Consider the following 115,343-nt stretch of genomic DNA (forward strand, 5'->3'; position numbering starts at 1 on the left):
CAGTGGCTCCGGTAGAGCCGTCCGCTCCAGCAGGTCCGGTCGGCCCTTGAGGTCCGGTGGCTCCGACGGGTCCAGTAGCGCCATCGGCGCCGGTTGGCCCTTGAGGACCGTTATCACCAACCGGGCCAGTAGCCCCTACGGGTCCGGTAGCGCCGTCCGCTCCAGTAGATCCGGTCGCCCCTTGAGGTCCAGTGGGTCCAATATCACCAGTAGCCCCAGTGGGTCCGGTAGTGCCGTCCGCGCCGGACGGTCCCGTCGGCCCTTGAGGACCGGTCGGTCCAACATCGCCGGTGGGTCCAGAGGGTCCGGTAGCGCCCTCCGCTCCAGTAGGTCCCGTCGGTCCTTGAGGTCCAGTGGGTCCAATATCGCCAGTGGCTCCGGCGGGTCCGGTCACTCCTTGAGGACCGATTGGTCCAACTTCACCAGTAGCCCCAGTGGGTCCGGTAGAGCCGTCCACTCCAGTAGGTCCGGTCGGCCCTTGAGGTCCAGTGGCGCCAACATCTCCGGTGGCTCCGACGGGTCCAGTAACGCCGTCTGTACCAGTAGCTCCGGTGGATCCAGTAGCGCCTTCTGCACCGGTAGCGCCGTCCGCTCCAGTAGGTCCGGTCATTCCTTGAGGTCCAGTAGCGCCATCGGCGCCGGACGGTCCGGGCGGTCCGGTCGGCCCTTGAGGTCCAGTGGGTCCAATATCGCCTGTGGCCCCGATGGGTCCAGTAGCGCCATCGGTGCCGGTTGGCCCTTGAGGACCGGTATCACCAACCGGTCCAGTAGCCCCTACGAGTCCGGTAGCGCCGTCCGCGCCGGACGGTCCCGTCGGCCCTTGAAGGCCGGTGGGTCCAACATCGCCGGTGGCTCCGACGGGTCCAGTAGTGCCGTCTGCTCCAGTAGGTCCCATCGGCCCTTGAGGACCGGTAGGTCCAATATCGCCGGTGGCTCCGGTAGAGCCGTCCGCTCCAGTAGATCCGGTCACTCCTTGAGGTCCAGTGGGTCCAACATCGCCTGTGGCACCGATGGGTCCAGTATCGCCATCGGCGCCGGTTGGCCCTTGAGGACCGGTATTACCAACCGGGCCAGTAGCCCCAGTGGGTCCGGTAGCGCCATCCGCTCCAGTAGATCCGGTCGCCCCTTGAGGTCCAGTGGGTCCAATATCGCCAGTGGCCCCGATGGGTCCGGTAGAGCCGTCCGTCCCCGTAGGTCCGGACGGTCCCTGAGGACCGGTTGGTCCAACATTGCCGGTGGCTCCGGTAGAGCCGTCCGCTCCAGTAGGTCCGGTCATTCCTTGAGGTCCAGTAGCGCCATCGGCGCCGGACGGTCCCGTCGGCCCTTGAGGACCAGTAGGTCCAATATCGCCAGTAGCCCCGACGGGTCCGGTAGAGCCGTCCGCCCCAGTAGGTCCAACATCGCCAGTAGCTCCGGTCACTCCTTGAGGTCCAGTAGGTCCAACATCACCAGTGGCTCCGGCGGGGCCGATAGCGCCGTCTGCTCCAGTAGGTCCCGTCGATCCCTGAGGACCGGTGGGTCCAATATCGCCGGTGGCTCCGGCGGGTCCAGTAGAGCCATCGGCGCCGGACGGTCCCGTTGGCCCTTGGGGGCCGGTGGGTCCAACATCGCCAGTAGCCCCGGCAGGTCCAGCAGCGCCGTCCGCACCAGTAAGTCCGGTCGGCCCTGTCGGCCCTTGAAGGCCGGTGGGTCCAACATCGCCGGTGGCTCCGACGGGTCCAGTAGTGCCATCTGCTCCAGTAGGTCCGGTCGCCCCTTGAGGGCCGGTTGGTCCAATATCACCAGTAGCCCCAGTGGGTCCGGTAGAGCCGTCCGCACCAGTAAGTCCTGTCGGCCCTTGAGGACCAGTAGGTCCAATATCGCCGGTGGCTCCGGCGGGTCCGGTAGAGCCGTTCGCCCCGGACGGTCCGGTCGGCCCTTGAGGGCCGGTAGGTCCAACATCGCCGGTGGCTCCGACGGGTCCAGTAGCGCCGTCTGCTCCGGTGGGTCCGATATTGCCAGTAGTCCCGGTAGGTCCAGTAGTGCCATCTGCTCCAGTAGGTCCCGTCGACCCTTGAGGGCCGGTAGGTCCAACATCGCCGGTGGCTCCGGTAGAGCCGTCCGCTCCAGCAGGTCCGGTCGGCCCTTGAGGTCCGGTGGCTCCGACGGGTCCAGTAGCGCCATCGGCGCCGGTTGGCCCTTGAGGACCGTTATCACCAACCGGGCCAGTAGCCCCTACGGGTCCGGTAGCGCCGTCCGCTCCAGTAGATCCGGTCGCCCCTTGAGGTCCAGTGGGTCCAATATCACCAGTAGCCCCAGTGGGTCCGGTAGTGCCGTCCGCGCCGGACGGTCCCGTCGGCCCTTGAGGACCGGTCGGTCCAACATCGCCGGTGGCTCCGACGGGTCCAGTAGCGCCGTCTGCTCCGGTGGGTCCGGTCGATCCCTGAGGACCGGTAGGTCCAAGATCGCCAGTAGCCCCAGTGGGTCCGTTAGTGCCGTCCGCCCCGGACGGTCCGGTCGGCCCTTGAGGTCCAGTAGCGCCATCGGCGCCGGATGGTCCGGTTTCTCCTTGAGGTCCAGTGGATCCAACATCACCAGTAGCCCCAGAGGGTCCGGTAGCGCCGTCCACTCCAGTAGGTCCGGTCGGCCCTTGAGGTCCAGTAGATCCAACATCACCAGTAGCCCCAGTGGGTCCAATATCGCCAGTAGCTCCGGCAGGTCCGGTAGAGCCGTCCACTCCAGTAGGTCCGGTCGGCCCTTGGGGGCCAGTGGGTCCAACATCGCCTGTGGCACCGATGGGTCCAGTAGCGCCATCGGAGCCGGTTGGGCCTTGAGGACCGGTATCACCAACCGGTCCAGTAGCCCCAGTGGGTCCGGTAGTGCCGTCCGCCCCGGACGGTCCGGTCGGTCCTTGAGGTCCAGTTGCTCCAATATCGCCAGTGGCCCCGATGGGTCCGGTAGAGCCGTCCGTCCCCGTAGGTCCGGTCGGTCCCTGAGGACCGGTTGGGCCAACATTGCCGGTGGCTCCGGTAGCGCCGTCCGCTCCAGTAGGTCCGGTCATTCCTTGAGGTCCAGTAGCGCCTTCTGCTCCGGTAGCGCCCTCCGCTCCAGTAGGTCCCGTCGGTCCTTGGGGTCCAGTAGGTCCAATATCGCCAGTGGCTCCAGAGGGTCCGGTAGCGCCGTCCACCCCGGACGGTCCCGTCGGCCCTTGAGGACCGGTTGGTCCAACTTCACCAGTAGCCCCAGAGGGTCCAGTAGCGCCGTCCGCTCCAGTAAGTCCGGTCGGCCCCTGAGGTCCAGTTGCGCCATCGGCTCCGGATGGTCCGGTTTCTCCTTGAGGTCCAGTGGATCCAACATCACCAGTAGCCCCAGTGGGTCCGGTAGCGCCGTCTACTCCAGTAGGTCCGGTCGGCCCTTGAGGGCCAATTGGTCCAACATCGCCAGTAGCTCCGAGCGGTCCAGTAGCGCCGTCTGCTCCGGTGGGTCCAGTCGATCCTTGAGGGCCGGTAGGTCCAATATCGCCAGTAGCCCCGACGGGTCCGGTAACGCCGTCCGCTCCAGTGGGTCCGGTCGATCCCTGAGGACCGGTTGGTCCAACATTGCCGGTGGCTCCGACGGGTCCAGTAGCGCCTTCTGCTCCGGTGGGTCCGGTTTCTCCTTGAGGACCGGTGGGTCCAACATCGCCGGTGGCTCCGGTAGCGCCGTCCGCACCGGACGGTCCGGTCGACCCTTGAGGACCGGTAGGTCCAACATTGCCAGTAGCCCCGACGGGTCCGGTAGCGCCTTCTGCTCCGGTGGGTCCGGTCGATCCCTGAGGACCGGTAGGTCCAAGATCGCCAGTAGTCCCGGCAGGTCCAGTAACGCCGTCTGCTCCAGTAGATCCGGTCACTCCTTGAGGTCCGATTGGTCCAACATCACCATTAGCCCCAGTGGGCCCGGTGGCACCGTTCGCTCCGGTCGGTCCGGTCGGCCCTTGAGGACCGGTAGGTCCAACATCGCCAGTATCCCCGAGAGGTCCAGTAGCGCCATCGGCACCGGTTGGCCCTTGAGGGCCGGTGTCACCAACAGGTCCAGTAGCCCCGCCGGGTCCGGTAGCACCGTCCGCCCCGGTCGGTCCCGCCGGCCCTTGAGGACCGGTAGGTCCAATATCGCCAGTAGCCCCAGTGGGTCCAGTAGCGCCGTCTGCTCCGGTCGGTCCTTGTATAACATCTGAAATTTCAAGTCGAACAATTGCAGAGCCCTTTGTTACTTCAATATCTATGGTTTCAGATTCAAAAATTAATTGATCTCCAAGATCTATTGTAGCTGACCCAGTGGGGCCAATCACATTAAATAATGGATTAGTATCAATAGCTCCTGTTGGACCAATCGGCCCTGTTGCCCCCGTTGGACCGGTGTTTCCGTCATGTCCGGGCAGTCCACGTTTCCCTTGATCCCCCTTTGGACCAGTTGAACCTGTAGGGCCAGTGGGGCCTGTCGGACCAATTATTTTGTTGTGATGTTTTCTGCAAGACTTTACATGCTTTTTGCAAAGTTTTCGGCGTTTTGATTTTTGTATTGATTTTGATGTAAATAATAAATTTCTAAACCGGTTTGATTCGCTCATATAATATCGTACTCCTAAGCTGTGATGGTTCTAGTTAATTAATTGTATGTAGGCAACAGCGGATGGGTTATTGGGCCAAGTAAAGTAAATAATTCAAGAACGCACAAAACCTTCGGTTGCAGCCGCTTCGTGTTTAACTACTTTTTGGCGATCTGGAGAACGTCCTTTCAATCCTCAGGCAGGAGCCTCACTTACAACCTTCGCGCAATCCAGTTTTCCTGATTTGAAACGAGAATTCCCGAAGGAAGTAAACAGTATCGCATTACATAGGCGGTTCGGCATTAAGTTGACGCATAGTATCAATGCTTTAAAAAACAGAATCATTCACCGCGCTTCAAAAATACGTCAAGTCAAACCGAAATGCGCGGCAAAACATAAGTTCGATGACATTGTAATCAAGCAGTAGGAACTGTTGAAACCGCTGGAAGCGCTCGGAGTACAATTTTTTGAGGGGGAAATAATCATACGAATTTGCTCTTTGAGGAGCTGTAATCCAATAATCCCCACGTCTGAAAGGTTACTGGAGTGTTTATTTGCACAATAAAAAAACTCCCTTTGAGAGTTTTCTCAGAGGGAGTTTTATAAAGAAAGTTTACTCTGAAATTTGATGCATGGACCACGTAATTGGCGCATCTGGTCCGCCGAGGTCAAGAGAAATCGTTAAACCATCGGCTACATAGAAGAGGCCAACTGTTTCACCTGCTGTAAGTTCCACATCTCCTGAAAGAGTCACAGTACCATTACCAAGGACTGTTCTAAGTGTAAGAACTAGAGCAACGTTGACGTTCAATACTGGGAATAGTCCAGTTACAAGATCTGTCGAATCAGTAATTCTCGTTACAGTGAAAGCTGGATTTATTCCTGCTCCTAAACTGACGGTAATAGCTGCTGTTGTTGTGTAACTAACAGTTGCTTCAATAGCATATCTACCAGTTGCCGGCACAGTAAAGGTTCCGCTAGTTGTGTCAAATCCAGCATTTCCATAATAAGGGGAAGCGGTGCTCCACCCTCCAAGTTGAGTTGAAGCAGAGACACTCGAAGCGCCTCGACTAGCGGAAAATCCTTCTGCACCAACGACTGGCCCAGTCTCACCAGTCGGTCCGGTTGGACCAGTAGCGCCGTCCGCGCCAGTCGGCCCTTGAGGTCCGGTCGCGCCGTCTGCGCCAGTCGGCCCTTGAGGTCCGGTGGCGCCGTCTGCGCCAGTCGGCCCTTGAGGTCCGGTCGCGCCGTCTGCGCCAGTCGGCCCTTGAGGTCCGGTGGCGCCGTCTGCGCCAGTCGGCCCTTGAGATCCGGTCGCGCCGTCTGCACCAGTCGGCCCTTGAGGTCCGGTGGCGCCGTCCGCGCCAGTCGGCCCTTGAGGTCCGGTCGCGCCGTCTGCACCAGTCGGCCCTTGAGGTCCGGTGGCGCCGTCCGCGCCAGTCGGCCCTTGAGGTCCGGTCGCGCCGTCCGCGCCCGTCGGTCCTTGAGGTCCAGTCGCACCATCAGCACCCGTGGCGCCAGTCGCACCAGTCGCGCCAGTCACGCCGTCCGCGCCCGTCGGTCCTTGAGGTCCGGTCGCGCCATCAGCACCCGTGGCGCCAGTAGCACCAGTCGCGCCAGTCGCGCCGTCCGCGCCAGTCGGTCCTTGAGGTCCGGTCGCACCATCAGCACCCGTGGCGCCAGTAGCACCAGTCGCGCCAGTCGCGCCGTCCGCGCCTGTGGCGCCCGTGGCACCAGTCGGTCCAGTCACGCCGTCCGCGCCCGTCGGTCCTTGAGGTCCGGTCGCGCCATCAGCACCCGTGGCGCCCGTGGCGCCCGTGGCACCAGTCGCGCCAGTCACGCCGTCCGCGCCCGTCGGTCCTTGAGGTCCGGTCGCGCCATCAGCACCCGTGGCGCCCGTGGCACCAGTAGCGCCAGTTACGCCGTCCGTGCCCGTTGGCCCTTGAGGTCCGGTCGCACCATCAGCACCCGTGGAGCCAGTCGCACCAGTCGCACCAGTCGCGCCGTCCGCGCCTGTGGAGCCAGTAGCACCAGTCGCGCCAGTAGTGCCGTCCGCGCCCGTCGGCCCTTGAGGTCCGGTCGCACCATCAGCACCCGTGGAGCCAGTAGCACCAGTAGCGCCGTCCGCGCCTGTGGCACCCGTGGCACCAGTAGCGCCAGTTACGCCGTCCGTGCCCGTTGGCCCTTGAGGTCCGGTCGCACCATCAGCACCCGTGGAGCCAGTAGCACCAGTCGCACCAGTAGCGCCGTCCGCGCCTGTGGCACCCGTGGCACCAGTAGCGCCAGTCACGCCGTCCGTGCCCGTTGGCCCTTGAGGTCCGGTCGCACCATCAGCACCCGTGGAGCCAGTAGCACCAGTAGCGCCGTCCGCGCCTGTGGCGCCCGTGGCACCAGTAGCACCAGTTACGCCGTCCGTGCCCGTTGGCCCTTGAGGTCCGGTCGCACCATCAGCACCCGTGGAGCCAGTAGCACCAGTAGCACCAGTAGCGCCGTCCGCGCCTGTGGCGCCCGTGGCACCAGTAGCACCAGTTACGCCGTCCGCGCCCGTCGGTCCTTGAGGTCCGGTCGCACCAGTAGCGCCGTCCGCGCCTGTGGCACCCGTGGCACCAGTCGCGCCAGTCACGCCGTCCGTGCCCGTCGGTCCAGTAGGTCCGGTCGCGCCATCAGCACCCGTGACACCAGTCGCGCCGTCCGCGCCTGTGGCGCCCGTGGCACCAGTCGCGCCAGTTACGCCGTCCGTGCCCGTCGGCCCTTGAGGTCCGGTCGCACCATCAGCACCCGTGGCGCCAGTAGCACCCGTGGCACCAGTAGCGCCGTCCGCGCCTGTGGCACCCGTGGCACCAGTCACGCCGTCAGCGCCCGTCGGTCCTTGAGGTCCGGTCGCGCCATCAGTACCCGTGGCGCCCGTGGCACCAGTAGCGCCAGTCACGCCGTCCGTGCCCGTCGGTCCAGTAGGTCCGGTCGCACCATCAGCTCCCGTGGCACCAGTAGCGCCGTCCGCGCCTGTGGCGCCCGTGGCACCAGTCACGCCGTTCGCGCCAGTAGCGCCAGTAGCACCGGTCGGTCCAGCAGGCAAGTCTGTTACTTCCATACTTACAATGGCTGAGCCTTGAGTTACAACGATATCAATCGTGTCGGATTCGAAAATCAAATCTTCACCTAGTCCAACGGTTGCTGAACCTATAGGACCAATGACATTGAATAATGTTCCTGGTTCAATTGATCCAGTGGCGCCTGTAGCCCCCGTAGCGCCGGTCGCGCCTGTAGCCCCTGTAGCCCCTGTAGCGCCAGTTGCTCCAGTGGCGCCGGTAGCGCCATGACGTCCTCGATGGCCGTCGTCCCCTTTTTTTCCGTGTTTACCGCGTGGTCCAGTCGCCCCCGTAGCGCCAGTCGCTCCTGTCGCGCCGGTAGCGCCAGTTGCACCCGTAGGTCCGATTGGTCCTCTGCATCCGCGCGGTCCGCGAATGCAAGTGATTTTCTTGCAGTGTCTCTTTTTGATTGGCTTTTTCTTCTTATGATCGCTGCAACCTTTAGCGTGAGATATAGTAGTTTTTTTCTTTGATAGATTCTTTTTGACTACCCTGACGGGTATGGTCTTTTTGGATGGATTATCCAGTTTGAACACCTCCTTGTAAGCTTCTTTATAGTACGAATTCGTCACAGGATTCGTATGTGCGAATAGGAATAGGCTCTACTACTTTTTCATATTTATCTAAAAATTGTGCGAATGTTGGGGGCGGTCGTTGATAGAAAGGAGGAGAGAATTTAAAAGTTATGTTTTCAAATACAGAAAAAACCTGCATACTCGCTAGTCAAAGCAAGTTTGCAGGTTGACAGATCTTCAATATTTTTATGAGGCGTATCGATTAAATAATGGTAATGCCGGCACTGCCGTATCCAGCTACAGCATTAGCCAAGCTTATTCCGCTAGCGGCAGCAGAGAAAACCAGAAGCAATCTTGTTTCGGAAGCGACAGGTATAGATAATCCTGATAACGTTCCGTTGCTGATCGATCCAATGCTGAGTATTCCCGTTAGCGAAGGGGCGAGAGTTACTGAAGCTCCAGGTATTGGAGAGAAAATATTATCAGGCGTGCTTGAGCCATACAACTGAGCTGTAATTGTGACGGTGGTTCCTACAAGATTGAGAGCTGCCGTCGTGCTGAAATAAGCGGCTATAGATGAGATTATACCGTCACGCGGGACGCTGAAAGCGAAGTTCAGCAAAGTCCCCGCTGCGCCTGTTAAGTCGATGGGAGAGCCGAGAATGCTTGCAACGAGTCCGCTGTTGCCAAATCCAACTAAGCCAACCGTACTTGCTACACCGCTTGTTACAGTTGTTAAAGCGAGCGGGATTCCAGATGAGTAAGGGATAATCGCTCCATCGCTGCTGGCGCCAGTGGGTCCGATTGGGCCTGTTGCGCCATCAGCGCCCGTAGCTCCGGTCGCTCCAGTAGGCCCAGTAGCGCCGGCAACTCCAGTGGCGCCATCAGCGCCAGTAGGTCCAGTAGCGCCGGTAGCACCCGTAGCGCCGGTAGACCCGGAAGCGCCGGCAACTCCAGTAGCGCCATCAGCGCCAGTAGGTCCAGTAGCGCCGGCAACTCCAGTAGCGCCATCAGCGCCAGTAGGTCCAGTAGCGCCGGTAGCACCCGTAGTGCCAGTAGGTCCAGTAGCGCCGGCAACTCCAGTGGCGCCATCAGCGCCAGTAGGTCCAGTAGCGCCGGTAGCACCCGTAGCGCCTGCAGTCCCTGCGGCTCCAGTTGCGCCAGTCGTGCCAGCGCCTGTTGCCCCGGTAGCACCTGTTGGACCTGTCGCGCCTACAGGTCCTTGCGCCCCCATTGGTCCTGCTGGTCCTTCTGGTCCCTGCAAGCCGGCGGGTCCTTGTGACCCGACTTCACCTTGCGGCCCTTGGGCTCCAACAGGTCCTTGCGGTCCCGCCGCGCCTGTAGCGCCTGTGGGACCGATTAACCCTTGAGGTCCTTGCCCCCCTTGAGGTCCTTGCGGTCCGGCAACTCCTTGCGGCCCAACTGGCCCCTGCGGTCCAACGGCGCCTTGCGGTCCTTCGGGTCCGGCCGGTCCCGAAGGACCGACGTTGCCTTGAATGCCTTGAGGTCCTTGCGGTCCGACTGCGCCTTGAGCTCCCTGCGGCCCCTGCGGCCCGACTGGACCTTGGGCGCCAGTAGCGCCGGTAGCTCCTATCGGACCTGGCGGTCCGCCGGAAGGTCCTGTCGCGCCTGTCGCGCCGGTAGCACCCGCTGGTCCGGCAGCGCCTGCTGGTCCTGCTGGTCCTGCCGATCCTGTCGGTCCAGTAGCGCCGGTATGCCCGCGTTTTCCCCGGTCCCCGTCGTCTCCTTTCTTGCCGCGCGGTCCTGTTTCGCCTGTCGCGCCGGTAGCTCCAGTCGGTCCCGCCGGACCTTGTTCACCGGTAGCGCCTGTAGGTCCGGGCTCGCAGCAATGCCTTCTTCCGCCGCCGGCAACCTCGACGAAATCCGGATTTATTCGCTTGCCTCTCACAATAATTCTTTTTCTTCTAGTCTGCGGCGAGAGTTTACCTGATCGTTTGCGCTTTCCCAAAGTTTTGCGAGCGCTAATCAGAATCTTACCTTTTATCGCTTTGAGATGTTTCTTATTGGGATGATATGAGTAATTCAGCGTGAGCACCTCCTCTAATGTCACACTATTGTATGGGCGAATGCTTGAATGTGATTGGGTTCAAGGACAAATGCGGGTAGGCGAATGACTATTTTTTAGAAAATGTGCGTTTGCCTAATAATGTTTCGCGATACATATGGACAGAGGGGGGGGAATCAAGTAACATGTCTGTATTCGATAGCAAGCTATGTTTTCGCATGACTGAAATAGAAGAGATGAACCGCTTTTTAAGGAGAGATCAGCTTGTCAGACGATTTATTGCTCACCTTTCGATCGCCGCCGCTGCCTTTTTTCGTAGAATCGAATCGCCTGACTTATCAAGCCGGGGAGGAACATCCGAACCGCACGAATTTGGGCGTGTTCGATATGCTGTTCGTCAATGAGGGCACGCTGTTTGTTGCGGAGGAAGATTATAAATGGGAGCTGCGTCCCGGCGACGTGCTCATCCTGCGGCCGGACCGCTGGCATTATTCGTACCGTCCTTGTTCGGAGCGGACGGTTTTTGATTGGGTACATTTCCAGACGGTGGGGGCGTGGGAGGAGACGGAAGAGCATCAGCACAGCTCGATTCGAGGAGACTACTATACCTACGCGATTCGCGTGCCGAAGCGCATGAAGCTAAAATATCCGGACGAAGCCCGGCAGATTTTCTCACAGCTGCATGAAGCGGCCAAGAGCTCTTCGCATGGAGCATTCTGGGATCGGCAGCAGCGTTTTCTGCATCTGTTGCAAATGCTCGACGAGGGCTGGCGCTCCGATGCCGCCAAAGCTGCCGTCTCCGTGGCGGAACGAGCGGCGGCTTATTTGAAGCTGAATTATCGCGCGGCGGTCAGCAATTCGATGTTAAGCGAAGTATTGGAGCTTCATACCAATTATATTACCCGTTGCATGACCGAGGTGTTCGGCTGCACGCCTCAGCAGTATTTGCTCTATTATCGCCTCGATCAGGCGAAGCTGCTGCTCATCAAGACGGATTGGACGATCGCGAGAGTAGCCGAGGAGACCGGATTTCGTCAGACTCCGCATTTCTCGAGGCTGTTTGCGGCGCACACGGGAATGCCGCCTCTGAAATTCCGAAAGCGTTTTACGACTTGATGGAAATTTGATTTGAATCGGAAACGGAGGGAATAGATGCATAAAATTCCGCGGGTTAACAAAAACTGGATTCAATGACGCGTTTTTTTGCGCTTAAAGGAGCGATTGCGATGATTGAACGGTTTTCGTTGACGGCGGAAATTGGAGATTTGATGGAGAAATTCGATATTGATCGAATTGAAAGGGGCCATGAGAAAAGATTTAACATATCGCCGACCCAGAATGTGTCTATTGTGATGAACGACAGGCATAATGTCCGTGTACTGCAAGAATCGAGATGGGGTTTGTTCCCGTTCTGGGCGATGGACTCGGTGAACGTCGATCATGAAGCGTTGCCGAGCAAGCCTTTCCTGCAGCGAATGTTGCGAAGACAGAGATGCGTGCTTCCTTGCAGCGGCTTCTATGGTCAGAAGAGATTCGGCAATGAGCGCGATCCGAGAACGATGCATGTGATTGTGCCGAATCAGCCTTTGCTTGGCATTGCGGGCATCTACGATTGCTGGCGTCACGTCAACGGTCAGGAGGTACGCGCCTTTACGATGCTGACTGCCGCGGCTGCGGGCGCGATGTCCGGCTGGATGCCTCAGGTGCCGGTTATTTTGGACGAAGAGGGGGTCGAAGACTGGCTTGATCCGCGAATTACCGAGTTCAGCCGGCTTCGCAAGCATCTTGAAGCTCTGGAAGGTTACTTGATGAGGGCTTATCCGGTAACGAATGCCGTGCAAGACGAGTGCTATGAAGCGCCTGATTGCATCAATGAGATTCGACCGGATTTTGCTTAAGCCGCGTTGGCGGGACAGATCTTTCACTCAGAGCCGAGGGAGTCCGGGAGCCGATGCAGGATTTGCGGCGCTGGAATCTGACCGGCTGATGTCGGACCCGTAGTTTATTGATTATGAGTGTGGACCTTACACCTGCCTTGGGGCGGGTTGTAAGGTTTTTTCATAGATATAGCATTTATAAAATGCCAGTGTGGAGTTGTTTGCTTTCCTGGTCGACTCGACCAGGATCGGACGACGGAGATTCTCCACTCCGCGCACTTCAAGCGCTGCAAGTCGATTATATCGACTTGTAGCCCTGTTTCCGTGTACTTCAAGCGCTGCAAGTCGATTATATCGACTTGTAGCCCTGTTTCCGTGTACTTCAAGCGCTGCAAGTCGATTATATCGACTTGTAGCCCTGTTTCCGCGTACTTCAAGCGCTACAAGTCGATTATATCGACTTGTAGCCCTGTTTCCGTGTACTTAAAGGGCTGCAAGTTAATTTTATCGACTTGCGGCCCCGTTTCCGCGCACTTCATCATTGTGCATGCGCCCGATCTCTGCTGTAAGCAGAGGCACCACCTCGAACAAATCTCCTACGATGCTGTAATCCGCGACTCCAAAAATAGGCGCGTCGGGATCCTTGTTGATGGCAACGATCGTATGCGACTGGCTCATGCCGGCCAGGTGCTGAATGGCGCCGCTGATGCCGCAGGCAATATAAAGCTTGGGCGTGACCACTTTGCCTGTCTGCCCAATCTGCAGCGCATAGTCGCAATAGCCTGCGTCGCATGCGGCGCGGGAGGCGCCGACGGCTCCGCCAAGCGCGTCGGCAAGCGCTTGCAGCGGCGCGAATCCCTCCGCGCTGCGCACGCCCCTGCCGCCGGACACGACAATGTCGGCCTCGGCTAGGTCCAGACCGTGGGCGGTGCGCTTCACGACGCCGCGCACCAAGGTAAGCAGCGGCGGCGCCGAGAAGCGAAGCTCGACGACTGTGCCGCTGCGCCCGCCGGCGTCCATAGGCTCCGCCGGCGGCAAATTATTCGGGCGCACCGTGACGACCCACGGCCTGCCCGGCAAGAAGCTTCGCCGCTCGAACGCCTTGCCGGCGTAGAGCGGGCGGAGGAAGCGGACGTCGTGGCCATCAGCGCCTGGCTCGATGGCGATGACGTCCGCGATGTGGCCGGCGCCGATCGCTGCGGCCACGCGGGGCGCGAGCTCGCGCCCCGCCGGGGTATGGCCGAGCAGCACGGCGTCCGGCCGGGCCGCAGAGACGGCCGCGCCCAGGACGGCGAGGTATGCCTCGGGCGCGTAGCTGCTTAGGGCGGGATCGTCGGCGACATGCACGACATCCGCCCCTCGCGCGATCAGCGCGGCCGCTTCATCGGCCGCGCCGCCGGAGCAGGCGAGGACGGCATGGACCGCGCCGTCCTGGCCGGCGAGCCGCCGGGCGGCGCCAAGCGCCTCGAGCGCAACTCGGCGCAGCGCGCTTCCGCGGCATTCGGCGTACACAAGAATGGTTCTTGACATGGGCAATGCTCCTCTCCGCTGGTCTAGTTTTCGATAGGCTTGCTTGTTTCTTTCAAATCTGATTGCCTGCTTGATCTGGCGGGCCAATAGAGCTGGAAATCGGCTCTATTTCAAGAAACAGCCTCGGCGGTGAGCCAATAGAGCTGAAAATAAGCACTATTTCAATCGGCCCGCAAGGAATCGGCAGCCTCCGTCATTCGATAGACAAGAAGCTAACGAGACAGGTTAACTGCAGCATAGAGAACAAGCTTGCGTGATGATCGGATCGTGTGCCGTGTAAGCAAATTTGATGCATTAAGCTTTACAGCACTTTAGCCTCCGTCCGCAGCATCTCGATTAATGCGGCAGCCTGCTCCTCAGGAGTGCCGCCGATGCGTTTGCCTGCGGCGCGAGGGGGAGGGGGAAGGAGCTCCGAACGGACCGTTCGGGGAGCGGTAATGCCGCTCGACCTGCGAGAAAAGGCTGCTCCTCTGCCCGCCTGCTCGTCTACTTCTCCTTCCGCTCGCATCTGCGGATTCCCGTCTGCCACAGCATCGCCGCCCGGTGCCGTCCCGCTTGTACCGTGAATTTCATCCGAATCTGCGTCCTCGGCAATCCGTGGAAGCTCATCCGGCATGATGATCTTTTGCGGCTTGCGCTTCGCTTTCATGATGCCGGGAAGCGAGGGATAGCGCGGTTCGTTCAACCCTTGCTGAGCCGTGATGAGAGCGGGCAAGGGAATGACGACCGTCTCGGTGTCGCCTTCATTATCCCGTTCAACGAGCGCCAGCACCGCATCCTCGCTCAGACCTCCGGCGAATCGCCCCCAAGCCTCATTCGCGGCGTTCGCCGAACTTCCGTCTCGCCGGGAAGCTTGCCCGGATGCGTTCGTCGAACTTCCGTCTCGCTCGGAAGCTTGCCCGGATGCGTTCGCCGAACTTCCGTCTTGCCCGGAAGCTTGCCCGGATGCGTTCGCCGAACTTCCGTCTCGCCGGGAAGCTTGCCCGGATGCGTTCGTCGAACTTCCATCTCGCCGGGAAGCTTGCCCCGAAGCGTTCGCCGAACTTCCGTCTCGCTCGGAAGCTTGCCCCGAAGCGTTCGCCGGACCTCCGTCTCGCTCGGAAGCTTGCCCCGAAGCGTTCGCCGGACCTCCGTCGCCGGGCTGATCAAGTCCCAGCGCCGCCCTCGTGCCGAGCGTCACCTTGGTCGCCGCCGAGACATGGGGGAGGCCGAGCCGCTCGGCGATCTGAAGCGCAACGCTGCCCGAGCCGGTGTCCACGGCGAACAAGCCGGCCAGCAGAAGCTCCGGCTGAAGCGGCTCGACAACCGCGGTTAGCGCGGAGGCAACCGCGTAGCTGTCGTCGGGAAGCTCGTCGGCATGCAGGCGGATGGCTTCATCCGCCCCGATTGCCAGGGCGGTTCGCAAAGCCTCCTGCGACCGCTCTCCCCCGCAAGTGACGGCGATTACCCTCCCGCCATGCTTCTCCTTCAGCCGCAGCGCCTCCTCCAGGGCATATTCGTCATAGGGATTAATGACGAATTTCACCTCGCGCTCGTCGATACCCTGCGGCGTCACGAGTATTTTCTCCTCCGTATCGAAGGTTTGCTTGATAAGCACCACAATCGTTTCCATAATGAGCCTCCTGTCTGCTCCCTGCATTACTGTCCATCACTCCCACCATATGACGCGGCCGAGGGGATTAGACCGTCTGCGAATCAAGCCAAAACAAGTATGTTCATCCCATTCGAGTCATATATATGGATCACCGCGCTTATTTTTGAAAGCGCTTTAACGCTTGTCCAAATCTGTCGAATGGACGAAGGAGGACATCTGCGAATGCTGGACTTAAGAATGATGACGGAGAGCTTGGCGGCAGAGACGGTCCCAGGTTTGTATTCTTCAGTGAATGCCCGGCCGTTAGGGGATGCGCATGCAGGGCTGCACGCGGGGGCGGGAACGGATTTCATAGCTGTCCTGTGGCTGCGAGCGGGTGAAATACAGGCGGCGCCGATTTTACGCTGGATTTTGTTTGTAGTCGTCACGGCTTGCGCGGCAGGGATGACGATAGAAGTTGTGCGTAGAAGAATAGCCTATATAAGACTGGGCGCGCCTGCCATATTCGAGAGGCATCGCCCTTCCGGCAAGGAAAGAAGCTTCGGCCGCGAGGTGTTCGGACAGCGCAAGCTTCTGAAGGATATTCGCAGCGGCATCATGCATGTGATTTATTTCTACGGCTTTATGGTTCTGCAGTTTGGGGCGCTCGATCTCATCTGGAAAGGGCTTAGCGAAGGCGAGCCTTTGCCGCTTCCCTATTATGGCTATTTCGCCTGGTTCCAAGAAATAACGGCCTGTCTTGTTCTGTTGGCAGTGCTCTATGGCGCGTTCAGACGCTACGGGGAGAAGCTGCCGAGGCTGAAGAGAGGCTGGAAGGCCTCGCTCGTTCTGTGGTTCATCGGCGGGTTGATGCTTACCGTGCTGTTCTCCGGCGCTTTCGAGCGGGTGGCGAAGAGCGGAGGGGAAAGCGCATCGGCGAACGCACCGCCAGCGGAAGAACGTATGGCGCTTGTAAGCGCACCGCCAGCGGAAGAACGTATGGTGCTTGTGAACGCAACGCAATCGGACGCAGGAATGTCGCTTGTGAACGCAGTCCAATCGGACGCAGGAATGGCGCCTGTAGACGCAACGCAAGCGGCTCAAGATGCGGCATCTATGCAGGCGGCGCTCACCGGCGCTGGTCTTGCATCGGCGAACACTGCACATAGCCTGTCGGACGATGCGACGCATGCACAACAGATCAGCGGCGAACTCCTCTCCGCCAGGTATGCGCCGGTCAGCGCCGGCATAGCCCATCTTTTGCTGCGAGCTGGCGTGGAAGAGAACGGCAAGCTCGCAAGAGCGGGATTTGAGCTTTTTTGGTGGCTGCATCTGCTCATTCTGCTCTCGTTCATGCTTTATGTGCCGCAATCAAAGCATTTCCATCTGCTCGTTGCGCCGGTCAACCTGTGGTATCGAAGGAACGCGCCTCGGGGCAGGCTGAGTCCGCTGAATCTCGAGGACGAGGAAGCGGAGAGCTTCGGAGCGGGGAAGATCGAGCATTTTAGCCAAAAACAGCTTGTCGACCTGTACGCCTGCGTGGAATGCGGAAGATGCACGAATGTGTGTCCGGCGGCAAGCACGGGCAAGCTGCTGTCCCCGATGCATCTCATGATCAAGCTCCGGGATCATCTGACGGAGAAGGGAGCGGCGATTACTTCGAAATCGCCTTGGCTGCCGAGCGCATTTTGGCAAACGGGAGAGAGGGGGAACCACGCGCATGCGATGGGAGCGCTGCTTCCCGCGTGGAGCGGGAGCGGCGGCGAATTGACGGCAGGGGGCAAGGCGTTAAGGACGAATATCACGCCCACAATGGAGGCGCAAGGCTCGACTTGGATGAAGCGGGAAGAGGCAGATCCCCGGGAGCTGGAGCTGATCGGCGACGTGATGAGCGAGGAGGAGCTGTGGGCGTGCACCACCTGCCGCAATTGCGAGGAGCAGTGTCCCGTCGGCAACGAGCATGTGGACAAAATTATCGACATGCGCCGGCATCTCGTTCTAATGCAAGGGAAGCTCCCGACCGACGGCCAACGCGCCTTGCAAAATATTGAAAGACAAGGAAATCCATGGGGCTTGCCCCGAGCGGAGCGCGCAGCATGGATCGACGAATGCGAGCGCAGAACCGGCGTTCGCGTCGATACGATGCAGGAGCGAAGAAGAAGCGGCAAGCTGCCGGCAATCCTGCTCTGGGCGGGCTCGATGGGCGCCTACGATACGAGGAGCAGGCGCGTGCTGTTCGATCTCGTCAGGCTGATGCGGCATGCGGGACTGGACTTCGCCGCGCTTGGCCCGGAGGAGCGCAGCTCCGGCGACACCGCGCGCCGCATCGGCAACGAGCTGTTGTTCCAGGAGCTGTGCAAGGACAATATCGCCTTGCTGCAAAAGTACGAAGTCAGGCATATCGTCACGGCGTGCCCGCATACGTTTAATACGCTGAAGAATGAATATCCCGACTTCGGGCTCGACGCGGCTGTCCGGGTGGAGCATCATACGGAGCTGCTCGCCAGGCTTGTGCGGGATGGCCGGCTTCAGCCGCGCAATACGATCGACGAGAGGGTGACGATTCATGATTCCTGTTACCTCGGCCGCTATAACGATTCCTACGAAGCGCCGCGCGCCTTGCTGCGAAGCATTCCGGGCATCACGGTCCAGGAGATGGAGCGCAGCGGCTCGAACGGCATGTGCTGCGGAGCGGGCGGGGGTCTGATGTGGCTGGAGGAGCGTTCGGGCGCGCGCGTCAATTATGCCAGAACCGCTCAGGCGCTGGAGGTGAAGCCGTCAGTGATCTCCTCGGCGTGCCCGTATTGTTTGACCATGATGGAGGATGGACTGAAGGGCTTGGCGGCGGACGACAAGGTGATTGCGCGCGATGTGGCGGAGCTGCTCGCGGAGAGTGTGCTGGATGATTAAGTGAGGCTTCCTGAGCAGAAGGGAGAGTGTTCAATGTCGAATTCCGTCTTGCAAAATACCCCTCCAAAAGCCTTCCAAAACGCCGCCGTCATAGGCGCCGGCGTGATGGGAGCGGGCATCGCGGCGCATCTAGCGAACGCGGGCATGAAGGTGCTGCTGCTCGATATTGCGCCGTCAGCTCTGACGGACGCCGAGCAGCGGAAGGGGCTGACGCTTCAGGATCCCGAGGTGCGCAACCGGCTTGCGCTGTCGGCCATCGGCGCGATGGGCAAGTCGAAGCCGGCGCAGCTCTATGACGCGGCCTATGCGAAGCGGATTCAAGCAGGCAATCTGAGCGATGATCTCGGACTCCTGCACGAGGCGGATTGGATTGTGGAGGCCGTGGTGGAGCGGCTGGATGCGAAGCGGGAGATACTGGCCGCTGTCGAGTCGCACCGCAAACCGGGCGCACTGGTCAGCACCAATACCTCCGGCTTGTCGGTGGAAGCGATGACGGAGGGGAGAAGCGAGGCGTTTCGCAGCTGCTTTGCCGCGACGCATTTCTTCAATCCGCCCCGGTATATGAAGCTGGTGGAGATTGTCCCGACGAAGGACACCTCCGCCGGGACCGTCGCGAAGCTGACGGAGCTGTGCGAGAGGCGGCTTGGCAAGGGCGTCGTGCTGGCGAGAGACACGCCGAACTTCATTGCGAATCGGATCGGCTCCTTCGGCATGCTGACCGCGCTTGAGGATACGCTGAAATTCGGTCTTACGATCGAAGAGGCGGACGCGCTGACGGGACCCGCACTCGGGCGGCCCAAGACCGCAACCTTCCGCATGCTGGATCTGATCGGGATCGATACGCTGCTGCATGTGGTGAACAATATGCGAAGCCGCCTTGAGAGCGGCGAGGAGAAGAGGCTCTACGGCAGGACGACAGTGCTGGAGCTTCTGGCGGAGCAGGGACGACTCGGCGAGAAGACGGGCGCGGGCTTCTACCGAAAGCTGCGAGGCGAGAACGGGCAAAGCCGCATTGAAGCGCTTCGATTGGACGAAATGGTCTACGAGGAGCAGCGGAAGCCGGTTTCGCCCGTCATCGAAGCGGCGAAGACCGCCAAGGGCGCCGGCGCGAAGGCTCGCGCGCTGCTCGCGGCTGAGCCCTCGCATAAGCATGCGCAGTTCGTATGGTCGACGCTTAAGCGCACGCTGCTCTTCGCGGCCTCGCAGGTCGGAGTTATCGCGGAATCGATATCGGACATCGACCGCGCGATGCGCTGGGGCTTCAGTTGGGAGCTGGGACCGTTCGAGCTGTGGGATGCGGTCGGTCTGCCTTCCACGGTGAAGCGCATGAGGCAGGAAGGCGAACTCATTCCGGAGTGGATCGAGAGCTGGCTTGCCGCCGGACATACGAGCTTCTACTCGACGGAGGGAGGAAAGCGGCTGTACGCCTCAATGGAGCGGCAATCTCAGGACGATGGCCCACCTTGGAAGCGATCGCCTGATGGTCGGGGGAGAGAAGGCCAGGGTGCGTTGGAGATTGCGCGGAAGGAAGCGAAAGTAATTAAGGGGGCTGCGTCGATTGTGCCGCGTCAGGAACCAGAGGCTGAGGCGGTTACTCCGTCGGTCGTGTCGCGCGAGGAGCGGCCCGAGCCGGATGTGATCTCTCTGTCCGCGCTTCGCGATGCGGGGAGGACGGTGCTGTCCACGCCTGGCGCGAGCTTAATCGACATCGGCGACGAGGTGGCTTGTCTCGCTTTCCACTCGCCGAATAACGCGATCGGCGGAGATATCCTGGCCGCGATTCATGGGGCCTCGGAGGAGGTGTCCCGCAATTGGCGGGGGCTGGTGCTCGCCAACGAAGGTCGTAACTTCTGCGTGGGAGCGAACCTCATGCTGCTTCTGATGGAAGCGCAGAGCGGCGATTGGGATGAAGTGGAGGCGATCATCCGCATGTTTCAGGGCAGCATGCTGCGCCTGAAGAGGCTGGATCGGCCGGTTGTCGCCGCTCCGCATCGCATGACGCTGGGCGGCGGCGTCGAGGCTTGCCTGCCGGCGGACGCAATCATCGTCTCCCCGGAGACGTATTTCGGTCTGGTGGAGACGGGAGTCGGACTTATTCCTGCTGGCGGAGGCTGCAAGGAAGCGGCGCTTATGGCGGCGGATCGAGCCCGGGCAGCCGCTGGCGGAGGGAGATTCACTTTGGCCGGGCTGCAGCCGCAGTTGAACGCTATGTTCGAGACGATCGCGATGGCAAAAACGTCGACCAGCGGGCGGGAAATCGAGGGGTTCGGCCTGCTCCGTCCGCAGGATCGGCATATTATGCGGCAGGATGCCCGCATCGCCGAAGCGAAGCGGGCCGTACTCGAGCTGGACCGCGAGGGCTATCGCCCGCAGGAGGAGAGGCGGATCGCGGTGGCGGGCCGCGAAGGGAGAGCCGTACTGCAGGTGGGTGTTCAGGCTATGACGCTGAGCAGGCAGATTAGCGAGCATGACGCGCTGATCGGGAGGAAGCTTGCGCATGTGCTTGCGGGCGGAGACGCGCGCGCGGGAGCCGAGGTCAGCGAGCAATATATGCTCGACCTCGAATGCGAGGCTTTCCTCAGCCTGTGCGGCGAGTCCAAGACGCAGGAGAGGATGCGCCATATGCTGACAACGGGGAAGCCGTTGCGAAATTAGGCTGAATGAGGCAAGGCTTCTTGTCTGTGATGGCTTGTCATTTGATTTTGGGAAAGGAGGAGACAGCATGCCGCTCAAATTCGGCGTGAATGATTCTGATGCCGTAATTGTATCCGCCGTGCGTACGGCGGTTGGCAAAGCGAACAAGGGCAGCTTCGCGGAGACGCGGGCAGAGGATCTTGGCCAAGCAGTCATTCATGGAGCTCTGGAGCGGGTTCACGGTCTCGCGCCTGCGGAGATCGAGGATGTCATTCTCGGCTGCGCGATGCCGGAGGGAGAGCAGGGGCTGAATATGGCGAGGATCATTTCGCTCTATGCGGGATTGCCGGTGTCCGTCCCCGCGGTGACGATCAATCGCTTCTGCGCCTCTGGCCTGCAGTCGCTTGCTTATGCGGCGGAGAGGATCAGGCTTGAAGAAGCCGAGGTGATCCTTGCCGGCGGCGTCGAGAGTATGAGCCATGTTCCGATGTCCGGCTTCCGCTTTGCGCCGCATCCCGGTATTGCCGAAGCCATGCCGGAGGTCTATATGGGCATGGGTCATACGGCGGAGGAGGTTGCGCGAAGATACGGGGTATCCCGGCAGGATCAGGATGCGTTCGCCGCTTGCAGTCATCAGAAGGCCGCCGCCGCGCTGGCAGCGGGCTTGTTCAGGGAAGAGATCGTTGGGGTCAGCGTGAAGCGCTCCGGAACCGACGATAGCGGCAGACCGTGGGAGAAGACGTTCACGTTCGCCAAGGACGAGGGAGTGAGGCCGGAGACGACGATGCAATCCCTGGCGCCGCTGAAGCCCTCCTTCGCCAGAGGCGGCACGGTTACCGCCGGCAACGCCTCGCAAATGAGCGATGGAGCCGCTGCGGTCGTAATGATGAGCCGCGCCAAAGCCGCCGCAATGGGGCTTCGTCCGCTCGCCGTATTCCGCGGCTTCAGTACGGCGGGCGTGTCGCCCGAGATTATGGGCATCGGCCCAATCGAGGCGGTTCCCAAGCTGCTCGCAAAGGCGGGCATTACGAAGGATGGGGTGGACCTGTTCGAGCTTAATGAGGCGTTCGCCGCACAATGCGTTCCGATTATCCGCAAGCTGGAGCTTAACCCCGAGCGCGTGAACGTGAACGGCGGCGCGATCGCGCTCGGGCATCCGCTGGGCTGCACCGGAACGAAGCTGTCGGTTACGCTTATTCACGAGCTCCGCCGCAGAGGCGGCGGCATTGGCGTTGTGACGATGTGCGTCGGCGGCGGCATGGGGGCAGCGGGCCTGCTGGAGGTATGTCCGCCTTGAACCTCACAGGGTAAGCGAAGTTTCGACCCCATGAAGGTCAGACTGGCAGACTACGATGAAAGGAGAGCTGCGGCATGACTACGGGTACCGTCCGTTTTGGCGGGAGATTTGTCATCGAGGAGAGCGAATTGCCATTGATTGCGACGCCGGAGGACTTCACGGAGGAGCAGCGGATGATGTCGCTTGCGGCGCGGCAATTCATCGAAGCGGAGGTAACGCCGCGCGATGCGGAGATCGAAGCTTTGAATTATGAGCTGACCCTCAACCTTATGCGCAAGGCTGGAGAGCTGGGACTGCTCGGAGCGGATATACCCGAAGCGTTCGGGGGAATGGGACTCGATAAGATTAGCACTACGTTGCTTGCGGAGACGCTTGCCAGAGCCTCCTCGTTCGCGCTTTCCTTGGGCGCGCATACCGGAATCGGCACCTTGCCGATCGTGTTCTTCGGCACGGCGGAGCAGAAGGAGGCTTATCTGCCCGATCTCGCAACAGGAGCTCGCATTGCCGCCTATTGCCTGACGGAGCCGGCGTCCGGGTCGGATGCGCTTGGCGCGCGGACAACGGCGAAGCTCAGCGAGGACGGTCGGCATTATATCCTGAACGGCTCCAAGCTGTATATTACGAACGCGGGCTTCGCCGATCTGTTCATCGTGTACGCGAAGGTGGACGGAGAGCGGTTCACCGCCTTCATCGTCGAGCGGGATATGCCCGGCTTCAGCGTTGGTCCCGAGGAGCATAAGATGGGCATCAAGGGCTCTTCGACCTGTCCGCTCTTCTTCGAGGATGTGAAGGTTCCGGCAAATCATGTGCTAGGTGAAATCGGCAAAGGACATCGCATTGCGTTCAATATTCTCAATATTGGGAGATTCAAGCTTGGCGCCGCCTGTCTCGGAGCTGCGAAAGAGACGATCGAGCTGGCATCGCGATACGCGAACTCGCGCAAGCAATTCGGGAAGACGATTTCCTCCTTCCCGCTAATCGGAGCGAAGCTTGCGGATATGAACATTCGCGCCTATGTCATGGAAAGCATGGTCTATCGAACTGCAGGCTATATCGACAGCATGCTTAAGACGGCGGATGGAACCTCCGCCGAGAATGGCGATGGGGAGAGCGCATCTGGGAATTCCGCAGCAGCCGGAGAAGCCGGTTCAGGCGAAAAGGCGGTTGCGGCCATTAGCGAATATGCGTTGGAATGCTCGATTGTGAAGGTATTTGCTTCGGAGGCGCTCCATTTCATCATCGATGAAGGGGTGCAGATTCACGGCGGCTACGGGTACATCAAGGAATACAAGGTGGAGAGAATGTATCGGGATTCGCGGATCAACCGGATTTTCGAAGGGACGAACGAGATCAATCGCATGCTCATTCCGGGCACGCTGCTCAAGAAAGCGCTGAAGGGCGAGCTTCCCTTGCTGGAGAAGGCGCAGGCGCTGCAAAGCGAGCTGATGCTGCCGGTATCGATGCCGGCATTCGACGAGCCGCTCGTCAAGGAAGAATACCGCATCGCTCAAGCGAAAAAAATATTCCTCGCCGTCGGCGGTCTGGCTGTGCAGAAGCTCGGCGTGCGCCTTGAGCAGGAGCAGGAGGTGTTATGCGTATTAGCCGACTTAATGATAGGCATCTACGCGATGGAGAGCGCGCAGCTGCGCGCGCGGAAGCTGCAGTCGAGAGGGAGCGGAGAAGCCGAGCTTGCGCAGATGATGACGGAGGTGTTCGTGCAGGAGACGATGGAGAGGACGGATTCCCTTGCCAAAACTGCGCTGGCTGCCCTGGCGCAAGGAGACGGCTTGCAGATGCAGCTGTCTGTGCTGAAGAAGCTGATGCGCGCGCCGCTTGCGGATACCATAGCCTTGAAACGCCAGATCGGGGCGCGCGTCGCGCATAGTGAGCATTATGTCGTGTAGAGGGGGAGCGCAGCTATGGAATCATTCGAAGGGAAAGACGGGAATGTACCCGATACACCGTCACTTGATGCTGCTGAGGAAGCATCGCAGACGGAGCAGGCTGAAATAGGAAGCTGCGCGGAGTCGTCCGAGACATTCGAGACGTCCGAGGCGTCCGAGCCGGCAGCGACGGAATCTAATGCGGCGGAAGCCGCAGACGCAACAACAGACGCAACAACAGACGCAACAACAGACGCAACAACAGACGCAACAACAGACGCAACAACAGACGCAACAACAGACGCAACAACAGACGCTTCAGAGGATGCTCCCGAGTCGTCGGTTGACGAAGCCGCATATCCAGTGCAAGGGAACTCGCAGGCAGAGGAGCTTCCCAGGCCATGGCTGCGCCATTACGAGCAAGAGGTTGCGCATTTGCTCGACTATCCCGATCAGAATATTACGCAGTTTCTGCTTAACGCCGTTAATCATTTCCCGAGAAATAACGCACTAACCTTCATGGGCAAGACAATGACCTATCGCGAGCTGCATACCGCGGCGGTACGGCTCGCATCCGAGTTGCTTGCTCTCGGAATCGTCAAGGGCGACAGAGTCGCGATTATGCTTCCAAACTGTCCTCAAGCGGTCGTATCCTATTACGGAGTGCTGCTGGCGGGCGCCGTTATCGTGCAGACTAATCCTCTCTATGTGGAGCGGGAGCTGGAGCATCAGCTCAGCGACAGCGGCGCAGCTGCGATTATAACACTGGATATGCTGTATACACGTCTTGCGCGGGTGCGGGGAGAAACGCCTTCCGAAGGGCCCCTGCCGGCTCTGAAGAATGTGATCATCACCTCGATCAAGGACGGTCTGCCTTTTCCGAAGAGCATGCTCTATCCGATCAAGCAACGCAAAGGCGGCCATCGCCCATCGGTTCCGTACGGCAAGCATGGCATTGTCGCTTATCGAAAGCTGTTCGTCGGCGGAGCGCCCGTTTTGCAGTTGCCGGAGCTTGCCGGCGGCGACGAGCTGGCGGCGTTGCAGTATACGGGCGGCACAACGGGCACGCCGAAGGGTGTCATGCTGACGCATCGCAATCTCGCGGCGAATACGCTGCAAATCTCGGCGTGGTTCCATCAGGCGGAGGCCGGCAAGGAGAGATATTTGGCAGCACTTCCCTTGTTTCATGTGTTTGGATTAACGGTATTAATGAATATGTCGGCCATGCAGGCAGGCGCCATGATTCTGCTTCCGAGATTCGAGACGGATACGGTGCTGAAGACGATCAGCGGCGGGCAGCCCACGATGTTTCCCGGCGCGCCTACGATGTATGTCGCTCTGATTAATCATGCGAACGCGGGCAAAGCGGATCTGTCTTCCATCAAGGTTTGCATCAGCGGCTCCTCGGCTCTGCCGCTCGAGGTGCAGGAGAAGTTCGAGCTTATGACGGGAGGCAGGCTGGTGGAAGGCTACGGCTTGACCGAAGCGGCTCCCGTCACCCATTGCAATCCGGTATGGGGCAAGCGCAAGAACGGAACGATTGGCATTCCGTTGCCCGATACGGATGCGGCGATCGTTGATCCGGCAACCGGCGAGCGGCAGCCGCCCGGCGAGCTTGGCGAGCTTATTGTCAGAGGTCCGCAGGTGATGAAGGGGTATTGGAATCGGCCGGAGGAAACCGCAAGGACGCTTAGGAACGGCTGGCTGCATACGGGCGATTTGGCGACTATGGACGGGGATGGCTATTTTACCATTATGGATCGCATGAAAGATGTCATTATCGCAGGCGGCTTCAACGTCTATCCGCGCGAGGTGGAAGAGGTTCTGTATGAGCATCCTGCCGTGAAAGAAGCATCGGTGCTCGGAATCAAGGATGATTACCGGGGGGAGACGGTGAAGGCCTTTATTGTGCTGAAGGACGGCTGGATCGTATCGCGAAGCCAGTTCGATCGATGGTGCAGGGACCGGCTTGCGGCGTATAAGGTACCCCATTACTATGAGTTTCGGGAAACGCTTCCAAAGTCGATGATTGGCAAGGTGCTGCGCCGCAAGCTGTTGGAGGAAGAGGGGAAAGAATGAAGGAAGGCGATTTGTCTCCATTGCAGAATGATATCGATTTTTAATGGGAATGTCACACTTTGTAATTTGATTGGAGTTGGAAGATTCGCTATAATTATAACTAATATTTGTAAATAAACTTGTGCAGTTTGCACATAATGGGATCTTCAATAATGGCCGATAATAATAAGAGTATGCGAGAAGGAGGCGGGGACATGGGAGAGGACTGGTTGAGGGTTGCTTTGCTGGCTTTCGGCATTGCCGTCGGCGTAATCGGCGTCATTGCTTATTTGCGTTTGTTTCGCAAACAAAAGCTGGAGGCGGCTTCCAGGTCTGATTTCGAGTCCCCGCTTTCTGACGAGTCAATGCATAAAAACGGCGATTCTGAGCTGGTAAATAAAGCTAATTCCGAACGATAAAGCCAGCATTAAACTTGAATGTTCATGAAATTTGAATGGTCTTTTCTCGCGAGTAAGGAAGTCATTTCTTCAATTGGCTTTCTTAATTGGCGGGTCAATGTTATAATAGTAAGAAAAATTGAAACATTGTGACTCATTGGGCCATGAAGCACATATGCCTGTACCGAAGGGGGTTCTTGCGGGGTAATATCCGCATCCGTTCTCGAATACTGCTGTTTAGGACGACCATCCATCGTAAAAGGGAGGAGATTTCATGGCGAAGCATAGCCAGAATGAAGTCAAGGAAAGCCTGAAGGAACTAACGAGAATTTTCCAGCCCAAGGACCCGCGCAAATTTGTGAAGGATTACATTCGCAAGTATCGCATTACTGGCGGATATGAGGATGAACTAACCTCTTTGGTTGTAGATGAAATGGGCAGAATCAACTCTTCAGTGGGATGAATCACGATGAACATAATGGCTTTGCAGGTTGCCGGGTTTTCGGCAGCAGGCAAGGCCTTTTTCTTTTTTGTGGAAAATATGGATTATTGGCATGGTTAAGGTCATGAAGCTTTCCGAACAGGAATAGGGTAATGAAGATGGATTTTTGAGGAGGTGCTGGAGGTGGCTGTGGAGTTGAAGTCGAGGGAGCATATCAGAGAGATTCGCAAGGCGGGCCGCATTGTTGCAGCTTGTCATCGCGCGATTTCGAAGAGCATTGCTCCAGGCGTGACAACGCTTGAAATTGATCGCTTCGTTGAGCGATTTATGCTGGAGAGGGGGGCCAAACCCGCGCAGAAAGGATATAAGGGTTATCCCTATGCGACTTGCGCTTCCCTCAACGATGTAGCTTGTCATGGATTTCCAGATGTCGCTCCGCTGGAGTCGGGCGATATTGTGACCATCGATATGGTGGCTGATCTTGACGGCTGGCTCGCCGATTCGGCGTGGACGTACAGTATCGGCAAGACAACTGCGGCGACGGAGAAGCTGCTTCGGGTGTCGAAGCAGGCGATGCTTGCCGGAGTGAAGATGGCGGTTCCCGGCAACTATATCGGTGATATCGGGTATGCTGTGCAGAGGAAGGCCGAGCGGGAAGGCTTTCAGGTGGTTTCGAAATTCGTCGGTCATGGCATAGGCAGAAGCATGCATGAGTTTCCGCAGGTGGATCATCATGGACCTGCCGGTCAGGGAGTGAAGCTGGAGGACGGCATGGTCATTACGATCGAACCGATCGTAACGACTGGGCGCGCCGATGTGTTCATCGCACAGGACGGCTGGACGGCCAAAACGGTCGATGGCGGCTGGTCCGCGCAATTCGAGCATACCATCGCGGTCACGAAGGACGGTCCGATCGTTCTGACCCGCTGGGACTAACTGTTGAAACGCTACGCGCGGGGCTGTCGTTCACGCATTCTCGTTTGATAGGGGTCCTTAACTTTGAAATGGGAAGAGTGGAAAGTTTAGGTCTTCCCAGATCTGAACCTGCCGTTGGCGCGCCGCCGATTGGCGGGTTTTTGCGTTGGCAGGTTTTTGGAGCGTGTGCAGATGTAAAAAGTAACACTGGAGAGCAGAAAAGCGAGGTAGGAGGGGCTGTAGGTGTAAAAAGTAACTCTGCAGAGTGGGAAAGCAGGCATGGAGCGTGTGCAGATGTAAAAAGTAACACTGGAGAGCAGAAAAGCGAGGTAGGAGGGGCTGCAGGTGTAAAAAGTAACTCTGCAGAGTGGGAAAGCAGGCGTGGAGCGTGTGCAGATGTAAAAAGTAACACTGGAGAGCAGAAAAGTGAAGTGGGAGGAGCTGTAGGTGTAAAAAGTAACTCTGAGAGTGGGAAAGCAGGCGTGGAGCGTGTGCAGATGTAAAAAGTAACACTGGAGAGCAGAAAAGCGAAGTGGGAGGAGCTGTAGGTGTGAAAAGTAACTCTGCAGTATTTTAGAGCAACTGGTTCGCAAGTCGAAGAAATCGACTAGCAAGGCCGAAACGTTGCTCGCCGAGGGCTGTAAGTCGAAAAAATCGACTAGCAAAGCCGAAACGTCGCTCACCGAGCGCTGTAAGTCGAAAAAATCGACTAGCAAAGCCGAAACGTCGCTCACCGAGCGCTGTAAGTCGAAAAAATCGGCTAGCAGAGCTGAAACGTCGCTCTCCGAGGGCTGCAAGTCGAAAAATTCGACTAGCAAAGCCGAACCGTCGCTCGCTGAGGGCTGCAAGTCGAAAAAATCGACTAACAAAGCCAAACCGTTGCTCGCCGAGGGCTGTAAGTCGAAAAAATCGACGTAGAGCGGACTTGTTAATGTTTCTGTAATGTTTTGCTAATATAATGGCAATGCAAACGTTCTTGGATAGTTAGATGTTTCCCTTAAGATGTGAGCTATGAGCCGGATAGGCCATAATCACGAAGGGGGAAATGAACGATGAAGAAGCAACTGTTAGGCGTGATGATTGTGGGAAGCATGCTGCTGCTTGGAGCGTGCAACAATTCGAACAACAATGAGATGATGAACAACAGTGGGAGCGGCAACGAGATGAAGTCGGACGACATGATGAAGGACGGCGACATGACGAAGTCGGACGACACGATGAAGGACGGCGACATGACGAAGTCCGATGACAGGATGAAGGACGGCGACATGACGAAGTCCGATGACAGGATGAAGGACGGAGACATGACGAAGTCCGATGACAGGATGAAGGACGGAGACATGACGAAGTCCGATGACATGATGAAGGACGGCGACATGACGAAGTCGGACGACACGATGAAGGACGGCGACATGACGAAGTCGGACGACACGATGAAGGACGGAGACATGACGAAGTCCGATGACATGATGAAGGACGGAGACATGACGAAGTCCGATGACATGATGAAGGACGGAGACATGACGAAGTCCGATGACACGATGAAGGACGGAGACATGGCGAAGTCGGATAAAATGTAGCGGAGCAAGGATTCAACTGATCAAACGCAATGTGTATCCGCCGCCTTTGAACGGTATAATGAAAGCAAAAGGAATGGCGAGGAGGAAAATCAATGACGGCTGCCCGAATTGTAATAGCGGATGACGAGACGAACATAACGGATGTGTGCAGGCGATATCTGGAGCGTGAAGGCTATTCGGTTTGGGTGGCCGCGAACGGTGAGGAAGCGCTTCGTTTATGGAGAGAGCATCAGCCGGATCTGCTGGTGCTCGATCTTATGATGCCGAAGATGGACGGCATTGAGGTATGCGATGCGATTCGCCAGGAAGCAGATACGCCCATCATTATGCTCACAGCAAGGGGCGAGGAGTCTGATCGACTGCTGGGCCTAACGATGGGCGCGGATGATTATATGACGAAGCCGTTCAGCCCGCGGGAGCTGGTGCTGCGGGTTCGAAATATTTTGCGGCGAATTGGCAGTCATGGGAGGTCTGGGCAAGGCGTTGCAGGCGGAATCAAACAAGGATACTCGGCGTTGCAATCTCCGAGCTTTCCTGCAGAACATGCGCCAGCGAGCGCAAAGAGCAACGCTTCAAGCAGTAACGGGACAGCGGGAGCGGAAGGTGCACAGGCGGGAGAGCGGCCCAACGCCGAATTGACGGGTGTCTTCGTTCCAAGTCTCTGCCTCAGCTTCGACGGCCTGACCATATACCCGGATGAACGCAGGGTCGTTGTGCGGGAACGGGAGGTGGAGCTGACAGCCAAGGAATTCGACATGCTGCAGCTTCTTGCGACTTATCCGGGCAAAGTATTCTCGCGCAACCAACTGCTGAATCAGGTGTGGGATATGGCTTATGAAGGCGATACCACTACCGTGACGGTTCATGTGCGAAGACTTCGCGAGAAGGTGGAGACGAATCCATCCGATCCAACCTGGATCAAGACCGTGTGGGGAATCGGCTACAAGCTCGATGGGAAAGGAACCTCAACATGAAACTTCGCACCTATCTGCTGCTGGCGAATTGTATCTCGATCGCATTTATTATTATTTTGTTATTCGTATTCTTTCAATATATGCTGGTGACGGAGAAGCAGTTTCTATGGCTCGGCTCTGCAGCGGTAGGAGCGGGGATTGTGTCGGCGTTATTGTTCTTCTTGCTCGTCAGGCCGCTGGAGGCATCGGTCAGTAGAGTGCGTGAAGGCGCTGCGCGTATTGCGGAGGGTGAGCTTACGGCTCGAGTTGCCGATTCCGGCTTGACGGAATACAAGGTGCTGGCGAATCAATTCAATCAGATGGGAGCCTCGCTTGAGAAGAGCTTCCGCCAGGTGAAGGCGGCCGAGCAAGCGCAGCGGGAGCTGGTTGCGAACATTGCTCATGATCTTCGGACGCCGCTGGCATCGATGCAGTCCTATGCGGAGGCGCTGGAGGATGGCGTGGTGCAGGACGATGAGACCTTTCGCCGTTATGTCGCAACGATCCGTTCGGAGACGATTCGGTTAGGCGAACTGATTCAAGACGTGTTCGAACTGTCCACGCTGGATTCGGGGGTGAAGGAGCACGGATTGGCAGGAGAGGGCACGGCGGCGAGCGGGAGCAGGGACGAGGATGAGAACGCTCGAACCGACATCGAGGATTTACTCGTGGAGCTGCTGCCGAGATTCACTCCGCAGCTCGGCGCCAAGTCGCTCCACTTGCGGGTGAAATCACCTGAACGCGCACCGGCAGTCAGAATGACCTCGAAGCATCTCATGCGCGTGCTGCAAAACTTGATTGAAAATGCCATTCGGTACTCTCCACAGGGAGGCATTATCATCGTGGAAGCGGCTGAGCCGAAAAATGGCTATGTGCAGATAGCCGTCCTGGATGAAGGAGCGGGCATCCCCGAGGAGGAGCGGGAGAAGATTTTCGAACGCTTCTATCGTATGGAGCGCTCAAGAAGCAGGGAAGCGGGAGGCTCCGGCCTTGGCCTATCCATCGCAAAGCTGCTGGTCGAGCAATATGGAGGCTCAATCGGCGTCGATCAGCCTTCGGGGCAAGGCAGCCGCTTCTGGCTGAGGCTTCAATCGGCGTGAGGCTCCGGAAGACCGACTGTTGCGTCTTGCATCAGGATCACTGAAAAGGGAGAGGGTTGGCGTCATGAACGAGTTGCTGAAGAAGCTGAGGAAGGGCTACGGGAAGAAGCTGGTGTCGATTCATGCCTGGAACGGCTGGATTGTCGTGTTTCTCGCGATTTCGGGTCTGATTCTGTTCAACGGATCCTGGCGCGGCATTCTCGGGCAAAGCAGAGTTTGGCTCAAGGATACGCATATTATTATCGGCATTGTGTCGCTGCTGCCCGTGCTGTATTATCTTGTGCTGGCGGGCAAGCACTGGAAGCAGATTCGCGAGAAGCCTTGGCAGAAATTCAATGTGCTGGTTGTGCTTGGCTTGCTCGTCGGCTGGCTGCTCTCCGGGGTCTTGCTCTGGCAATTCCGCGCGGTGGGGCCGCGGGCGGCGAACGCCGCTCTTGTCGTGCATGACGCGCTGACCTGGATCGGCTTGCCGTACATTATTTATCATTCCATCACGCGAGTGAAATGGCTGAAGGATCCGAACCGCCGCTCGGTACAGGGCAAGAAGAAGGAAGTGGCACAGTATGATCCTGCTTCACCCCAGCCTTTCTACACGAGAAGAAGCTTCATTCGCGGAGCGATCGGCGTCGGTCTTGCGGTGACGGTCGGCCCCTCCTTCATCAAGTGGCTGGGTTCATCGCTCAGCGTGGGAAGCGGAGGAAGCGGCTCTTATAATGCCGCAGTCGAAAATAACGCGAACGTATTGCTGCCCGAGCCGCAGCCTTTGCCGGCTTCGCTGCCTCCGATAGGAGGCGGGGCGAACGGGCGCTTCCGCGTCTATACGGTAACGGCAATCCCGAAGTTCAACAACAGCAATTGGTCGTTCAAGATCGACGGACTTGTCGACAAGCCGGTGGAATGGAATTGGGAGCAGTTCGTGAAGCTGAAGCGCTCGGTGCAGGTCAGCGACTTCCATTGCGTAACCGGCTGGTCGGTGTACGACAATACCTGGGAGGGCATCCCGTTGAAGGAGATGCTTGAGGGGGTCGGCGTGAAGGATGAAGCGTATTCGATTATTTTCCACTCGGGGGACGGGGTCTATACGAGCGGCATTACGCTGGATCAGTTGGCCAAGGATAAGCCCTTCATTGCAGTGATGCATGACGGCAAGCCGATTCCAAGCGATCTCGGCGGACCGGTTCGCTTGATCATGCCGAAGATGTACGCGTACAAGTCGGTGAAATGGCTGAATCGGATCGAGCTGATCAAGGGTGAGCATATCGGCTATTGGGAGAAGCGCGGTTATAAGAACGAGGCTTGGGTGTAGAGGATCTTCGCTTGTATGAATGGACTTGCGAATAAAAAAAAGTGGATAAACAGCCCTCAGCTTGCTTGCAAGCTGGGGGCTGTTTGATGCTGAGGAAATGGTCGTATCTCGCAGGAGACACGCTGTTATAAATGACTGTAGATGCTGCATCCGGGGCAAGATCCACGCCGCGTGGATAATCATTTGAAATGATTATTTAAGGACTCCATCCACCATGCTATTATGCTCCTAGGCAACTTAGCCCAAGTCGAATACAGCAATTATCGGGAGGTAGTAAAGGTGGTAATGAAGGTGAAAAACAAGCTTGCAGGCATGCTCGCATTCGTCCTGTTGCTATGCGCGGTTATTGTACCTATGTCCGTAATGGCGGCTAGCGATCCGGACAATGGAGATTGGGAGGCTGAGTCGGTGACGCTTCGCAATACAAGCGAAGCTGAGCTTATGGTTCGATCGGGTTCCATTAATAATGTCGGATTTGGCTTCTTTGAGGATGAAAATCCGTTTACGGCCGAGCAAACCTGGTCGCATGGCTATCCATGGGATCCGCGCGAGGGAGCGGCTAAGGGGACAGACAGAATTATGCTGGGCACTGGCTATACAGGCGAGAATTTGGATGGATATTCTATGCAATGGGAGCAGGATGCAGAGGGAGCCGCGACCAGAGCCATCGAATTGAAATACGATGCGAAGGGGATTGCTGTCGATAATGCGATGCTTCAGATTTGTGTAGATGATTTTCAGGCCATTAACTGGGGATCGCATTTTTCGGTTACCTTGAATGGCAAAGACGCGCCTTTTATTTCCGAGGTGTTAAATCATATTGATCAGACGGGTCCCGTTGTACAAATCATATCGATCGAAATTCCTCAGAGGTTCTATTCGGATATTGCATCCGGCTCTTTGTCGGTATATATCAATGAAACGACTGGACTGGGAGACGGCTTCGCCATCGATTTTGTGAAATTGCTTGTCAACTATAGTCGTTCAGCGTATATCAGCACAGTGGAGGGCGTAGTCAGAGATGAGTACGGCAATCCGATGGCCGGGGCGACAGTACGCGTGCTCGGTACGAAAAATGTGGTAAAGACGGGCCCGAACGGCCAGTTTACCGCTGAGGTTGTATCTGGCCTGAATGCATTCCGGGCATCGAAGGACGGTTATATCGAGGCGTATGATTTCACCATTGCGCCAGCGGGGAAAACTGTCTCCATCAACGATTTATGGATGATACCGGGGAAAGGTCAACCGGATACCAACTACAGCTATTTCGCGGATGGGGATGCCTGGTCCGATGCTTCTGTCTGGGCGACGGCCGAACTGGAGAAGGCTGAGAGTATGGGACTCATTCCCGACTCGCTCTATGGCGAGGATTTGACCAAGCCGGTGACAAGAGCTGAATTCGCAGCGGTGGCTGTCAAGGTGTATGAAAGCCTTACTGGAGCGAAGGCGTTGCCGGCTCTGAACAATCCTTTCCGTGATACGCAGGATGTTGAGGTTTTGAAGGCATATAACGCCAATCTGGTTGCGGGTCTGTCCGCAGATCGCTTCGCGCCGAATGTGCTGCTTAATCGCGAGCAGGCGGCCACCATGCTTACGCGTGCCTTCAAGAAGGCGACGATTGTCGGTTGGTCGCTGGCGAATGACGGCAGCTTCAAGCTGACATATACGAAGACGGGGACATTTGCCGACGATGCGAAGATTTCTTCATGGGCGAAGGAAAGTGTTTATTTCATGGCCGCAAACGGAATTATCGCGGGTACGGGCAACAACAATTTCAGTCCTCGCGCCATTACGCCTGCCGAAGAAGCGGCCAATTATGCCAGCGCAACGCGTGAACAGGCATTGGTTATAGCTGTAAGAATGGTAGAGAATCTGAAGTAATTTCAATAGGCACTAAAGCCAAGATACCGCCGGGTATTCGAGAACGCTTATTTAATTGCATTGAAGGATGAGCAGTAGCTTTGTTAGATAGGGTCAAGCAAAAACGAGGGGTGCCGAGAGGCACCTCTTGATTTGTTGCGGGGTTATTCCTATGGATATTATATATTTGTGGTACAATGATACGGGCAATTGGATTAAGGCGCATACAGGAATGGAGATAAAGAAAATGAGTTTGTTAACAGTAGAGCAATTATCGCATACGTTCGGTGATAGAGTGTTGTTTCGGGAGGTATCCTTCCGTTTGCTTGAAGGGGAGCATATCGGGCTCGTTGGCGCGAATGGCACGGGGAAATCGACGTTAATGAATATTTTGACGGGGAAGCTGCTGAAGGACGAAGGCAAGGTGGAATGGACGCCGCGCGTTCATTATGGTTATCTCGATCAGCATACGAAGCTGGAAGCTGGCAAAACAATACGTGACGTCCTGAAGGATGCGTTCGAGCCCTTGCTTGTGCTCGAGGAGGAGCTTAACGAGGTGACGGCGCGGATGGCCGAAGCCGATTCGGATACGCTGGAACAGCTGCTCGTTCGCATGGGCGAAATTCAGGAGGAGCTGGAGATCGGGGATTTCTACCTGATCGATGTGAAGGTCGACGAGATGGCGAATGGCCTCGGGCTGAATGCGATCGGTCTCGATCGCGATGTGACGGCGCTGAGCGGCGGGCAGCGGACGAAGGTGCTGCTGGCCAAGCTGCTGCTGGAGAAGCCGGGCGTGCTGTTGCTCGATGAACCGACGAACTATCTCGATGAAGAGCATATTAACTGGCTGACGACTTATCTTAAGAATTATCCGCATGCGTTCATTCTCATCTCCCATGAGACGGGCTTCATGAATGCGGTGGTCGATGTGATCTATCATCTGGAATTCGCGAAGCTGACGCGTTACCCGTACAATTACGAGAAGTTTCTGGAGATGGCCGAGCTGAACAAGGCACAGCATATCGACGCTTACGAGAAGCAGAAGGAATATATTAAGAAGCAAGAGGAGTTTATTCAGAAAAACAAGGCAAGAGCCTCGACCTCCGGCCGCGCGAAGAGCCGCGAAAAGCAGCTCGGCCGCATCGACCGCATCGATAAGCCGGAGGAAGCGGCGAAGCCGACGTTCAATTTCAAGGAGTCGAGAACGAGCGGCAAGCTGGTGTTCGAAGCGAAGGGAATGGTTATCGGCTACACGCGGCCGCTGCTCCCTGAGATGGATATGGTCATTGAGCGCGGCGATAAGATCGCCATTGTCGGCTGCAACGGTGTCGGGAAATCGACGCTGCTGAAGACGATTCTAGGCGTCATTCCGCCGCTGGACGGCAAGACTGAAGTAGGCGATTATTTGTCTCCCGCTTATTTCGAGCAGGAAGCGAAGGCTCCGACGATGACTCCGCTGGAGGATGTGTGGGACGAGTTCTCCTCTATGAGCCAGTCGGAGGTAAGAGGCGCGCTGGCCCGCTGCGGTCTGAAGAACGATCATATTACGCGCGCGCTCAATCAGCTCAGCGGTGGAGAACAGGCGAAGGTCCGCCTCTGCAAGCTGATGCTTCGGGAAAGCAACTGGATTCTGTTCGACGAGCCGACGAACCATCTGGACGTAGTCGCCAAGGCTGAATTGAAGCGCGCGCTGCAAGCCTACAAGGGTACCGTCGTTCTCGTCTCCCACGAGCCGGAATTCTATGAGGATTGGGTGACGAAGACCTGGGATGTGGAGGCTTGGGCGATGGAGAGCGCGAGAGTTTAGTTTGTAAAAGAGCGATTGCGGCTCTCAGCCCATATTCTCAAGATAGACGTGATAAGAAGCGCCGCGCTAACGAGCGTCATTGTCCACTTCGCAAGCGTGAAGAAGCCTGCTGTCTCCGCGAGCCAGCTCATATGCGCGGGATAGTGATGGAGAAGGAGCAAAATCAACAGGTTTTCAATATAATCGAACAATCCGGCGAATAGAGGAATCATTCCTAGCTTTGCTGCTTTGGATGAGTCAGGAAACGCTCTCCGAAGCAGCACGCGTGCGCAGAGAGCAAGCGCGATGGCGTATAGCAGAGGAAAGCCGGCATCATAGCTCAGCAAGAAGGAGCGATACGCCTCGCGTCCGGGTGCTCCTAACGAATCGAGGATGTCATAGCTTAATTCTCATAAGCAACTGTTCTCTCCTCTCTTAGTATCTTAGTGCGAGATGGTTTTGAAATAACGATAAATGAGATCGAGCTTTCGCTCCTGCTTGCCCTGAGGCTTCTCCATACCGCCGAATTCGAAGAACTTTACCTTCTTGATGCCGACATAGCTGAACAGCGCTTTGCGCATGAGCGCCTTGTGAGCATTGTTCAGTAATAGCAGCGGATAAAGAGGAGGCCCCTTCATGGTTGAGACGCAGACGACTGTTTTGCCCTTCAACAAGCCTCCGGGCAACAAGCCGCCCTTCTCGCGATAGGCGAAATTCGATGCGAACATGCGGTCAATGTAGCCTAGCAGCATGGCGGGAGGCCGTCCCCACCAGATGGGGTAGATCATCACGATCTTCTCGGCCCAAAGCAGCTGCTTGCGATGCTTCTCCAGCTCGGGATCAATATGCATGTCGCGCCGACGCTTCTGCTCATTGAAGACAAGAAGCGGATTGAACGCTTCCGCATACAGATCGAGCACCTGAACCTCCTCTACCTGCGAGTTCTCTTGAAGGCCTTGAAGCGTTTTTTGCAAGAATGAGTAGCTTAAGCTTTGATGATTCGGATGCGTGTAGATGACGAGGGTTTTCATGGGACACCTTCTTTGTTATCATTTGATAATAAGGTATCATGCTATGCATTTAGTTGTCAATTGATAATTATTATTTGATCATTAATTATTCGAAAAATGCGGGAGTTGAATCGATATGACGTCGAAGGATACAGTCTTTCAACAATTGGTTTCCCTGATTGCATCGACTCATGAAATGCATTTCGACTTGACCAGGAATATGCCAATGGATGGGCTGACGCCGCTGCAATATGAAATTCTGGAATATTTGTCCGTGCAGCAGCCGATAACGCTTAGCGAGTTAAGCGAATGCAAGGGCATCTCCATGCCGAACATGAGCAGAGAGATTCGGAAGTTGACGGAGAAGGGACTCTGCGAGAAAATAGACGATCCGGAGGACCGCAGAAAGCAGCATATACGGCTGTCGGAATCGGGGGAGAATAGAATTGCCCAGTCGTTCGCCTATATGAGGGAGCTCGTCATGCAGCGGTTCGAAGGGATGTCCGAAGACGAGCTGTCGAGTGTCTCCAAAGCGATGGAGATTTTGGGGACGACGATGTTTCGTCAGGGGCGATGAGGGGGAGGGCACTTAGAGAAGCGCCCTCTTGATAATTTTCCGTATGCGATTCAGAAACAGTTATGTAAGAAGTGTAGGGTTGCAGCCAAGCTCATTGCCCGTCGTGAACCCGGATTCAATCGCGCGCCTGCGAAGCTCGAGATATAGCTCGGCCTTGGTCACATTGATGTACGGCAAGACGAACAAGTCACCTACGAATAGTGCAAGCATGCCAAGCAATAGCCAGAGGATGAAGCTTAGATCACGCTTCCACATACAGATCCTTCCTTTCATCAAAGGCTTTTCCCATCATAACTGATACTATAGTATTAGAAAAAGGGGAAAAGAATGACGATTTGCCAGTAGAATCGAATCAGCCTCAGGGTCTTTCGGCAGGGGGTCTATGTGGATGGCGGCTTATCCTCCTCCGGCAGAACAGCTGTCCCGGCGCCAAGATGAGTAAGGAATTGCATAGCGCGCGGGGTCTTCGGTTGCTTGAGCACCCCTTGCGGAGGTCCTTGCTCGATAATGCGGCCATTGTCGATCAAAATGAGATGATCGGCGACGTCCGCCGCGAATTTCATCTCATGCGTGACGATAATCATCGTCATGCCTTCGGCTGCCAGCTGCTTCATGACTCCAAGCACGTCTCCAACCAATTCGGGGTCGAGCGCGGATGTCGGCTCATCGAACAGCAGCACCTCCGGATCCATCGCCATGGCGCGGGCAATGGCGACGCGCTGCTGCTGCCCGCCCGAAAGCTGATGCGGGTAGGCATTGGCTTTGTCCGTGAGACCGACCTTTCGTAGCTGCTCCTCCGCATACGCGCGCGCCTCTCTCTTTTTCTTTTTTCGCACCGTCATCTGAGCTTCCATCACATTCTCTATCGCGGTCATGTGAGGAAACAGATTGAAGGACTGGAACACCATCCCCGTCTGCCTGCGCAGCTTAAGGATATCTTGCGAGGGCGGTTTCTGGCCGCGCTGAAAATCAAAGGAGTTCGACATGAGCCTCATGCTGCCGTTGTCGGGTATTTCTAGCAGATTGAAGCAGCGAAGAAGCGTCGTCTTCCCGGAGCCGGAGGGGCCGATGATGACGAGCACCTTGCCCTTGTCGAGCGTAATATCAATGCCACTTAGCACCTCCGTCGTTCCATAGGATTTATGCAGGTCTCTCATTTCGATCATCATCCTACCTCCATCTTATTTGGCATAAAATCGCGCCAGCCGTCGTTCCGTCTTCGACTGCAGCAGCGTCAGCAACGTACTGAAGATTAAATAAACGACCGCAACCTCGCAGTACAGCAGCAGGGGCTCGTAATAAAAGGCGACATACTGCTGGGTCTTTCGGAACATCTCGACGAACGTAATGACCGATACGAGCGAGGTGTCCTTCACGAGCGAGATGAAGGAATTGCCCAGTGGAGGAATCGCGACGCGCGCGGCTTGCGGGAGAATGACTCGCCGCAGCGCCTGCGTCCGGGTCATACCGAGCGAATAGGCGGCCTCCCATTGTCCCTTCTGAATCGATTCGATCGCCGCTCTTACAATTTCGGAGCCGTACGCGCCCACGCTGAGCGATAGACCGATTACGGCGGCAACATAAGGGCTTAAGGTGATGCCCGCGCTCGGCAAGCCGTAGAAAATAATGAATAATTGAACGAGCAGAGGCGTTCCCCGAATCAGCCAGACATAGAACCAGGCGATCAGATTCGGCACGGTCCAGGAGGATAAGCGAATGAGAGCTGTGAGCACGGCTAACGCAAGGCCAAGCGCGAAGGTGAGGAGCGACAAGGGCAGCGTCAAGAGAACCCCCGCTTTCAGCAGGGGCCAGAACGTTGATTTAATAATCTCGAATTGATGCTCGCTCATTGCGATACATCCGTTCCGAAATATTTTTTCGAAATGGTCAAGTAAGTGCCGTCGCTCTTCATGGCGGCCAGCGCGTCGTTGACGGCTGCGGTCAGGTCGTCGCTTCCCTTGCGGAAGAGCGCGCCGCTGTAGGAGGCATCGGCCTCTTCGTCCACCTGCTTGATTTTCAAATCGGGGCGCTGCGTCAATGCATCGAGATAGGACAAGCTGTCGTTGATCGTGGCGTCGACGCGATTCGATAGGAGCAGGTCGATTGCCTGATTAAAGCCTTCGGCACCGACAATCTCGGCGCCGTTCGCCTTGGCGATATCGGCCAGATTGCTCGTCAGCGATTGAGCGGATTTCTTGCCTTTCAGATCGGCAAAGGATGTAATATCGTTGTTATCTTCTCTTACCAGCAGCACGGCTTTGGATACGATATACGGATCGGAGAAATCATATTTCTCTTTGCGGTCGTCGCGAATGGCCACCTCGTTGAAGATGGCGTCGAAGCGCTTGGCGTCGAGGCCCGCGAAGATGCCGTCCCACTGCGTCTCGATGAATTCGGACTCAACGCCGAGCCGCTTGCTTACTTCCTTCGCGATATCGACATCGAAGCCGGTCAGCTTGCCGTTCGCATCGTGGAAGGTGAAGGGAGCATAGGTGCCTTCTGTTCCGATAACCAGCTTGCCGCTTGCTTTAATGTCGGAGAGCAAGCCTTGGGGCTGGCTGGTCGCTGCTCCGGAATTATTGGTATTAGCGTTGCCGGTTTTATTGTTGTTGTTCTGCTCGTTGGCATTGTTCCCGCAGCCTGAAAGCAGGGCGAGTAGGATTAGAAGGATAGAAGGCAGCCGTTTTGCTGGCCGGATTTTTGTTGACAGCTTCTTTTTCAAAGTCAAATCGGTAGAAATGTGTTTGTTCAATTCTGATCGCTCCCATCGGCTTATGATGTACATCGTCAGTATGTACCAATGGAGGGAAAATCATGTCTGTTGTATAATAGGTTGCAGGACAAGAAGCGGAAGGCGGAATGAACGAATGAATAGTATCGTATCTTTGGAATGGTTGAAGGAGCATATGCACGAGCCGGATATTGTCATCGTGGATTGCCGATTTGTTATGGGCAAAGGGGAAGCGGGGCGCGAGCAATACGAGGCAGGCCATATTCCCGGAGCCGTATACCTGGATCTGGAGAAGGACCTGTCCGCGCCGGTTGAGGAGCATGGCGGGCGTCATCCGCTGCCGGATATCTTCGCTATGACCGTAACCCTGAGCCGGGCGGGCATCGGCAATGAATCGCGCGTTGTCGCATACGACGATCAAGGCGGAGCAATGGCTTCGCGGCTGTGGTGGCTGCTGAAGTATCTCGGACATGAGCAGGCATTCGTGCTGGATGAAGGTTATTCGGCGTGGACGAAAGCGGGATACACTGTATCCTCAGAGCAGGCGGCGAATACGCCGACGAAGTTCCTGGCGACCGTCCAGCATTCAATGCTGGTAGAGATGGATGAAGTGAAGGAGTTGCTCGGAGACGAACGCGTGACGCTGATCGATTCCCGTGAAGCGCCTCGCTATCGCGGCGAGGTCGAGCCGCTTGACAAGGTGGCGGGCCACATACCTGGCGCAATCAACCGTTTCTGGAAGGACGGACTTGCGGAGTCGGGGGCCTGGAAGGAAGCTTCCCAACAAGCGGAGCGCTTCGCCGATCTGGATCGCGACGGCGAGCTGATCGTCTACTGCGGCTCGGGCGTGACGGCGACGCCGAATGTGATCGCGCTGCAGGAGGCGGGATTTAGCAAGGTGAGGCTGTATGCGGGGAGTTGGAGCGATTGGATTTCATATGAAGGGAATCCGATCGCTGTCGGCGACGAAGAAGCACCCAAAGGCGAATAGCAGTATGTGGCTTGGAGTACATCGCCGGTTTGGCGGTGTACTCCTTTGCTATTGGTCGACGATCATGATATCTGTCGCGTACATCTGCTTTTCCTGCCACTACAGTTAAATCGGCGATAAGAAAATGTTCATGTGCCAAAGAGCTCCGTCCATAGATTCCCTGAGCCATTCGAGCTCAACTCTTGGAACGTTGGCGTTTGCGGAAGGCCGCTACGCTTTCACGATGCGCACAAGCCTCGGAACAGTAACGTTTGGATTTGTTCTTAGATGTATCGATAAAGGCTTTCTGACAGGAAGCAGAAGCACATATGCCGAATCGCTCCGTTCCAAACTCAATCAATACAAAAGCGAGCCCCATTGTAGTTGTCGTAGCCAACCAATGAGCGCAACCGTCTTCCCCCGATTCAAAATGCAGATGGTACGGGCCATGCAGCCAGCTTATTCTTGGCGTCGCACCGCTTATGCGCAGTTGCTCATTCAGAAGCGCTGCCGCTTCCTGAGCCTTCTGCTCTTTTGCCAATTCGAACACCGTACGCAAAGATTGTCTAAGCGATTCCACGATCTTGACATCCTCCGGACGAACAGGCTGTGATTGAATGGTTTTCCGATGAACAGCGATAATGTCCTCCCAATTAAAGTCTTTATTCTTCCCTGATTTCAAATCCAAGATATGCTTCTCGCTCTCGACGAGAAAATGCTTTAATTGTTCGGGTGTAGTCAAGCTATCTGTTCCTGTGACGGAACAGAGAGTGTTAATAAGGTCAACGGCTAAATTTACGGATAAAGTTTCGTAATAGGTAAAATTAATTTGACATGTCACCTCAATCTGATTATATTTGTTACATGCAATTACATTTTAGCATGTTACAAGCCCGAATGATAGCGGGCGCGGGGAGGAATGGTTATGTCGGAAGTTGATGCGGTAGAGAAATCTGTTGGCAAGAGATGGTGGGCATTGGGAGCCGTATGTTTGGGGTTATTCATGGCACTGCTGGATGTCACGATTGTAAATGTAGCTTTGCCAGCAATACAAAGCGATCTTCAAACAGATTTCTCGGAGCTGGAATGGGTAGTCAACGCTTATACTTTAGTATTTGCCGTGGCGCTGGTGACAACGAGCAGGTTGGGCGATATTTTCGGACGGAAGACGCTCTTTATGTTGGGAATGGTTGTATTTACAATCGGGTCGCTGTTATGCGGATTATCACACGATATTATGATGCTGAATCTGTCGAGAGGTGTTCAAGGTCTTGGCGCGTCTGCAATGACGCCTTTATCACTCGCGATCATCTCTGCGACATTCAGCGGCAAGCAGCGGGGGATTGCAATCGGGATATGGGGCGGCGTAAGCGGATTAGCTACGGGGATCGGCCCGGTAATCGGCGGACTCCTGGTTAAACATATCGGGTGGCAATCTATTTTCTATCTGAATATTCCTGTCGGCATCATTGCGGTATTGCTGTCAATATGGGCAATCAAGCAGTCAAAGGATGAATCTGCCGCCCGTAAAATCGATTTGTTTGGATTCGTTACGTTCACTGTATTCATGTTTTGCCTTATCTACGGATTGATTCAGTTTAGTCAGGAAGGAAATGACTGGCGCTCGCTGCAGGTATGGCTGTTGTTCGGCATTTCCGCGCTTGCCCTCGTCATATTCGTTGCAGGCGAGCTTCGAGTAAAGCACCCGATGGCAGACCCTCGCTTATTCAAGATTCCCAGTTTTACGGGTTCCGCAATTGCTGCCTTCTGCCTTAGCGCAGGGATGTATGCGCTGCTATTCAATCTCACGCTCTACTTGCAAAGCTTTCTTGGTTTGGACTCGCTGGAGACGGGTGTTAAGCTCATTGCTTTCACCGCAATGGCTCTGCTATTCGGTCCGTTGTCTGGTGCACTGATGGGGAAGGTAAGTCTGAAATGGCTCGTCGTTGTTTCCATGGTTTTGATGGCGATCGGGGTTTATGCCATGTCTTTTCTATCGCATCATCATGATCCAGCAAAATGGATCGTTCTTTTGCCCGGATTTATCATTGCCGGAATTGGAAGCGGGCTAATCAACCCTCCTATTTCCAACCTGGCGGTTGGAACGGTGCCTTTGCAACGAGCGGGTATGGCATCCGGCATGAGTAATGTAGCCCGCCAAATGGGGAGCGCGTTCGGTATAGCTTTCTTCGGGGCTATCCTGTCCAGTCGCTATACTACACTGGTCGCGGATAGAGTTCAGTCACTGACAGACAACCGGATAGATCAATCTGTGAAGGAACAAGTGATCCAAACAATTGAGTCCGCAGGTCCGATAGCAGGCAGCAACGGCTTGGCGGGAATGGAGCGTACTCCATTATTCCAGGACAATCCACTGTTTGACACCTATCGCGAGATAACCCGCGCATCCTTCGTGGACGGAACGATCGATATTATCCGGATTGCATCAGTGATTCTCGCAATCGGCGCCGTGCTCTGTATGGTCCTGATTCGCAAGAAGGATTTGCAACATTAGTTTATCATTAACGGACTTATGCTGCAGAACGAGATGGGAATGCAGTGGACGCAGAAAGTAACACATCCGCTTCGCCTATAATATGATGATTCTAGAAAGCTAAAGAGGTGAGGCAATGGCAGTCGTGAAAGCCAGGAGTCAGGATATTAATATGTTGGCAAGATTGCTTCGGGCTGAAGCCGAGACCGAGGGCGAGAAGGGCATGCTCCTGGTTGGCAATGTCGGGGTTAACCGAATAAGAGCGAATTGCTCGGATTTCAAAGACATCCGGACGATTCCGCAAATGATCAATCAGCCGCATGGATTCGAGGCTTTGCAGCATAGCTTGTATTATCAAAACGCAAGAGAGAGGGAACGCCGATTGGCGCAACGGGCCGTGAACGGGGAGCGGAGCTGGCCGGGCGAATACTCCTTGTGGTATTTCCGCCCCGGATCATTCGATAACCCCGGACCATGTCCGCCGACTTGGTATGATCAGCCTTTAGCCGGAAGGTGGAAGAAGCACTGCTTCTATGAACCGACTGCGGAAGAATGTGAGAATATCTATAATACGTATTAGGTCGATAAACAAACGGCTACAGAGAAACGGACTGCGTTAACTCAAATGTTAATGCAGTTCTTTTTTTTGCCAGTCCCTCTATGCCAAAAAGAAAATAGACAAACCCTGGTGGCTGATGCTTAACTGGTCACAGGTGAAAGGTATTGAATTGAGAAAAGATCTCATTTCGTGTATAGTATAGATAATGATAATCGTTATCACGAACAAGCTGAAGCTTACAGGGAGGAAATGAGAGATGGAGACGGCGGCGGGGAAGCTGGAACTGTATGATGTAACCATTATCGGCGGGGGGCCGGCAGGATTATATACGGCATTCTACAGCGGTATGCGGGAATTGAAGACGAAGCTGATCGAGGCGCAGGATCAACTGGGGGGCAGAATGCTGCTCTACCCGGAGAAGATCGTATGGGATGTTGGAGGCGTCGTTCCGACTCGTGCGGAGAAGCTGCTGGAGCAGATTATTCAACAGGGCATGACGTTTGATCCTACGCTTGTTATGAACGAGCAGATTGTCGATTTTAATCGGGAGCCGGACGGGACCTTTATTCTGACTGCCGCAAGCGGCGCGCGTCATCGCACGAAAACGGTCATTATGACATGCGGGTATGGCATTCGGAAGCTGGCGAAGCTGGAGATCGAAGGAGCGGATCGTTACGAGGTAAGCAATCTGTATTATGTGGTTCAGGATCTGGAGAGCTTCCGCGGAAAGCGGGTGCTGATCTCCGGCGGGGGCGACTCTGCTGTGGACTGGGCTAATGAGCTGGCGCATGTGGCTGCCAGCGTGACGGTCGTGCATCGCCGCGACAGCTTCGGCGGTCTCGAACGGAACGTGACGAAGATGAAGCAAATTGCGGACGTACGGACGCCGTACGCGATTAAAGCGCTGCAAAGCGAGGATGGGAAACGTATTTCCCGGGTACTGCTTCAGCAAGCGGAGACGGGGGAAGAAAGCAGCCTGGAGGTGGATGCGGTCATCGTCAACCATGGCATGCGCTCGGACTTCGGCCCGATTCGCAATTGGGGAATTGATATGGGCGAATGGAAGGCGAATGTCGGTCCGAAGATGGAGACCAACCTTCCCGGCGTATTCGGAGCAGGTGATTTCGTCGGCTTCGACAGCAAAGTCGGCCTCATTGCAGGCACGTTCACGGACGCTGTTCTGGCCGTGAACAGCGCGAAGGTGTACATGGACCCCGAGGCAACGCCGTATGCCTATGTTTCCTCCCATAATGACCGGTTCAAGGAGAAGAACAAAGAGCTGGAGAAGGTCCAGAAGGTTTAGAAGGTGGGGAGCGAGGCAGGCTTGGAAACTGTAAAGCAGCAAAGCTGAATAGAGAAAGAAACAGACCGCTGCGCCAAGGTGTCGGTCTGTTTCTAATCGTTTGCGAAGCCGAATATTTTTGAACAGAGCAGCCGCACGGCGTAATGCAATGTTCAAGGCAGCTCTCTCGTCATGAATTATTCCGGAAGAAGAGCGTTTAGCGTATCCTCAAGATTCAATTGTTTGGCGAGAGGACCGTTATTCATCCAGTGATTCCAACTGACGTTGGTTATGCGGTTGTTTTTGACGGCAGGCAATGACTTCCAGACTGGCGAAGACTCCAGCTCCTCAATTTCGGTATCGTTATAGCCGGTTATGAGGAATATCCGGCCGTTGCCGACATCCGGCAGCTTCTCAAGCGAAAGATTCTGGAAGCTTTGTCCCATAGCCAGCTCCGGCTCGTTCAAGCCAAGATCTCCGTATAAGAGCTGGCCGCTGTAATCCAGCTCGCTCAGCAGATAGAGGCTGTTGCCGGTCGGCCACAGCAGAGCGACCTGCTCATCTCCCATCGTTGAGGCCAGCCTTTGCTTCGCTTCCTCCACTTTGGCTTCGTAATCCGCAATTGTTTGATTGGCCTGCTCAGAACGGTCAAGCAGCTCTCCCAGTGTTTGCAAGGTTTTCTTCCAATCCTGAATGCCGTTGTTAAGAACATAGGTTGGGGCGATTTTCGAGTACGCCTCGTACATGCCTTTCTCCGCCCATACGGCCATCGTCAGAATGATAAGATCGGGAGCTTGCTGAGCGGCTTGCTCGGGATCGAGGCCTCCTGCGGAGAAATCGACCTTGGGCAAGTCGCCAATTCTATCCTGAAGATATTCCTGCACAATATCGCCATTGGCCCATTGGGCAACAGGCATGATGCCAAGCGTCGTCAGAGGATCCTCCAGATAAGGAGCAAGGATGCGCTCCGGATGCTCGGGAATCCGGATTTCGTGGCCGAGTTCATCTACAACGGTGCGCATACCGTTGCTTGTCTCGCTTGGAGCAGGAGAAGCGCTTGTTGAAGCTGTTGGCGAGGCTTCGATGGAAGCAGCGGACGATTGCGGTTGATTTTTCTCATTCGCATTGACGCAGCCAGCCAGAGCCAGTGTGAAAAGAATTAAGCTTAGCAGGATTGCACGGTATTTCATTTGATTCCACCCTCTTATGAAAATGATTTTCAATATCATTTAAATTATAAAAAGGAAATTCTTATTCGAGAATGGACGCTATATCGACAATTCGTCGACAGCATAAGGCAAATCGATTCCGCTTAAAAGACGAACCGCATCCCGCAATTGCGCGGCAATCGCTCGCGGCTCATAGAACTTCCATATCTCGTCGGACACCAGATGGACATTTCCGCTGCGTACAGCCTTCAATCGCAGCCATCCGAAATTCCGGCTCAATTGCTCGTAGAAATGAAGAGCAGCGGCGTCTTGCCCCAGGGAGATGAACAAATGATCGCTGTCGAATCGCTGAAGATCTTCCGGCTGAAGACAGACGGGAGGGAAATATCTCTGTTTGTCCATCATGGCGGCGACAGCGGACGGCGCCTTGAGTCCGAGTGATTGATAGAGAACATGACCAAGCTCGCGGCCGCTCCAGAGTCCGATATAGCCGTTGTATATGCGAAGCAGGCAGACGGTCGCTTGCGAATCGACATACGGCTTGATTGCTTGCCGTGCGAGCCGAATGTTTCTCCGGTGCCCGTCAATCCATCTTTCCGCTTCGGCTTCGCGATTCAGAAGAGCCGCAATACGTCTCATATGCCCGAATACGTCGCTCTGATCCCAGGAATAGACGGCGACCGGAGCAATGCGTCGAAGCTTGGCGTTTATCTCCTCCAGCAAGGGCAGCTCCTTGGCAGTAATAATCAATTCCGGCTCGAGATGGCGAATGGCGTTCACATCCACGCTGTAAAAATCTCCGATATCGGCAATGCTGTTCTTCGACGGGTCCATTGTCCGATTCACAAGATGCTGCTGCGGAGCTCCGAGCGGAGTGATGCCGACGGCCAGCATTTGTCCTACATAGGACAGGGCGACTGTACGCCCTGTGTTGCGGCAGAACCGGGTATAGTCCCGAGGGGCGATTCCCAATCTCTGCTTGAATCTCCTGCTGAAATAATATTCATCTTCGAAGCCGACCTCCAGCGCGGTGTTTCTAACATTCATGCCTTCCTGCTGCAAGAGGTTTTTGGCGTGGCGTATCCGAATATCGGTCATATAATCGGTAGGGCGTAAGCCGGTTTGCTTGCGGAACATATAGGAAAAGTGGGAGGGAGACATGCCTGCCACGCCTGCCAGCTCTCGATGCGCGATAGGCGAGGCGTAGAATTGTTCCATATACTGAATTGCATCCTTGATGGCCTGAGGGAAGCTCTTGCTTTCATTGTCGTCATTCATATCAAGTCACTCCATTTTGCCGCAGTAATTGAGAATTGTTATCAATATAATACCACATTGGAGCGAGAAGCTGCATGGCTCCGCTATTTGTTCTGATTGCAGCGATGCGTTTCATTGGTTGCCGGAACATCGCCATACCTAGCATGATTCTCGTGAGGGATGTCAGCGATAACTGGCGCCCTTCCTATTGTGTTTTGGGTGAAAATGTTTGATAATTATTCTCAACAAAAATGGGAGTTGAGAGAGATGAGTCAGTCGCGGAAGCCGCTTATGATCATTGAACATATACAATCGTTGCATACATCGTCAGATGCTGAGTTGATTGAAGACATTCTGAGCAAAGGCGCGGTACTCTTCATTGCACTGCATGGCTGCGGTGCATTAAGACTGAACGGACAACAAAGCCATGCTCTGGAGCGCGGTCAAGCATATGCGATTGTTCCCGGGATGAAAGCGCGCTTCGAACACGGCGAAGGGCAGGCCGGCGCGCGAGGATGCTTCATCGGACTGAGCTGCTATGAAACGAATGACGACGAAGCGGCTGCAGGAGATCGAAAGCTGCAAAGCGCGCCATGGCCGTTCCCCGCGGTTGGCAAGCTGGAGGGCGCAGGGGCGATGGACTGGCTCCAACTGGCGGAGCAATTGCTTCATGCGGCGGAAGCCGAAGGGCTGCGATCGCTCGTCCAGATGGAGCTGCTTCGGGGGAAGCTGCTTTTGCTGCTCCTGGAATGCAGCGAGGCATCCCTAACCTGTCATTGGCAGGAACCCGTTATCCAGCGTTCTATCGCCTATATGGAGCAGCATTACCGGGAGTCTGCCGATCGAAGCAAGCTGGCTGCGCTTGCGGGCATGAGCGTCTGGCAGTATTCCGACCTGTTCAAGAAGGAAACGGGGCAAAGTCCCATGGCTTATTTGAACGGCATAAGGCTGCGCCGCGCGAAGGAAGAGCTGTTGGGCACGGACCTGGCCGTTGCTGAGATCGCCAAGCATTCCGGCTTCTCGGACGAATATTATTTCAGCCGCAAATTCAAGAAGTCGGAGGGTGTCTCGCCAATCGGCTATCGTCGACTCAAACGGAATAAAATAGCCGCTGCCAGCTTCCCTTATACCGGCCAGTTGCTTGCGCTTAATGTCATTCCTTATGTAGCCGTCGTGGACAAGGCGCGAGACAGTCATCGAAGCTCGTACTTCAACGCAATTCCGTTCCAGTTGCAGCGAGACGAACAAATGGGGGATGCCGTTATGTCGCATAATCTGGCCCTTCTTCAAGAAGCGCGGCCGGAGCTCGTCATGTGCAGTGAGACAGAAGCGGAGAGCTACCGGGCGATTTGCGAGCCGAACTCGAATTTGGTTGTCATTCCGTGGATGGAGCTTGATTGGCGGCAGCAGCTGTGTCGAATTGCCGACTCGCTCGGCAAGCGCAAGGACGCGGAGACTTGGTTGAGAGATTATGACTGCAAGGCGGAGCGCGCGGCGAGGATCATTCGCGGAAGAATTGGGAACGCGGCATTGTCGATTGTGCAGGTTAAGCCCTCTGAACTGCTGGTCTACGGCGGGCGGAACGGCGGCTCGGTGTTGTTTCAGGATCTCGGCCTGCAGCCGGCCTATCCTTTCAATCAGATACCCGTAAGTCATGCTATACGTCCGGAGGAGCTTGGGCGCTTTGCAGGAGAGCATTTACTTGTCATTGTCGACAAAGATGCTGCTTCCCGTGCTTTTTGGAATGAATGCAGACAAGCGGGGCTGTGGAATAAGTTGATTCCTTTCGAGAGGCGGCAAGTCTATGAAGTGAACGAGATGCCTTGGCTGGATTATTCGGCTCACGGTCATTCTTTAATAGTGGATGAAGCGCTGCGCCTATTTGGCTAGAGCGCGTTTGCATACACGCCCTAGTGATAGCTTGCTGACTCTCCTTCGTATGCGCCAGCATTTGTCCATGTTTTGGGCCAAGGAATGTCCATTCCGGCTTATGATGTTGTTTGCTATTATTAATGAGAATCAATATCATTTATAAGTGGAGGGTCTTACATTGAAAGCTAAAGCACGAATGATGTCCGCAGTAATGATTGCTTGTCTGATGATGATGTTGCTGGCCGCATGCGGCGGTAATTCGAACCCTGTCGCGGGAGAGACGACTGAACAACCTTCGGCGTCGGCGGCAAGCGCCGGTACGGCTTCCGATAACGAACAAGATGAGGTTCGTACCGTGCAGCATGCGCTTGGAACAACGGAAATACCGGTTCATCCGGAACGGATCGTGTCGATTAATCTGGAGGATATGCTGCTGTCGCTGGAGGTGCCGCTTGTGCTGGCTACGCCGATTCAGCGGCAAGATTACTTGAACGAACGTTTGAATCAGCAAGGAACGACTATTGCGAGCCTCTCGGCCGAGCTGAATTTCGAAGCTATTATCGCGGCCAAGCCCGACCTGATTATTGCCTCTGATGCGTTCGCGGGCGAAGATTACGAGCAGCTAAGCTCGATTGCGCCAACAATCGCGTACAGCCGTTCCGATTGGAGAACTTCGATCGGACAAATTGCCCAAGCGCTGGGTATGGCGGACAAGGCCGAGCAGGTGAAGGCTGAGCAGGAGACATTCATTGCCGACACCAAGCAAGAGATAGCGGCATTGATCGGCGAGGCGCCGACGACTGCCTTCCTGCGCATGCAAGAGAAGGATTTGCGCCTGTTCTTCCCTTCTATTCTATCAAGCGAGAAGGGGATGTCCAGCTACGTGAGCATCGCTTACGAAGGTCTCGGCTGGAAGATTGATCCTTATATCGAGAAGCTGCAGGAGGAAAGTCCGGACAAGCAGAACGCCTCGGTATCGCTTGAGATTTTGCCGAAATTGACCGCCGATCATCTATTCGTCGTCACGCTGAGCTCTGACGGCAGCGACGAGAATTTGCAGAAGACAATGGAGGAATTGCTGGCCATGGAGGATTCCTCGGTGTGGGGCGCGATTCCTGCCGTTCAGAAGGGCAATGTCTACGTGTTGAATATGAAAAACTGGTTGATTGAGGGTCCTATTGCCGAGAAAGCCAAGCTTGCTGAACTTCTGAAGGTGCTGCAAGCGCATAAGCAGTAAACGATCCTGATCATGAATTCGAGGAGTGTGGAATACATGGCGAATATGCCCGATGTGTATGATGTGACCATTATCGGCGGCGGCCCCGCGGGGATGTATGCTGCATTCTACGGCGGGATGCGCGACATGAAAGTCAAGCTGATCGAGGCGAAGTCGGAGCTTGGAGGCTTCATGCGCATGTATCCAGAGAAGATGATTTGGGATGTCGGAGGAGTTCCTCCGACCCGCTGCGATGATCTGATCGCTCATTTGGAGAAGCAAGCGCGTGTATTCGAGCCGACAATTGTATTCAACGAGCGAATTCAACATTATGATCGGATGAAGGACGGGACATTCGAGCTGATTGCGGATTCGGGCGAGAGACATTATTCCCGCACGGTTATTCTGACAATCGGGCGGGGCATTACGAATATTCAGAAGCTTGATATTGCCGGAGCGGATCGCTATGAGATCGGCAATCTGCATTATACGATTCAACGGTTGGACGTCTTCCGCGGGAAGAGGGTACTGATCTCGGGCGGGGGCGATTCGGCGGTGGATTGGGCGAACGAGCTGCTCCCGATTGCCGGGAAGGTCTATGTTGTTCATCGCAGAGAGCAGTTCACTGCTCATGAGAAACAGGTCGCGAATATGAGGAAAGAAGCCGATGTGCGGGTGCCGTTCGTCGTTAAGCGCCTGCATGGAGCGGGAGGGGCGATTGAGCAGGTAGAGATTGTCGATTGCGACACCGGACAGGAGGAGCGAATCGACGTTGATGCGGTAATCATCAATCATGGCTTCTCCAGGGATTACGGCGGCATTGCCGAATGGGGACTTGCGAAGTCGGGATCTGCGATTGCAGTCGACGAACGAATGAATACGAATATTCCCGGCGTTTTTGCAGCCGGGGATATCGCCGCGCACGGCAGCAAAGTGCGGCTGATTGCAGGAGCATTTGCCGATGCGGTACTGGCCTTGAACAGCGCCAAGCTGTTCCTCGATCCGGAGGCGGACCGCATGGCTTACGTCTCCTCCCATAATGAGCGGTTTCATGACCGGAACAAGGCTCTTGTTCGGAGCGTCAAGGAGTAGCAGGCATCACCGATGAAGAAGACGAACATCCGCAACGATGAATCAATCCATACGAATAGACCGCCACGTTCGTGGCGGTCTATTCGTATGGAACTGGCTGAATTTCTATCAGTCAATCCAAGTTACTACTCCATAGCATTCTGAATTCGCTCCATGAACTCCTCAGCGGCGCTGTAGCCGTTCTGCTTCAAATACCAGTTGTTCGCCGCCGCCTCGATCAGTCCCGCGACATCGCGGCCGGGCTGCAGGGGAATCTGCATATGCGGAACTTGCACGCCCATATAATCGGTAAATCGCGGCTCGAGCTCCAACGCGTTGCTGAGATCCCCTTCCCGCCAGGTTGTCAGCTCTATGTCGAGTACGATGCGCGTCTCGTCCTGGAACGCTCTACGGCCGTATTGGCGGACGACGTTGATCAAGCCGACGCTGCGCAGTGCGAGAAATTCTCGCGTCGTCTCGTTATGCGACCCAAGCAGCAAGGCAGGGCCAAGCTTTCTCAGCACGACGATATCGTCCGCGACGAGCCGATGACCTCTGCGGATAAGCGTATGAGCCGTTTCGCTCTTGCCGACGCCGGATTTGCCTCTGAGCAAGATGCCGATGCCGGATACGTTCACGCATACGCCATGAATCGACTGCTCCGGCGCCAGCGCCTTCATCAGGTAACCGTCCAGCTTGGCTATGAACTCCACGGTCGAGTCTGGCGTTCGCAGCAAAGGGATGCCCTCTTCGTCGCAAAATTTCATCAGATAAGGAATTTCTTGCTGACCTGCCGTTACAATGAAGCAGGGCGGGTGGTATTTGACAATATTGCCGATATGAAGCAAACGCTCCTCTACGCTCAACTGCAGCAGATAGTTAATTTCCTTGCGCCCCAATATCTGAACCCGTTCCATTGGGAAAAACTCAAAGTATCCGACGAATTCCAGCCCCGGTCGGTGCGCTCTCGAACGCGAGATTTCCCGATCCAGACATTCGGCGCCCGCCACGATCTCCAGTTTGAATTGATTGGCAAGATTTTGAACGGTAATGCTTTTCACCAGAGGCAACCTCCTTCATTCCATTGCGTCCAATATAGACAATCCCATGTATTATTCTACGGAGAGAGCGTGTTTTCCTGCGCGCAAGCTCAGGATGTGCCATTCGAGGCCAATGATTGCGGGAGGCATTGCGCTCTTCTCCTTATTAGAGTCCTAGCAGGCCTGGAAAAATCGATGAATAAACCATTTGTTGTGAAAAGCGCATAACGAAAATGATATATTTAAAATCAATAATAATTTGTTGATAAACAATAAATTTATGCTATACTCGAATTAATCAACCACCAGAGTGTTCGAAGTGCCGAATGGGGTATGTACACACGTAATAACCAACCGGTGATATTCTGGCAGACAGAAGCAAGGATTCGCTGGAGCAGGGAGGAAAGGCGATGAAGGAAAACAATATTGTGTTGGAGAAATTAAACAGCCCTCATGAGCTCGAGAGATGGTTTCGAGCAGAGCCAGATGCGTTCCGAGACTCGTTCGCAGCGGCTTGGGAACGAAAGCCTGATTCTCCTGTATTGGCCGTGTGGAATGAAAGATTGCATTACAAAGAACCGGTCGAGCCGACGAAAGGACCCTTGCTCCACAACAATTTCTATGTGATGGGCATTCTCGCGCTGCTGGCCGGAATATGCGCCAGATTGATTTTGCACTTTGTCGAACGAGAGGCGATATCTCCTGTAAATTTTGCATTTGCGGTGTTTCCCGTGATGGCGCTATATTTTCTCGTCCAGCATCGGCCGCGCAGAACGAACATCTATATCCTTGCAGCCTCGTTCCTGGTCTCCGGCATTTATCTGAATCTATTGCCGCTCGAGCAGACGGATAGTGTGCTGCTCGCATACATTCATCTCCCCATATTGCTTTGGATGCTCGTGGGCATAGCCTATGCGGGAGATGATTATCGTCTTGGCAGCAGCAGATTGGCGTTTCTCAAATTCAATGGAGAATTCGCGATTTTATATGCCTGCATGGCAATCTGCGGAATGCTTCTAACGGGGTTAACCGTGCAGTTGTTCCGGGTAGCCGGCATGGACATTTCTCAGTTATATTTTGAAAATGTCGTTTGCTTCGGCGCCGCGGCTCTTGCCATCGTGGCAGCGCATCTTATTTCGGGAAATTTGAAGCTGGCGAAGGATATCGCGCCGCATATTGCGCGGATTTTCAGTCCGCTTGTGCTGGCTACGCTGACGATCTATCTCATCACGGTAACAGTCGCTGGGGAAAATCCGTTCATGGATCGAGACTTTCTCATCGTCTTTAACGGGATTCTCCTTCTCGTGCTGGCTGTCACAATCTTCTCGATTACCGAACGAGGAGCGAATGAGAAGCGGAGTCTCCCGGACGGGATTAACTTCGCGCTCATTGCTTTGGCGCTAGTCATTGACAGCGTGGCGCTGGCGGCTATGGCGTTCAGACTGAGCTCATACGGGATTACGCCCAACCGCATTGCGGTATTAGGCGCGAACATTCTGATATGGGCCAATCTGATTTGGATTCTGCTCGCTTATATCCGTTTTCTCAAAAAAGAAACAGGCCCGTCGGTCATCCAAAATGCCGTCACGAAATATTTGCCGATCTATGGTTTATGGGCGGCTGTCGTTGCTTTCTCGTTTCCTCTGCTGTTTGATTAGTCCTCTACTCGAAAAAGTCAAGCATCGGCCGCAAGCCTGTCCATATATTGGTGAAATTGATGGATCTTCGGCGTCTGAATGGCGGCTGCGAGCGGTTGGCTGCTTCGGGCGTCGATATCCCCTTTTAAACGATCATAATCTAGCGTTTCGGTTCTCGTTAATTAATGACATCGTATCAGACTCCTATGACTTTGGCATAATGATTCTTTCAGGCTATTATACCAGTCCGCGTTCCATCGCCATGACGATGAGAGCGGCGAACAGGCTGTTGGACCAAGCGAACCATGGCCGAGAGAAGTCCTTCGGGTCGTTGGGGTTAAAGCCCTCGTGCATGTAGCCGGTATCGGCGTCGGTGTTCACCAGCATGTCGATCAGCTCGCGAATCTCGTCGTCGTTATCGGAAGTGAGTGCCTGCATGGAGATCGCCATATGCCAGACATAGCCGCCCGGCGTGTGCGGGCTGCCGATGCCGCGCGCATGCTTGCCTTCGAAGTAGAACGGATTGTCAAAGCTTAGCGCGAACCGCCGCGTGTTCTGATAGACAGGATCATTCCTTCCGACATAGCCGATATACGGGATTGAGATAAGTCCCGGCGTGCCGGCATCATCCATCAGGCAGTAATTGCCGTAGCCGTCCGTCTCATAGGCATAGATGGGGCCATGCTTGGGATGGTTCACGATGCCGTAGGCGCGGATGCCGAAGTCGATCTCTTTGCGAAGCTTCTCAGCCCGCTCGGCCAGCCGTTCGTCTTTGAAGATCTCGCTGGCGATCCGGCGGATATGTCCGAGCACGACTGCGGCGAACATATTATTCGGGATATTGTAGCCGAACAGACAAGCATCGTCGCTAGGACGGAAACCGGACCAGGTCATGCCGGTATAGTTCACGGGCAGTCCGCGGCCTTCATTTTGCAGCGTTTCGGTTTCCTGTTGGGTTTCGCGGATGAAATGGTAAGGCGATCGTTCCATATGACGCTGCTCGGTTATCATAACATTAACGGCGGAGGTGAGAGCCCGGTAGCAGGTATCGGTGAACGCATCGGTGCGCCCGGTTTCTTGCCAATAGTCGAATAACAGCTGAATCGGGAAGCAGAGCGAATCAAGCTCGTACTTGCGCTCCCACATCCAGGGATTCAGATCGCAATCATCGCTTGCGCGATAATGCGCGTCGCTCGCCTCTTCATTGAAAGCGTTCGTATAGGGGTCGATGGTCAGATAGAACATCTGCCGGTCAATCAGCCCTCTAAGAATGCGCCGCAGCTCCTCATCCTCTCTGGCGAGCGGCATATAGTGGCGAACTTGCTCGGTGGAGTCACGCAGCCACATCGCCGGAATGTCGCCGGTGAAGACGAAGGTTGTTCCGTCATCGAGCAGCTTGGTCGTTGTCTCGAGCGTACTTAGATAGCAGTTGCGGAACAGCCGCTGCAGCTTGGGCCGATGTGCCAAACGTTCTTCGGCTTGATCAAGGTAACGGGTTATGGATGCGGGTACGTTCATAGATGGTCAGCCTCCTGTGGATATGAGTGGGGTCAATAAATGGTGGTCCCCAAAAGAATGGCACACCTCGAAACGCAGCGCAATATGTATCATTTGATGACGGTACAGGGGTGAAATCCAACATATTTTGCTTCGAATAATGACAATTCGGCATTTCTGCATAAACGGCTGAAAGCCTTGTTGCGCTTGGCGTGACAGGGCTTTTTGGCATGACAATGCACATCTGACATATTTCCACGGCCTTCTGCGTTTCCTACAATTTAACGTATGGGCCGGGCAAGTCGGCTGAGGACATGCTCGCTTATGGGAATCGGCCTCCGTCATGATGAGACGATAGAAGGGCCGAGCCAAGGGAAAGGAGAAGATACGATTTGAAGGCAAGTCAGGCGCAAACGCTTCAGACTAAGCAGGGAACGAACAAGAGCTTCTGGCGACGAAGAGTGTTGCGGAATTGGGAGCTCTACCTGTTCATTGCACCATGTTTGTTGTATTTCATTATTTTTCATTATGTACCGATGTACGGCGTTCAGATCGCTTTCAAAAACTTCTTGCCGACCAAAGGAATAACCGGAAGCGACTGGATTGGGTTCAATCACTTTGAACGATTTTTCAATTCGTACTATTTCTGGGATCTGCTGTGGAATACATTCAGCCTTAGTCTGTATGAGCTGGCAGTTGGCTTCCCGCTGCCGATTATACTGGCGTTGGCATTCAACGAAATCAAAAACGGTTATTTTAAGAAAAGCGTGCAAACGGTTACTTATGCGCCTCATTTCATCTCCATCGTGGTCATGGCCGGGATGATCATCACGTTCCTGAGTCCCTCCTCGGGCATTCTGATTCGACTAATCGAATGGATCGGCATAGAACCGGCATCGTTTCTGGAGGATCCGCGATGGTTCAAGACGGTCTACGTCATATCGGGCGTGTGGCAAAGCGCGGGCTGGGGAACCATTATCTATCTGGCAGCGCTGTCGGGGGTGGATCCTCAACTGCATGAAGCGGCGATCGTCGACGGCGCAAGCCGCTTCAAGCGAATGATTCATATTAATATCCCTACGATTATCCCGATGATCTCGATTCTGCTGATCATGAACGTGGGCAATATCCTCGGTGTAGGCTATGAGAAAATCCTGCTGCTGCAAAACTCGTTGAACATCGAATCCTCCGACGTCATATCGACCTTCGTGTACAGATCGGGCTTGCTGAACAATCAGCTTAGCTTCTCTACGGCAGTAGGCTTATTCAACTCCGTGGTTAATGCAATCCTGCTTATAACGGTCAACCGAATCGCCAGAAAGACCAGCGACAACAGTTTGTGGTAATAGGAGGTTATTTCGATGGTAACTGCAATGAAAGAATCAAAAGGAGACAAGATTTTTCTTGTTCTGGTCTATCTCTTCTTGACGGCAGCGCTCATTGTCGTGCTCTACCCGTTGATCTACATGCTCAGCGCATCCATCAGTACGCCGAAATACGTGAACTCCGGCGAGATGTGGCTGTTGCCCAAGGGCTTGACGTTCGAAGGCTTCAAGCTGGTGTTCGAGAACGCCCAGATTTGGGTGGGCTACCGCAACACGATCGTCTACACCTTAATCGGAACCTTGATTAATTTGACGGTGACATTGCCGGCTGCGTATGCGCTGAGCCGCAGCGACTTCTTCGGTCGGCATTTCTTTATGATTGTAATTCTCATAACGATGTTTTTCAGCGGCGGTTTGGTGCCGACGTACTTGGTTGTGAAGAATCTCGGCATGATTAATTCGATGTGGGCGCTGATTCTGCCGGTCTCCGCATCCGTGTGGAACATCATCGTAGCTCGCACCTTCTTCCAGTCCACGATTCCCAAGGAGCTGCAGGAGGCGGCGCATATCGACGGCTGCACCAATATGAGATTATTCATTCGAATCGTGCTGCCGCTGTCGGCGCCGATCATCGCCGTTATGGCTCTTTTTTACGGTGTTTCGCACTGGAACAGCTATTTCCCCGCTTTGATCTATCTGAATGACAATACCATGTTCCCGCTGCAGCTGGTGCTTCGGCAAATTCTCGTGCTCCAGCAGATGGGCGCAGAGGCGAACGGGGCGGCTCTGAGCGGCGATATGGCGCAGCTGGCAGCCTCCAAGGCGGAGGTCGCCTCACTTGTGAAGTACTCCGTCATCATTGTATCTACGCTGCCCATTATCGCGGTGTATCCGTTCCTGCAGCGTTATTTCGTGCAAGGCGTGATGATCGGTTCGGTCAAAGGTTGAATTTGTTCAAGAATAATCGAAGACAGGGCTCTTTCCTTAAAGCTGAAAACGTTCTATTCAGAGGCATGAAGCATTCGCTTTTTGGGGAAATCTCTTATCTTCGTTTATTATAAAAAACATTAGTATGATATCAAAAGGAGGAGCTTGGCATGAAAACGGCAAAAAAAAGATTGGGTCTGCTGCTTGCAGGCGTTATGCTCGCCGGAGCGCTGTCCAGCTGCAGCTCGGCAGGGAATGAAAGCGGGAACAAGTTATCCGCGGATAACGTAAGCAAGGAAGGTTTTCCTATCGTCAGCGAGCCTATGACGCTCACGATGATGGGACCGGATGTCGGTATCCAGTCTTGGGACAAGATGCCGCTGTTTGAAGAGATGGAGAAGCTTACGGGCATTCATATGGAGTTCCAGAATGCGCCCAAGGATTCCTTCGAAACAAAGAAAAGCCTTGTGTTCGTCAGCGGCACTTATCCTGATATCTTCTATGCGGCGGGCTTGACGCCGGCGGAGCAGATGAATTACGGCGGACAGGGCATTCTCGTACCGCTTGAGGATTTAATTGAGAGCTATGCGCCTAATGTCAAGAAGGTTCTCGACGAGAACCCGGATATCCGCAAATCGATTACCGCGCCCGACGGTCACATCTACGCGCTGCCTGTCATTGAATTCAATCAGCCCTGGTATCGCAATCCGCTGTGGTATAACGGCGATTTCCTGAAGGCGCTTGGCATGGACAAGCTCCCGGAAACGACCGAAGAGCTGTATACGTACTTGAAACGGGTCAAGGAAGAGGATCCGAACAAGAACGGCAAAGCCGATGAAATTCCGTTGTCCTCTGCGGCTGCTTCGGGCAATAGCCTGCGCGATATTCGCACCTGGCTGCTTGGCGCCTTCGGTATCTATGAAGAAGAAATATATGTCGACGACAATGAGAAAGTTCACTATACCCCGATGGAAGAGGGCTACAAGGAATACCTGACGTATATGAACCGTCTATGGAACGAAGATCTGCTGGATCACGAGAGCTTCTCCCAGACGTCAGAGCAACGCGAGGCCAAGGCTCGCAACAACCAGGTGGGCTTGTTCTCGGCCTGGACAGCTTTCCAGATGATGGGCGAAGAGCCCAATACATCCGACCCGATGTTCAGCCCGGTGGCGAGCGAATTCGCGGATAAGCCGGCTATCGCCAAGAACAAGGGCATTAACACCGGTGCGTTCGCGATTTCGAACACGAATCCGTCGCCAGAGGCTTCCATGCGCTGGATCGACTATTCGTATTCGATAGAAGGCGCGACGATGTTTAACAAAGGCCCCGAAGGCATTCTGTGGCAATACACAGACAAAGAAAATTACGTGAAGGAATACCTGCCTGTTCCTGACGGTGGAGACCGCGAGGAATATCGCTCCAAGATTACGCCGAACTACGGCATTCCGGCGCCGACGATCAATCTTCCCGAGATCGACAACGGTTTGCTGGGCGAAGTGGACGACTGGATTGCGAACGAAACGAAGACCAAGCTTCTCGACCGGGGAGCGCGCATACCGTACCCTGTGCTGTTCCTGACGGAGGAAGAACAAGCCGAGGTGACGACGATGACTTCCGATCTCAACACATATGTACGTCAGATGGAAGCCAAGTTCGTAACGGGCGCAGAGCCGATTGCCAATTGGGACAGCTATGTTGGCACAATTAAAAAGATGGGCGGCGAACGCATGGCCGAGATTTATCAAACGGCATATGACCGCTGGAAAGCAAATTAAGCACTAACGGCTTCATCGATCCGCTGAACGACTTCATCTAATCATAAACTCTCCGGGCCTTTACCGTCGGAGAGTTTTCTATTCACCAGACGGCGGGATATATGAAATACCTGCCAGGAGCAGGAGGAGAAATTTATGAAACGTTTTACGCGATTTATTCAATTTCTTGAAAGCGGACAGTGGGAGGAGAAGAGAAGGATCGACAATTGGTCCGTTCGAGAAACCCGTTACATGGCTCAGGGTGAATACGAAGAGACAGCCGGGGAAGAGCAGGAACGCTCGATTGGCCGTCTTACGGGAGGAGCGGGCACGACCTACTTCCTCCGCACGTCGCTGACTGTGCCCACGGACTGGCCGCAGGAAGATACGGCATTGTTGTATGATGGAACCGGCGAAGGTCTTCTTCGCATTGACGGAGCGCCTTACCACGGCCTTGACCGCAACCACTGGTTCATCCCTCTGCCCGAGGAGAAAGAGAAGAGTCTGCAGTTGGATATCGAGCTGTTCGATCCCTTCCCCGAGCCGGTGGACGCGCTTAATAATCAAGCTGGGGTCCGGCCGTCGATGCAAAGCGCCGAATTCGCGCTCGCGCTGATTAATCGACCGGTCTATAGCCTACTGCATTCCGCAAAAATGGTGCTTGAGGCAATAGTGCTGCTGCCAGAGACCGATATGCGCCGAATACGCCTGGAGCGGGCGTTGGAGCGGACGATGGACGCTTTGTATCCCCAGTCGGAACGGCTCCTGGAAGAGGAGCGCGTAGCCTTGGCGGAGCAAAGACTCCGCGAGGCCGCCGCCCGGGAGCAGTCTCCCGAAGGCCGCGACGGCGTTATGCACATGGTCGGTCAGTCGCATATCGACGTAGCATGGCTATGGCCGCTTAAGGAAACCCAGCGCAAAGTCGGCCGAACCTTCTCTACCATCTGCGCGCTAATGGACCGATATCCCGATTTCGCCTACTCGCAAAGCCAACCTCAACTGTATGCCTACACGAAGGCGTATTATCCGGAGCTGTACGAGAGAATCAAGGCGCGCGTGGCCGAGGGGCGCTGGGAGCTGGTCGGGGGCATGTGGGTCGAGCCCGATCTCAATATCCCTTCCGGGGAGTCGCTCGTGAGACAAATTCTCTACGGACAGCGCTTCTATGAGAAGGAATTCGGCAAGAGATCGATCATCGAGTGGCTGCCCGACACCTTCGGCTACTGTGCTTCGCTGCCGCAGCTTATGAAGCAGGCCGGCATCGATTACTTCATGACCACCAAGCTGGGCTGGAACGATACGAATACGTTTCCTCACACCTTGTTCAACTGGGTCGGAATCGACGGCACTTCGATCGTGGCGTACCAGAACCACGGGTTGAATGAGCATACGCGGCCGCTTGACGTGCAGCGCCACTGGGGGGCCAACGCCAATAAGGACAGCCATGAACAATTAATGCTTCTGTATGGACATGGCGATGGCGGGGGCGGCGTCACACACGAGATGCTGGAAAATATCGAGCGGGCGGAGCTGATGATCGGACAGCCGTCCTGCCGCTTCTCTACAGCGGAGGCCTTCTTCTCCGAGATCGGACGGACACGTCCCTCGCTTCCCGAGTGGCATGGCGATCTCTACCTGGAATTGCATAGAGGCACTCTTACCACGCATGCTTACAACAAGCGCGGCAACCGCAAAGCGGAGCAACTGTACCGCAAGGCGGAAATTTGGAGTCGCTTCGCCGAGCTTAACGGAGCGAATTTCGCAGCATCGGCCGGCTTGGAAGAAGGTTGGGAGCTCATTCTGCTCAACCAGTTTCATGATATTATCCCCGGCACGGCCATATCCGAAGTATACGCCACCTCCAGGGAGCAATACGAGCGGGTATTTCAGCTCGGTGAACAGGCGCTTGACCAGGGGCTTTCGACGCTGGCGGCAGAGATGAACACCGAGGGAGAGGGCAAGCCTTACGTCGTCTTTAACAGTCAGGGCTGGAATCGGACCGGGATCGTCCTGCTTGAAGGCGACAGCCGTCTGGCAGACATGGAGGTCTGGGACGAGAGTGGTGTATTGCCGAGCGACGCATGGAGGGGCGAGGAGGAGAAGGACTTGATGAAGCTGGCTGTTCAAGTGCGGGATGTGCCGGGCTTTGGCTGCCGCGTCATCTGGCTGCGTCCGAAGGCGGAACGATCGGTTTCCGGGACGGACGACCAAGGCGTCATCGCATTGCCTGATGTCTGGGAAACCGACCGCTGGCTGCTGCATTTCAACGAGAGCGGCGAGATTATCCGTTGGTTGGACAAGTCCGAGGGCCGCGAATTGATCCCGGACGGTGAACGGGCCAACGAGCTGCAGCTATTCGATGATACTCCGGTAGAATGGGATGCCTGGGATCTTGATCCCCGCTTTGAGCAGCAGCCCGCCGATCGGGCCGAGCTGCTGGAGAGTTCCGCGACGGTGCGGGGCGAGACGCTCGACCTGCTGCGCTTCCGTTGGCGCATCGGCCGCTCCTTCGTCGAACAGGAGCTTATGCTTTACAAGCATACCGGCCGTGTCGATTTCGTGACCAGGGTAGACTGGCAGGAGGACTACAAAGTATTGAAGGCGGCATTCCCGGTAGACATTCTGGCGACTCGGGCGACCTACGAAATTCCGTTCGGCGCTCTTACGCGACCTACTCATCGCAACACAAGCTGGGAGCAGGCGCAGTTCGAGGTATGCGGGCACCGCTTCGCCGATTTGTCGGAGAACGGCTATGGCGTCAGCCTGATGAATGACTGCAAATACGGCTACGACATCCATGGAAGCGTAATGCGGCTCACGCTGCTGCGAGCGCCGGCTTGGCCGGACAAGCATGCCGACCGCGGCCGGCATGCGTTCACCTACTCGCTCTATCCGCATGGGGGAGACTGGCGTCAGAGCAAGGTCGTTCGAGAAGCGGCGGATTTGAACGAGCCGCTGCAGGCTGTTGCTGCCGAACCCCATCCGGGGCTTCGGGGCGCATCGCATGCCTGGCTGGCCTTCGAGAGCGACCATGTACAGCTCGATACAATCAAGAAGGCCGAGGACGGCAACGGAACTATTATCCGCATGTACGAGTCCGGAGGCGGCCGTGCTGAGGCTGTTTTGCAGGGGTTGCCAGAGTCGGCGCGCATCTCCCAGGTCAATCTCCTTGAGGATGAGACCGGCTCGCTGACTGCAGATGACGGGAAGCTCACTCTTACGTTCCGACCCTATGAAGTGAAGACGATAAAATGGACGGAAAACGCGCTTGCGCAGAGTCAATAACCTTCGAATTCAGGAATACGTCTGAATCTTTCAGGCAAAAACGCCCGCAGGCATGACCTGCGGGCGTTTTTCATTCTTTTTCCGTGACCGTGAAGCCTGCGCTGTGCAATTTGCGATATTGACCCGGCGTGCAGCCGGTTTCCTTCTTGAACTTTCGAATAAAGTTCGGAGCATCGAGGTAACCGACCCGCTCGATGATTTCCTTGAGCGGCGCACTGGTGCGGACAAGCTGTCTCATGACTTCCTTGAGCCTGCACTGCCAGATGAATTGGGTGAAGTTGAGGCCTGTCTTCTCCTTAAAGCTTCGGCTCAGGTAGGAGGTGGAGGTATCGTATTTGAGAGCAATATGCTCCAGGCTCATCGTATAGTCCGCATAGTTCTGCGAGACGTAAGCGACAATTTCATCCATAAGCGCAGGCTGCGCGGTCTCGGTTTGATGCGTGGCTGCGCTGCAGATTTGAATCGCGAGGGAGCTGAGCCGGTTCTCCAGTCCTTCAAGCGTCTCGAAGCTGTGCAGTGAAGAAATTTCGCCATGCACCTCGTCCATGCCAAGCTCGGCGGCAGTCCGCAGCAGAGAGTTCAGCATGTCAAAGCATAAGCAGCGCAGCAAGCCGGCCGATAGCTTCTCTCGCTTGAGCTTGCCCATCATGCCCGCAATCAATTGGAGCGCGGTGGATTCATTGCCTTGCTTCAGACTTTGCTCCAGCTTGAGCAGCGATTTCTTCGGAATCCAATAGCTCTCGCCGCTGTCGGCTGCCGCAGGCTCTGTCAACTCCTCGAAGTAAGCGATAGGACCGCCGAGCGTCAGGTTTCGCTGTTCGAGCGCAGAGGCCGCTTCGAGGAAGGACTGGTTCAGTCCGGACAGGTCGTCGTATACGGTGCCGATGCCTAGAACAGGATGTCTGGTCAACCGTTCTTCCATTCGTTTGCAGAGCTCGTCGACGATCCTGTTGACAAGCCTCGCCTCGTCGTCCTCCTGGGATGGAAGCAGTGTTACCATAAGGGCGAGCTCATGGGTGACGGAGAATTCCACACCGTAGATTCTGGCATTCAGCTCGGACAAATCCAACTGATTGAGCCAGGCGAGAAGAGCCCGCTGCTCCTCCCACGACTGCTCGTCACGGCTATGCTCGTCCAGACTGAGAATCATCGTGAAGCAAGAGGCATGCTCGGGAAGCTTGAGCCCGGACTGGACGATCATTCGCTCGATTTCCGGATCATCCGGTTTGCCGTGCTTGAACAACAGCATGAGACATTGATTGCGAACGAACGGCTCTTGCATGTCGATGCGGGCGTGGAAGTCATGAATCGTTTGTTTGATCCAATCCCATTCGTTGCGGCTCTTCGTTGTCTCTTTGACGCCGTCTTGCAGGGAAGCAAATTCCAGCAAATCGCGAATCGGATGGTACTGCCGTCTGGCAAGCAGCGTCGCAGCGGCGATGCCGACCAGCGCCGTTATCATGAAGACGAGCAGGATGATTGTACGAATTTGGCCAACCTGCTCGAAAAATTGATAGCTGGGAATGGCCGTGACATAGGTCCAGCCGTTGACTCCGGACTTGACGGTGACGACCGAGTAGCGTTCGTCGCCCATCACCGTGCTGTGAATGCCGGGTTCAAGCTTGGCCAGCGCCGTTAAATCATGGCCTTGCAAGGCATCGCCCCGGTATTTGGCCGTCATCACTTCGCCAGTGGCGGACAGAATATAGCTGCTCCCGGAGAAGTCATTCAAAATCGAATCCATGACGCCTGTCAATTGTTCTTCTTTCACGATAAAGAGAAGGGTCCCGTAAGGAGAAGAATCGTTGGTTTTGATCGGGACAAGCATAGCCAGTTTGTTTTCTTTGCGGGAGCTGATTGTGACATATTCGGCTGGACGCACGGTGGTAATCGCGGTTTCGTTGAGCGCCTTCTTAATTTCCTCCGGCTGCCAGCGCTCGAAGCGGAACATGTCGTTGAAGACGAGATCGAGATCGGTCATCCCCTGGCTGGAGTAGATGCGATCGTCGCCGCGATAGTAGAGAAACAGCTCCTCCAGCATCGTGTTGCTGGTTTTGTAGCGTGCCAGCGAAGCGATAGCGTCTCGGCTGTAATAGGGATGGGAGATCATGAATCTAGTTAGATGCTCGTCGAACGAAATGGTATTGGCGGTTTCCAGCAGGTTGTTCATCTGATTGTCGATGGAGAGTCTCACTTGGTTAAGTTGGTTGACATTGGATTGTTCAATCTCGGAGCGCAGATTGGATGTTGCATTATGATAAATAATGAAAGTAACGCATGAAAGCGGAACCAAAAAAATGAGGATGTAAGATATTGTATAGGTAACGAGCAATTTGGACTTAAAGCGGTTCCAATTGAAGCTGATGACCGATTTCATACTGGATGTCGTAACGGGAAATTTCACGATGACCTCCTGGAATCATTTCAATTTGTCTATCAAATCAGTTATTAACCAGTTCTAAGAGATTGTTTCTCTAAACATTATAACGTTATAATTATTTGGTTGCTAGGTATTGTTAAGTTATTGTTGATATATTGCAATAATAGAAGCGGTTGAAACGGCTGCATCGAGAGATGATTACGAGGATGAAAGAGTAGGAGGCGCCAGTATGAATATTACGCGCAAGAAAGGCCCGTTGTATCTGCAGATCAAGAACGTTGTCAAAGACCGTATCCTGCACGGGATCTACCAGCAGGGCAGTCATATCCCTCCAGAGCCGCAACTGGAAAAGGAATTCAATGTGAGCAAGATGACAGTCCGGAACGCGATTCGGGAGTTGGCGGAGGAAGGCTATGTGGAGAGGAAAAGCGGCATCGGAACCGTCGTCCTCACTAACGCTTCAATCTCGCGTCTCTCCAAGGGCAAGCGGTTTACCGAGCTGTTGGTTGAGGAAGGGCAACGCTTGGAGAAACGGCTGATCTCGACAGCGCGCGAGCTGCTGGAGCCAGGGACGGAGCTGCACCGCCTGCTGGGCTCGGAAGCAATTCTCATTGAGCGGCTGTATGTGCTGAATGACCGGCCGTACATTCATATCCGGCATTATCTGAATGCAGCAGCCTGGTCTGAAGTGGAGCAGGAGGAGGGAGTTCCGCGATTTGAGTCTTTATATGATTTGCTGGAAGAGCAAGGAATCGTGCTGGACAACTTTCGCGACGCGTTCTCGGTAGGAATGGCTTCGGCCGAGACGGCGAGCCAGCTCGGCGTGCCGGCAGGGATTCCGCTGCTCGTAAGGCTGCGTCGAACTTATGATAACAAGGGTCGGCTTGTCGAATACAGCATCGGCAACTACCATACGGAGCTGCAGCCGTACTTGGTAAGCTACGACACATAAGGCAGGCCGCTTCGGCATGCCGCAACGGGAAAGCGAATTTACTGTCGACAAAGCTCGCTATATCTACTATAATGTTAGGAAAGTTAACATATGCGAAAAGGTATTTACGCGGATATGACATCGGCGGGCAACGGAGCCCTGGCTAGCTGCAATCGACAGATTTCATCTGTTGTTTGAGCTTGCGCAGGGCTTTTTCACATTTTAGTTATTTCGCTCGGCTCTTTAAGAAGGGGGAAGCATTATGCTGAGAATTATGGGGGCGTCTGAGTATCGCAAGATCAGAGAAGGCATGGAGCGCGTGGCGGCGGGGGATTTTACAGAGGAGAGCAAGAGAATGAAAGGCAAATCTCTGCTCGCCGCAACGCTTGAACGAACGGCGGGAAGCTTGAAGGCGCTGGTTCGCATTATTGATCGCGCGTCCAGGGAATTGCAAGAGAAGGCGACGGCAATGAGGGAGCGGTCGGCTCTGGTTACGGAGCAAGTGCACGGCGTCACCACGACAATACGGGAAATGTCGGAAGGGATGCAGAACGCCTCCGTTCACGCAGGGGAGATGGCCGATGAAATTGGTCGTATCGGCGGACATTTGAAGGAAGTAAAGGTCAGTAATTCGGCTCTGGTAGAAGAGGCGAGGCGTTACGCGGCGGAAGCTGTCCGCAATCGGAACGATATGCTGGCGGCTACGGAGCGGATGCGTGATATTACGGCGGAAAGCGAAACGACGCAGCAGAAGATGATGCAGTTGGAAGAAGCGCTGGCGGAGATGAGCGGAATAGCCAAGCTGATTGGAGATATCTCGGATCAGACGAAGCTTCTAGCGCTGAATGCCAATATTGAGGCGGCTCGCGCTGGGGAGGCGGGCAAGGGGTTCGCTGTCGTCGCCAGGGAAATATCGAGGCTTGCAGAGCAATCGCGACACGAAACGGAGGGCATATACGCTTCCATCGGCAAGATCGATTCGAGCAAGTCGGCACTTGAGAGCTCTTTTCTCCGCATGAAGGAAGCTGTCGGCAACGGGAGAGAAACGATGGGCAACGCAGTCGAAACGTCGAACGCCGTTGCAGCATTCCTGGACGGACTCACAAAACGAATGGCGGAGATTGACGACAGGCTGCAAGGCATTACGGACGGCACTCTCGTTGTGACGGATGCCGTCAACCAGACCTCGGCGATGATTCAGCAAGCCGCCGCGGGCAGCGAGGAGGTGCTTGCGTCGGCGGAGGTTCAACTGTCGAGCATCGTTCGATTAAATGAGCACTTGGCCATAGCCGCTGACCAGAGTCTTGCGCTTCGCTCAACTGTTTCCCAGTTCAAGCTTCCTGACGGCGCTGGCTCCCATCCCTTACTGAAGGAAGTGGATGAGTGGGCGATGGAAGCGATGGGCGTTCGGGCGATTATGCTGTCCATGGTAGAGTCCAGAAACCCGTCAGAAGCCGCAGCCTGGAATGATAAGAGATTGGAAGCGGAAGGAAGACTTGCCGAGCGTCTGAATCTGCTTGAACGCAAGTCTTATTCAGAGCTTGATCAAGCCGGATTACGCAGCGTTAAGAACGCCTGGACGGCGTTCGACGAGGCCAAGAGCCGCAATGTGAGCTGGGTACTGGCTGGGGAGTACGACAAAGCCTTGGAAGGGTTGACCACTGTTGGCAGGCAGAAGTTCAAAGCAGCCATGGACGCGGCGAATGCATGGATGAACGAGTCATAAAAGAAGGGATATACATATACTTGAATTTTCTGAAATAAAGGACTTGAATTTGACGAATAATTCTGAATATAATGAATGGAATGCAAGGGCTGCGTGACTGGCGAAAACGTAGATTACTACGGGGGAGCGCAGCTTTCATAATAGCCGTTCGCCTGGGCAAAGTATTTGGTCATTTGATCAAGTGCTTTTTTTTATTAAAAGGAGCGGATTGGGATGAACGGAAAGAGGAATGTGGCAGTACTCGTGTATGAGAAGGTTGATTTGCTGGATTTCGTCGGGCCTTTTGATGTATTCGGGCTGGCCGGCCGGGAAGGTGTGTTCCATGTGTACACAGTGGGAGAGAAGCAAGAGCCCCTGAATACGGTAAGCGGCTTAACCATTCTTCCTAAGTACAGCTTCAATGATTGCCCGAAGGCTGATATTCTGATCGTGCCGGGAGGATTAGGCTCAAGAGCGATGATTCATCATGCCGCAGTTATCGATTGGATTCGATGCTCGGCAGAAGGCGCTGAGATGATATTGTCGGTGTGCACAGGAGCGCTGCTGCTGGCGAAGGCTGGTCTTCTGAACGGGTTGAAGGTAACAACGAATCGCCGAGCCTTCGATTTATTGCGGGAGCTGCTGCCTTCGGATGCAATGATTGCAGAGGAAGTCCGTTATGTGGACAACGGGAAGGTTATAACGTCCGGAGGCGTCACGACCGGATTCGACGCGGCGCTTCATGCTGTTTCCCGGCTCTGCGGGGAACAGAGAGCGATCGAGACGGCCTCGAGGCTGGAGTATCGTTGGTCGGAGGCGTTAGAGATTAGAGTCGCCCGGGCAGAGGATGCGGCCGATATTATTCAGTTATATAGAGAGGCATCCAGATGGATTTGCGAAGAGAGAGGCGTCAACCAGTGGAGGGAAGAGACCTTTACAGAGAGATACGTGCAGGATTTCCTTCGTGAGAAGGAGGTGTTCGTCGCTTGCATGCAAGGCGAGCTTGTCGCTTGTTTCTCCATTGAGTGGGAGGATGCAGCCGTATGGGGCGAGCGGAATCACCACAATGCGGGGTATGTTCATCGCTTGGCCGTCTCTCGCAAGCTAAGCGGCCTGGGAATCGGCCGGAGATTGCTGACATGGTCAAGGCTGCACATTAAGGGAAGAGGAAAGAGTTGGCTTAGATTGGACTGTATGGCGGATAACCCGGCTTTGAACCAGTATTATCTCGATCAGGGCTTTCGCTGTCTCGCAAGAGTGGAAGGCAAAGGCTGGAGCGCTAACTTGTATGAGATGGAATGCTGAGAAGGTTGAAATAGAGCTGGTTTCCAGCACAAATGGCGTCCGAAGCTCCAGCGCAGATTTTCAACGGTGCAGCTTCAAAAACGGTACCGGCTGAGAGGTTCTTAGCTCTCTGCCGCCAGCATCAGCTCGTAAATCTTGCGCGCGGTGTTGACGTTGCGGACGGTTACTTTGCGGTATACCTTCGTTCCGATGATTTTGTTCATGCCGCTCTTGTTCGCGTTCTCTCTATCGTAGGACCAGAGAATCGCGCCGTTCACGTAGATGACCCGGTCTATATCTGGCTTAATAAGCAATTGCTCCAGCACCGACTCGTTGTTGATCTCATCCCAAAGATAGAGCACGTCGCTCTTCATGGCGGTGTCGTTCGTCCAACTCTCGGGAAGCTCCTCCATGATGACCTTAATCTCGTCGATTGAGCGAATCATCACCTTGATGGAAAGGCCGAAATCACGTTCAATAGCGGCTTCCAGCATCCCGCTCAGCTCCTGCACGGGATGGGAGTCATCCGTGAATATAATGTTGCCCGTGTTGATGTACGTCTTCACGTTCGCAAGGTGGAGCTCCTCGAACGTGAGCTTCAATTGCTTCATATCAATCTTGTTATTGCCGCCTACATTAATACCTCGCAGCAAAGCGATATATACCATCGTAATCCCTCCAGTAGAATCAGATTAGAATGAATTCGTTTCATTTGCCCCTCATAAAGAAAAGTTCCCGCTAATCAAAAGACCGAAGCAAGCTGCATTCAGCAGAAACGTTATGCCAGCGCCAATCAGCAAGCCTTGGACGATACCAGTTCTCTCTCGGAGAATAAGGGCGGCGGGCAGCAGATAGACAATCTGTGCAATGCCGATAAAGAAGAAGGCAATCGGAAACAGGAACAGGAGCAAATGCAGCAGGGCAAGCAGACCCATGCCGAGCAGCACCTGCCTGATGTGATGGGACGATTTGCCCGAAGGAGACGCATCGAGCCGCTCCTGATTCTCTTCATTCATTTCATCCATGTCATCCATGGGTATTCCCTCCTCCCGGGCGCATGTCGAATTCCTCTCTCAACTCGGCCAGCTTCTTCTCCTGCTCCTCGCTCCGATAGAACATATTGTACGTGTCGAACGGAATAATTCGTCCGTCGGGATGCGCGATATGAACGCAGGATTTCTTGACGGAGCGCACATCGAAATTATACGGATCCAGAAATTGCATAATGATGACGCGGAACACATTGTCATAGCTGATGTTATCCGGCACGGCTACCATCGGCAAGCAGCAGAGCAAATTCTTCAGCGACAAAGCGGATGAAGCGGGCGAGTGGGCGGTCGAGAACAGCTCGAATATTTTGGACTTCAGCGTCTGATCTTGTTCAAATACAATCGTGTTGCGGCCGCCTTCCAGCAATACCTCCGGGTCCATCAGTCCGGTAAGCGGCAGCGCTTCTCCGCCAAGCTTCAAAGCGTAGCCCATCGCCAGGCAATCGGGATGGCAGGGCACGGGAATGATATCCTCCGCGCGGAAGATCCCGGATTGGTCGATAATGCCTTGGCGCACCTCGCTAAGGGTTAAGCGATCCTTGGCCGGATCATAATCCTCGAGCCGTCCCGCCGCTTGGATCGGCTGGAAGGTGACGCCGCGCACGGCGGGCTGCTGCAATCCGAACTGAATGATGTCGCCGATCTCATGATCGTTCAAGCCTTTCTTCAGCGTGACGACCAGCGTGGTCGATATGTTGAATTCGTTCAAATGCTCCAAAGCTCTGCGGCGAACATCGCGCAAATCAACGCCTCGAAGCTCGCGCAAAGCCTCCTCTTCAAAGCTGTCGAACTGCAGATAGATTTCGAAGCCGGGCATATACTCGGCGAGTCGCTTAACAAAGCTGCGATCCTGAGCAATGCGAAGACCGTTCGTGTTCACCATAATATGCTTGATCGGCTTGCTCTTGGCAAGATCCAATATTTCGAAAAAATTCGGGTGAATCGTAGGCTCGCCGCCGCTGATCTGCACAATGTCGGGCTCTTCCTCATTGCGGACGATCGCGTCGAGCATGAACTCGATCTGCTCCAACGAGCGCCACGAGCCGCTGTGCGGAGAGGATTCCGCATAACATATCGGACATTGCAGATTGCAGCGGTCCGTTACCTCCAGCAATGTCAGACAGCTATGCTGCTCATGGTCGGGGCAGAGCCCGCAATCATAAGGGCAGCCGTAACGAATAGGCGTGTTCCAGTGCTGCGGCATCTCCGCAGGCTTCAGAAATTCGCGGCATTTCTTATAATAATCGGCGTCGCTTGCGATGAGCACCTTCTCGCGTCCGTGCTGACCGCAATATTTGAGCAGAAATACTTGGTTGTCCTCAATGATCACCTTCGCCTCGACCTTGCGCAGGCATTTCGAACAAATGCTGTTCGTTAGCTCGTAAAAAATATAAGGTCTGTTTTTCGTTGTCATCTCTGCAGCTCCTTCCTGTGTGAGCGTATCCGTGGTTTCAGCCACTTCGCGATCAAAGCAAAGTAATAGATAAGGCCTGCCAGGCAAGCCAGTTGAATATTGTTCAGTCCCCAATAGACATGGGGAGTCGGCTTGATGAAATCGACGGCGAAGCGGAACGAGAGATAGCCCGCCATGAAGAGCTGGAAGATGGCTCCGTCGGGCAATGCCGCGCTCTTCTTCCAACGATAGAGCATGATTCCGAGCAGGAGCAGGAAAGCCATCTCGTACAATTGGGTCGGATGCCTGTGGAGGCCGTCGCCGAAGTCAACGCCCGTTATCCACGAGGTTGCCGTGCCGTAGGTATGATCGTCAAGCCCGGTCAGGAAGCAGCCGATGCGTCCGATGAACATGCCAAGCATAAGAGGCAGCGCCATGTCGTCTCCTGTGGAATGCGTGACGCCAATGCGCTTCTTCGTCCACTCCACGGCAATTAGTCCGCCGAGCAAACCGCCGACGATGGTCTTGCCCTCCATGAGATAGGTATAGCTTCGCCAGTTGTCAATCGTCTTCGCCGGATCCTCCAGCCAATACAACGCTTTGGAGCCAATGGCGGCTCCCAGAATGGCGGCGACAACAATCCACATGCCTTGCACGATGGGAAGCTTGTCCTTGCTTCGCGTGTAGAGATACACCCTGAAGCCGATAAAATAAGCCAGAGCCTCAAACACCGCATGGGGATGCAGCTTGATAAAGCCGAGATCGATCCAAACAGGGAAGGTCATTTTGTTCTCTCGTTTCTTATGTCATTTGTATAACAATTCGCTGTCCTTACAAATAATCCTGTTTAAGCTCTTGTATAGGCTCGGGCTTTCCAAACAAATATCCTTGAAATAATTGAAATCCCCTTGCCTTCAACCATTCGAAATCCTCTGCTTGCTCGATTCCTTCAGCCAATGGAACGGCATGAATTTCTGTGGCGGCCTGCAGAAATTGAATGGCTACTTTCTGTTTGGAGCAATCCGCAGAAACCCCGTGTACGAATTTTTTGTCAAGCTTCATATAATGCGGTTTGATCTCGTGCAACAATTCGATAGTGCTGAAGCCCTCACCCACATCATCCAACGCGTAGTTAAAGCCTTGATTGGTGTAATAGGCAAGAATGCGCTTCAGATGCTCCAAATCTTCCACATATTCGGTTTCTACAACTTCAAATACAAATTTGGTTGGATCTATTCCGAGTTCCCGGGATAAAGCGATGGTAGACTGAAGACAATGCTGCGGTGAATAGATGGATGTGGGGATAAAATTGATAAATATTTTATTGGGCAAATGAACCGCCTGTCTTACGGCTTGCATTCGACACATGCGATCCAAGGCATATAATCGATTGCGAAGCTTTGCCGCGGCAAACACATCAAGGGGAGATATTCTCGTCCCGTCAGGCTGGATGAAACGCGACAATAGTTCATGAGCGCAGGTGATGCCGTTTGCGTCGACAATCTTTTGCGCCCATGATTCGATTTGTTGATTATGAACTATGGAATCAACCCAACGAGCCTCTAATACTTCGGTGATCATATGAAAAGGACGAGAATCTTCATGGCCTGACGTGTTGAATGTTAGTTGATCGATAGCCATGTGGTCTTGACAAAAATCATAAAAGTCCATGATTCCTTCTTCTCGAAGTTGAACTTTGTTAGCTTGAAGTTTGATTAACCAACCTTTCGCTTGCAAATAATCTTTAATTTGCAATAAGATCTTTATGCTCGTGGCATCGTTAATTGAAATGATATAGCTCATTTCTGTTTGAAAACAATTGCATGACTGCATGTGTTCACTCCTCATGTCGAGTGGTCAGCTGATAAGTATGCATGGATGACAGATGCACAATTACTATACCAATCTTTTTGTCGAATGACTAGAGATTCGCTTACAGCTTAACCCACATCACCGGCCGCACCCCCAGGACGGCATTGACCTTGCGGTGATAGACCTGATAATCCGAAGAGACGATTCGCGCCTTATCGGCGCTGCTGTAATAGGGGGTGGAGAGCCAATAATCGACGGGCAATACGGAAGCGGTCCTGAACTTGTCGAAAAGCAGCTTCACATCATCCACCGAAGGCAAGGCAAGATAAGCTGAATAGCTATTACGGAATGCCCGATGACTGTCCTGATCCGCATATTTGATTGGCGAGAAGAAGTAGTGTGGGCGATCTCCGGCATCGGCCTGCCGCAAAGAATCGTCGCTGCATATCGCGGTATATTTCTCTTTTTGAATTCGATTCCGCTCCTCTTGCGAAAACCATTCCTTATAACGCTCGTTCAAGCTATCATGAATGCTTGCTGTTGTATAATCGTTAGAACTGTCATCATACGCACCGACATATAAGGCGTCCTTCGCAATCACCTTCACAGAATCGCCCCGCTCCTCCAATACATACCACTCAATGGGCTTCCCGTCTATGCGGCCGAAGCTTAGCGTCTGAGGTTTGCTCGAATGCAAGGCAATCGCAAACAAGAATAGGATGGCGGCAATGCCTGCCCGTCTAAATATTCGGCTCTTGAAATCAAGATTATCGAGCAGCAACAGAATGATCAGAATATCCACATGCACGTTGAACAGAAACATATGCTTCTGCAGATCGGCGTTTCCGTTTTTCAACATCGGGACAACGAATTGCCCTGCGGAAGCTCCCAGCAGTGCCAGCCGCAGCAGGATGCTGTACAAGCCGGTCTTTCTCCGCAGCAGGACTGCTAGATTTACGACAGACAAGATCAAGATAAGGCATAGGAACAGGGAAGCATGGCCCGAAAATTGCTTTCTGATGCTCTCCCAGATATTCAACCGGTCATCGAACAACAAGTCCGCTTGCCGCTTATCCAGATGAATATTGGTTAAATAAGTGGGTCTGAGGGGCAAAGAGGCCTCGGCGCTTGTATCCAGTTTTTGCGCGAAAAAGGCGGGATGCGCGAAGTAATAGCGAATAATATCCGCTTGGCTTAAACGACCCTGGAACAAGGTCTGAATCGTTTCCTCCCGCTCAGCCGACGTTAACGATTTCCAATTGTAGGCGTTCATGGATTCGAACCGGGAGAGCTCCCGCGGCAAACCCAATTGCTCGGCGGCTTGCGCAGGCGAAGGATTATTGTAGAGAACGCCGAAATAAACGGCTTGAAAGTCGGTGTCGTCCTTCATCCATTGAGGAATTAATCGCACATAGCTGTAGACTGCGAGAAGCATCGCGAAGACGGAAACGCAGATGATGATTTTTTTGCGCAGGCCTTCATATTTGATTGCGCAGAAGAGAAGCGGAATACAGAGAAGCAAGGCGCTGGGAAAGTTGGCGGATTTGGAGCCGGAGAATAGGAAGAGCGACAGGATCAGGCTCATATAGACCCAATAGCTCCTCTTGTTCCTCTCCAGATATAACAGCAAGACGAAGGACAAAAGCAGGAAAATAAGCGTTGTTGCCTCCCCGAAGAAGGAATTGAAATAGACCAAATAACCGCAATCCAGAAAGATCGCGGCAAAAACAGCCTTAACGGCAAGGTCGGCGTATGCGCCGTCCCTCCATTTCTCCTTCAAAAACAAAAACAGGGAAATGGAGTAAATCATTATATACTGCACGGTTTGAAAAACGAGATGAAACAGGCCGGGAGCATGATGTGTCAGCTTGTTGACTAAGGCGTTCAGGAAAAGCGCAATCTTCGTAAATATAAATTGCGTGGAATAATAATGCTGGGGATTGTCCTTCACGGGAAGAAAGATATTCCTGAAATACTGCCAAACGCTGGCAGGATTGGCGATTCCATATTGAAATTCAGCGCTCCAGAAGTTAATTCCGCTCAGCGAGGACAGTCCAAAAGCGTTCAGTGTTCGGTCGAAATCAAAATTGTCGGCGAGTCCGATCGCGCCTGGCACATAGATCAGCACGGAGACGACGGACAAAATAATAAGATACAAAGCGGCGCTGCGAATCCTGTTGGCGTTCAGCACGAATATCGCTCCTTGATGCTCTTAAGATGAGAGACGGTATTCATAAGCTGTGCCCATAATGGACTCGAAGTAAACATTAAGCCGGGGCGTTATCCTTATTTACAGGCAAATAAACGGTGAAGGTCGTGCCTTGTCCAAGCTCGCTCATAACGCGGATGAATCCGCCGTGGGCTTTGACGAATTGATGAGTGATCGACAATCCCAGCCCTGTTCCGCCTGTATGCGGACGGGCTTTCTCCACGCGATAGAAACGATCGAACAAGCGCTCCAGCTCTTCGGCCGGAATGCCGATGCCGGTATCGACTACGGAGACGCAGGTATAGACGGCATGCTGCTCTGCGACCTCGTCTTCAATCACAACCGAGATTTTGCCCCCTTGGGGCGTATAACGAATGGCATTCGTCAACAAATTGATGAACACCTGCGTCATTCTTCTGGCATCGACGCTAACGAATACCGGCCTTGCAGTCGTGGAGAGGCGGAACTCTATTCCGTTTTCTTCTGCTTCGTACTTCACATCGTCTATGATTTGTTCAAGATGCGCCGACAGATCAAGCGGTTTGCGATCGAGCGACAGCTTGCCTGCTTCTGCAAGCGACAGGGTTTGCAGATCGTTGACCAGCAGGCTGAGCCGAATCACTTCATCGTGAATCCGAAGCATTTCCGGCGGAACATGATGACCGGCCTGCTGATAATTTTCAAGCTTAAGCTGCATGATGGACAGCGGCGTGCGAAATTCGTGGGCGAAATCGGCCATCAATTTTTTGCGCGCATCCTCGGCCTCCCTCAAGCGCTGCGTCATATCGTTGAAGGTTTGAATAACCTTCCCGTATTCATCGTTCGACTGCACGGGAACGCTCACCTCCAGATCTCCTCCGGTGACGCGTTCGATAGCGGCGATGAGCTTTCGCAGCGGACGTGTCAGAATTCCGGAAACCCATAGACTGAAGAATAAGCCGACGGCTATGAAAATCCCCCACTTTGCCAGCCATAATAGCTTCATATGGCCGATAACGTACGTTTTCAACAGCTCGATTTGATCGGCGGGCGAGGCCTCTGCGAATGCGGTGCTCATTTCTTCCTCACGAAATTGATCGAACAAGGCTTCCAGGCTGACCCGGTTGCCAAAGGAATAGGCGCTTCCTGTAAGGAAGACGAGCAGCCCCATGAACAGAAATATTTTTTGGCGTACGGTCGGCTTCATGGCCGTTCACCGAAGCGATAACCGAAGCCGTACACCGTTTGAATGTATCGAGGATGGGTTGAATCGTCTCGCAGCTTGCGGCGAAGATTTCGAATATGGGAATCTATCGTTCTTTCGTAGCCCATATATTCATCCGCAAGCGCCATTTTTAATAATTGCAGTCGGCTGAACACGATGCCGGGATGCGCAGCCAGCGTGTACAAAATTTTGAATTCCGTCGGTGTCAGTTGAATCTCCTGATCGTCCACGAATACCTGACATTTGGCCTCGGAGATGATCAGATTGTCTCTTTGCAGGAATGCAGGCTTGTCTTCAGGCCCGCGCAAGCGGCGAAGCAAAGCCCGGATTCGCGTAACGAGCTCCCGCAAGCTGAACGGCTTTGTCAGATAATCATCGGCGCCGATCTCCAGACCGCGGATTTTATCCGATTCATCGGAGCGAGCCGTCACCATAATGATGCCGCAATGCGAGAATTGTCTGATTTCGCGGCACACGTCTATGCCGTTTTTCTCCGGGAGCATCCAATCCAGTATCACGACATGGGGATGCTCAGACCTGGCAAGGACGAGCGCTTCCTTGCCGGTGCAGGCGGTCAATACCCTAAATCCCTCGCGCCTTAGACAGGTGTTCATCTCCTCAAGCATGTCCGGTTCGTCCTCCACAAGCAACAATTTCAGTTCCATTCCCATCACATCTTTTCCGGTTAGTCTCTCTCTGAAATTATACTGCAATCTGCATAAGATCTCGACATTTATGAATTAAACTGAGGAGAAGCATCACCTTCATTAAATCGATAAGGAGATCTGATTATGTTGCTGATAAGGTTCAAGAAAACAATAAGCATGATACTGACGATAGCGATATTCGCTTCGTTTATGTTGCAGGACAACTTCGCCCCTCGGGTAGAGGCGGCTGCGCCGGACGGCGGTTCGGGAGGAGAGCCGACTCCTTCGGAAATCGAAGCGATGCCGCAGATGGGCGGGGTCAGCTCCAGTGGATCGTTCCAATACAGCATTCCAATCGAGCTTCCGCCGGGGACCGACTTAATGCAGCCGAAGCTTTCGCTGAACTACGACTCCAATATTCGCGACGGATTGCTCGGACAGGGATGGACGATCTCGGGGCTCGACGCCATCAATCGCGATCCGTCGTATGAGATCAACTTCGACGATAGGGATCATTATCTCTACAACGGACAACGGTTGATTCAGAAGGCCGACGGCACGTATCGGACGCAGAGGGATGTCCATTGGATCTTCGAGCTTGTTAATCCGAACAGCGACTCTTCCTATTGGAAGGTATCCCAGCCGGACGGGACGAAGGTCTATTACGGCTACAATTCCATCTACCATCAAGGAACCGGGGAAGACGGCCATATCGACGCCGCTGGGAAGGACGGCAAAGCCTTGCTGTGGTCGAAAAGCCTGGTTCAGAACGCTCGAGGCAACGGGTATGTCGTAAAATATGCTGAAGCAGGCGCCCCATACTTTGACTACGCGCCTTCCGAAATTGTTTATACGGTCGGCAATGATTTGAATATGTTCAAAACGATTGAGTTTCAGACCGAAGCAAGAGACGATGCTTACATGAAATACGTGCCGACGCCGATGGAAATGTCCAAGCGAATAACGGCCATTACCGTGAAGGTGAACGGCCGGCAAATGAGCTCGTATCGCCTAAAGTATGCATACGGCGGACAAGCGTCAGTAAGCCTGCTTACCTCCGTGCAGCTATTCGGCTCCGACAATGTAACGGCGATGTCGCCTTATACGTTCACCTATGATGGGGGAGCGGTATCGGCGACCCGGCTTGCGCCGGGCTCCCCGGAGAAGGATGATCCCTATCAGGACGCCTTGGCCGCGAAGACGAAGGGGGGCGCCGCAATCATCCCCGGCGATTTCAATGGGGACGGAAGAATTGATTTTATACGTCAGGAATACGGAAAGACAGAGGGGGACTCCGCGTTCCCGATTATTCAGATTTATTTTGCCACGGATCAAACGGCGGTGGACGGCTCGTATCGTATTGTGTCGCCCCGATTATTAAAGGATCGCAATGATCTGAAAGCAAGCGAAGCGTTGATCATCCCCGGCGATTTCAACGGCGACGGCAAGACGGATTTCCTCCAGCAGCGCGATGAAATAGATGGCGTCATTAATTTCAGAGTGTTTATCGCGATTGACGAGACAGGGGTGGACGGGTCGTTTAACGAGCGAAGGCCGATGGGAGATGAATATCAGCATGATCTCAGGGCTAACCAGGGCGCCTTCATTATTCCCGGCGATTTCAACGGTGACGGCAGGACGGATTTCATCCGCCAGGAGCATGGCGATTGGGATGATAATGACGCCAATACGTTTCAGGTTTATTTTGCCACGGACCAAACGGCCGAGGACGGCACGTTCCACATTGTGGAGCCGCAGGGGGATGATTATCAGATAAAACTGAAATACGATCCCGGCGCCGCAATCATTCCCGGCGATTTCAATGGAGACGGAAGGATGGATTTCATCCGCCAGGAACGGGGCAAGTGGACCAAGGATGATAATCATACCTTTCAAATTTATTTTGCTGCGGATCAAACGCCGATCGACGGAACGTTTCACATTGTGGAGCCGAGCGACAGGGAGTATCAGAGATATCTGAGATCGGATCTCGGCGCGAATATCATTCCGGGCGATTTCAACGGCGACGGGAAGATGGATTTTATTAGCCAGGAGCACGGAGACTGGGCCAAGGATGAAGTCGATACGTTTCAGGTGTATTTCGCAACGGATCAAACCTCGGTGGACGGCACCTTCCGGATGGTGACGCCTGCCGGGGAGCAATACCAGAAATATCTGAACTATGACAAGGGCGCTCTCATCATGCCGGCGGATTTTAACGGCGACGGATTGACCGATTTTTTCCGTCAGGAAAGAAAAGGCTGGGATGATGACGACAAAAACAGCTTTAATATTTATATTTCGCTTGGCGACGGAACCTTCCGTCAAGATAATCTGTTTCCCGGCACGCATTTTATGGGCGCAGACGGAGCGGATGGGGAAAGCGGCAGTTTATTGATTCTCGTCGATGTGAACGGCGACGGGAAATCGGATATTTTGCGCCAGGAGCAAGGAAACTGGGCGAACGACAATTATGATTCTAATTTCGAAGTGATCACAACCGATTATACAGCTCCGAAATTGATGAAGGTGACTAACAGTATGGGAGGCTCCGCAACGATTGCCTACTCGACTGCGGCGGATGCACCGGGAGCGATCGTTCCGTCGGAAAAGAAGGAAGGGACGATAACGAACACCATGAGCCGCGAGGTCGTGACGGAAATCGACTATGATGACGGCTACGGCGAAGCGTACAGCTATCAATACGAGTACCGAGACGGCAAGATTATTCCGGGTGTTCCCAAGGACGCGGTCGATCTGGGCTACGGGTCGGTCAAGGTCACCGCTCCGAACGGCAGCTATGTGATCACGTATTATTTGCAGGATGCGATCTATCACGGCCTGGTAGACAAGACCGTCAGCTTTGTGCTGAACAAGGATACCGGGTCCCCGGTTAAAGTGCTGAAGGTGCAAAACGCTTGGGGCCATTCGAGCGCGGAGGGCATTGATCAGCTCTATTTGAACGAAAAAACGAATGATACGTACAGCGCGAACGGCCATGAGGATATCTATTCCGAGACTTATCAATACGATCTCTACGGCAATGTGACGCAGGTGAAGAATACCAGGCTTGAATATGATCCTTACGGGAAATTGAGGGAGGTGAAGAACACCGCGCAGGATCCCTTGAAGAATCCAGCCTACACGTTGGAAACCGCCTATCTGTATAACACGGAGGATTACATCGTATCGTTCCCATACATGATAACAAAGTCCGGATATACGCCGGAAGGAGCTTGGCAGGCGCTGGACCAATCCCTCTTCCTCTATGACGGACAGGAGGAGGGAGCGCCGCCCCTGCAAGGGACGGTTACGGAGAGCCGGAAGAGGGACGGCGACAGTTGGGCAACCTTATGGACGAAAACCTATGACGCCTTCGGCAATACGCTGTCCATGACCGACGCGAACGGGCAGAGAACAACGACGGTCTACAATGCGAAATACCATGATTTGCCGATCTCGGTCACGAATGCGCTCAATCAAACGGAGAAAACCTCCTACGATCTCTTGCGCAGGCCTGTGAAGAAAATAGATGCTAACGGCTTAACGACAACAATCACCTATGATCCCTTGTCGCGAGTAATGACGGAAACCGTGCCGCCGGCGGATAATCTGTACGAGACAATCACCTATTCCATGAGCGGGCGCTCCGTCCAGATGGTGTATGGCGACGACAATCGCACCAGAATACTGAAGTATATGGACGGCTTCGGGCGCGTCATCCAGACGAAGACGCAGAAGGGCGAGAATCGCTTTCAAACCCTCGATACCTATTATCACGTCGATGAGGAGACTCATGTCATTTCGATGAAAACGTCCATTCCGTATGAGACGAATACGATGCTGTTCACGACGAGAGATGCTTCCCGGCCTATGACCTCTCAGGAAACCTATGCCGACAGCCGCGGCGGCGTGATGCGATTGACGGACTACGACGGCAAGACATCGACCGTAATTCAGGACGGCTTGCTGGTGAAGACGATGAATTACGGCTCGAATGCGATCAACAAGATCGCTTATTACGATTTTGCGGGCAACATTATCAAGGTCGAGCAGTATGACGGAGAGGATGCGGTTGCCAAGGGCAAGCCTTACAGCTGGATGCGCTACGCCTACTACAGCGGAACGGGGCAGCTGGGGAAAATCACCGATCAGGAAGGGAATGAGACATCGGCGGAGTATGACCAGCTTGGCAGGCAAACGAGCTTCCGCGACGGGGATCGGGGCAGCTGGACGTATCATTATGATTCTGCCGGCAACTTGATCAGCGCGACGGATGCGAAGGGACAGACGATTCGCATGTCCTACGACGCCTTGAACCGAGTGAAGCAAATCAACGACGGAGACGATGCGAACACGGTGGTCTATACGTATGACGAAGTCCAGCCGGGATCGACGAATATCGGTCGTCTGACCACTGTAACGTACGGGTCCGGCATGGATCGGTTCCAATATGGCGCAAACGGTCAATTGGCGCTCTTCCAGCGGACGATAGACGGCTTGACGCGCGCCTTGCGCTATTCGTATGACGTGACGGGACGCACGCAGAGCGTCGTCTATCCCGACGGGGAGGCTGTGAAGCATGAGTACAGCTATCAAAATCTATCCTCGATTACCAGGAATGGCGCGTCTCTCAGCTCCTTTGGCTACACGGACTACGGCGCGGTGTCCGAGCTCCGCTACGGGAACGGCACGACGGTGAACCTGAGCTTCGACGACAGCCCGGCGGAGGGCTATTCCTACTTGCTGAACAACCTGTCGGTGAGCGGGGGCGACGTCGATCTGGATCTGAGTTACGGCTTCGACGGCGGCAATAACCTTACCTCGATCGATGATCGCAGCGAGGATAACGCGGACAAGACGATGCTCTACGACCCTCTGAATCGCTTGATTCAGGAGAGCTATCCGGATGGCACGAGCGATCAATTCAGCTATAATGCCTTGGATAATCTAACGCAGAAGAACGGTCAGGCGATGAGTTATGAAGGAAAGCAAACCCATGCGCTCACAAATGACGGGGATTATGCGTACACGTACGATGCGAATGGCAATATGACCTCGCGCATTCCGCTGACGGTTGATCCGACGATAGTATCGGCGGTGTATGGCGATTTCACTGTAGGAATGACGGTGTACGGCGAGCAGTCGACAACATCGACGCTTTATGGTGTACAGCCGGTCGCGTCCTCGGTGTACGGCGCGGGCATCCGAACCTTCTCCTACAATGCCGACAATCAGCTCTTGCAGGTAAGCGAGAACGGAACGGCGATCTTCAGCGCAGCATACGATTACACCGGTCAGCGTGTGAAGAAAACGGAAGGAACAAGGACAACGTATTCTTTCTTCCCTCAGTATGACGAGGTGTACGAAGGATCGACGCTCCTTGAAACGAACAGCTATTATTACGACGGAAGCAATACCCCGTTCGCATGGAAACAAAACGGCGACCTGTATTACTTGTTCAGAGATCATCTTGGCTCCGTCGTGCGCGTGGCGGACAGCTCGGGGCATGCGGTCGGCAAGAGCGGCTACGGGCCTTACGGCAATACGACGCTAGCGGAAGGCAAGCTTCCCCCGCAGCGGTACACGGGACAAGTGTATGACGAGTCCACGGGATTGTATTACTTCAATGCGCGCTATTATGATTCGAATTTGGCGGCCTTCATCACCGCGGATTCGATCATGCCCGGCGGGGACACGAACGGCTATGCCTACGCGGCGCGATCGCCGGAGATGTATACCGATCCGTCCGGACATTTTATCGTAGCGCTCATCGTGGGCGTCGGGGCGATATTGACCGCGACCGGAGTCGGCTTGTATGTAGCGGGAACCGTAACGGACAATAAAGGGATGCAAGTCGCGGGACTAATCACAGCCGGTGTCGGTCTGGCTTTGATGGGGGCGGCGCTGCCTTCGGCATTGCCTGCGGAGGGCTTTATGGCAGCGGAAAGCATAGGCGGTTCGATGGCTATCAATATGGTCTTCACGCCGGCCTTCGGCATGGTGACCAACGGCATCTCGGGCGCAGCCGGGTCCGATGAGGCGCTGGAATGGAAGCGCGTGTTAATCGACTTCAGCATCGATGCAGCCGAAGGAGCCCTGATCGGAGCGGTGTTCAGCAAGGAAGTGCTGAGCGCCATTACGCCGGCGTTTGTACGCGACTCCTGGGCGGGCAGAAATCTGTTGTTCAAAACGAGCAAGAAGGATATTTGGATCACGGATACGAGAGCGCAAGCGGATCTGATGCTCCCAGGTACAGGAGCCGCGGGCATCGAATTTCAGGTGAAATCGACTGCGTATATTACGAGCGCCAAGTTTTATGAATTTCCCGCGCTCGTGTTCGGCGCAGGAGTGAAGGCGCCGATCGCGGGAGCCAAATATGCGGCGGGGCAGGCCGCGGGCGTGCGGGATGACGGGTTCGCCTACGGCGCCAAGCTTGCCGTGCAGCCGGTCAACGTACTCGCCCGGGCCGGAGGTGCCAAGCTGTTCGGGAAATTCGGCGAATATGGCGCGAAGAACTTCTATGGCATGAGCGCCGCGGCGAGCAAATCGACCGGCATCATCTATAATAAGATCGCGGATTCTCTGACGAAATCATGGGCGCTTCCGAAGAATGAAAGGCTGCAGATTTACGATTTTGGTTGATAGCGGGAATCAGGCAATCCGGTAAGGCAGGGTTGCCTGTTTTTTGTATGAGATTCGGTTATTTTGGCAGGAATCTTACTGATGATGCTGTACATATTCGTTTTCATAAATCGTTTTCACTCTTTCCAAAACGGGATGTGCCTGATCTTTAAATTTTAAATTGGCAGGTTGACCTTTTAGCAAAAATGCGCCTGTCGGATGCCGATGTTCTCCAAGGGCACCTTCGTACAGCTTATTGGCTCCGTGGGCTGGCGGAGAGAAAAACAGCTTCATCAGCATTTTAACCAAAGGGGGCAATCCGGATTTTTTTCCTTTTCTCAACGTATTGTTGCCGCCGGGATCAATACTATAGATTTTAATGTCGTCTTCGGCAAGCTCCGACGCGATCGCCTCGGTCCAAAGCGAAAGCGCCAGCTTGGAGGCGGCGTAGGGACCAAGCAGCTTGCGGAAGGTCGGAGGATGCTCCAAAATGTCGATAGTAAGAGACTTTGTAAATTTTAGCGCGGAGGATGAAGTATTAATGACCGTTCTTAATTTGCCGTTTTGCACTAACCCCTTTAGCTCCATTAGAATGATATACGGAACGACGGTCATCAATTCATAGTGCTTTTCGCGTCCCTGGCTTGAATAAACGAGTGCGGGAAAAGAACCGCCGGCATTGTTGAACAAAATATCGATTCGATCCTCTTTGTCTTTGACCGCTTCCAAAGTCGCTTTCAAGCTTTTAAAATCGGCGAGATCCGTCGTTTTATAAACTCGGAGCCTTCCGCTTTTGACGGCTTCTTGAAGACTGGAATCGTCCTTCGGAAAGTCGGACCGGTTCATGGCAATGATTTCCCAGTTCTCCGACAATAATTTTCTGGTCAATGCCAGCCCGATCCCGGAGCTTGCTCCCGTAATTAAAGCGACAGGTTTACGTTGGTTCTTGTTCATCATGGGTCTCCTCCAGTTAATGAAATAGTTTTGAATGATTCAAATCCTACAGGTTGGAGTCGACTCCAAGTCAAGACCATGCTTGACTCGGCATCAACTTACGGTTGTATAATGCAGGGAAGAAGTGATTCCTGGGAGGGATTAGGATGAAGACACAGCATACATTCACAATAAAACAAACAGCCAGGCAGACTGGCGTTTCAGAGGATACACTCCGCTATTACGAAAAGATTGCGATCATGCCTCGCATAGACCGAAATGGCAATGGTCATCGCGTCTATCGGCAGGAAGACATCGACAGGATTCGTCTGATATCTTGTTTGAAAAAGACGGGGCTGCCGCTGGAGGAAATGCGGCCTTTTCTCGGAATCACCGCCGATACCGATCCTGCCGAATATCCCGAGTTGATGGAGCAGTTGAGGAGCCATCGCGAAAATATTCAAAGCCAAATTCGTTCTTTGCAGCAGGTCGTCGATTTTATTGACATGAAGCTGGAGGAAACAACCTTTCGAAAAGACTGTTCGGTTGAGCATCAAGCGGGCGGCGCATCCCGGATGGGCGGAAGGAAGCGGGAGCCGGCGTCTTTCAAGGAGAGAAGTTATTTTCCCGTGCTAAACAAAGGGAGAGAGTCGTCTCATAAGGGGACTGCTGTCAGCGAAGAGAACAGCGGTTGAGCATGGAGCTTGCTCAACCGCTGCTTTTGCAACCCTCTGAACCCCTCGAAACAACTAAACGCGGTCGCTCATCTCTGAAAGACTGAGGGTTAATCTGATTATTTTTTCGCTCGTTTGGCTGTCTAAGAGGACAAAAGGTTCGTTAGAGCAAGCGAGTGTTGAAAAACGCTGTCTAAGAGGACAAAAGGTCCGTTAGAGCAGACCGCTGCTTTCAAGGACGCCATCAGAGGTTTTCTCAGATATCGGAGGCTTGCATGAAGGCAATATCAGCCAGCAGGAGATCCGCAAATGGGATATCGATGTGCTTGCCGCTCTCCTTGGTGATTTTCTTGATTAGCGCTTCGTAACGCTTCTCTTCTTTCTTATCCTTCTTGGCCTTTTGAATCTTCTCAACTTGAGAAATTAGCTCCTTCGCCGTACTATGCTTCGTGATCCAACCGTTGCTTTCTCCGAGTTCGATAAGCTGCGCGAAATGATCAATATCCATCCTGGAGGTCAATGTGACATGCAGCGATGTTTGATTTCCGGCGATATCCTCGGCTGTAACGATCAGGCTGTGCGTTCCGAGAGTCAATGCAAGCGGATCAATCCATGCCAAGGACGGGATGGATGAGTCGTCCAAGGTGTATTCCAGTGCGTTCACGCCGCTTCCATCAGCGTTATCATTCGCTGTCACATAGAACGGGACTGCGGCATGGGATTGATAGAAGGTCATAGAACCAGACAAGGACAGCATAGGAGCTGTTTTGTCGATCCAGATCTGCGCGCTTTGCACGGCTTCAACGTTTCCTGCGTTGTCCGTGGCGTAATACTCGATGAGATTCTGGCCTTCGGTCGATACGACGACGGGGCCTCCAGCGCTCATCCATTCCTCATTATTCAAGCGATATTGGATGCTGGCGATGTTGGATCCCCCCGCGCTATCCTGGGCCGTTAAGGTAAGAAGCACATCTTGCGTGTTGTAGTTGTTCTCGCCTGTTACGCCATAAGCGAACAGTGTTGTCGTTGGCGGTTCGACAGCGCTATTTGCCAGAACAACATCGCTCATCGCCAGCGGCTTGAGCTGGTAATTGCCTTGGTAGATCGCAGAAATGCCGGTTATATTTACAGTGCTGCCTGCGGGGAATGCGCTTTGAAAATCCTCGTAGCCAATGCCGGTTCGACCATCGATGCGCACATGCGTGAAGCCCGAATCCTTCACGGCGTCGAATTCGAAGGAGCCTGTCGGCGCAGCTGCGATATAGTTCTGAATGGTGACATTCTGGAGGCTGACAAGCATGCCTTGATTCTCGTCGTTCAATGTGTTTTGAACGACGGCTTGAGGAGTTGCGGCTGTGCCGATCTTCTCAAGCGCAACAGGATCCGTTAATTCAAGCTCGGTGTTATAGACGGTCTTCATCGCGCTAATTGTTATTTGGTCGCCTGCATGAAAACCGGAGCTTGTTTGATAGACATAGATGCCGCCGGTGGCATCCTGAAGATAGAAGCCTTGCCCGCCGAAGGTTCCGGGCTCTGAGGTAATAACGCCTTCTACAGTGACTAACGCATTGCTTGCTGATTGACGGGCTTCCGCGATTGATATCGCAGCAGGAACCGGAGCTTCATCCTCCGGCAGCGGCTCTGCGGGAACGTCGGCGATGGTGACCGCTTCGGTCATTTCATTGTTGCCATTTACTTTCAAGCGCAGACTGGCGCTGCCAGCTGCTGTCGGATTAAGCTGGACAGTCAAATCTTTGGCGGCATGTCCCGTGCCGTCAGCCGTCATGCTGAAGGATGAACTGTAGCCATAGCTTGTCGGCCACGCGCCGTCCTCGTTCTGAATCTTGGCGATTTGCGTGCCGCCAGGCAAGTAGAGGCCGACTGTCAGCCCCGACACGCTCTGCCCAGGCAGCAGATTGTCCGCTGCAACGCGAATTTGGAAGATTTCGGCGCTGGGCAGTGTGTCCTGATGAACAAAGCTGTAAGTCGGCTGGGAGGATTGCTGGGATGAGCCATAGGAGCCTGCCTTGAATGTGGATGGATCATACCATTTGTAGCCGGCTTCCGGCGCTGCCCACGGCTCAGCCTGAGGTTCAGTCGATTGCGCAGGGGCTTCGAATGAAAGCAGCTCTGTCGGCTCATCCAGCTCGAGTCCGACAACTTGAGCAAAGCTTGTGTAATCCTCTTGATTGGCCAGCCATTCGACAGTCTGAACGAGGAAGGTCGCATCATCCGCTTCGCCGCTGAAGCCGTCGTAAGTGGTTTTCTTCGAGCCGTTCTCCTCGCGAAGATATTTCGGAGTGGCGTCTTCGACAGGAGAAGAGTCGCCGATGAAGGCCGCTTTGCCTGCGCCAAGCTTGGAGACCGCCGCGAATGGCCCCTCGGCTTGTCCGCCTCCGCTATATACGCCGCTGTCGACCGCATATCCCCATGAAGACACGTTTGTTGGCACATAGACGAGACCTTTCGCCTTGGTCCCATCGAGAATCGCGAGCGTCGAGCCGGCATGCATGGCCACGGAACCGACGTCTTCGGTAATGCCGAAGGATTGATCCGCCGAGACCACATTGGTCATGTTATCCACGTCGCCTAGAGCATTATAACGAAAGCGGACGCCGAAGTTGTCAGCGAGCCAATCCGAGCTCTCCACATCCTGCATGGCGGGAGATGCGGCTTCTTCCGCTGTCATGCCTTGAGCCGGATTCGACCAAGCGCCGCGGCGATAGCCGTTCATAATCTCTGAAGCGTCCCACCGGTTTTTGTTGCGGTCGGCGTTATAATGGTCGGCGATGAAGAAGATACTGCCGCCATCCTGCACATATTGGATGAGAGCTTCCTGCTCGGAGGTTTTGTACGGGATATTCGCTTCGCCGATGATGAAGACGTCATAGTCCTTCAGCGCGTCGTAGGTGACGGCTTGCTCGCCGAAGGTATAAGGAATGGGGCGTTCGAGCGCGGCGACAGTGAAGCCGTCCGCTCTTAAGCCGTCCGCGAAATCGGAGAAAGCGCCGTCGATGACCCAATCAGCCGCTCCGGCCGTTTGACCATGCGTATTGTCGAACAGCACCTTTTTACCCGTGCCATCCGGAAGAGGAGGAGTTGTAACCTGGTCTGAGCTGGTATATCCGTTCGCTATGGCATCCGCTTCCGTGTTGAAGAAGATACGCTTCTCTACCGGAACGGAGGCCCAGTCTTCCTTGTCTACATACTTGAATGTATCCGAGTTGCCGACGGGACGGCTTAAGCCGTCGCCCGAGAAGCGCGCGCGGAAGACGAACGGCAGCTCCTGAAGCGGGTTCGTCATGTCCCAGATGCCAATTGCTTGGTCCATTGCCGTTTTGACAGCGGCTTGATAGTGGTTGTATTCCTCGAGGGAGCCAATCGGCGAGATGAAATACGTAACGGCATAGCCTTGCTCGACCATATCAAGATTGACATTTAAGCTGTCGGACTCTCGAACAACTTCGGCGAGCAAACGGCCGTATTTGTCTATGGATTCTTCGCCGACCTTCAAGATGACATTGTAGCCAGGCTGCAAGAGAGTTTCCATATATTGCTTGGCAGAGAGGCCGAAATCCAGTTGATTCTGATCGGCAGGGGTTTGCACGCCGCCGTTCAGATTCATATACGCATCGGATTCCGGCGTATCGATATTGAGGAAGCGCACATTGGTCGCGCCTAGAACGGGGCTTTGCAGCGCGATGGTGTCTCCATCGACCACATGATCGACGATGCCTTCGTATTCGCCGGGGGCCGATGGATAGAGCGGCGGTTGATCGGAGGCCAGCACAACATCCGCAGCTTTGCGCGGAATAACTTGATAGCTGTTATATTGGCTCAGAATGCCGGTGACGTCATACCAGTGATTGGCCAAGATGGCGGATATATCCATGGAGCCTTCCATGATGCGAAACGTGGTGCCGTTGAAATCCTGGTCAACGGCTTGGATGTTGTAGCCGCCTCCAGCAGGCCTTGCAGGCACGGTCTGGAAGTAACCAGTCAAATGAACAAGTTGGCCTTCATAGGGCTCTGCTATGGCAGGATCCTGCAGGTCGGCCAGGGATAGCTGGACGGGGGCGGGCATTGGTTGATTTTGCGCGATAACAGTTATGGATGAAGGGCTGATCTCCGTGAGTCCCATATAAGAGGTGATGGAGCCTGTAACCTGAATTTGGTCTCCTTCAACCAAGTCAGGAAAGCCGGCTGTGGAATAATGGTAAATATTGATGCCGCCCGTGCTGTCTTGCACGAAAGTCGAGAGCTTGCCGCCGCCGATGGCGGAGTTGTCCGCTGTAACGATGCCTTCAATCGTTACAGTACCTGAAGCTTGCTTCGCGTCGGTGATCGAGACGACTTCGGCAGAAGGATCTGTCGGCGTTGTATCTTCCTCCATGAAGGCAATGGAAGTAGGCGATTTTAAACCCGGGTAGGAGTTGTAGAGTGCGAGCGATCCGGAAACCTTCACCTTCATGCCGATAATATCGGGATTCGTCTGAAGTCCGAATTCGGAGCGATAAGAGGATGTAAGCTGGACGTCGAGCAATTTGGCATTGTCCTGCTCGCCAGCGGTGTCGGCGATTAAGAAGTTATAATCATTGCTGAAAGGGGCGGTCATGTTTTTGGATAGTGAGCCTGTAGCATGGCCGACAATGTATCCTTCAACCGTACCAGTACCCGTGTTGCTTGCGATCGCCTCAGCGACGGTCAGCGAGCCGTCCGCGTTTGCGGCGAATGCCCGAGCGGGCGCGAGCCCGATCGCGTTCGACAGAATCAGGATTGCCGCGAGCACGATCCATGAGAATCGTTTGAGCTTGACCAATCTCATTTTTCACAAACCTCCTAATTGGAAATGGATTACGAGTCCACTATACGAGGCAAGTGTATGTGCCAAGTCAACGCGATGTTAAGTTATTATAATGAATGGAATAATTGGTTAAATATGTAGTTCTTGAGAATTAGGGCCCGGGATCTATTCCATGTAAATGAGTAAGAATCGCGTTTATCTTATATCGTACCCGATTGTTCGCTGCCATGGCTGCTTATGCGGCGTTCGTCGCTGTTCACGACGCGCCAGTTGTTGTTCACGCCAGCTTCAATCACGCCTCGCTCCCGGATATAGTCGGCAAGAAGCTCCACCATATCGACGGCGATGTCCTTCACGACTGGCTTGTTCCGAAACATGCTGTAGTTACCGCCCCCGCCCGCGCGATAGTTGTTCATGACCACGTCGAATGTCTGATCCATGCGCATCGGCTGGCCGCGCCATTCCAGCTTTGTTACCCGCTGTCCCTTCTCACGAGCAATATCCAGCTCATAATCGATGCCTTCCCACATGTCATAGTTGAAATGCTGCGGCTTAGGCATCAAATAAGCTTCGCTAACCGCAATCGCTCCTCGTTCGTCGAGCTCGAAGTATTCCGCCGATTTCTCCAAAGCCTCCCGAATGTCGCTTCCAGATATGCGCAGCACCTTCAGCGTGTTGGGATAAATGTAATTCGACACAACCTCGCGCATCGTAATTCGCTTGCCGAAGCCCGGAGACTGATTATCGAAGATGGCGGTGCAGGATATATCAGCGCCGGAGACTTCCATCTGTACGCGATTGATGAATTCGACGAAGTGATGCTCCCGTAAGCGCGCTTCCTCATGCGATGCGAAGGTCATATCGCCGCTTGCGCGCCCGATAGGCTGATCCAGCCAAACTTGCGTCAGAGTTTCAACCTCGGCGGCAATGCGTTCCACCGTTTCATCAGGCTCGTATTCCTCTGCTGAAAGCAATTCAGACTCGCAGGTCTTCAAGGTCCAGACTTCTTCAATTCGCTCGAATTGTAACGTGACCTTGCCCAAATATCGTCCTTCATTCGAAGGCTGGACGACGCAGACGCCGTTGATGCTGCAGCCCGCGATGGCGCGATGCTGATGGCCGGTCAGCAGCACATCGATGCCTTCGATCTGCTCGCAAATCGCGTATCCGACATTCTCTCCGGTAAAAGGCTCTGTTGAACCGCCTGTCTCAGGATCGCGCTCGAAGCCGCCGTGATAAGAGACGACAACGGCATCCACCTGTTCTTGCCGCTTCAAAACGTCTACCCAGTGACGAGCGGTTTCCACGGGATCATCGAAACGAATTCCCGCTATATGCTGCGGCTGCTCCCAATTCGGGATATACGAGGTTGTAAGACCCAATATTCCGATTCGCAGGCCATTCTTCAGCTCGCGAACGATATACGGTTTTCCGAACAGCGGCTCTCCTGATGCTTCATTCACAATATTGGCCGACAGCCACGGAAAGCTTGAGGCCTCGACAGCTTCCTTCAAATAAGGCAGGCCATAATTAAATTCATGATTGCCGGGCACGGCCGCGTCATAGCGCAGCTCATTCATGCAGGCGACAACGGGATTGGGGGGCTCGTTGTTAATCCTCGCATGATAATACGTCAGCGGAGTGCCCTGCAGACAGTCTCCGTTGTCAATCAGCAGTATGTTCGGATGAAGGCCGCGCATTTCTTTCACAATAGTCGCGATTCGAGCAAGACCATAGGAGACTTCCGTCTTGTCAGCGTAGCTTCTAGGCAGCAGAAAGCCATGCAAGTCGCTCGTCTCCAGGACAATTACTTCGCATAGTTGATTTGACATAGGCTCCTCCTTTGCAAAAATGAACGATATAAGTTGAACGAAAGATTCTCTCGTGCATATTGCAGCGAGAACAGAGCATTCTTCCAATCACTGATGTTCCCAAATTTCTTCAAGCGCAGGAGCAAGAATTGACTCATTCTACCATACAAATTTAGGGTTTATGCACTGTGATCCCACATTTACAGTATCTTAACTATTTTTTGACAGATCGTTAACGAATGGGTTGTACAATGTGGAAGGGTTAGAAGAGACAGTATAAAAAACGGTATGGAGGTCTTCAGGTGAAAAACAAACTGATAATGCTCATGACAGCGATGCTTGCAATCGGATTGCTGGCGGGCTGCGGCAACAACGACGGAAGCAACGGATCAAGCAAGGAAATCAAGGAGTTGAAGGTGAGCTTCGTGCCTTCCAAGGACCCGGACGAGATCATAACGGCAACCGAGCCGCTCAAAGAATTGCTGAAAAAGCAGCTTGCGGAAGAAGGCTACACCGTGGACAGCGTTAAAATCGATGTAGGAACCTCCTATGAAGCAGTCGGCGAAGCGCTAAGCGCAGGCACTACGGATATCGGCTTGATCCCGGGCGGAACCTACGCGCTGTATGATGATGGCGCGGATGTCATCCTGACAGCAACGCGCAAAGCGCTGTCCATCGATTCTGACAATGCAAAGGATTGGAATGATAATAAGCCGACGACAGGCCTCGATACGGAGCAAGCCTCCTATTATCGCTCGTTGGTATTGGCGGGTCCGTCCCCAAAAGGGAAAGAACTGGCGGCCAAAGTGAACAATGGCGAAGAATTGACTTGGGATGATCTGAACAGCGCGAACTGGGCGGTGATGTCTACTTCATCCTCCGCCGGTTATATCTATCCTACTTTATGGCTGAAGGACAAGTACGGCAAAAGCTTGACGGATCTGTCCAAGATTACGACTTCGGATTCTTATGGCAGCTCATTCGCTCGTCTTGCGACGGAGCAAGCCGACATTATTGTTGTCTATGCTGACGCTCGCCGCGACAATGAATCGAAATGGCAAAGCGACTATAAGGGCAAAGGCACGATTTGGGAGGATACGAATGTCATTGGCGTGACATCGCCGATCTATAACGATACCATCTCGGTAAGCAAGAAGTCCAAGATCATGAACGAAGATCTGAAGAAGGCACTGCAGGATGCATTCATTGCGATCGCAGGTACGGAAGAAGGCAAAAAGGTCATTGCCATCTACTCTCATGAAGGATACAAGGTGGCACAGTCTTCCGATTACGACGACGAGCGCGAAGCACAAGAAATTATCAAAAGCATGAAGTGAATATCGCTGTACGAAGGCATGCATGATCCTCCAACAATGAGAACATCACTTTTTCATGATGTTCTCATTTTCATTTCTCCAAATCCACGGCCAAAGGACGGACGTCTATGATTACTTTTTTTAATGTGAACAAAACCTATGCAAACGGCACAACCGCGCTGCAGAATATTAACCTGAAAATCAAGCAAGGAGAATTCGTCGCCGTTATCGGTCTTTCGGGCGCGGGCAAATCAACATTTATTCGATGCATTAACAGGATGCACGACATTACTAGCGGCACGATCCGCGTCGACGACGTCGATGTATCCAAGCTGAGAGGGCGGCATATTCGGCAATTTCGGCGAAGAATCGGGATGATCTTCCAATCGTTCAATCTGGTAACTCGCACAACCGTCATTAATAATGTGTTGGTTTCGTTCGTACCGGAGCTTCCCCTATGGCGTAAGCTGACCGGCGTCTTCATGAAGCAGCATAAAGTGAAAGCGCTCGAGGCGCTGGATAAGGTCGGCATTCTGGACAAGGCGTTCCTCCGTGTCGACCAGTTGTCCGGCGGACAGCAGCAGCGGGTCGCGCTGGCGCGCACCCTTGCGCAGAACCCGGACATCATTCTCGCGGATGAGCCTATTGCTTCTCTCGACCCGGTTACCGCGCATATCGTGATGGATGATTTCAAGAGAATTAACAAGGATACGAACATCTCCGTCATTATGAATATCCATCATGTCGAGATCGCTCTCCAGTATGCAGATCGCATTATCGGCATTCGCAAGGGCGAGGTTGTGTACGACGGCGAGACCTCCGAGGTGACGCAAGGCATCCTTCAAGACATCTACGGCGGCAGATGGAACGAGGAGAAGGCGGCGATAGAAGGGAAGGATCATCATGTGGGATAAACTGTATCCGCCGAAGAGGATCATGCTCTCCGACGGCAAGGTCGTGATGGAGAAGCGGTCGCCTGTTCCGATTGTCATTATCGCTCTCCTTGCTTGCACGATTCTTGCTACGAAAATAACAGATTTCAGCTTCCCTGTTCTTTTCACCAGGATATACGAGTTCTTCACGATCTTCCGCGCGATGATTCCGCCGGATTGGGACAGCTTGAACAGTATCTGGCAGCCGCTGTTCGATACGATCAAGATGTCGCTGCTCGGCTCGCTGCTTGGCTCCGTGCTAGCCTTGCCTGTTACAGTAGCGGCCTCCTCCAATATTACGCCATCGAGAATCGTTGTTGTTGTCTGCAAGACGGCGCTAAGTCTGCTTCGCACGTTGCCAACTCTTATTACGGCATTGATCGCGACCTTCGTATTTGGACTGGGACCTATGGCCGGTACCGTGGCGATTATGCTCTTCACAATCTCTTATGTGGGCAAGCTGCTCTATGAACAGATTGAGAATGTGGATATGGGCGCCTTCGAGGCGATGGAATCAATCGGGATGACGAGGCTGCAAGCTTTCCGCTTCGCGATCGTTCCGCAGGTGCTTCCCGGCTACATCTCCACATCGCTGTATTGCTTTGAGGGTAATGTTCGCTATGCGGCCATTCTTGGCTATGTCGGCGCCGGCGGCATCGGCTTGATTATTAATGAGGGGCTCGGCTGGCGCGATTATCCGGCCGTCGGCATGATTATTCTGGTATTAATCGTGACGGTATACGGAATTGAAAGAGTCAGCGAGCATTTTCGGAAAAAGCTCATCTAAAGGGAGACATTATGATTATGAATGCTATTGAGCAGCAATTGGCTGCTTCGCCGCGCAATCATCGATATTATGCGACCATTATCGTCATCGTCGCAGCCTTGTTCGTATGGTCGCTCACTGCGGTTAACTTCGGCGACATCGAGCAGAGCGGACTTCTTATCGCGAAGCATATGATTTATGGCCTTACGCATCCGGATTTAGACCTGCTATTTAATACTACCAGGCAAAGCGTGCTGTATTTGCTCTTAGAAACCGCTGCTATTGCCTTCCAGGGAACGCTCGTCGGCGCTGTATTGGCCGTGCCGCTCGCTTTTCTGGCCGCATCCAACCTGGTTCCAAAGCCGATAGCCTGGCTGACGAGATTCGCGCTCATTATTATCCGAACCATTCCCGCGCTCGTTTATGGATTAATCTTCATTCGGGTTACGGGACCGGGTCCGTTCGCCGGCGTGTTGACGGTTGGCTTGACCTCCATCGGCATGCTCGCCAAGCTGTATGTGGATGCGATCGAAGAGCTTGACACGCGAGTGCTGGAATCGATGGAGTCGGTTGGCTGCACGACCTTCGAGAAAATCCGCTTCGGCATCGTCCCGCAGCTGATGTCGATCTTCACCTCGATTATGATCTATCGTTTCGATATGAACATGCGCGAAGCGTCCATCCTCGGGCTGGTTGGCGCAGGCGGCATCGGTGCCCCTCTAATTTTCGCGATGCGAGGGTACAAATGGGACGAGGCCGGCTCGATTCTGATCGGGCTGGTCGCGTTGATCCTCATTATCGAGCTTGTGTCGAACAAGCTGCGTTCGAAGCTGGTGAGAGGATAAGATGGATGATGGTATAGGCAATAGTTCATTCATGTTGGAATCGTTCACAAGAGATATACGATGATTATTGCACGAACCGCACAATTGTTCACTTAATAATAATGAAGGCATCCCCTATACTTTGTTGCATGATAGAAATCGTGAAAAGGGGATATGCAATGATGGATAGAATGTGGACAAGCTGGAAGAAGACAATGAAGAAACGCACACCTATGCTGCTGACGGCCATTCTGTTGATAAGCTCACTAGCACCTTCCTATTGGGTTCATGCCGCGGATGAGAATACGGAGCCGACAGGGTTGGTCGCCTATTACCCATTAAACAGCACCTATCAATATCAAAATCAATTAAACGCCGCTCAAGCTTTGTCGGGCAGCTCTCCCTCATGGCATACGGATTTCGTGTCGCTGGTCAATCCGGGCAATGCCAACAACGGGCATATCGCGGGAAGCAATCCCGGCGATGCCGTGACGGGAGATCATCTTTCATTCTCGCTCGATATTAAGTTGAACGGCACGCAGACGCGCGCAACGAGCGAGGCGAATACCCTCTTGTCTTACGGAGCGGACAACGACAATAACCTGACGCTTCGGCCTTATTATGGAGGAGATGAAGCGGCGGTTGTGCTTAGACAGGGAGGGACGGATTCCGTTGTGGCTGCTTTCCCGGCCCCGGCTCCCGATATGTGGCATAATTATACAATTGCGCTGGACGGCACAGCCGGTACGGGCAAGCTGACGGTTTGGGTGGATGGAGTGTTGGCCGCGGAAGCAGGGGCTAGCGGGATTGGCGCGGACGAAATCGGCAATGGACAATTCCGTCTTAATCGGACCATCTCCACTTATTCGAATCTCGACTCGCAATATCGCGATGTTCGCATCTTTGATGAAACGCTCGATGCGACGGCGGCAGCTTATTATGCGAACGAAATTCGAGGATTTACCTGGAATGATTTGCTCGCGTTCGGTCCTCTGACCGATGGCGCCGAGATTCGCGGCGAGCTTTCGCTATTCAGCGATCCGAATCTGGTCTGGACCTCAAGCGACACAGACTTGATTAATCCCGAGACAGGTTATGTGAATCGCCCGGCAAAAGGCTCAAGCGCGGAAACGGTTGTTTTGACAATGAGCTGGTTCGGCTATAGTCAAGATTATACGGTGACGGTTCCGCCGCTTGGCGCAGGGGATAATCTCATTGCCGACTTTGATTTTGACGACGCTTCCACCGGACTTGTTGGAGCCGGAGCCAAGGCCATTGTTCAGGGAAGCGCCAGCTATTCGAATTCCTTCGAAGGAAACGGCAAGGCTGCCACTATAAGCAGCGGGTTTTGGTTGAATGTGACGAAGCAGGACGGAACGCCACTGCTCCAAGGACTTCAAGAGCTGACGGTTTCCTATGACAGCAAGCCGAGCGGAGGCAGCGGCTGGGCCTTCTTCGCCGCGCCGAGCAATTCCTCCCAGTCCTATCTGAACGAGCATTATCTTGGCATTATTGACAAGACGAGCGGCTTGACGGTGGAACGATACAACAACAGCGGCTCGCGTCCCGCAAGCGTACAAGGGAGCAGCAGCACGGAGTGGAAGCATGTGGACGTTGTGATTTCGACTGCGGACACCAAGCTTTATGTCGACGGCGAACTCCAATCGACCGAAGCGAGCAGCTATGCTTTGGCTGATATTGTTTCTTCCTCGGGAGGCATTGTTCAGATTGGGAAAGGCAATTGGGGCTCGGGCGAATATTATGCGGGTCTTATCGATAATCTCCAGATTTTCAATAAAGCGCTGAGCATGGAGGATATGATTGAATTTCGAATTACGAACATTCCGCCGATTATTACTCCCGCCTCGGGACAAATCTATGCTCCGGTCACGATCTCTCATCCGGCGGGAAATTCGTTTATCTACTATACGACCGACGGAACGGACCCTGCACTGGAGAGTAATCCTTATACCGGGCCTATTGCAGTCGACAAAGGCGCGACGATTAAAGCTGCTGCCATTGCCTCCAACGGGAATAGCAGCGCCATCACAACGGCCGACTTTTACGGAAGCGAGTGGGCGGCCACCGCAACCGCATTCCGGTTGGACGGTCACGATACGGTCAACAATGTGAAAATCTCATGGCCTGTTATTCAAGAGGCCGATTATTACGAGGTGTATCGCGGAGATACGCTGATCAATCGAACCTACGGCGATACTGTGGACGAATATGGCCTTGCCGCAGATCAGGACTATATGTATACCGTTAAGGCAATGAGCGGAGAGATGTTGGTCGGTCTTGCGAATACGAATACGGTGCATGCCTTCTCCTATGATTCCGGGGCAATCTCGAAGATGAAAGACAACTATACCGGGGCGGACACCTTGAAGGAAGGGGATACCGACGGGGTGAAAATCGGAAGCGTCTGGTATCGCTATTATTACAAGGGCGTGAGCGATGCGGTCACCGGCCTGGTGACCACGGGCATCTACGAGCAGACGGGAACCGACGGACATGCGTACGGCAATGATCGCTTGCTCGGCTCGTTCGAGGATATGCGAGTGGAGGCTGCGGGCTACAGACTCAACCCGGTGAACGGCAAGATCGTGTTTACGGCGCATGAGGAAGCCAGTACAGCCTACACGCGGGCAGCGATATTCATCGGCTCGGTCACTCCCGGCGGAGACGACTTTGCGGCAACCTTCAGAGGGCGTCCGTTCGATATGGACTCGCGTGACATGTCGCTGTTCGTGGATGACGATGACACGGCCTATCTGCTTTTTGCCACCCGCACCAACAGCGACATTGGCATTGTCAGGCTTGATGCCGATTGGGAGCAGCCGGTAGAACTTGTGAACACCGTATTCGTAGACAAGCATAAGGAGTCGCCTAGTATTGTCAAATATGACGGCAGCTATTATTTCTTCGGATCTACGGCGAACGGCTGGTACCCGAGTCAGGCGGAATATGCTTCCGCCGAGACGATCGACGGAGAATGGACGCCGCTGAGACCGATAGGCAACGGCTCTTTCTTCGCGACGCAAGCGAACGGCGTTGCGCAGTGGACGGGAGAAAACGGCAAGGTTTCGTTCGCCGAGAACGGCTACCACTGGGGCGCGCAGTATGCCGAAGGCTTCAAGGATGAGATGGGTACGTACGCAAGATTGCTCCCGATGGTTTTCCATAACGGCGTAGCGACCGCAGACTGGTTCCATCAGCTCGATTTTGATGGGGCGCATGGCATGATTCCAGTTCAGTCCGGACAGAATCTTTCGCTGGGGAGGCCTGTCGTCGACTCTCAGGGGCTGGATGCTGTCGCAGTGACCGATGGAGCGGATTTGTCTTCGTCTCCTAGGGTGCAGCATGGCACGCTCGGCTATAACCTTGTCATCGATCTGGAGCAATACGCGCTGATATCCGAAATTAACCTGACCACTCGGGAGGTTAACGGTTCCGATGCGGTCTATCGCTTTACGCTGGAAGGCAGCGCGGATAATGAGAATTGGACGGAGCTGGCAGACGGCTCGGACAATAATGTCGTCGGCTTTATTACCAATCCCATAGTGGATGCCGGACATTATCGTTATGTTCGGCTGACGGTGAACCATATTATTAACGTGCATAACGGCCAAGGCGCGACATGGGCGGACGGTATTCTGGAGCTTGCGGTGTATGGTACGCCGTATATTGACAAATCGGAGCTTCAGGCGGTCTATGAGGCGAAGCAAGACACGGAGAAGGGCGATTATGCGGACGCATCCTGGAAGACGATCCAGCAAGCCCTTCAGCATGCCGAGCAAATATTGGGGGATGACGGCGCGACGCAGTGGGAGGTCGATCGTGCGGCGCTCCAGATTGAGGAAGCATTCCAGTGGGCTTTGACCGTGCATCCGGACAATGTGAAGGACTACTCCACGGCGGGGGTCCCGGTTGGCGAGACCTGGTACGACACGGAGGGGAATGCGATTCAGGCCCATGGCGGCGGATTTCTGCAGCAGACGGCCGATGACGGCCAGCCGATCTATTACTGGGTAGGCGAGAACAAAATTCACAACAGCGCTTCTTTCCACGCCGTATCTCTTTATACGTCCAGAGATTTGGTGAACTGGACGAATGCGGGAGATATTGTGGATCCCTTCACCGATACTGTGGCGGGAGCGGAGTATGGTCTTCTTGATAACAAGTGGGAGCGTCCAAAGCTTCTATATAACGAAAAAACGCAGAAATACGTGCTCTACGGACATTGGGAAACGGCAAGCAGCTATGCGAGCAGCCAGATCGCGGTGGCGACCGCAGATCATCCTGAGGGTCCTTATACCTTCCTTGGCCATTGGCGTCCGGGCGGGACGCTCAAGAATTGGCGTTCCGACAACGGAATTTACCTGGATTCCGAATATTACAAAACCAGCGGCGTCAAGGAAGCCGTTCCGACAAGCGTGCTGAATGATGAGGAGCAGCTCGGCTACACGTCGCGCGACTTTACGGTCTTTGTCGATGACGACGGCATCGCCTATCTGGTTTCGGCAGAAGGACATTCGATGCGGGTTCACCGGTTGAATGACGAATATACGGATGTCGATTTTACCTCCTATTCCTTCAGCGACGCAGGAACGAAGGCCGCCGATTTCGAATCGTACAACTTCTACGACAGCGTGGGACGCGAAGCGCCGGCGGTCGTGCGCGCGGATGACGGCTACTATATGGCTTCCTCCGGGCAATCCGGCTGGCTGCCCAACCAGGGGACGATTAGCTATAATGCCGATCTTCGCGATCCTGAGGGCTGGACGCCCGTGAAGTCGGATGGCCGCATTATGCAGCAATACGTCTTTGGCAACAACAGTACGTATTATAGTCAGCCGACCAATATTATGAAGCTGACGAATACGGACGGCTCGAACAGCTATGTGTATATGGGCGACAGATGGAATTCGGGTCAGCTATCCGATTCGCGTTATGTATGGCTTCCGATGACATTCAATGCGGCAGAGCATACCGCCTCGATCTCGTATACGACGGGCTGGAAGCTGATCGCGGAGAGCGGCAATGTTCAGCTTCCGCAATCGTATCTTGTGTCTCAGGGCAAGAGTGCGACTATTACCAATAATGACAGCACAGGCATTGAGAAAGCGAATGATGGTATTACCTACAATCTCAACACATCCGGCGATTCAACTGATTTCTTTGGCGGCTTGGTTGCGCCGTATGACTATACGGTCGACCTCGGCGATGTTTACGATTTGTCCCGCATCGATGTAGCCTACAGGCTCTATAACGGTTCGGAGATGTATCACAGATATCAGATTTTCGGCTCGAACGATAATGCGAACTGGACGGAGCTTGTCAATAACAGCACCAATACGTGGTCCGGCTTCAATTCCGATAAGCTGGTTGGCCGTTATCGGTACGTTAAGCTCAGCGTGAACGAAGTAAGGCGCGTTAACAATAATGCCCTCAGCAACGGCTGGGGAAGCGGGCTTGTGGAGGTCGAGGTCTACGCCAGCTCGGCGGAGCCGTATGCACTGACGCCGCCAAGCGCCGATCTGGAGACTGGCTCCTATCTCTATCCGCAAGAGGTGACGCTTGATCATTTCGTGAACGACGCCGCGATTTACTATACGCTCGACGGAAGTGAGCCGACCTCTTCCAGCCTATTGTATACGGGGCCAATCCCGTTGCCGCTGGGGAATGTGACGCTCAAGGCGGTTGCTGTTGTGGACGGGGAAACGAGCGCTGCGCTCGAGAGAAGCTATGTCGTTACGGTTGATCGGAGCATGCTGCTGACGGCAATAGCCTCCGCGGAGAGTCTTGACGAAGGGGATTATATCGCGGCAGGCTGGATACAGCTGCAGCAGACGCTCGCACAAGCCATGATTGTTCGCGACAATGCGGCGGCAACGGATCAAGAGGTGGCGGATGCCTTGCTCGCGTTGCAGACGGCAGTTGAGAATCTGGAGCTGAGACCGACCGCAGAATCGTTGCTTGTCTTAACGGGGCCGACAAGCGTGGTCTCGGATCAAGAGTTCGATGTGATTGTCGGCCAGAATACGGTGACGCAGAGTGTATATGCCCGGTCATTCGCCGTTCATTATGACTCTCTGCAGCTTGATTATCTTGCAGCCGAACCATTGAAGTCAGGTTACTCCCTGCTGGGCGAGACAGTGGAGCCTGGACTAATTCGGTTTGCCGCCGTCGATACCGGAGCGAATTCGCAGCAGTCGTCTCAGGCAGCTCCCGTTGATCTGCTAAAGCTAAAGCTGAGGGCGAAGGAGCTGGGACAAACCGTAACCGGAAGCGTGTATGTAACCGATTTGGTCATGTCGGACGGAGCTGGCACGGAGATGACGGTTACTGGCTCGGTTTATTATCATTATGGAATGGAGACAGTTTCCAAAACGGCGTTAAGCGCCGACATTATATCAGCGCAGTCGTTGCATGATTCCGCTGAGGAGGGAACCTCGATCGGACAATATCCGGCCGGCTCGAAGGCGGAGCTGCTGACGGCAATCGGAGCGGCGATCGATGTTCTGAATAATTCCTCGGCTTCGCAGCTTCAGGTGAACCAGGCCCGGAGCGCGCTGAGCGCAGCGGTTGAAGCCTTCAGGGTACAGGTCGTCGTGACGCATAATGACGAAGATGGAGGCGGAACAATAACAATCCCGATCGCAGAGAATGATACGACCGTCATTGGATCCACGCTTATGATTAAGGCAAAACCGGATGCTCATGGAAAGGTGTCTGTGAAGCTCGATAGGGATTCAATGAAGAAAGCCGTTGACGGCCTAGCAGGCTGGGCCTTGCAAATCGTCTTGCACCCTGCTGCAGGAACAACCGGGGTCAATCTGGATGTTCCGCTGGAGCATGTGAAGAGCGCTGCTGGTCAGATGATAAAGAACGTTGTGATCGACAGCGGGTTGGCCCGGATAACCTTGCATGAGAAGTTCTTGTCAGACGAAGCGGTCAAAGCAGCCGAACATTTGCAGCTAACCGTATCTCAAGTGGATACCTCCGAATTGCCGTTAGCTCTCAGAGAGAAGATAGATTCGCAAGCTGTCATCTATGACTTTGATCTCAAGCTGGATGGACAAGACAAGGACACATTCAACAGAAAAGAGCTCACAGTTGAAATTCCTTACACACTGCGTCCGGGTGAAACAGGCAACAAGGTCATTCTGTATTACTTGACGGACAGCGGAGAGCTGGAAGTGATCAAGAACGCAAGGTTTAATCAAGAAACAGGCACAGTCATTTTTAGTCCGGAGCATTTCAGCAAATATTCACCTGCTTATGTTCATGCTGCCTTCTCGGATTTGAGCGATGCTGAGTGGGCGAGGGAAGCTATTGAAGGGCTGGCGGCAAGAAAAGTGGTGAACGGTGTCGGGAATGGGCAGTTCGATCCGAATGGAAGACTGACGCGGGCGCAATTCATTACGATGCTGGTTCACATGTTCGGCTTATCGAATGATGCTGCTCATTCAACCTTCTCGGATACCCAGGAGAATGCATGGTACTACAACGCTATTGCGTCAGCGCAGGAGCTGGGCATTGTGAACGGCAAAACGGACGGTACATTCGGCATCAACGATACGATCAGCAGGCAGGATATGGCGGTTATGGTCTATCGCGTCGCGGAGATTGTCGGGCTGGATTGGAACGCCATGCCTGCTGAGCCTATGCCGTTTACAGATCAGGGCGATATTGCGGAATATGCGTTAGAGGCGGTACTTACCTTGCAGCAGCAAGGCATTATGAATGGAATGGGAGAACGGGTATTCGAGCCGGGAGGCTTGTCCGCCAGAGCGCAAGCCGCGGCGGTATTGTATCGAATTCTCGAATTGATGTAGACAGGATTCAAGAAATAGATGCGAGCATACGCAAGGATAGGGGCATCCGATGGGATGCCTTTATCCTTTTGTCATTTATAAATTCATGTTTTGTTTCGCCCCCTATACTGCCCCCTTCAATGGAGGCATACTTGATGATCAGTAATGCGGAAGTACATAGTTACGAGTATCGTATCACAGATGAGCGACAGATACTCAGCTTGCAACTGTAACGGACATTTTCGAGACCCTCTAGCTAGTTTTAAAGGACATCCGCGACCGTTAAAATACCCGTTAGGCGTGATTACGGCTTCTTACGGTCAATGGTGACCGTTACACTACTTGCCTTGGTCAAATGGCCACGGACACGCGCTCACGGATCCACAATGACTCAGCAGCCTCCCAAAAGTCCATTAGAACAGGTTGCTGCATTCAAGGACGCCGTCAGGCTTTTTTCTTACCACACCCCGCCTTCAGAGGACGGCGCAGCCGTTTCACCGTGTTTAACTCCTTACAGCCCGAAAGATGGAATCGCTCTATTCTGGCCCGTTTTTTCGTCAGGTTCCGCGAATACTGAAAATTGGGCTACATTCTGAAGAATTATAAATTGATTATAAAGGAGGATAACCCTAAAATCGTAAGAAAAAGGAGTTGTTGCCCTATTGATCTGATGCTTAAAGTAGATGACGAAGTCTTCAGCTCGGTACAGCTTTGTTCGCGCATAAAGCAAATACGAGGGTTCGAGCAATGTCGGTCGCCTGAAGGAAAACGGTATGCGATACTGCTGCGCGAGCCGCTGGAAGTCGTTGCCGCGATCATTTACTTCAGAGACAATGGCGCTTCTGTACTGCTGCTGCACGGCGATACGCCACCGGTGGAAGCGGAAGGAATGGCTGCCCGGGCTGGCTGCTGTGCGCTGCTGATGGGTCCGTTGCTGCATGTTCTGCCTATTCAGCCGCGGGGACAAGAGGACAAGCAAGTGTCAAGCTTATCGACTCCTTCCAAGAACGCTAAAACTTCCGCAGCCAGCGTTTCATCAGAATTCTCGTCTGAGCCTTCTCTCATGCAATTCAGCTCGGGGACGACCGGCAGGCCTAAGCTTATTCACCGATCATGGTCCGAGATTTCACAGGAAACGACAAGCTACAATCGTATGCTTGCGGCTTCCGGCGGCGAACCTCCCTTAATTCTCGTTCCGGTATCGCATTCTTACGGATTGATAGCGGGCGTGCTTGCCGCATGGGAGAGAGGGACGGCTCCTCATATCGTTGTTTCCAAAAATCCGAAGGTCGCATTGCGTTTTATTCGCGAAGATGAGCATTCCATTGTGTATGCGGTTCCATTCCTGTATCAACTGCTGGATTCATTAAGCAAGGGCGAGGTGCGCTACAGGAAGGCGATCAGCTCCGGCGCTCCATTGACAGAAGCGTTGCTAGAGAGATTGCGAGTATCGGCTAGAGAGGTGTGGCAGCAATACGGCTGCACCGAGATTGGTTGTATTTCCCTCAAGGCGCAGCCAGAAACGCCGGATGAGGTTGGGCGCCCGTTATCTCATTTGAACGTAACAGTGGAAGACTCAACTGACGAAATGGCGGGAGAAACCTCGTTGCTGGAGCAAGCGGCTGGTGAGTTGGTTGTAAGGACGGGAGCGAAGCGGGTCGAGACCGGAGATTTGGGTCGTCAGTCGAAGAATGGCGAATGGCATGTGATGGGAAGACTGGATGATTTAATTAATGTGTCTGGACAGAAGGTGATGCCGACGGAGGTAGAGGGAGCTATTAACGGAATGGCAGGCGTGAAGGAGGCGGTTGTTTACGGAGCGACTCACTCCGTATGGGGAGAAACAGTCAAAGCGATCGTTGTGGCGGACGGGAAAGTCCGGGAGGAGACGATTCGAGCCCAATGCTCGAAAGTGCTTCCTGGTTACAAGGTTCCCAGCGTGGTGAATCTGGTGGATGAAATTCCGCGTCTGCCATCAGGGAAAATAAGCAGAAGATGGATTCGTGAATGGGAGGAGGGACGATGATGGAGCGTAAAAGCATTGTGGAAGGACTTCGCACAATGATCGTGGAGGAGCTCGATGTTGCAGCGCCAGATGAGTTGAATGAAGAGGACAAGCTTTATGAGGATTTGAACTTGGATTCCATTATGGTTTTGCAGCTTGCCGTTTACATTGAAGAATATTTTGCAGTTGTTTTTCCTGAAGAGGATGTGGACCCGGCTGTTTTCGCTACGGTTGGAAACCTGACTGATTTTATAATCTCCTTGCAAGCTGTGGGAACGGTTGAGCGATGAGGTCCATACGATTGGGCATTGCCGGATTTGGACGGATTGTAGAGTTGACCCATCTGCCGTTGTTGAAAAAAATGCCGGAGTTCGATATTTGCGGCGTCTATGATCTTACGCCGCAGAGAAGGGCGCTTGCGCAGCGCAGAGGGTTTGCCGCTTGGGAGCATCTGAGCGAACTTCTTGACAGTGATGCGGATGCGGTGTTGATCGCCACACCGCCGCATAGTCATTGCGCGATTGCGGCGGAGGCGCTCCGCAGGGGCAAACATGCGCTTATTGAAAAGCCGGTGGCTGTCTGCGCGGAGGAAGCGTTTCTGCTGCAACAGTTGGCTCAAGAGAATAACCGTATCGTGACGGTGTTTCACAACAGACGATTTGATTCCGACCTGAAGATTGTTGAGGAAACGATACAGAGCGGCATGCTGGGTCCTATTCAATTTGTTGAAAGACGATTCCATCAATTCGGCTCCGGCTCCTCATTTGGCGTTCAATCGTTTCGTCCATCTTGGCGGGATGAGATCTCTTACGGGGGAGGAGCGCTGCTGGACTGGGGAGTTCATCTGATCGATCAGTTGCTTCATCTGAAGCTGGGAAAGCTATCGAACGTGCACGCGATGATGCATCGGCTCCCCTGGAGCAAGGGCGATGCGGAGGATTATGTGGCGGCCAGTCTCCCATTGGATAACGGAATTCTGCTGTCGTTGCACATTCATTTCGCCTCTCATGCGGCTGATCCGCAATGGATCGTTGGCGGAGAGCGCGGGACGTTGCAAATCAAGAGCGGGGGCGAGGCTGTCATGCAACTGGAAGGTCGTCCGCCGATCCCTCTTGGCGGTCAGTCTCCCGGCAAGGCATATCGCGGCGACCTGGAAGGGGTTGGGAACATTTATGCCTCCTTTGCCGAGAAACTGGCAGGTGAAGGAGAGCTTGCCGTTACGCTGGAGGAAGCGATTGAAGGGATGATCGTCATTGATGAAATAAGGGCGGCTGCATGTTCGCGGGAGCTTCGGACGCCGTAAGGCGTCACTTCTGGCTTGCGAATGAAGCTGATGGCTGCTATACGTAGTTATTTGTCGCAATTATGAGGGGAGGTTCGGTATGGGGATATTGTTTGCGGGTCCGCAATTGGAGTTTGAACAGATCAGGGAGCAATGGCTGGCCGCCGTGCAGCAAGTGGCGGCGAGGGGGGTATTCGTCGGAGGCCAAGCGGTAACGGATTTTGAAGCGGCTTTTGCTCGTTATTCGGGATCTGCCTCCGCCGCCGGAGTCGGCAACGGAACAGATGCGCTGTTTCTGACGTTGAAAGCGCTTGGCGTTGGACCTGGCGATGAAGTCGTAACAGCAGTCAATACGTTTGTCGCCACTGTTGAAGCGATTCACCATACGGGAGCGACGCCGGTTCTGGTCGATTGCGATCCCGACAGCTACTTAATTGATGCGGAGCAGTTGATTGCGAAGCTAAGTTCACGAACGAAAGCGATCATTCCCGTACATCTATACGGACAGATGGTCGATATGTCGCCGTGGCTTTCTATTGCGAGAGCGAGGGGAATTGCTGTTGTGGAGGACAGCGCGCAGGCTGCCGGGGCAAGGCTGGAGGGCAAGCCGGCAGGAAGTGTGGGCGGGGCGGGCTGCTTCAGCTTTTATCCGGATAAAAATTTGGGCGCGCTCGGCGATGGAGGGGCTGTCGTGTCATCGGATGAATCATTGCTGGCGAAGGTGCGCAGGCTGCGCAATCATGGCGGGGAAACGCGTTATTCACATGATAGTCCGGGCTACAACAGCCGGCTCGACGCCTTGCAGGCATTGGCGCTAAGCATGAAGCTTGAGCGTCTGGATGAATGGTCGGCGCACAGAAGGCAGGTGGCCAACTGCTATGAACGGCATTTGGCTGATATCGAGGGAGTCGTCCTGCCTGCGCATCGCCATGACGAAAGCCATGTTTTTCATCTATATGTGGTGCGGCTGCCCGCCGAGGCAAGGGAGAACGTACGCCGCTCCTTGCAGAAAAAAGGAATATTGACCGCGGTACAGTATCCGCTGCCGATTCATCAGCTGCCTGCGTTCCGTCATCTGGGTTATGGAGCGGGAGATTTCCCGATTGCAGAATTTTGCTCGCAAAGAATAGTATCATTGCCTATGCATATCGGCATGGATGAGGAAGCTGTTGCAGAGGTTGCGACTCAAGTTAAGAATGCGCTTACATTAAAGCCGGCAAAGATAAACGGAGGTTAGCTGGCTGCCTGCCAATGGAGGGCAGCAGTTGAAATCTTACAGCAGAGGAGCTGATGGGTGATGGCAGGTGAAGTTAAGGAAGACCGCAGTGTTATTATACGAAGTTTGCAACATATTATTGCAGAGCTGGTTGACGACTTCGAGCTTGCGAGCGGGCTGGATGAGGATATTCTATTGGAACAGGTTGGCATGGATTCTTTTGTCATGATCAATCTGATTGAACAAATCGAGCGGCGCTATCACATTAGCTTTCATGGCGAGGAGCTGCAGATCGACCGGCTGGGAACGTTGGGGGGAATGGCTGACAGCGTATGCGCCAAACGTCTGGCGGGTAAAGTATGATCCGGCCGCCGATTCACTGCTTGCTAGATTGTCTGGCATTCCTAATTCAAAGCCGCTCTGGCATAGATACGCGTCCAATCTATCTCGGTATTTGGAATGCGTCGTTTATTGCTGATGAAGACGGGTTCTCCTATTATTCGGAACGAATTGATCCCAATGCGGATATCCTTGGCTTCGAGCAATTGTACGGACAGTGTCTGACTCGCTGGCAGGATCCGCTGTGGAGCAAGGAGCAGCAGTTTGCGAAGCTGGAGCGGGAGTTAGAGGCATCGGGACCCAAGCGAACGATTATTACACTGGTTGATCTTTATTACATGCCGCATTCTACGATCTGTTATGGGATGAAGCATATGCCGCATATGTTGATTGTGGAGCTGGGACAAGATGGCCGTCTGCTGGTGAAGGATCCGTTCTTCGACTGGGAGGGAGAAGTGCAGCGGTCGGTGATGCACGAGGCTTTTACCTGCGAAGGGTTAAGCTCCGGCATCACGCTTCATCTGGATAAGGCCGCTGAACCTGATCCGGGGCTGGTTGGGGAACTGTTTCGTCAGCAATTCACCGTGGCGGCCAGCCAACTGATCTCGGGAGTAGACAATTATTTGCTGAACATTGAATGCGGAATATCGAACTATACTGTGGAGAAGCTGTATGCCAGCATCGGCCAGGTCGGCGTCATTGCCAAGCGATGGAAGAGCTTTGGCTTAATGGCTGATTACTTTGCAGCCGCAGGCGGCAATGCGGAACCGCTGCAAGCAAAGCTGGAGCAGTTGCTTGCCAAATGGGAAAACGTTGTGCTGGTTATTGTGCGGCTTGGCGTTCTTGGCAATCATGCCAAGCTGCCTGAGGCGCGCGCGAAGCTGGAGCAGCTTGCCGAGCTTGAAGCCGGCATAAGAAGCGAGCTGTGGACGCTATACGAGCATTGGGAGGTGAACAGGCATGAGCCGGCGCGATAAGAAGCTGCGCATCGGATACTCCTCCGGTTCGGCGCGAATGTTGAATGAACGGGCAATTGACAGCAAATGGGTGCATTATCTGGGGCAATACGCCGAGCTTGCGCCGATACCTCCGCTTTCCCTATACCGGATGTTTGGCGGCTCGACTAAGCGTTTGCTTCGAGACTGGCCGGCATCGCTGCAACGGCTATCCCAAGAGCTGCGGAAGCTTCAGACGCAATATCGCATACAGACGTTATATCTCAATATTCCCGCTCTTGCTCCTTATTTGATGATGGGCAGAGCTGCCCTCGGCATCGAGCTTGGCTTTCTGTTCATCGCGCATTCGGTTGTCTCCGAGCATTGGCTTAGGCAATGGTTGGCCATTGCTCCGTTTCTGAATGAAAGAGATGTGCTGCTATGCTCCTCCGAGAGCAGCAAGGAGGCGCTGTGCCGAATATCCGATCGTTATCGGATGGCCAAGGTCATTCCATTAGGCATTGAGCTTCGATCCTCGACAGAAGTGAACGAGGCGATACGACAGCGTAACGGAACACAAGTGCTGTCCATCGGACGGCTTGAGGATGTCAAGAATATACAGTCATTGCTGCGTATATTTGCGACCGTGCGCGACCGCTTGCCGGAAGCGCGGCTCGCTATCGCGGGGGAATATACCGGGCGAAGCGATGTCCAGATAGAGAGCTACAGCGCCCAGATCGATCAGCTTGTGGAAAGGCTTGATCTGGGCAACCATGTGACCTTTACCGGTCCGGTGGAGGGGGATGATAAGGAGACATTGTTTGCGCAATCCGATCTGCTTATTAATGTCTCCACCGATCCGGGCGAAACATTCGGCTACAATTTAATTGAAGCGAAGACATGGGGGGTTCCGGTTATTTGCGCCAATTGGAACGGGTTTCGCGAGGTGGTAGCAGACGGCGAGGACGGCATGTTGATCGATTGTTACTGGGACACCCCTTATCCCGTCGTTGACGAGAGGCAAGCGGCGGAGGCCGCGCTGTCCTTGCTTGCAGATCATGAAGCGAGGCGTCGTATGTCGCGGAAGGCGGCGGAAGTTGCGCAGCGCTATGACTATCGCGGCATCTTTCCGATCATTGCGGAGGAAATGGAGACAGCCTCCGCCGCAGTATGGAATATAGAGCATGAAGATATCCCCGGTATGATGCTGCGGAAGTTGTCTGAACAGGGCGAGCTGTACCGGCTGGACCATTTGCGAATGCTGCCGTTTCTGGAGCAGCCGCTGTTCCGAATTTTGACATCCCCATCCGAAACGCCGCTGAAGCAATGGATGCCCTTGATTAAGCCAATTGCGCATCATTATGCGGGGAGGAATGTTCATGCAGAGCATTAGATTGTTTATGCGGCTGACGCCTTACGTTCGCATTCGCTGGCCGTTGACGACGATAGCTTATGTCTGCGCTTTGCTGAATTTGACGTTTAATCTCCTGCAGCCGTTTCTATTCCTGATGCTGATCGACCGGGTGCTGCTCGGCAGCGAGCAGGAGCTGTTAGGTCCGTTGCTCATCGGGTCGGGAGCGCTGGCGCTGGGGTCGGCGTTGCTCGGCACCGCGCATTCCGCGTTGTTCCGTTATTTGGGCATTCGGCATACGCTGGACTTGCGCGAGGTCATTCTGGCGCATTTGCGCAGAATTCCGATTACTGAAATTGAGCGGCACGGCGCGGGCAAATATTCGGCTTTAATGGGAATGGATACGGCGACGATGGGCAATTTTCTGAATCATGTGGTGATGGAGCTGGTATCCCAGTGGTATTCCTTGCTGCTTGCGCTGGCTATTATTTTCTACATTGACTGGTCGCTAGGTTTGGCTGCGCTGGCGTTCATACCGGTTTTGCTTGCCATCCCCCGGCTGTATCGTTCGCTCATTATCCGCAATACCGGGAAGGTCAGAGCGCATAACGAAGAAATCGGCACTTATTTGTACGAGAGCATCGAGGGTTCGCGGGAAATTCGCGTCCACGGTTTGGAGCAATGGGAGCGGGCGAGGAATGAGACCAGGTATCGGAACTTGGTGGAAGCGAGTGTTAAGGATACGCTGTTCCGGGTCATGTCGGCCAATTCCAGTTCGCTTGCGGTAAGCGGAGTCGTCATTTTGTTATACGGATTTGGCTCCGGGAGAGTGATGGACGGCACGATGACAGTGGGCATGCTGGTGGCGCTTGTTCAGTATTTAAACAATGTGCTGGCTCCTGTGCAGGCGATGAACCATTTTGCGGGCGAGCTTCAGGGCGGGGAAGTCGCGATGAAGCGAATTGAGGAATTCCTGCGCTCTCCGGAGGAGCATATCGTGCAGAGCAAAGGCGGAATGGCGGCGGATAGATTTGCCCCGACGGTCGAGGCAAGCGGGTTGACGGTTGCAAGCGGAGAGCATGTTATATTGCAGCATATCGCATTTCATCTGAAGGCTGGACAAACAGCGGCGTTTGTTGGACGGAGCGGTTCGGGCAAAAGCACGTTGTTTCGTACGATATTGGGCTTTATGCCGGTGGCAGCCGGAGAAATCAGCTTGAGCGGCGTCCCCTATACCGATTGGTCGAGAGAGTATATCAACCGTCATATTGGAGTTGTGTTCCAAGAGAGCTTCCTGTTCGCCGGGAGTATCCGTGACAATATCGCCATTGGACGTCTGGGCGCAACGGATGAAGACATATACGAGGCGGCTTGCAAGGCCGATCTTGGATCATGGATCGACAGCCAGCCGGAGGGGCTGGAGACGATGATCGGCCATCGGGGTGACGGGCTGTCAGGCGGCCAGCGTCAGAGAGTGGCTATAGCCAGAGTGTTTCTGCAGCGGCCCGAGGTGCTGATTCTGGACGAGCCTACCTCGGCGCTCGATCGAGGTACGGAAGAACGGGTGCTGCGCGCACTGGCCGAGCTGATGGAGGGGAAAACGACTTTATTATCCACGCACAGGCTGCAGACGGTTGAGAGCGCCGATGTCATCTATGTCATGGAAGAAGGGAAAGTGACGGATTGGGGCAGCCATGCCGAACTGCAGGAGCGTGGGAATCCGGCTTATCTGGCGTTGCTTAGCCGCCGGAGGCAACCAATTGACGAAGAGTCCATAGAGGAGCAGGCAGTTCATTCGGAGAATTCCGGCAGGCTCTCCTCACAGGAGGTGTCGGCGTGAGTCCAGGCGACAATTCCTTGGCGCTGCTGTTCAAGCAGACTGCCAGAGCGGATCGCGGCATGTATTACGACAAGGATGGCGAAATGTTGTTTATCCGTTTCGATGAGCAATATCGCGAATCGCTGATAATGTCGGAGCAAATCCAAGGTTTGGGGATGAGACCGCGCTTTATCGCGGCGATTTGGATGGAGCCTTCCCCGGCATGCTTTCGTGCCATTATGGCCGTAGTGCTCGCGGGCGGCATTCCGGTGCCGCTTCACGCCCATTCCACTGCTGCGGAAACATTGGAGATTATGCATCGGTTGGAAGCCGATCTCCTCATCCTCACTCCATCGCTGCTGACGGCTTCGGATCGGCCCGATGCATGGCAATCATCCGCTCGGCAGATCATACATGGCGGCATAACGCTGATGGTTGGCGAGACGGGAGAGGAATGGGAGGGCCGGGTGAAGCCAATCAGGCGGCGCGAATGGCGCGAATATACGCCGCCCGAAGAAACGGCTGTTATCTTCATGAGCTCCGGCTCGACAGGCACCCCCAAGGGAATCATGCTCAGCTTTCATAATTTGTGGTCGAACTTGTTTTCCATTCACCAGAGTCTGCAGTTGGATGACAGTGACAGCGTGATGATTACCAAGTCGCTTGGCTACTGCTCAACCTTAACGGGAGAATGGCTGCTCGCTCTGCATGCTGGAATGAATATAAGTCTGTCGCCCGGATTGACTCATCCTCTCCAGCTTATAGCCGCGGTCAGAAGGATGCGCCCGACCTTCCTGTGCGCCGTGCCCGCTGTTATGCTGCCGCTAATCAAGTCGACCAGGTGGCGAGCCGAGGATATGCAGAGCTTGAAGAAGTTAATTGTGGTCGGCGCGGCTATGCCTCCCTCTTTGCTGCTGCTTCTGCAAGGCAGGCTCCCGAAAGTGGAGATTATGCCCTGCTACGGATTGACGGAGGCCGCTCCGCGCGTGACATGTCTTCCCGCGCATTGGCTCTCTTCGAAGCCGGAATCGGCGGGCAGGGCTGTTCCCGGCGTCGAGCTCGCTGTCTATCGGGACGGCAAACCGCTGCCTGCCGGGGAAGTAGGAGAGATCGTGGTCAAGGGAGCCAATGTGATGCTTGGCTACTACAATGACGAGCCGCGGACGACCGAGGTGATGACCCCGTACGGACTTCGTACGATGGACAAAGGTTGGCTGGATGAAGACGGCTGTTTGTTTGTGACAGGAAGAGCGGACAACGCCTTTAATGTGGCGGGACATCTGTTCCATCCCGAAATGTTGGAGAA

76 protein-coding genes, 3 pseudogenes and 1 riboswitch (1 of these 80 cut by a window edge) are annotated in these 115,343 nt (G+C 54.3%); of the genes and pseudogenes, 50 read left to right on the plus strand and 29 right to left on the minus strand.

Going from position 1 to position 115,343, the window contains the following annotated elements; all coding sequences use genetic code 11:
* Window positions 1–4,306: beta strand repeat-containing protein (locus HFP08_RS01285; RefSeq protein ID WP_277345811.1), on the minus strand; the 4,306-nt coding region annotated here is incomplete at its 3' end.
* Window positions 4,307–4,627: 321 nt separating this feature from the next.
* On the opposite strand from HFP08_RS01285, the gene HFP08_RS29470 reads away from it, so the two are divergent.
* Window positions 4,628–4,807 carry a helix-turn-helix domain-containing protein gene (locus tag HFP08_RS29470; RefSeq protein ID WP_277345812.1) on the plus strand — a complete coding sequence of 60 codons (180 nt, stop codon included), beginning with the start codon at window positions 4,628–4,630 and terminating at the stop codon, window positions 4,805–4,807.
* A gap of 370 nt (window positions 4,808–5,177) precedes the next feature.
* Here HFP08_RS29470 and HFP08_RS28950 read toward each other — a convergent pair whose 3' ends face one another.
* Both HFP08_RS28950 and HFP08_RS01305 read right to left on the minus strand, forming a co-directional pair.
* Window positions 5,178–7,715: an NTTRR-F1 domain gene (locus HFP08_RS28950; RefSeq protein WP_481856526.1), complete on the minus strand. Its 2,538-nt coding sequence runs from the start codon at window positions 7,713–7,715 to the stop codon at window positions 5,178–5,180.
* Between the two features lie 715 nt (window positions 7,716–8,430).
* Window positions 8,431–10,077 (minus strand): exosporium glycoprotein BclB-related protein, encoded by a 1,647-nt coding sequence (locus HFP08_RS01305; RefSeq protein WP_277345813.1) that lies wholly within the window; start codon window positions 10,075–10,077, stop codon window positions 8,431–8,433.
* A gap of 381 nt (window positions 10,078–10,458) precedes the next feature.
* Between HFP08_RS01305 and HFP08_RS01310 the strand changes: the two genes are divergently transcribed.
* Complete coding sequence (locus HFP08_RS01310) at window positions 10,459–11,310, plus strand: helix-turn-helix transcriptional regulator (protein ID WP_168118703.1); 852 nt, start codon at window positions 10,459–10,461, stop codon at window positions 11,308–11,310.
* Window positions 11,311–11,420: 110 nt separating this feature from the next.
* Window positions 11,421–12,092, plus strand: coding sequence for an SOS response-associated peptidase (locus tag HFP08_RS01315; RefSeq protein WP_168118704.1), 672 nt, complete (start codon window positions 11,421–11,423; stop codon window positions 12,090–12,092).
* A 483-nt stretch (window positions 12,093–12,575) separates the two neighbouring features.
* Here HFP08_RS01315 and HFP08_RS01320 read toward each other — a convergent pair whose 3' ends face one another.
* The 3 genes and pseudogenes from HFP08_RS01320 to HFP08_RS01330 form a co-directional block, all read right to left on the minus strand.
* On the minus strand, window positions 12,576–13,601 hold the full coding sequence (locus HFP08_RS01320; RefSeq protein WP_168118705.1) for an electron transfer flavoprotein subunit alpha/FixB family protein: 1,026 nt from the start codon (window positions 13,599–13,601) through the stop codon (window positions 12,576–12,578).
* 627 nt (window positions 13,602–14,228) lie between these two features.
* Window positions 14,229–14,367, minus strand: a pseudogene (locus HFP08_RS01325) (electron transfer flavoprotein subunit beta); the annotation flags it as partial.
* 366 nt (window positions 14,368–14,733) lie between these two features.
* Window positions 14,734–15,240 (minus strand): annotated as a pseudogene (locus HFP08_RS01330) (electron transfer flavoprotein subunit beta/FixA family protein); the annotation flags it as partial.
* A 177-nt stretch (window positions 15,241–15,417) separates the two neighbouring features.
* Here HFP08_RS01330 and HFP08_RS01335 point away from each other — a divergent pair.
* From HFP08_RS01335 to HFP08_RS01405, 15 genes are all read left to right on the plus strand, one after another.
* Complete coding sequence (locus tag HFP08_RS01335) at window positions 15,418–18,084, plus strand: (Fe-S)-binding protein (RefSeq protein WP_240940993.1); 2,667 nt, start codon at window positions 15,418–15,420, stop codon at window positions 18,082–18,084.
* A 33-nt stretch (window positions 18,085–18,117) separates the two neighbouring features.
* Window positions 18,118–20,739 (plus strand): 3-hydroxyacyl-CoA dehydrogenase/enoyl-CoA hydratase family protein, encoded by a 2,622-nt coding sequence (locus tag HFP08_RS29110; RefSeq protein ID WP_240940994.1) that lies wholly within the window; start codon window positions 18,118–18,120, stop codon window positions 20,737–20,739.
* Window positions 20,740–20,806: 67 nt separating this feature from the next.
* Window positions 20,807–22,015, plus strand: a complete 1,209-nt coding sequence (locus HFP08_RS01345) for an acetyl-CoA C-acyltransferase (protein WP_168118706.1) — start codon at window positions 20,807–20,809, stop codon at window positions 22,013–22,015.
* A 74-nt stretch (window positions 22,016–22,089) separates the two neighbouring features.
* Window positions 22,090–23,919: an acyl-CoA dehydrogenase family protein gene (locus HFP08_RS01350; RefSeq protein WP_168118707.1), complete on the plus strand. Its 1,830-nt coding sequence runs from the start codon at window positions 22,090–22,092 to the stop codon at window positions 23,917–23,919.
* A 15-nt stretch (window positions 23,920–23,934) separates the two neighbouring features.
* The gene (locus HFP08_RS01355; RefSeq protein WP_168118708.1) at window positions 23,935–25,977 is read left to right on the plus strand and encodes a long-chain-fatty-acid--CoA ligase; all 2,043 of its coding nucleotides are present in this window, start codon (window positions 23,935–23,937) and stop codon (window positions 25,975–25,977) included.
* A gap of 194 nt (window positions 25,978–26,171) precedes the next feature.
* A complete protein-coding gene (locus HFP08_RS01360) occupies window positions 26,172–26,375 on the plus strand; it encodes a hypothetical protein (RefSeq protein ID WP_168118709.1) in 204 nt (67 codons plus the stop codon).
* A 253-nt stretch (window positions 26,376–26,628) separates the two neighbouring features.
* Window positions 26,629–26,817 (plus strand): hypothetical protein, encoded by a 189-nt coding sequence (locus tag HFP08_RS01365; protein WP_168118710.1) that lies wholly within the window; start codon window positions 26,629–26,631, stop codon window positions 26,815–26,817.
* A 168-nt stretch (window positions 26,818–26,985) separates the two neighbouring features.
* On the plus strand, window positions 26,986–27,732 hold the full coding sequence (gene map / locus HFP08_RS01370) for a type I methionyl aminopeptidase (protein ID WP_168118901.1): 747 nt from the start codon (window positions 26,986–26,988) through the stop codon (window positions 27,730–27,732).
* 68 nt (window positions 27,733–27,800) lie between these two features.
* Window positions 27,801–28,214, plus strand: coding sequence for a hypothetical protein (locus HFP08_RS01375; protein WP_168118711.1), 414 nt, complete (start codon window positions 27,801–27,803; stop codon window positions 28,212–28,214).
* A gap of 549 nt (window positions 28,215–28,763) precedes the next feature.
* On the plus strand, window positions 28,764–29,291 hold the full coding sequence (locus HFP08_RS28955) for a hypothetical protein (RefSeq protein ID WP_206109155.1): 528 nt from the start codon (window positions 28,764–28,766) through the stop codon (window positions 29,289–29,291).
* Window positions 29,292–29,383: 92 nt separating this feature from the next.
* Entirely contained in the window at window positions 29,384–30,265 is an 882-nt protein-coding gene (locus HFP08_RS01385) for a response regulator transcription factor (protein WP_240940998.1), read from the plus strand.
* Complete coding sequence (locus tag HFP08_RS01390) at window positions 30,262–31,344, plus strand: sensor histidine kinase (RefSeq protein ID WP_168118712.1); 1,083 nt, start codon at window positions 30,262–30,264, stop codon at window positions 31,342–31,344. The genes HFP08_RS01385 and HFP08_RS01390 overlap by 4 nt, the downstream gene beginning before the upstream one ends.
* Window positions 31,345–31,408: 64 nt before the next feature.
* On the plus strand, window positions 31,409–32,650 hold the full coding sequence (locus HFP08_RS01395; RefSeq protein WP_168118713.1) for a molybdopterin-dependent oxidoreductase: 1,242 nt from the start codon (window positions 31,409–31,411) through the stop codon (window positions 32,648–32,650).
* Window positions 32,651–32,935: 285 nt separating this feature from the next.
* On the plus strand, window positions 32,936–34,531 hold the full coding sequence (locus HFP08_RS01400) for an S-layer homology domain-containing protein (RefSeq protein ID WP_240941022.1): 1,596 nt from the start codon (window positions 32,936–32,938) through the stop codon (window positions 34,529–34,531).
* A 226-nt stretch (window positions 34,532–34,757) separates the two neighbouring features.
* Window positions 34,758–36,317: an ABC-F family ATP-binding cassette domain-containing protein gene (locus HFP08_RS01405; protein WP_168118715.1), complete on the plus strand. Its 1,560-nt coding sequence runs from the start codon at window positions 34,758–34,760 to the stop codon at window positions 36,315–36,317.
* On the opposite strand, the gene HFP08_RS01410 is transcribed toward HFP08_RS01405, so the two are convergent.
* Window positions 36,314–36,643 carry a hypothetical protein gene (locus tag HFP08_RS01410; protein WP_168118716.1) on the minus strand — a complete coding sequence of 110 codons (330 nt, stop codon included), beginning with the start codon at window positions 36,641–36,643 and terminating at the stop codon, window positions 36,314–36,316. The genes HFP08_RS01405 and HFP08_RS01410 overlap by 4 nt on opposite strands.
* 96 nt (window positions 36,644–36,739) lie before the next feature.
* Window positions 36,740–37,327: an NAD(P)H-dependent oxidoreductase gene (locus HFP08_RS01415; protein ID WP_168118717.1), complete on the minus strand. Its 588-nt coding sequence runs from the start codon at window positions 37,325–37,327 to the stop codon at window positions 36,740–36,742.
* Between the two features lie 115 nt (window positions 37,328–37,442).
* Between HFP08_RS01415 and HFP08_RS01420 the strand changes: the two genes are divergently transcribed.
* Entirely contained in the window at window positions 37,443–37,883 is a 441-nt protein-coding gene (locus tag HFP08_RS01420; RefSeq protein ID WP_168118718.1) for a MarR family winged helix-turn-helix transcriptional regulator, read from the plus strand.
* A gap of 60 nt (window positions 37,884–37,943) precedes the next feature.
* On the opposite strand, the gene HFP08_RS01425 is transcribed toward HFP08_RS01420, so the two are convergent.
* The 4 genes from HFP08_RS01425 to HFP08_RS01440 all read right to left on the minus strand — a co-directional run bounded on the left by HFP08_RS01425 (window position 37,944) and on the right by HFP08_RS01440 (window position 40,581).
* The gene (locus HFP08_RS01425) at window positions 37,944–38,138 is read right to left on the minus strand and encodes a DUF975 family protein (protein WP_168118719.1); all 195 of its coding nucleotides are present in this window, start codon (window positions 38,136–38,138) and stop codon (window positions 37,944–37,946) included.
* Window positions 38,139–38,263: 125 nt separating this feature from the next.
* On the minus strand, window positions 38,264–39,049 hold the full coding sequence (locus HFP08_RS01430) for an amino acid ABC transporter ATP-binding protein (protein ID WP_168118720.1): 786 nt from the start codon (window positions 39,047–39,049) through the stop codon (window positions 38,264–38,266).
* A 15-nt stretch (window positions 39,050–39,064) separates the two neighbouring features.
* Window positions 39,065–39,733, minus strand: a complete 669-nt coding sequence (locus tag HFP08_RS01435; protein WP_168118721.1) for an amino acid ABC transporter permease — start codon at window positions 39,731–39,733, stop codon at window positions 39,065–39,067.
* On the minus strand, window positions 39,730–40,581 hold the full coding sequence (locus HFP08_RS01440; protein ID WP_240941023.1) for an amino acid ABC transporter substrate-binding protein: 852 nt from the start codon (window positions 40,579–40,581) through the stop codon (window positions 39,730–39,732). Before HFP08_RS01440 ends, HFP08_RS01435 begins: the two co-directional genes overlap by 4 nt.
* A 169-nt stretch (window positions 40,582–40,750) precedes the next feature.
* Here HFP08_RS01440 and HFP08_RS01445 point away from each other — a divergent pair, with 169 nt between their 5' ends.
* Window positions 40,751–41,605: a sulfurtransferase gene (locus HFP08_RS01445; protein WP_168118723.1), complete on the plus strand. Its 855-nt coding sequence runs from the start codon at window positions 40,751–40,753 to the stop codon at window positions 41,603–41,605.
* A 175-nt stretch (window positions 41,606–41,780) separates the two neighbouring features.
* On the opposite strand, the gene HFP08_RS01450 is transcribed toward HFP08_RS01445, so the two are convergent.
* Window positions 41,781–42,425: a CGNR zinc finger domain-containing protein gene (locus HFP08_RS01450; protein ID WP_168118724.1), complete on the minus strand. Its 645-nt coding sequence runs from the start codon at window positions 42,423–42,425 to the stop codon at window positions 41,781–41,783.
* 84 nt (window positions 42,426–42,509) lie between these two features.
* On the opposite strand from HFP08_RS01450, the gene HFP08_RS01455 reads away from it, so the two are divergent.
* From HFP08_RS01455 to HFP08_RS01465, 3 genes are all read left to right on the plus strand, one after another.
* Window positions 42,510–44,099, plus strand: a complete 1,590-nt coding sequence (locus tag HFP08_RS01455) for a DHA2 family efflux MFS transporter permease subunit (RefSeq protein ID WP_168118725.1) — start codon at window positions 42,510–42,512, stop codon at window positions 44,097–44,099.
* Between the two features lie 115 nt (window positions 44,100–44,214).
* Window positions 44,215–44,658: a cell wall hydrolase gene (locus HFP08_RS01460; protein WP_168118726.1), complete on the plus strand. Its 444-nt coding sequence runs from the start codon at window positions 44,215–44,217 to the stop codon at window positions 44,656–44,658.
* A gap of 235 nt (window positions 44,659–44,893) precedes the next feature.
* Window positions 44,894–45,940 (plus strand): NAD(P)/FAD-dependent oxidoreductase, encoded by a 1,047-nt coding sequence (locus HFP08_RS01465; RefSeq protein ID WP_168118727.1) that lies wholly within the window; start codon window positions 44,894–44,896, stop codon window positions 45,938–45,940.
* 176 nt (window positions 45,941–46,116) lie between these two features.
* Here the strand turns inward: HFP08_RS01465 and HFP08_RS01470 are convergent, their stop codons facing one another.
* On the minus strand, window positions 46,117–47,109 hold the full coding sequence (locus HFP08_RS01470; protein WP_168118728.1) for an ABC transporter substrate-binding protein: 993 nt from the start codon (window positions 47,107–47,109) through the stop codon (window positions 46,117–46,119).
* Window positions 47,110–47,187: 78 nt separating this feature from the next.
* Window positions 47,188–48,366 carry a helix-turn-helix domain-containing protein gene (locus HFP08_RS01475; RefSeq protein ID WP_168118729.1) on the minus strand — a complete coding sequence of 393 codons (1,179 nt, stop codon included), beginning with the start codon at window positions 48,364–48,366 and terminating at the stop codon, window positions 47,188–47,190.
* Window positions 48,367–48,612: 246 nt separating this feature from the next.
* Between HFP08_RS01475 and HFP08_RS01480 the strand changes: the two genes are divergently transcribed.
* The 3 genes from HFP08_RS01480 to HFP08_RS01490 all read left to right on the plus strand — a co-directional run bounded on the left by HFP08_RS01480 (window position 48,613) and on the right by HFP08_RS01490 (window position 52,525).
* Window positions 48,613–50,235, plus strand: coding sequence for an AraC family transcriptional regulator (locus tag HFP08_RS01480; RefSeq protein WP_168118730.1), 1,623 nt, complete (start codon window positions 48,613–48,615; stop codon window positions 50,233–50,235).
* Window positions 50,236–50,395: 160 nt separating this feature from the next.
* Window positions 50,396–51,454: an ABC transporter substrate-binding protein gene (locus HFP08_RS01485; protein WP_168118731.1), complete on the plus strand. Its 1,059-nt coding sequence runs from the start codon at window positions 50,396–50,398 to the stop codon at window positions 51,452–51,454.
* A gap of 36 nt (window positions 51,455–51,490) precedes the next feature.
* Entirely contained in the window at window positions 51,491–52,525 is a 1,035-nt protein-coding gene (locus tag HFP08_RS01490) for an NAD(P)/FAD-dependent oxidoreductase (protein WP_168118732.1), read from the plus strand.
* A gap of 125 nt (window positions 52,526–52,650) precedes the next feature.
* Here the strand turns inward: HFP08_RS01490 and hprK are convergent, their stop codons facing one another.
* Window positions 52,651–53,565 (minus strand): HPr(Ser) kinase/phosphatase, encoded by a 915-nt coding sequence (hprK, locus tag HFP08_RS01495; protein WP_168118733.1) that lies wholly within the window; start codon window positions 53,563–53,565, stop codon window positions 52,651–52,653.
* A gap of 389 nt (window positions 53,566–53,954) precedes the next feature.
* Here hprK and HFP08_RS01500 point away from each other — a divergent pair, with 389 nt between their 5' ends.
* Window positions 53,955–55,202, plus strand: coding sequence for a DUF4173 domain-containing protein (locus tag HFP08_RS01500; RefSeq protein WP_168118734.1), 1,248 nt, complete (start codon window positions 53,955–53,957; stop codon window positions 55,200–55,202).
* A 216-nt stretch (window positions 55,203–55,418) separates the two neighbouring features.
* Here the strand turns inward: HFP08_RS01500 and HFP08_RS01505 are convergent, their stop codons facing one another.
* Entirely contained in the window at window positions 55,419–56,699 is a 1,281-nt protein-coding gene (locus HFP08_RS01505) for a glycoside hydrolase family 125 protein (RefSeq protein WP_168118735.1), read from the minus strand.
* A gap of 371 nt (window positions 56,700–57,070) precedes the next feature.
* On the opposite strand from HFP08_RS01505, the gene HFP08_RS01510 reads away from it, so the two are divergent.
* The 4 genes from HFP08_RS01510 (at window position 57,071) to HFP08_RS01525 (ending at window position 63,972) form a co-directional block, all read left to right on the plus strand.
* Window positions 57,071–58,024, plus strand: a complete 954-nt coding sequence (locus tag HFP08_RS01510) for an ABC transporter permease (protein WP_168118736.1) — start codon at window positions 57,071–57,073, stop codon at window positions 58,022–58,024.
* Between the two features lie 15 nt (window positions 58,025–58,039).
* Window positions 58,040–58,951: a carbohydrate ABC transporter permease gene (locus HFP08_RS01515; protein WP_168118737.1), complete on the plus strand. Its 912-nt coding sequence runs from the start codon at window positions 58,040–58,042 to the stop codon at window positions 58,949–58,951.
* Window positions 58,952–59,100: 149 nt separating this feature from the next.
* A complete protein-coding gene (locus HFP08_RS01520) occupies window positions 59,101–60,708 on the plus strand; it encodes a type 2 periplasmic-binding domain-containing protein (protein WP_168118738.1) in 1,608 nt (535 codons plus the stop codon).
* 135 nt (window positions 60,709–60,843) lie between these two features.
* Window positions 60,844–63,972, plus strand: coding sequence for an alpha-mannosidase (locus HFP08_RS01525; RefSeq protein WP_168118739.1), 3,129 nt, complete (start codon window positions 60,844–60,846; stop codon window positions 63,970–63,972).
* Between the two features lie 70 nt (window positions 63,973–64,042).
* On the opposite strand, the gene HFP08_RS01530 is transcribed toward HFP08_RS01525, so the two are convergent.
* Complete coding sequence (locus HFP08_RS01530; RefSeq protein WP_240941000.1) at window positions 64,043–66,376, minus strand: helix-turn-helix domain-containing protein; 2,334 nt, start codon at window positions 66,374–66,376, stop codon at window positions 64,043–64,045.
* A gap of 205 nt (window positions 66,377–66,581) precedes the next feature.
* Here HFP08_RS01530 and HFP08_RS01535 point away from each other — a divergent pair, with 205 nt between their 5' ends.
* The 3 genes from HFP08_RS01535 to HFP08_RS01545 all read left to right on the plus strand — a co-directional run bounded on the left by HFP08_RS01535 (window position 66,582) and on the right by HFP08_RS01545 (window position 70,293).
* Window positions 66,582–67,304 carry a GntR family transcriptional regulator gene (locus HFP08_RS01535; protein WP_168118740.1) on the plus strand — a complete coding sequence of 241 codons (723 nt, stop codon included), beginning with the start codon at window positions 66,582–66,584 and terminating at the stop codon, window positions 67,302–67,304.
* Window positions 67,305–67,545: 241 nt separating this feature from the next.
* Entirely contained in the window at window positions 67,546–69,009 is a 1,464-nt protein-coding gene (locus HFP08_RS01540; RefSeq protein ID WP_168118741.1) for a methyl-accepting chemotaxis protein, read from the plus strand.
* Window positions 69,010–69,092: 83 nt separating this feature from the next.
* A riboswitch (ZMP/ZTP riboswitch) is annotated at window positions 69,093–69,174 on the plus strand.
* 48 nt (window positions 69,175–69,222) lie between these two features.
* The gene (locus HFP08_RS01545) at window positions 69,223–70,293 is read left to right on the plus strand and encodes a GNAT family N-acetyltransferase (RefSeq protein ID WP_168118742.1); all 1,071 of its coding nucleotides are present in this window, start codon (window positions 69,223–69,225) and stop codon (window positions 70,291–70,293) included.
* A gap of 101 nt (window positions 70,294–70,394) precedes the next feature.
* On the opposite strand, the gene HFP08_RS01550 is transcribed toward HFP08_RS01545, so the two are convergent.
* The 8 genes from HFP08_RS01550 to HFP08_RS01585 all read right to left on the minus strand — a co-directional run bounded on the left by HFP08_RS01550 (window position 70,395) and on the right by HFP08_RS01585 (window position 78,604).
* Window positions 70,395–70,940: a DUF1697 domain-containing protein gene (locus HFP08_RS01550; RefSeq protein ID WP_168118743.1), complete on the minus strand. Its 546-nt coding sequence runs from the start codon at window positions 70,938–70,940 to the stop codon at window positions 70,395–70,397.
* Window positions 70,941–70,991: 51 nt separating this feature from the next.
* The gene (locus HFP08_RS01555) at window positions 70,992–71,306 is read right to left on the minus strand and encodes a hypothetical protein (protein ID WP_168118744.1); all 315 of its coding nucleotides are present in this window, start codon (window positions 71,304–71,306) and stop codon (window positions 70,992–70,994) included.
* Complete coding sequence (locus tag HFP08_RS01560) at window positions 71,299–72,735, minus strand: radical SAM protein (RefSeq protein WP_168118745.1); 1,437 nt, start codon at window positions 72,733–72,735, stop codon at window positions 71,299–71,301. The genes HFP08_RS01555 and HFP08_RS01560 overlap by 8 nt, the downstream gene beginning before the upstream one ends.
* A complete protein-coding gene (locus HFP08_RS01565; protein WP_168118746.1) occupies window positions 72,732–73,499 on the minus strand; it encodes a prolipoprotein diacylglyceryl transferase in 768 nt (255 codons plus the stop codon). The genes HFP08_RS01560 and HFP08_RS01565 overlap by 4 nt, the downstream gene beginning before the upstream one ends.
* Window positions 73,500–73,545: 46 nt before the next feature.
* Complete coding sequence (locus tag HFP08_RS01570; protein ID WP_168118747.1) at window positions 73,546–74,547, minus strand: EAL domain-containing protein; 1,002 nt, start codon at window positions 74,545–74,547, stop codon at window positions 73,546–73,548.
* A gap of 100 nt (window positions 74,548–74,647) precedes the next feature.
* Complete coding sequence (gene wsfD / locus HFP08_RS01575) at window positions 74,648–76,717, minus strand: glycan biosynthesis hexose transferase WsfD (RefSeq protein WP_168118748.1); 2,070 nt, start codon at window positions 76,715–76,717, stop codon at window positions 74,648–74,650.
* Window positions 76,718–76,793: 76 nt separating this feature from the next.
* Window positions 76,794–77,921, minus strand: coding sequence for a sensor histidine kinase (locus HFP08_RS01580; protein ID WP_168118749.1), 1,128 nt, complete (start codon window positions 77,919–77,921; stop codon window positions 76,794–76,796).
* Window positions 77,918–78,604, minus strand: coding sequence for a response regulator transcription factor (locus tag HFP08_RS01585; protein ID WP_168118750.1), 687 nt, complete (start codon window positions 78,602–78,604; stop codon window positions 77,918–77,920). The genes HFP08_RS01580 and HFP08_RS01585 overlap by 4 nt, the downstream gene beginning before the upstream one ends.
* A 126-nt stretch (window positions 78,605–78,730) precedes the next feature.
* Here HFP08_RS01585 and HFP08_RS01590 point away from each other — a divergent pair, with 126 nt between their 5' ends.
* Window positions 78,731–85,231 carry an RHS repeat-associated core domain-containing protein gene (locus HFP08_RS01590; RefSeq protein WP_168118751.1) on the plus strand — a complete coding sequence of 2,167 codons (6,501 nt, stop codon included), beginning with the start codon at window positions 78,731–78,733 and terminating at the stop codon, window positions 85,229–85,231.
* Window positions 85,232–85,306: 75 nt separating this feature from the next.
* Here the strand turns inward: HFP08_RS01590 and HFP08_RS01595 are convergent, their stop codons facing one another.
* Complete coding sequence (locus HFP08_RS01595) at window positions 85,307–86,164, minus strand: SDR family NAD(P)-dependent oxidoreductase (RefSeq protein WP_168118904.1); 858 nt, start codon at window positions 86,162–86,164, stop codon at window positions 85,307–85,309.
* A 146-nt stretch (window positions 86,165–86,310) separates the two neighbouring features.
* Between HFP08_RS01595 and HFP08_RS01600 the strand changes: the two genes are divergently transcribed.
* A complete protein-coding gene (locus HFP08_RS01600; RefSeq protein WP_168118752.1) occupies window positions 86,311–86,838 on the plus strand; it encodes a MerR family transcriptional regulator in 528 nt (175 codons plus the stop codon).
* 235 nt (window positions 86,839–87,073) lie between these two features.
* Here the strand turns inward: HFP08_RS01600 and HFP08_RS01605 are convergent.
* A pseudogene (locus HFP08_RS01605) lies at window positions 87,074–91,537 on the minus strand (DUF6359 domain-containing protein); the annotation flags it as partial.
* 284 nt (window positions 91,538–91,821) lie between these two features.
* Entirely contained in the window at window positions 91,822–93,453 is a 1,632-nt protein-coding gene (locus HFP08_RS01610; RefSeq protein WP_168118754.1) for a bifunctional metallophosphatase/5'-nucleotidase, read from the minus strand.
* 281 nt (window positions 93,454–93,734) lie between these two features.
* On the opposite strand from HFP08_RS01610, the gene HFP08_RS01615 reads away from it, so the two are divergent.
* From HFP08_RS01615 to HFP08_RS01680, 14 genes are all read left to right on the plus strand, one after another.
* On the plus strand, window positions 93,735–94,769 hold the full coding sequence (locus tag HFP08_RS01615) for a phosphate/phosphite/phosphonate ABC transporter substrate-binding protein (RefSeq protein WP_481856527.1): 1,035 nt from the start codon (window positions 93,735–93,737) through the stop codon (window positions 94,767–94,769).
* A 107-nt stretch (window positions 94,770–94,876) separates the two neighbouring features.
* On the plus strand, window positions 94,877–95,662 hold the full coding sequence (phnC, locus tag HFP08_RS01620; RefSeq protein WP_168118755.1) for a phosphonate ABC transporter ATP-binding protein: 786 nt from the start codon (window positions 94,877–94,879) through the stop codon (window positions 95,660–95,662).
* Window positions 95,652–96,467, plus strand: a complete 816-nt coding sequence (phnE, locus tag HFP08_RS01625) for a phosphonate ABC transporter, permease protein PhnE (protein WP_168118756.1) — start codon at window positions 95,652–95,654, stop codon at window positions 96,465–96,467. Before phnC ends, phnE (HFP08_RS01625) begins: the two co-directional genes overlap by 11 nt.
* 17 nt (window positions 96,468–96,484) lie before the next feature.
* Window positions 96,485–97,291, plus strand: coding sequence for a phosphonate ABC transporter, permease protein PhnE (phnE, locus tag HFP08_RS01630; protein ID WP_168118757.1), 807 nt, complete (start codon window positions 96,485–96,487; stop codon window positions 97,289–97,291).
* Window positions 97,292–97,449: 158 nt separating this feature from the next.
* Complete coding sequence (locus tag HFP08_RS01635) at window positions 97,450–105,111, plus strand: chitobiase/beta-hexosaminidase C-terminal domain-containing protein (protein WP_168118758.1); 7,662 nt, start codon at window positions 97,450–97,452, stop codon at window positions 105,109–105,111.
* Window positions 105,112–105,760: 649 nt separating this feature from the next.
* Window positions 105,761–107,116, plus strand: a complete 1,356-nt coding sequence (locus tag HFP08_RS01640; RefSeq protein ID WP_168118759.1) for an AMP-binding protein — start codon at window positions 105,761–105,763, stop codon at window positions 107,114–107,116.
* On the plus strand, window positions 107,113–107,385 hold the full coding sequence (locus tag HFP08_RS01645; RefSeq protein WP_168118760.1) for a phosphopantetheine-binding protein: 273 nt from the start codon (window positions 107,113–107,115) through the stop codon (window positions 107,383–107,385). The genes HFP08_RS01640 and HFP08_RS01645 overlap by 4 nt, the downstream gene beginning before the upstream one ends.
* Window positions 107,382–108,398, plus strand: coding sequence for a Gfo/Idh/MocA family protein (locus HFP08_RS01650; protein WP_168118761.1), 1,017 nt, complete (start codon window positions 107,382–107,384; stop codon window positions 108,396–108,398). The genes HFP08_RS01645 and HFP08_RS01650 overlap by 4 nt, the downstream gene beginning before the upstream one ends.
* A gap of 79 nt (window positions 108,399–108,477) precedes the next feature.
* Window positions 108,478–109,614 (plus strand): DegT/DnrJ/EryC1/StrS family aminotransferase, encoded by a 1,137-nt coding sequence (locus HFP08_RS01655; protein ID WP_168118762.1) that lies wholly within the window; start codon window positions 108,478–108,480, stop codon window positions 109,612–109,614.
* A 60-nt stretch (window positions 109,615–109,674) separates the two neighbouring features.
* Complete coding sequence (locus HFP08_RS01660) at window positions 109,675–109,956, plus strand: phosphopantetheine-binding protein (RefSeq protein ID WP_168118763.1); 282 nt, start codon at window positions 109,675–109,677, stop codon at window positions 109,954–109,956.
* Window positions 109,953–110,909, plus strand: coding sequence for a DUF6005 family protein (locus HFP08_RS01665; protein WP_168118764.1), 957 nt, complete (start codon window positions 109,953–109,955; stop codon window positions 110,907–110,909). The genes HFP08_RS01660 and HFP08_RS01665 overlap by 4 nt, the downstream gene beginning before the upstream one ends.
* The gene (locus HFP08_RS01670; RefSeq protein ID WP_168118765.1) at window positions 110,893–112,260 is read left to right on the plus strand and encodes a glycosyltransferase family 4 protein; all 1,368 of its coding nucleotides are present in this window, start codon (window positions 110,893–110,895) and stop codon (window positions 112,258–112,260) included. The genes HFP08_RS01665 and HFP08_RS01670 overlap by 17 nt, the downstream gene beginning before the upstream one ends.
* Window positions 112,247–114,058 carry an ABC transporter ATP-binding protein gene (locus HFP08_RS01675; RefSeq protein ID WP_168118766.1) on the plus strand — a complete coding sequence of 604 codons (1,812 nt, stop codon included), beginning with the start codon at window positions 112,247–112,249 and terminating at the stop codon, window positions 114,056–114,058. The genes HFP08_RS01670 and HFP08_RS01675 overlap by 14 nt, the downstream gene beginning before the upstream one ends.
* A protein-coding gene (locus HFP08_RS01680) for a class I adenylate-forming enzyme family protein (protein ID WP_168118767.1) crosses the window boundary here: on the plus strand, window positions 114,055–115,343 show its 5' portion. The gene runs 319 nt beyond the window's last position; only the first 1,289 of its 1,608 coding nucleotides appear in the window; the start codon lies at window positions 114,055–114,057; the stop codon falls past the right edge of the window. Before HFP08_RS01675 ends, HFP08_RS01680 begins: the two co-directional genes overlap by 4 nt.

This window comes from Paenibacillus sp. HB172176 (genome assembly GCF_011947265.1).
Taxonomy (GTDB): domain Bacteria; phylum Bacillota; class Bacilli; order Paenibacillales; family Paenibacillaceae; genus Pristimantibacillus.

What these genes read in the sequence shown, in the direction of transcription:
- HFP08_RS01350 (WP_168118707.1), top strand. Translation starts at nt 22,090, where the DNA reads ATGACTACGGGTACCGTCCGTTTTGGCGGGAGATTTGTCATCGAGGAG.
- HFP08_RS01475 (WP_168118729.1), bottom strand. Translation starts at nt 48,366, where the DNA reads ATGAATGACGACAATGAAAGCAAGAGCTTCCCTCAGGCCATCAAGGAT.
- HFP08_RS01385 (WP_240940998.1), top strand. Translation starts at nt 29,384, where the DNA reads ATGACGGCTGCCCGAATTGTAATAGCGGATGACGAGACGAACATAACG.
- HFP08_RS01415 (WP_168118717.1), bottom strand. Translation starts at nt 37,327, where the DNA reads ATGAAAACCCTCGTCATCTACACGCATCCGAATCATCAAAGCTTAAGC.
- HFP08_RS01405 (WP_168118715.1), top strand. Translation starts at nt 34,758, where the DNA reads ATGAGTTTGTTAACAGTAGAGCAATTATCGCATACGTTCGGTGATAGA.
- HFP08_RS01535 (WP_168118740.1), top strand. Translation starts at nt 66,582, where the DNA reads ATGAATATTACGCGCAAGAAAGGCCCGTTGTATCTGCAGATCAAGAAC.
- HFP08_RS01320 (WP_168118705.1), bottom strand. Translation starts at nt 13,601, where the DNA reads ATGTCAAGAACCATTCTTGTGTACGCCGAATGCCGCGGAAGCGCGCTG.
- HFP08_RS01635 (WP_168118758.1), top strand. Translation starts at nt 97,450, where the DNA reads ATGATGGATAGAATGTGGACAAGCTGGAAGAAGACAATGAAGAAACGC.
- HFP08_RS01665 (WP_168118764.1), top strand. Translation starts at nt 109,953, where the DNA reads ATGATCCGGCCGCCGATTCACTGCTTGCTAGATTGTCTGGCATTCCTA.
- HFP08_RS01400 (WP_240941022.1), top strand. Translation starts at nt 32,936, where the DNA reads ATGAAGGTGAAAAACAAGCTTGCAGGCATGCTCGCATTCGTCCTGTTG.
- HFP08_RS01460 (WP_168118726.1), top strand. Translation starts at nt 44,215, where the DNA reads ATGGCAGTCGTGAAAGCCAGGAGTCAGGATATTAATATGTTGGCAAGA.
- HFP08_RS01505 (WP_168118735.1), bottom strand. Translation starts at nt 56,699, where the DNA reads ATGAACGTACCCGCATCCATAACCCGTTACCTTGATCAAGCCGAAGAA.
- HFP08_RS01565 (WP_168118746.1), bottom strand. Translation starts at nt 73,499, where the DNA reads ATGACCTTCCCTGTTTGGATCGATCTCGGCTTTATCAAGCTGCATCCC.
- HFP08_RS01595 (WP_168118904.1), bottom strand. Translation starts at nt 86,164, where the DNA reads ATGAACAAGAACCAACGTAAACCTGTCGCTTTAATTACGGGAGCAAGC.
- HFP08_RS01675 (WP_168118766.1), top strand. Translation starts at nt 112,247, where the DNA reads ATGCAGAGCATTAGATTGTTTATGCGGCTGACGCCTTACGTTCGCATT.
- HFP08_RS01425 (WP_168118719.1), bottom strand. Translation starts at nt 38,138, where the DNA reads ATGTGGAAGCGTGATCTAAGCTTCATCCTCTGGCTATTGCTTGGCATG.
- HFP08_RS01375 (WP_168118711.1), top strand. Translation starts at nt 27,801, where the DNA reads ATGGGAAGAGTGGAAAGTTTAGGTCTTCCCAGATCTGAACCTGCCGTT.
- HFP08_RS01660 (WP_168118763.1), top strand. Translation starts at nt 109,675, where the DNA reads ATGGCAGGTGAAGTTAAGGAAGACCGCAGTGTTATTATACGAAGTTTG.
- HFP08_RS01585 (WP_168118750.1), bottom strand. Translation starts at nt 78,604, where the DNA reads ATGGAACTGAAATTGTTGCTTGTGGAGGACGAACCGGACATGCTTGAG.
- HFP08_RS01610 (WP_168118754.1), bottom strand. Translation starts at nt 93,453, where the DNA reads ATGTCAAATCAACTATGCGAAGTAATTGTCCTGGAGACGAGCGACTTG.
- HFP08_RS01345 (WP_168118706.1), top strand. Translation starts at nt 20,807, where the DNA reads ATGCCGCTCAAATTCGGCGTGAATGATTCTGATGCCGTAATTGTATCC.
- HFP08_RS01470 (WP_168118728.1), bottom strand. Translation starts at nt 47,109, where the DNA reads ATGAAATACCGTGCAATCCTGCTAAGCTTAATTCTTTTCACACTGGCT.
- HFP08_RS01590 (WP_168118751.1), top strand. Translation starts at nt 78,731, where the DNA reads ATGTTGCTGATAAGGTTCAAGAAAACAATAAGCATGATACTGACGATA.
- HFP08_RS01430 (WP_168118720.1), bottom strand. Translation starts at nt 39,049, where the DNA reads ATGATCGAAATGAGAGACCTGCATAAATCCTATGGAACGACGGAGGTG.
- HFP08_RS01365 (WP_168118710.1), top strand. Translation starts at nt 26,629, where the DNA reads ATGGCGAAGCATAGCCAGAATGAAGTCAAGGAAAGCCTGAAGGAACTA.
- HFP08_RS29110 (WP_240940994.1), top strand. Translation starts at nt 18,118, where the DNA reads ATGTCGAATTCCGTCTTGCAAAATACCCCTCCAAAAGCCTTCCAAAAC.
- HFP08_RS01545 (WP_168118742.1), top strand. Translation starts at nt 69,223, where the DNA reads ATGAACGGAAAGAGGAATGTGGCAGTACTCGTGTATGAGAAGGTTGAT.
- HFP08_RS01550 (WP_168118743.1), bottom strand. Translation starts at nt 70,940, where the DNA reads ATGGTATATATCGCTTTGCTGCGAGGTATTAATGTAGGCGGCAATAAC.
- HFP08_RS01395 (WP_168118713.1), top strand. Translation starts at nt 31,409, where the DNA reads ATGAACGAGTTGCTGAAGAAGCTGAGGAAGGGCTACGGGAAGAAGCTG.
- HFP08_RS01640 (WP_168118759.1), top strand. Translation starts at nt 105,761, where the DNA reads ATGCTTAAAGTAGATGACGAAGTCTTCAGCTCGGTACAGCTTTGTTCG.
- HFP08_RS01560 (WP_168118745.1), bottom strand. Translation starts at nt 72,735, where the DNA reads ATGACAACGAAAAACAGACCTTATATTTTTTACGAGCTAACGAACAGC.
- phnC (WP_168118755.1), top strand. Translation starts at nt 94,877, where the DNA reads ATGATTACTTTTTTTAATGTGAACAAAACCTATGCAAACGGCACAACC.
- phnE (WP_168118757.1), top strand. Translation starts at nt 96,485, where the DNA reads ATGAATGCTATTGAGCAGCAATTGGCTGCTTCGCCGCGCAATCATCGA.
- HFP08_RS01655 (WP_168118762.1), top strand. Translation starts at nt 108,478, where the DNA reads ATGGGGATATTGTTTGCGGGTCCGCAATTGGAGTTTGAACAGATCAGG.
- HFP08_RS01445 (WP_168118723.1), top strand. Translation starts at nt 40,751, where the DNA reads ATGAATAGTATCGTATCTTTGGAATGGTTGAAGGAGCATATGCACGAG.
- HFP08_RS01355 (WP_168118708.1), top strand. Translation starts at nt 23,935, where the DNA reads ATGGAATCATTCGAAGGGAAAGACGGGAATGTACCCGATACACCGTCA.
- HFP08_RS01670 (WP_168118765.1), top strand. Translation starts at nt 110,893, where the DNA reads ATGAGCCGGCGCGATAAGAAGCTGCGCATCGGATACTCCTCCGGTTCG.
- HFP08_RS01435 (WP_168118721.1), bottom strand. Translation starts at nt 39,733, where the DNA reads ATGAGCGAGCATCAATTCGAGATTATTAAATCAACGTTCTGGCCCCTG.
- phnE (WP_168118756.1), top strand. Translation starts at nt 95,652, where the DNA reads ATGTGGGATAAACTGTATCCGCCGAAGAGGATCATGCTCTCCGACGGC.
- HFP08_RS01650 (WP_168118761.1), top strand. Translation starts at nt 107,382, where the DNA reads ATGAGGTCCATACGATTGGGCATTGCCGGATTTGGACGGATTGTAGAG.
- HFP08_RS01540 (WP_168118741.1), top strand. Translation starts at nt 67,546, where the DNA reads ATGCTGAGAATTATGGGGGCGTCTGAGTATCGCAAGATCAGAGAAGGC.
- HFP08_RS01465 (WP_168118727.1), top strand. Translation starts at nt 44,894, where the DNA reads ATGGAGACGGCGGCGGGGAAGCTGGAACTGTATGATGTAACCATTATC.
- HFP08_RS01580 (WP_168118749.1), bottom strand. Translation starts at nt 77,921, where the DNA reads ATGAAGCCGACCGTACGCCAAAAAATATTTCTGTTCATGGGGCTGCTC.
- HFP08_RS01490 (WP_168118732.1), top strand. Translation starts at nt 51,491, where the DNA reads ATGGCGAATATGCCCGATGTGTATGATGTGACCATTATCGGCGGCGGC.
- HFP08_RS01390 (WP_168118712.1), top strand. Translation starts at nt 30,262, where the DNA reads ATGAAACTTCGCACCTATCTGCTGCTGGCGAATTGTATCTCGATCGCA.
- HFP08_RS01420 (WP_168118718.1), top strand. Translation starts at nt 37,443, where the DNA reads ATGACGTCGAAGGATACAGTCTTTCAACAATTGGTTTCCCTGATTGCA.
- HFP08_RS01360 (WP_168118709.1), top strand. Translation starts at nt 26,172, where the DNA reads ATGGGAGAGGACTGGTTGAGGGTTGCTTTGCTGGCTTTCGGCATTGCC.
- HFP08_RS01455 (WP_168118725.1), top strand. Translation starts at nt 42,510, where the DNA reads ATGTCGGAAGTTGATGCGGTAGAGAAATCTGTTGGCAAGAGATGGTGG.
- HFP08_RS01600 (WP_168118752.1), top strand. Translation starts at nt 86,311, where the DNA reads ATGAAGACACAGCATACATTCACAATAAAACAAACAGCCAGGCAGACT.
- HFP08_RS01570 (WP_168118747.1), bottom strand. Translation starts at nt 74,547, where the DNA reads ATGCAGTCATGCAATTGTTTTCAAACAGAAATGAGCTATATCATTTCA.
- HFP08_RS01555 (WP_168118744.1), bottom strand. Translation starts at nt 71,306, where the DNA reads ATGGATGACATGGATGAAATGAATGAAGAGAATCAGGAGCGGCTCGAT.
- HFP08_RS01500 (WP_168118734.1), top strand. Translation starts at nt 53,955, where the DNA reads ATGAAGGAAAACAATATTGTGTTGGAGAAATTAAACAGCCCTCATGAG.
- HFP08_RS01480 (WP_168118730.1), top strand. Translation starts at nt 48,613, where the DNA reads ATGAGTCAGTCGCGGAAGCCGCTTATGATCATTGAACATATACAATCG.
- HFP08_RS01315 (WP_168118704.1), top strand. Translation starts at nt 11,421, where the DNA reads ATGATTGAACGGTTTTCGTTGACGGCGGAAATTGGAGATTTGATGGAG.
- HFP08_RS01525 (WP_168118739.1), top strand. Translation starts at nt 60,844, where the DNA reads ATGAAACGTTTTACGCGATTTATTCAATTTCTTGAAAGCGGACAGTGG.
- HFP08_RS01645 (WP_168118760.1), top strand. Translation starts at nt 107,113, where the DNA reads ATGATGGAGCGTAAAAGCATTGTGGAAGGACTTCGCACAATGATCGTG.
- HFP08_RS01335 (WP_240940993.1), top strand. Translation starts at nt 15,418, where the DNA reads ATGCTGGACTTAAGAATGATGACGGAGAGCTTGGCGGCAGAGACGGTC.
- HFP08_RS28955 (WP_206109155.1), top strand. Translation starts at nt 28,764, where the DNA reads ATGAAGAAGCAACTGTTAGGCGTGATGATTGTGGGAAGCATGCTGCTG.
- HFP08_RS01515 (WP_168118737.1), top strand. Translation starts at nt 58,040, where the DNA reads ATGGTAACTGCAATGAAAGAATCAAAAGGAGACAAGATTTTTCTTGTT.
- HFP08_RS01520 (WP_168118738.1), top strand. Translation starts at nt 59,101, where the DNA reads ATGAAAACGGCAAAAAAAAGATTGGGTCTGCTGCTTGCAGGCGTTATG.